A 115343-nucleotide genomic window follows, 5' to 3' on the forward strand; every position below is an offset into this window, starting at 1 on the left:
GCACGGCGTAGAACACATAGGAGCCCACGACCGCGAGCGCAATCACGCACAGGACCACAGCCGACATCGACAAAATGATCTGCCGGCTCAAACTGTTGGGCACTCTCATGCCTGGCTCCCGAACCGGTAGCCGACGCCACGGATGCTGGTTGGTACGCCGTGCAGGCCGAGGTCTTCGATCTTGCGGCGCAACTTGCTGATATGGCTGTCGACGGTACGTTCCAGGCTGTCGCTCTCCGGCGAGCAGAGCACCAGCAGTTCGGCACGGCTGAACACGCGGCGCGGTGCCTTGGCCAGCTGTGCGAGCAGGTTGAATTCGGTCACCGTGAGGTGCAACGGCTGTTTTCGCGTGCCGATGTAGACGTTCACTTCATGGCTGTCGATGTCGATTTCAAAGGCGTCGACGCGCACCACGCTGTGGCCGGCGCCGCGGTCACCGCAACGGCGCAGCACCGCCTGGATCCTGGCGATGACTTCCGCCGGGTTGAAGGGTTTGACGATGTAATCGTCCGCGCCGATGCGCAGGCCCATCAGCTTGTCCATGTCCTGGTCGTGTGCCGTCAGCATGATTACCGGTGTATTGCCGCGATGACGCAATTCCGCCAGCACCATCCAGCCGTCCAGCTTGGGCATCATCACGTCGAGCAGCACCAGGTCGGGCTTGAGCTGTTGATGCAGTTCCAGCGCGCGCCGTCCGTCCTGCGCATGCGCGGTGCGAAAACCGGCGCGCTTGAGGTAGGCCGTGAGGATATCGGCGATTTCCGGCTCGTCTTCGGCGATCAGCACCAGCGCCTGGTTGGCGGGCGATGCGAGGAGTGATTCAGTCATGGTCTGCTCGTTCGATGTGCGGTGTTGCGGGTCAATGCGCTAAACATGCACTGTTTTCCAGCAACGGAGTGAATGATGCACCGCAAGCATGCACGTTCAGCGAAGGGTTTGTGGAGAATTGATGGAGAGGCGAATTATTGTTTTCGCAGCCCGGGGGGGCGGGCGCTCAGGCGAAGCGGATGCGCTCGTTGTAGGCGCTCTGCAGCATTTTGCGCTGGTAATCGCAGGGCGTGGTACTGACCAGCTTCTTGAAGTCGCGCAGGAAGTGCGACTGATCGGAAAAGCCCAGGTCCAGGGCCAGTTCCGAGAACGATACATCGTGCCGGGTATTCAGGCTTTCCAGCGCCGCCTGGCAGCGAATGATCCGGCAGAACGTCTTGGGCGAGAGGCCGGTGTCCTGGCTGAACTGGCGGTGAATGGTACGGCTGGTGTAGCCGCTGAGGTCTTCCAGGTGCTGGATGCGCAGGTCGCCGCGATGGGCCAGCGTCTGCTGGATGACCATCGCGGTGAGCTTCGAGGTACGGCCCATCAGGCGCGGGGCGAGATAGTCGTTGAACAGCTTGATCTGGTCCTGCAGCAACGGGGCGTTGACGATGCTTTCGAAAATGCGCTGGGCGAACGCCGACACTTGCAGCAGGTCCCATTCCTGTTCGGTCAGGTCCTCGGCCATCACATTGATGAAGCCCGGAATCACCCCCGGCGCAAAGCGCACGCCGAAATAATGATGGCCCTGCAGCAGTTCGACCCGCTGGGCCTCCAGCGGGGTGCCGCAGATCCTCACGCTGGGACGCGTTGCGTCGCAGTCGAACACGATGTCCACGCAGCCGTCCGGCACCGCCAGCAGGTCAGCCGAGTGGACGACATCGAAGGCGTAGAAATGCGAAATCGCCGGGTGTTCGGAGGGCATGACCGAATACCGAGATGAGTTGAGTACGAACCAGGGTTGTTCGTAAGCAGTGTGCTGCCGCAGGGTCGGTGAACACAGGTTGAGCATGACCGGACCTTCAGGTGGATATATGCGGGAATATTCACGCATTTTTCACGCCAACTCCGAGGGCCCGCTCGAAACTTGATGTCCGAAATTTACAATACCGTCACCCACCGCACGCCGATACTCGACCTCGATAGCGTGGGAGCAGCGCCTACCGCTGCGATATCCCTTTCAGTCGAGAATAATAATGTCCAGTACTACAAACATAGACTTCATCTACTTGTCCGAGCAGGACATGATTCGGGCTGGCGTCACTGACATGCTCGCCTGTGTTAATACCATGGAGGAAATGTTCGGCCTGCTCTACAGCGGCGACTACCGCATGGCCGGGCCGAACAACGATTCCCACGGCGCAATGGTGGTGTTCCCGAAGGATTCGCCGTTCCCGAACATGCCCAAGCCGACAGCCGACCGCCGCATGATGGCGATGCCGGCCTATCTGGGCGGCAGCTTCTGCACCGCGGGCGTCAAATGGTATGGCTCCAACATCGCCAACCGCGACAAAGGCCTGCCCCGTTCGATCCTGATGTTTACCCTCAATGACCCTGACACCGGCGCCCCGTTGGCGCATATGTCGGCCAACCTGTTGTCGGCGTATCGCACCGGTGCGATACCCGGTGTTGGCGCGCGCCACCTGGCCCGCAAGGACTCGAAAGTGGTCGGTCTGCTCGGCCCGGGCGTGATGGGCAAGACCACGCTCGCCGCGTTTATCGCCGTGTGCCCGCAGATCGACACCTTGAAGATCAAGGGGCGGGGTGAGAAAAGCCTGAATGACTTCCTGGGCTGGGTGAAGGAAACCTACCCGCAGATCACCACGATCAACGTGGTCGACAGCCTCGAAGAAGTGGTCCGTGATTCCGACCTTGTTACTTATTGTAGCTCCGGTGAGACCGGCGACCCCTCGATCTACCCAATTGTGAAGCGCGAGTGGGTCAAGCCAGGGTGCTTCATGGCAATGCCGGCGTCCTGCTCGCTTGATGAAGGCATGGAGCTCGGCGACGTACGCAAAGTGCTCGATAACACCGGTCTGTACGAAGCCTGGTTCGAAGAGCTGCCCAAGCCTGCGCACCACTGCGTGCCGGTAATCGGCGTGCGCTTCATGGACATGATTGCCGAAGGCAAGATGCAGGCCGATGAGCTCGAAGACATTGGCAAGATAGTCGCCGGCGATGCCCAGGGCCGCCGCAACGATGAAGAGATCATCATCATGTCGGTCGGCGGCATGCCGGTTGAAGACGTGGCGTGGGGCACCGTGGTGTACCGCAATGCCATCGAAAAAGGCATCGGCGTGAAATTGAACCTGTGGGAAACCCCGGTACTGCGCTGAGCCATTCCTTACCCAACTGACGAGGCCTTCGACATGACAAAAATCATCAAGCTCAAGACCGGTTCGCCGTTTGAAGACCAGGCCAGCTATTCGCGCCTGGTGGTGGTGGACAACTGGATCTATGTGTCCAATACCGCCGGCCGTAATCCGCAGACCAAACTGATCCCCGAAGATATCCTGGAGCAGACGCACCAGGTGTTCGCCAACATCGAAAGCGCCCTGGCTGCCGTGGATGCCAGCCTGGCCGATGTGGTGTGTTCGCGGGTGTTCATCCAGGACCCCAAGGACGTGCCGACGGTGATGGCCCTGATCGGCGAGAAGTTTCGCGGCGTCGACCCGGCCAGTACCGTGACGTGCCCGCCGTTGGGCTCGACGGTCTACAAGGTTGAACTGGAAGTGACGGCTTACCGCAACGCCTCCAAGGCGCAGGTCGAAGTGATTCGCCTGACGCAGTAATCCGCTACGCAGCCGTGCGCCCGCGCGGCCGACCTTTATTGTTTTGCGAGTCTTGACCATGGCCCCGACTATTGCGCCCGTGAATACCTGCACCGAATGTCCCACCGCCACCTCCGTCGTCATCATTGGCGGCGGAATCATCGGCCTGACGGCTGCGCTGACTCTGGCCGAACGCAACATCCCGGTGGTGGTGCTGGAAAAAGGCCGTATCGCTGGCGAACAGTCCTCACGCAACCTTGGCTGGGTGCGCAAGACCAGCCGCCACGCCTATGATATTCCGCTGGCCCTGGCCGCAGATCGCTTATGGGCGCAGATGCCCGAGCGGGTGGGCGCGGACGTGGGCTACCGGCAAGAGGGCATCATGTTCGTCGCGCGTAACGAAGCGCAAATGGCGATGCATGAAGGCTGGCTCAAATCGGTCGAGCACCTGTCCCTGGATTCGCGCTTGCTGAGCAATAGCGAGATCGCGCAGCGGGTACCGGGCGGGGCGGGCGCGTGGGCCGGCGGGATCTATACGCCGTCCGATGCGCGTGCCGAACCGACCCTTGCCAGCAGCGCGATTGCCAAGGCCGCCATGGCCCTGGGCGTGGTTATCATCGAACAGTGCGCGGTGCGTACGCTGCAGATGTCCGCCGGCAAGGTCAGCGGCGTGGTCACGGAAAAGGGCGAGATCCGCTGCGACCAGGTGTTGCTGGCCGGTGGCATGTGGTCGCGGCGCTTCCTGGGCAACCTCGGTGTGTCCTTGCCGACCCTGGCCTTGACCTGTTCGGTGTTGCGTACCCATCCCATGCAAGGCCCCACTGAAATTGCCGTGGGCGCTCCGGACTTTTCCTTTCGCAAACACAAGGACGGCGGTTTCATCATCACCCAGCGCGGCAAGCTGGACGCCTTCCTGACCTTGGACCACCTGTTGCTGGCCAAGCAATACATGCCTCAATTCCGTGCGCAGCGTAGTGTGTTGAATGTGTCGCTGGGGCGGTATTTTTTCAAGGACCTGGCCTTGTCCCGACGCTGGTCGGCCGACAGTGTCAGCCCGTTCGAACGCGTGCGCGTGCAGGACCCGGCCGCCAACCCGCAGCTCAATAACGACGCTATGAACAACCTCATCGCGGCCTGGCCGGTGTTCGAGCAAGCCAAAATAGCCCAGGCCTGGGCCGGCACGATCGACGTGACCCCGGACTCCAACCCGGTGATCGGCCCGGTCGCGCAGATCCCAGGCCTGACCGTGGCCACCGGTTTCTCCGGGCACGGTTTCGGCACCTCGCCGGCGGCCGGCCAGTTGGCGGCCGATATTGTCAGCGGGCACACCCCGATCATTGATCCGAGCCCGTATCGCTTCGATCGTTTCTGATCCGATCCAGGCCCATGCCCCTGTAGGAGCGAGCTTGCTCGCGAAGAACGTCAACGAAAACGCAGGCAGTCTGTATGACCGCGGCGCACTTGAGTTTTTCGCGAGCAAGCTCGCTCCTACGCAGATTAGCGGAGCGAAGTTATGCACTCAGTCAGTAGTTTCTTCACCAACCGTTCAGGCCTGAACCTGCATGTCCTGCGCTGGGGCAACCCGAGCGGCGTGCCTCTGGTCCTGCTGCACGGCTTGCGTGCCTACGCACAGACCTGGGAGTCGCTGGTTGCGGCGCTCGGCCCGGGCTTCTGCGTGTACGCCCTGGACCAGCGCGGTCGCGGCCTGAGCGATTGGGCGCCGTCCGCCAGCTACCACACGCAGTCCTATGTGGACGACCTGCAGGACTTCGTCGCCCACGCCGGTCTGCAGCGCTTCGTCTTGCTCGGGCACTCGCTGGGCGGCGCCAACGCCCTGGAATACGCACGGCAAAACCCGGGCCGCCTGTTGGGCCTTATCATCGAAGACATCGGCCCCGGCTCCTCGATCCAGGGTGACGGCGCCGCGCGCATTCGCCGCGAGATGAACCAGACCCCACTGCAATTCGACAATTGGGACGCCGCCCGCGCGTTCTGGCAGACCTCACGCCCCGGCTTGTCGGAGCAGGGCCTGGCTTCCCGGCTGGCACACTCGATGAAGGAAAGTGCCGGCGTGATTACCTGGCGTCACGATCAGCAAGGCATCGCCGAGGCGCGCCTGAGTATCGAGCCGACCGACCTGTGGCCGGCGGTGCGCGCCCTGGATTGCCCGACTCTGTTCATTCGCGGCACGCGCTCGGATTTCTTGCCGGCGGCGACGCTGCAAGCCATGCGCGACAGCAATGCTCTGGTGCGCACCGCCGAAGTCGCGGACGCCAGCCACTATGTGCATGACGACCAGGGCGAGACGTTCAACCGGCTGGTCATCGCGTTCCTTGACAGCCTTGCGATTGCTGCTCGATGAAACCGCGGGCCCGCTTGATCGTGCTGCTTTCATCGCTGACGGCCTTCGGGCCGTTTTCGATTGACACTTACCTGCCCAGCTTTCCGCAAATCGCCGAGGACCTGGGGACCAGCACCGCGCAAGTGCAGCACACCATCAGCGCGTTTCTTGCCGGGCTGTGCCTGGGCATGCTGTGCTACGGGCCATTGTCCGACCGCTATGGCCGGCGCCCGTTGCTGCTCGGCAGCCTGGTGTTGTACGTGGCCGCGACCCTGGGCTGCCTGTTTGCCGGCAGCGTCGAGCAACTGATTGCCTGGCGCTTTTTCCAGGCTTTGGGTGGCGCGGGCGCGCTGGTGCTGGCCCGTGCCGTCGCCAGGGATCTGGTCGGCCTGGTGGAGGCGGCCAAAGTGCTGTCGTGGATGCACGTGCTGACGATGATGGCGACCCTGGTCGCGCCGATGATCGGCACCTGGCTGGTGCTGATCCAGGGCTGGCGCACCATCTTCGCGGCGTTGTTCATCCTGTCCAGCCTGTGCCTGTTGCTGGTTGCCTTGACCCTGAAGGAAAGTTTGCCCGTGCAGCAGCGCGGTGCGTCCGTGCCGGCGGCCTTCGCGGCGTACCTTGCCATTGCCCGGCAACCCAGGGCAGTGGCGCTGATCCTGTGCATGGCCTTGGGGTTTGGCGGCATGTTCGCCTTTATCACCGCGTCGCCTTTTGTCTACGTGGTGTACTTCGACGTCTCGCCACGGGTGTTCAGCGCATTGTTCGCCCTGAACATCCTCGGCATCATCCTGGTGACCTTCATCAACGCCCGTTGGGTGGGCCGTTTCGGACCGCAACGCATGCTCGGGGTGGGCACGGTACTGGCGAGCGGGGCAGGGCTGGCGATGATGCTGGTCGGCTATACCGGATGGGGTGGGCTGGCGAGCATCGTGTGTTGCATGGTGCTGTACATGGGTGTGACCGGTTTGATCGGCGCCAACTGCATGGCCAGCCTGATGACGCTGTTTCCACGCCAGGCCGGCGCGAGCGTGGCGCTGGGGATTTCGGTGCAATTCGCTACCGGGGCGCTGGCCAGTCTGTGGGTCAGCCATTTGGCTGATGGCACCGCATGGCCGATGTGCCTGGTGGTGGGGTGTTGCGGGTTGGGCGCGTTGGTTGCTTATGGGGTGACCCTCCGCCTGCCTGCCCGGGCGGTCGCCGTGAGGACCGTCGTCAAGCAAATGTGAACCTCTGTTCAAAAACCAGGATACATACATGAAAACTATAAAAATAAATCCGATCGATAGAACTTCCGTCTATGTGTGTGCAGGGCTGGTCTCCGGCGCGGGGGCCTTGTTATTGAATGTGCTCCCCGTACTGTTTGGTGCGCTTGCCGAACGTTTCGGGCTTGGCGAGCACCAATTGGGCAACCTAGCGATGGCCATGAACCTGGGGTTTGGCGCGTTCGGGCTGGCGTCCCTGCTGTGGATCCACCGGCTCAGCTGGCGGCTCATTTCGGCGCTGTCGTCGGCTGTGGTGGTGGGCGCGGTGCTGACGGTTATGCGCGACCCGTCCTATGAAATGCTGCTGCTGATAATGGCCCTGGCGGGCGCCGGCACAGGAGCGTTGTATGCCCTGGCCATGACGATTTTCGGTGACAGCTCCCAGCCTGAGCGTGCGTTCGGGTTCAAGCTGGGTATCGAGACCGTGCCGGGGGCTCTCCTGCTGATCGTGCTGCCGGTAGCGGTGGCGCCGGTGTGGGGCTTTGAAGGTATGTTGATAACCATCGCCCTGGCCATGGTGGCGATGGGAATCCTGCCGCTGCCCTGGGTACCGCGCCGCAGCGAACGCCAACTGGATGCGTCCGAGGCCGCCGTGCGGATAGCCAGCACTGAAAGCCGCGCCATTGTGTGGTTGAGTCTGTTGGCCAGCCTGGTGTTCCTGACCGGCATTATGTCGGTGTGGGCGTTCCTGGAACTGATGGGCAAAAAGACCGGCTTGACCTCGGATACGATCGGGCTGGTCCTGGCGCTGGGCTTTTTAATCAATGCCGGCGGGGGCTTCATCGCCTCGGCGATCGGCCTGAAAATGGGACGCTTCCTGCCGGTGGCGGCGGTCATCCTCGCGGAGTTGCTGGGCCTGGTGGCCCTGGCGCAATTCTCCTCGCTGACGAGCTACGTGACCGGGGTTATCTGCTTTCTGTTCTCGATCAGCTTCGTGCTGGCCTACACCTTTGGCGTCATGGCCGAATTCGACCTGTCGGGCAAGCTCGTCGCGCTGGGCGCGTTGTGCCTGTCTCTGGGTGCGGCGTTCGGGCCGGCCGCGGGTGGGTTCCTGATCGAGGCGTTTGGCTACTGGGCGGTGTTGGTGTTCTCCGGGGCCTGTTCGGTGGCGGTCCTGGTCATCTATGGGGTGGCGGTGTTGCGGGCTCGGTTGGCGTTCAATCGTGTCCAGGTCTCATGCGCCGCCGTTATGCCGGGTGTGTGACGCAAGCGAGCAGGGAGGTTACCCATGAACGGTCAAGCCTTGTCGGCCTGGAACGAGCGTGTGCACGCGGCCTGCGGTCGTTTCGACACGCGCTATGACCACTGCCAGAGCCTTTTCATCGGTGAAATGCAACAAACACTGATGGGCAGTACGGCGGTGGCGCACATTCGCAGCAATGCCAGTGTGATTGCCAAGGCTGCCCGCTCAGGCGAGCGTGATTCCTCGGGGCGTTGTTTCCTTGTGCTGCAACAGCAAGGCTCAATGGCCATCGAACTCGGGGACCGAGTGGTCGACCTGCGCCATGGTGACCTGGCGTTGCTGGACTTTTCCGGCGCGGTGAAAATGACCCCCAACGGCTTGTTTTCCCACGTGTCGATCCCTCTGCCGCGTGAGTTGTTCAAGGGCCTGGAGCGTAGCCGCTTCGGCAAGCTGTCGACCACCGGTGTCTGTGGTCAACTGCTTTGTACGCTGGTGCGGCAGGTCGCTGGCGGCGAGTTGGCCCAATGGTCTTGCCCGCAGGATGGCGATGGCGTGCAGAGGGCGTTGGTGGCCTTGCTTGAATCGGTGCTGGAGTATCAAGTCGGCGCCGACTCCCCGGGCTGGCAGTTGCATGAAGTGCAATCCGTCATCCGGCAGCGGCTTGACTCACCGAGGCTTTCGCCGGCGTCGCTGGCCGAGGAACTGGGCACTTCCAGCCGCCAGCTTTACAGGCTGTTCGAAGCCAGCGGCGACAGTGTCTGTCGCTATATCCTGCGTGAGCGGCTGTTGAAGGCGGCGCAGGACCTGCGCGATCCGGTTTGCGCGCAACGCTCGATCACCGATATCGGCAGCTATTGGGGGTTTACTGATTCGGCGCACTTTTCCAAGACGTTCAAGAAGCAGACCGGGATGACCCCGAGTCGCTATCGAAGCCTTGGGCACTGAACCACGGATTGCCCTAATGCTGTTCAGTCAGGGTGGGCGTTCGCCATTTTCTCATCTAGCACAAAACCACTGTGGGAGCGGGCTTGCTCGCGAATGCGGTGGTTCAATTGATGCAGTGTTGCCTGGCCGCCCGCTATCGCAGGCAAGCCAGCTCTCACCCATTTCTCATCTAGAATGCTGCGAAGAATTCACAGGCGCCGCGTTCAGCCAGGAAACACGCGTTATCGTTGACGTTTTTCGCGAGCAAGCTCGCTCCTACAGAGAGCGTGTTCAGTAGCGGATGATTACCGATTTCAGCTCGGTGTAATCGTCGATAAACGCACTGCCGAACTCACGCCCGACACCCGATGCCTTCATCCCGCCAAACGGCACGCTGGGGTCGACGAAGGTGTGCATGTTGACCCACACCGTGCCCGCTTCGATTTGCGGGATCAGGCGCAAGGCCTTGGACAGGTCGTTGGTCCAGATACTGGCGGTGAGGCCGAACGGGCTCTCGTTCATCAGCTCGACCAATTCTTCTTCATCATCGAACGCCAATACACACACCACCGGGCCGAAGGTTTCCTCGTGCAGCAGTGGGTCGTCCTTGCCGGTGGCCACGATCAGCGTCGGCTCCACGTAGTAACCGGCGCGGTCCACGGCCCGCGCGCCGCATGCCACCTGGTTGCTCTGCAGGGCACGCTCGAAAAAGCCGAGGATTTTGTCGAAGTGCGGCTTGTTCGACAGTGGGCCGAACTGGGCGTGTTCATCCAGGGGCGAACCGATGACCATCTGCGACAGCATCGCCGCCATCTTTTGCGTCACTTGCTCGACGATTGAGCGGTGCACGAACAAGCGCTCGGGTGATGCGCACACCTGGCCCTGGTGCACATAAGCCGCTTGCACGAAGCGAGCCACAGCGTCATCCACGTTGGCGTCGGCCAGCAGCGCGGCGGCGTTCTTGCCGCCCAGTTCCAGGGTCACGCGGGTCAGGTCGGCGCCCATGGCGGCCTTGCCCACGGCAATGCCGGTGGGCACCGAGCCGGTGAACGACACCTTGCGTACCTGCGGGTGTGCGATCAGTTGCTGACCGACCTGGCCGCGGCCGTTGACCACGTTGATTACGCCAGCCGGAATCCCGGCCTCGATCGCCAGTTCCGCCAGGCGCAGCAGGGACAGCGGCGTGTATTCGCTGGGTTTGAGCACGACGGTGCAGCCGGTGGTCAGCGCGGCGCCGAGTTTCCACACGCCGATCATCAACGAGAAGTTCCAAGGCACGATGGCTGCCACCACGCCCACCGGCTCGCGCAGGGTGTAGGCGCTGTAGTGCTCGCCGTCCATGGAGGGAAACGACGGGGTCATGGTCTGGCCGCCGATTTTGGTGGCCCAGCCGGCGAAGTAACGCAGGAACACCGCGCTCTGGCCCACCTCGATATGCCGCGACAGGTTGATCGATTTGCCGGAACTCACGGTTTCCAGTTGTGCCAGTTCTTCGCCGTTGGCCTCGATCAGATCGGCCAGGCGGTTGAGCAGGACGCCGCGCTGGTAGGGCGTGACCTGTGCCCAGGCGCCCTTGAAGGCTCTGGCCGCGCTGTCGACGGCCAGGTTCACATCTTCGGCCTGGGCGTCACGCAACTGCGCGACGGTCTCGCCGGTACCGGGGTCGACGATGCCGATGCGTTGTGTCGACGCGCTGGTGTGCACGGCGCCATCGATGAAATTGGAATGGTCACGGCCCAGGAAAGCAACGACTGAGGGCAATACGGCAATGTGCATGGCGGCGCTCCAATGAAGGGTTCGTCGCGCCCGATGGGCGCTCGAAAGACCTCTGCATTAAAAGCCGATACACAGCCTGGCTGCTTGTTCGAGCCTGCCAGAAAGTTGGTTATGCGTGACAGGCTGTGTTGCCGCCGGCCTAGGGTTCGCCGAGGTTGTCGAACACCGTTTCGAGCATGCGGTTCAGGCGCTGGATCTGTGCTTCGGTCATGCCGTTGAAACTGCGCTTGAACACATCACCGGTGGCCACTTGGATGCGTTCAATCGCTTCGCGCCCCTGCGCGGTGATGCGCACCTGAGTGACGCGGCCGTCGTCCTCGCAGGGCGCGGTGTCCACCAGGCCGTCTTCCTTCATGCGATACACCGTTTTGGTGATGGTCGAAAGCTTGGCGATGGCGTGGGTGGAGATTTCGGAAATACTCGACTGGCCGTTCTCCTTGAGGATGAACAGCACCCGCCAGCGCGGGATGTCCAGGCCGATTTTCTTCAGGGCCTTTTCCATGTACTGGCTGTAGCGGCCATGCACCATTGCGAGCCAGTAGAACGGGAAATCTTCTTTGTGAAAGTCTTCACTGCCGGGGTCGTAGCGGCCTGCGTGTTTTTTTGGTGGGCTCATGATGTGCTCATGTCGAGGGAGGCGAGCAATCATAGACTTTTCTCGTGAATTGGGCACGGTTATTGAACCGTGCGATCCAGGCCGACATTCAGAAATATAATTGACAATTCACGTAATATTCGGTGAGTGTGAAAAAAGGAAAGGGCGCATCGGGCGCCCCCATTCCGCAATTCGTACTGAAGGTAACGTGACATGACCCTGGTGATTGAACAGCTTTCCCTTGGCGGCGATGGGCCGACCGTAATGGTCAAGGACACCCTCGATATCGCCGGCCTGCCTACCCGGGCATCGAGCCACGCACTGGACGACGCGGCGCCGGCCAGTGCCCACGCCGATGTGGTGCAGGCCCTGCTGGACAAGGGCTGCCGCCTGGTGGCCAAGACCAGCCTGCACGAGCTGGCCTTTGGCACCACAGGGATCAATCACTGGGCCGGCACCGCGCCGAACCCGCGTTTCCCCGGGCGTATTCCAGGCGGATCCTCCAGCGGTTCAGCCGCCGCCGTGGCCGCCGGGCTGGCGGATTTTTCCCTGGGCACGGACACGGGCGGCTCGGTACGTATTCCCGCTTGCTGTTGTGGCGTGTTCGGTTTTAAACCGACGTTCGGCCGGATCAGCCGCCGTGGCGTGATGCCAACGCACAGTAGCCTTGATTGCGTCGGCCCGTTTGCCGCGAGCCTGCCGATGCTGGTCACGGCTATGCAGGCGATCGACCCTACTTTCCAGCCCGTAGCTGCACCGGCCGCGCCGCGCCTGGGCATTGTGAGCGTGCAGGCCAGCGCAGCGGTACAGCGCGTGATCGACGCTGCCATCGCCGACAGCCGGCTGCCCACCGAAACCCTCACATTGCCGAGCCTCAAGGCGGCCTATGAGGCCGGCATGGTGGTGATAAACCGCGAGACCTTCGATGCCTGCGGGCACTTGCTGGAAACCGGCAAGGTCGGCGCCGACATCGCCGCGCGCCTGGCGGCCGCCGGTAACACCACGCCTGCGGCACTGGCGCAGGCCGAGCAGGTGCGCGCGCAGTTCAGCGCCGAAGTCGATGCCGCACTGCAGCAGGTCGACGTGCTGGTGCTGCCAACCATGCCGGACTTTCCCTTGACCCTGGCCGAAGCGACCGACACTCAGGCAGTTCTGGGCATGACCGCTTTCGTGCGCCCGTTCAACCTGTCGGGGCACCCGGCGTTGAGCATTCCGTTGGCCAGCGCCGAAGGCTTGCCGGTAGGCCTGCAACTGGTGGCGGCCAAGGGCGCCGATGAACGACTGCTGGCCATCGCTGGCCGCCTGCTTGAACGCCTGTACGCCGGACATGAGGTGTGAGATGAGTACAACCATTCCCCGCGCAGACCTGGAACAACGCCTGCGCCGCTTTGAGGTCCAGGACAGCGTCCGTGCCTGCATGAACCGCTACATGGTGTTGTGTGACGCCCTGGATGCCCGCACGCCGCTTGACGAACTGGCGGGCCTGTTCACCGAGGATGCGGTGTGGGAGGGCAAGGGCGCCAAGTACGCCCAGAGCTTCGGCGGTTATCGCGGGCGCGCAGCCATTGCCGCGATGTTCGCCGGCTACATGAAAGCCCCGGCGCACTTTGCCCTCAACGTGCACTTTCTCACCAGCGAGCTGATTGAGGTGCGGGACGACGCCGTGCGCGGCAGTTGGGTGATGCTGCAGACTTCCACCTTCGCCAGCGGCGCCTCCCATCTCAACGCTGCGCGCCTGAGCGTGCGCTTTGCCGAGGAAGACGGGCAGTGGCGCATGGCGCATTTCCAGACCGAAAACCTGTTCAGTCGCCCGGTGCTGGCATGGAACAGCGACGCCGAGCTGCCGGTACCCAAGCCTGCCGCTCAGTGAGCGATAACGCGCACTGATTAACCCCACCCTTTTTTATTTCCAGGACTGCCCGGCAAGGGCGGTCGTGCCGTGCGCGTAGCGCTGGAGACTGCCATGAAACACTTCGAACTGTTGACCTTCACTTTACGGGTACGCACCGTGCCGCAAGCCTTGCCGCGTCTGGAGCAGAGCTTGCGCGAGACGGGCGAGGGCGTGCATTTGATGGGCTGCTGGGTCTCGGAAATCGGCTCGCAGAACCGTATCGTGGTGCTGCGCGGGTTCGACGATGGCGAGTGTCGTGAACGTGAACGCCAGCGCTATCTGGTGGCGTCCGATGGCTTTGCGATTGGTGAATTTCTGCTTGAGCAACAGGTGGATGACTACAGCGCCTTCGCCTTTGTCGAACCGCTGCCGCCCGGCGTTCATGGCCCGTTCTATGAGTTGCGCGAATACAACCTCGTGCCCAGTGGGCTGATGCCAACGTTGCGCGGTTGGGGCAAGGCCGTGGATCGGCGCACCGGGCCGGATTATTCCCAGGTGTATGGAGCGTTCTACGCCACCAGCGGGAAGATTCCGCGCTACCTGCACATCTGGCCCTACAGCTCGCTGGAGCAGCGCCTTGAAGTGCGCACCCGTGCCGTGGCCGAAGGCGCCTGGCCGCCGGAAAACTCCGCGCCGCAGCTGTTGCAGATGCACTCCACGGTGTACCTGCCGGCGCCGTTCTCGCCGTTACGCTGAGACTCCCACATTGATTTTTTGGTCTAAAAAATAAATAAAAATTGAAGGTATTCTTGAGAAATTCAAGACTATTAATTTTATTTAAATTAAATAAAAACAAATACATAAGTATGTTTTTCAGTGTATTTTCCATTTTATTTTACGTGATTAGTGGTGTTAGTAATGATGATAAATCAATTGACAGTTCACGTATTAGAGCTCAGATTTATCCCAACGGCACCCACAAAAACAAAGGTAATCACTATGCCGATCCATCGCCCTCTTTCCGTCCCGCGTCCCCCCTCGACGCTGACTTCCCGCCCAGCCCAATACCGTTCCTGACAACGGAGTCAATCCTATGCACTCGCTTAAAAAACCAGCGGTTGAGACGGTGAGCTCGCTTGCCAGTGGTCCCGCCTTCGAAGCCTTGATGGTCGACGTGCGTGAGCGTGCCCGCACCGGTGAGTTCGACCGTCAGCGCCACATTTCCCAGGACGTGATCGAGGCCTTCAAACAGCACGGCGTTTACCGTGCGCTGGTGCCCAAGCGCTTCGGTGGCCTGGAATGTTCGCCCGCCGAGTTCTGCCAGGTGATAGAGCGCATTGCCCAGGCCGACGGTTCGGCCGGCTGGGTCGCCAGTTTCGGCATGAGCCCGGTCTACCTCGCGGCATTGCCACTTGAGAGCATCGCCAAGGTGTATGCCAACGGGCCGGACGTGGTGTTCGCAGGCGGCATCTTCCCGCCTCAACCGGCTGGAGTGGTCGAGGGCGGTTTTGTGGTCAGTGGCCGCTGGAAGTACTCCAGCGGTTCCCTGGGCTCCGACATCGTCGGTGTCGGCATCGCCCCGATAAGCGGCGACACCTTCGGCCTGCCGCGCATTGCAGTCATGCCGCGCAGTGCGATCCGCATCGACGAAACCTGGGACACCGTCGGCCTGCTGGGTACCGGCAGCCACGACCTGGTCGCCGACAATGTGCGGGTCAGCGAGGAGTGGACCTTCGTGCGCGGCGGCCTGCCCAACCTGGACGAACCGTTCTTCCGCTACCCGTCGCTGTCATTCGCCACCCAGGTGCTCTCGGTGGTTGGCCTAGGCGTGGCGCGTGCCGCACTCGATGCCCTGGCTGACATGGCCAGCGGGCGTGTCTCGGTCACCGGTGCCCCGGCGATTGCCGATCGGCCCCTGGCCCAGGTCGACATTGCTCGGGCGGAAGCCGAGCTGCGTGCCGCACGGGCGTTCTTCTACGAATCCATCGAACACGCCTGGGATTACGTGCTGGCCGGCGATGCGGTGCCCGTGGCCGCGACCAACCTGCTGCGGTTGTCGTCGACCCATGCCACCCGTGTCGCCGCCGATGTGGCGCGTACCGCGCAGATGCTCTCGGGCATGAGCGGCGTGTACAACGACAGCCCGCTGGCGCGCTGTGTCAACGACGCCCAAGTGGTGACCCAGCACGCATTCATGGGCGACATCACCTATCAAAACGCCGGAGCCATGTTCTTCGGCAAACAGCCTTTGCCTGGCTACCTCTAACCGTCGAGGAAATAAAATGAGCGATAAAAAGACCTTGCGCGTGCTGTTTTGCATGGGCATCAACCAGAATTTTTTCGATGCCGCGCGCGATGAGCAATTGCAGGTGTGGGCAGCGTTCAGTGCAATGTGGAACGGTATCCACGACCTCGCCGGCGTCAAGGTGCTGGGCAACATGGATGACGACCAGAGCATGGTCGGGCCTTCCGATGGCTTCCCATGGACCACGTACCTGCTGGCCGACGTGCCGGACATCGAGACCGTGCACGCCGCCTGCAACCTGTTTCGCACAACGCCGGTGGGCGATGGCCCGTACAAGCTGTGGCGCTACACCAAGGTTGAAGCCCGGGTTGGGCGCGAGCTGATTATTCAGCGCACTTGATGCCGACGAGGACATTCCCATGAGCAAGCTGATTCCCGCTGTAAACCTTGACGTCGACCCCGCCGACCTGGTGCAGGCTGACCGCGTCCACACCTCGATGTACACCGACGCACAATTGTTCGACGCCGAGCTGGAAAAGATTTTCTACAGCACCTGGATCTGGGTCGCCCACGCCAGCGAGATTCCCGACAACGGCAGCTACAAGACCACCTATATCGGCAAGCAGCCAGTGATCGTGGTGCGTGACCGCAAGAAAGACGTGCACGTGCTGCTCAACCGCTGCCGCCACCGTGGCGCCACTGTGTGTGAACACAAGAAAGGCAAGACCAACAGCTTCGTCTGCCCGTACCACGGCTGGGGCTATGCGCTCGATGGCTCGCTGCGCGGTATTCCGCACCCGGAAAGCTACGGCGACTGCATCGACAAGGCCGAGCTGCCGCTGGTCAGCCTGCGCACCGAAAGTTATGCCGGCATGATCTTCGCCACCTTCAAGGACGACATCGAGCCGCTGGAAGACTACCTCGGCGCCGCGAAAAAATGGATGGACCTGTTCATGAAACAGGGCGCCGGCTACGGCATAAAGGTTCCGGGCGAGCACCGTTTCCGTTTTCCCGGCAACTGGAAGATCCAGCTGGAAAACACCACGGACGCCTACCATTTTCCGCTGGTGCACAAGAGCTTTCTGTCGTCGGTGGATGAACAGACCCTTGAGCTGTTCGACTTCGTCAAGGGCCCCGGCTACGTTGAGGACCTGGGCAACGGCCACAGCGTGATGGTGATGATCCCGGACCTGATCGACCTCGAAGCCGACCTGGACAAACCGATCCCCGAGCGCTTCGAAGGCCTCGCGGCCGAGTTGCGTGAGGAAGGTATCGAAGAGCAACAGGTGCGGCTAATCGTGCGTGCGGTCGGCGGCACCGGCTTCAACCTCAACCTGTTCCCCAACGTCGCCTGCTCGATGGCGTTCTTTCGGGTGCTGCAACCGATCTCGGTGACCGAGACCGAAATTCACCACTCGGTGATCACCATGGACGGCGGTCCGGCCGTGGCCAACCGTTATCGTCTGCGTCTGCATGAGCACTTCCAGGGCCCGATGGGTTTCGGCACGCCGGACGATTCCGAGGCCTGGGAGCGGGTACAGAAGGGCGCCAGCGCCGGTGAAGACCTGTGGATCATGCTCAACCGCGGCTTGCCCGGCGAGCAGGCCAGTGCAGACGGGCTGGTGTCCGATGTGAGTGCCGAAACCGGCATGCGCGCCGCCTATCAGCAGTGGAAAAAGATGATGTCGGTCTGATCCGTGGAGAACCTTATGAACCTGCAATTACTGCAAGAAGTGACCGCTTTCATCTGGCAGGAAGGCGACATGCTGGACCACGGTGAATACGACGGGTGGTTGACGATGTGGACCGACAAGGGCACCTACATCATTCCCATTGACCCCAGGGAAACCGATTTCGAGAACACGCTCAACTACGCCTACGACGACCATCATATGCGTGAGCTGCGGGTGCAGCGCTTGACCGGCGGCGAATCGATTTCCACCAGCCCGCAACCGCGCACGGTGCGCATGCAGTCGCGGTTCCGGGTGTTGGCCGATGACGGGGTGCAGGTGACGGTGCGCTGCGCGCAGAACATCCGTGAGTTCCGCAAGGAAAGCCTGAAGTTCTACAGCGCCGACCTCACCTACCAACTGATCCGCAGCGAGGGTGGTTTCAAGATCCAGCGCAAAGTGGTCAGCCTGATCAACAGTGACGATGCCCTTGCCGGTATCGGCTACATCCTTTAAGGAGCGCCGACATGAACCAGATCGCATTGGTGACGGGCGCGGGGCAGGGCCTGGGGCAGCATTTTTGCGCTAGCCTGCTGCGGGCGGGGTACTCGGTGGTGATCACCGACCTCAACCTTGAAGCCGCGCAAGCCTGCGCCAAACAGCTGGACCCGGCCGGTGAGCGCACGCTCGCGCTGCAACTGGACGCCGGCAGCAAGGCCGATTTCGAAGCGGGGCTGGAGCAAGTGCTGGTGCGTTTCGGCGCGTTGCACGTGGTGGTCAATAACGCTGCCGTGACCAAGACCACGCCGCTGATGCAGATCAGCCCCGAGGAGTTCGACGCTGTGGTCGGCCTGAACCTGCGCAGTGTGTTCCTCGGTTGCCAGGTGCTGGGCGCGTACATGGCCGAGACCGGCTATGGACGCATCATCAACATGGCGTCCCTAGCCGGGCAGAACGGCGGCACTGCGACCGGCGCGCATTATGCCGCGAGCAAGGGCGGCATCGTCACGCTGACCAAGATCTTCGCCAAGGAATTTGCCGCGCGCGGGGTAACGGTCAACGCCATCGCCCCGGGCCCTATCGAATCGGCGGCGGTGCGCGCGGCGATTCCGGCCGAACGCTTGCCGAGCCTGCTGGCCAATATTCCGGTGCAGCGCCTGGGCGATGCGGATTTTCTCGGTGACTTGATTGTGCAGCTGGCACGCCCCGAGGCCTATTTCGCTACCGGAGCTACCTGGGATGTGAATGGCGGCCTGTTCATGCGCTGACTGATAGCGGCCGCTACGGCGGTCTTTGCGAACTCCATGGAATAACGGCCATGACTGAAGAACTGTTGGACGTAATCGTGCGCAAGCGCGAGCTGCAAGGGGGCGGTGTTGTCGTCCTGGACCTGACCCGCCGTGACGGCGCGCCGCTGCCGATGTTCGATGCCGGTGCGCACGTCGATATCCATATCGGGCCGGGGCTGGTGCGCCAGTACTCGTTGTGCAGCAACCCTGCCGACCCGAGCCTGTATCGCCTGGGTGTGCTCAGGGACCCGGCCTCGCGCGGTGGTTCGGTCGGGGTGCATGACATCCTGCTCGAAGGTCACGAGGTGCAGATCAGCCTGCCGCGCAACCTGTTTGCGCTGGCGGCCGAGGCGCGGCGTTCAGTGCTGTTGGGTGGCGGTATCGGTGTCACGCCGATGATTGCCATGGCCTATGCGTTGCACGCGGCCGGCCAGACCTTCGAACTGCACTACTGCGGGCGTGAGCGTGAACGCAGTGCGTTCCTCGCGGAACTGGTCAGCGCACCGTTTGCCGCGCAGGTGTTCACCCACTTCGATGACGAAGGGCCAGAGCAGAAGCTCGATCTGGCCAAGGTGCTGGGCAAGGGCGAGGCCGGCGTGCACATGTATACCTGCGGCCCCGCAGGCTTCATGGACTGGGTGATCCAGGGCGCGCGCAGGCAGGGCTACAGCGAGTCGCACATCCACAAGGAATATTTCCAGGTGGACGTGGATAGCTCGGGTGGCAGTTTTGAAGTGGTGGCCGCGCGCAGTGGCAAGACCGTGAAGGTGGCCGAAGGGCAAAGCATTCTCGCCGCGCTGGCGCAGGTGGGCATCAAAATCGAGATTTCCTGCGAGCAGGGGGTGTGCGGGACCTGCCTGTGCGACGTGCTCGAAGGCGAGCCGGACCATCGCGACGTGTACCTCACGGACGATGAAAAGGCCGGCAATGACCAAGTTCTAGTGTGCTGTTCACGAGCCAAATCCAAAAAACTCGTGCTGGATATCTGAGGGGAACGACCATGGTAGACATAGGCAGCTTTCGCAATGCAATGGCCATGCTCGGCGGCGCCGTGACGGTCATCACCACCGATGGCGAGGCGGGCCGGTTCGGCTTTACCGCCTCGGCGGTGTGCAGCGTCACCGACTCACCGCCCACGCTGTTGGTGTGTATGAATCGATCGTCGCATTCCAACGAGCACTTCAAGCGTAATGGCGCGGTGTGCGTGAACATTCTGCGTGGCGATCACCAGGACATGTCCGGGGCGTTCGCGAACCGGGCGCTGAGCATGGATGAGCGCTTTGCCGTGACGCAGTGGATCACCCTGGAAAGCGGTGCGCCAGTGATGCTCGACGCGCTGGTCAACTTCGATTGTCGTATCGCGCAGGTACACGAAGTGGGGTCCCACAGTATTTTCTACTGCGAGATCCAGACCATCCGCCAGGGTGAGGCAGAAGAGGGCCTGGTATATTTCAACCGCGCCTATCACCGCCTGGGTGAAGCCTCCAAGGCTTGCTGAATGCCATGTTCGCTGGAGGGGCGAACGGCAGCCGAATTCAGACAAGCCCGGCCAGAGGAACTCAGATCAATTCTTCCACCAAGTGCAAGCAATGTGTAAGCCCCGGCGACTGGTCATTCACCCGCCGGCTCAGAATGATCGGCGAGGTCGCGGTGGTTTCCACAACCGGCGTGTAGCCGATGTCCGCGCGGTGCAGCACCTGCACCGAGGCCGGCACCAGCGTTACGCCCATGCCCGCGCCGACCAGGCCGATGGCGGTCTGCAATTCGTTGGTCCATTGCGCCACCTTGAGGCTCAGGCCATGGGCGTCGAACAGCGCGATCACATGGTCGGCATAACTGGGGCGCGGGTTGCCGGGGTACAGCACAAACGGTTCGGCGGACAATTGCGCAAGGGTGGCGGGCGCGTCGAGCAAAGGGTGGCCGGAGGGCAGTACCGCCACCAGACGGTCCTCTACCAGGACGCGCTGGACGATGGCCGTATCGTCAATACGGATCCGCCCGAAGCCCACATCGATGCGCCCGGCCTTGAGGGCTTCGACCTGCTGCAGGGTGGTCATCTCCGACAGCCCCAATTCCAGCTCCAGCGCCTCGTGGCTGCGCAACCGCCGAATCAGTTCCGGCAACACGCCGTACAGGGTCGACGGCGCAAAGCCGATGCCCAGCCAGGTCTTCTCGCCCTGGCCGATGCGCCGGGTGTTGGCGCACACCGTGTTCAGTTGTTCTAGCAGCACATTGGCGTGCTCATAGAAAAACCGCCCGGCCTCGGTCAGCCGCAGCGGCCGGCCGCGTTCGAGCAGAATCACCCCCAGCTCATCCTCCAGTTGCTGGATCTGCCGGCTCAAGGGCGGCTGGGCAATGTGCAGGCGTTCGGCGGCGCGGGTGAAGTTAAGGGTTGCCCCCAGCACCTGGAAATAACGCAGGTGACGTAATTCCATGATCACTCCTTTCATACCCTAAAGGTATTATTTGAGACCCATTCTATATTGGATGCCATGAAAAATAGGGAACAGAATCAGCTTAAATCTAAAAAGAACTCAACAGGTATCACCATGCCCATTTGCGCCATAGAGTCGATCGAGACGATCATCGTCGACCTTCCCACCATTCGCCCGCACAAGCTGGCGATGCACACGATGCAGAACCAGACCCTGGTGATCATCCGCGTGCGCTGCGCCGACGGTATCGAAGGCATTGGCGAGTCCACCACCATTGGTGGCTTGAGCTACGGCAATGAAAGCCCCGACAGCATCAAGGTCAACATCGATCGCCATTTTGCGCCGCTGCTGATCGGCCAGGACGCCAGCAATATCAATGCGGCCATGTTGCGCCTGGAGCGCAGCATTCGCGGCAACACCTTCGCCAAGTCCGGTGTTGAAAGCGCCTTGCTCGATGCGTTGGGCAAACGTCTGAACCTGCCGGTCAGCGAACTGCTCGGCGGCCGCGTGCGTGACGCATTGCCGGTGGCCTGGACCCTGGCCAGCGGCAACACTGAAAAGGACATTGCCGAGGCCGAGAAGATGCTCGACCTGCGCCGTCACCGTATCTTCAAATTGAAGATCGGTGGCGGTGAGGTCGACCACGACCTGGCCCACGTGATCGCAATCAAAAAGGTGCTGGGCGACCGCGCCAGTGTGCGCGTTGACGTTAACCAGGCGTGGGACGAAGCGGTGGCAGTGCGCGCGTGCAAGGAGCTGGGCGACAACGGTATCGACCTGATCGAGCAACCAATTTCACGCTATAACCGCGGCGGTATGGTCCGGCTCAATCTGTCGAGCCCGGCGCCGATCATGGCGGATGAATCCATCGAATGTGTGGAGGACGCCTTCAACCTGGCCCGTGAAGGCGCGGCGTCGGTGTTCGCCCTCAAAATCGCCAAGAACGGCGGCCCCCGCGCGGTGTTGCGTACGGCTGCGATAGCAGAAGCCGCGGGCATCGCCCTGTACGGCGGCACCATGCTCGAGGGCGGTATCGGCACCCTGGCTTCGGCGCATGCCTTCCTCACGCTGAACAAGCTGGCGTGGGACACCGAGCTGTTCGGCCCGCTGCTGCTGACCGAGGACATTCTTGCCGAACCGCTGGTGTATCGGGATTTCCACCTGCATGTCTCAACCGCCCCGGGCCTGGGCCTGGCCATCGATGAAGAGCGTCTGGCGTTCTTCCGTCGTGACAAACACTAAGAGGCACCTGCCATGTTGTTCAACGTAAAAATGACCGTGAACCTGCCCCTCGATATGAACCCCGAGCGCGCCGCTGGCCTCAAGGCCGAGGAAAAAGCCTTGGCGCAGCGCCTGCAACAGGAAGGCAAATGGCGCCACCTGTGGCGCATCGCCGGGCACTACGCCAACTACAGCGTGTTCGATGTCGACAGCGTGCAGGACCTGCACGATTTGCTGATGCAACTGCCGCTCTTTCCCTACATGGCCATCGAAGTGAACGCCTTGTGCCGGCACCCTTCGTCGATCCATGAAGATGACCGCTAAGCCTGCCATTCACTCAATAATTACAAGATGAGGAAAGCACCATGTCCATCCGACTTTCACAGACCGACCACGCTCAACAGTTTCTTGAAGAGGCCAGCGGCAACCTTAACGATGGCGGCAACCCGCGCACCAAGGCGTTGGTGTACCGGATTCTGCGCGACACCGTGAACATCATCGAAGACCTGGAGGTGACCCCCGAAGAATTCTGGAAGGCGGTCAACTACCTCAACGAACTGGGCAAGAATCAGGAAGCCGGGCTGCTCGTCGCGGGGCTGGGGCTGGAGCATTACCTGGACATGTTGATGGACGCCGCCGATGTCGAGGCCGGCAAGACCGGTGGCACCCCGCGTACCATCGAAGGCCCGCTTTACGTGGCCGGTGCGCCGTTGTCCAAGTACGAAGCGCGGCTGGATGATGGGACCGATGCCGCCGCGCCTCTGTTCATGCGTGGTCAGGTGCGCGACACCGACGGCAATCCCCTGGCTGGCGCGATTGTCGATGTGTGGCAGGCCAACACCGGCGGCACGTATTCCTGGTTCGACAGCAGCCAATCGGCGTTCAATCTGCGCAGGCGCATCGAGACTGATGCCCAGGGCAATTACCGTTTTCGCAGCATCGTGCCGTCCGGCTATGGCTGCCCGCCGACCGGACCGACTCAGCAGTTGCTTGATCAACTTGGGCGTCATGGGCAGCGGCCGGCGCATATCCATTTCTTTATCTCGGCCCCGGGTTATCGTCACCTGACCACGCAGATCAATCTGTCGGATGACCCCTACCTGCACGACGACTTTGCGTATGCGACACGCGATGAGCTAATCGCCGAAATCCGCTTTAGCGATGATCCACAGCTGGCGCGGGAGTTGGGTGTGCAAGGTCGCTTTGCGCAGATTGATTTCGACTTTGAGCTCCAGGTAGCCGCTGCACCGGTAGAACAACAGCGCATGCAGCGCGTTCGTGCGCTCGAGGACTGAGCGCGGTAGGGCAGGTGAGTACCGGAGTATCCGGGATCACGGTGTGTCGGTCGGCCCATCTATCGACCGACCCACTGCAACGGGGAGCAAGCAGGCTTTAGTTGCATTTCCTGGTCAGCGGATGCTGACCAGGCTTGGCACAGAGGCTATTTGGAGAAGCTCAGCCGAATTGATTTGCCGATTCAACTATTGCATTAGACTTACTGCTACGTGTTAGCTGATAAGAAAAAATTGCCAGCCATATGAACCAGCCTGGCATCACCATCAAGACGACACTCAGCCATTTCGCGGCTGAGTACCATGCACTGTTCGCCAAATTACCGTCCCTGAGTCACTCACTGCAAGGGCCGTTTGTTATATGCGGAATTGGTCGATCAACTTCATCTGTAGATTGGCCCGTGCGTTGAGCTGACTGCTGATCTGCGCGGAATCCGCGGCCTGCTCAGTCAAGGATTTCGGTCACACCCCGGATGGTCGAGACACTGCGATTGCCGCATTGCGCTTTCTGGACGACCTGGGCTTTGAACGGTTTGGGATAAGAGCTACGTTGGCGCATGGAAATCCTAGCGATAAGGGTGATCGCGTTCGCTAAAAAATACGCGGACACCATCGCCCTTAATGCTGGAGTTCGGTAGGTGTGTTCGCCGCCCGCTTACGGCTATTCAGTCTCCGTCCTAGGTTAAAGTTATATCGTGTCGGAGAGCTTGATAATGGTCTGCGTCCGGCCAAGTCATCTACCAGTGCCGGGAGTTGATCGGTATCCAGCTCCATTTCGCTGGATTGGGCACACTCCTGAATGACCTGGGCTTTGAAGGAGTTGGAGTCGGAATAGCGTGTTGGCTGCATGAAATACCCGCTTAAAAGGCTAGAACTGGTGTCCACTTAAACTTAAGTGCATACCATGTCTGGGCTTTGCGGGGTTGGGTACCCCCTCTGCTCTGAATATCGTCTGGATGTCTGATGAACCTGCGCGCGATCATTATTCTCGGTGCCTTGAGCGCCTTCGGCCCCTTGGCCGTCGACTTTTATCTGCCTGGCTTCCCTGCCATTGCCCTCGCGTTTGGCACTGACGAGAAGCATGTCCAGTTGACCCTGGCGTCATATTTTCTGGGCTTGTCCATCGGTCAACTGGCTTACGGGGCGGTGGCGGATCGCTTCGGCCGACGTGTCCCGCTGCTGTTCGGGGCTTCGCTGTTCACCCTCGCATCGCTGGCGTGTGCCTTCGCGCCGAATCTGGAATGGCTGATCGGCGCGCGCTTCGTTCAGGCGCTCGGCGGCTGTGCGGGGATGGTGATTGCCCGAGCCATTGTCAGCGACAGGTGCGATGCCGTTCAGTCGGCCAAAGTATTCTCGCAATTAATGCTGGTTATGGGCTTGGCGCCGATTCTGGCGCCCATGCTCGGCGGCTTGCTGGTCAACCTCTATGGGTGGCAGTCGATCTTCATCAGCCTGACGGCGTTCAGTGCGCTGGCTTCAATAGCCGTGGCGCTGGGCCTGCCGGAAAGCATGCCCGCCACTCATCCTCGCCAGCCTTTATCAGGCGCACTGACGCAGTACCGCCGCTTGTTGGGCGATCGTATTTTTCTAGGCCACGCGCTCACTGGCGGGATCGCCATGGCTGGGATGTTTTCTTACATCGCCGGTTCGCCGTTCGTGTTCATCAAGCTCTACGGAGTGCCGCCTGAGCACTATGGCTGGCTGTTCGGTACCAATGCGGCGGGTTTCATTCTGGTCTCGCAGCTCAATGCCCGGTTGGTGGGCAAAAAGGGGCCTGCGTTCCTGCTGTCGCGGGTTATCTGGATGTACCTCGCTGCTGCACTGGCATTGTTGGCGATTGCCGGTCTGCGCACCGAACAGCTCTGGCCCCTGCTGGTGCCCTTGTTTGTCTGCATTGCCTGCCTGGGCTCCATCACCCCCAATGCCTCAGCCTGCGCCATGAACGGGCAATGGGCGCGTGCGGGCAGCGCGTCGGCATTGCTCGGTTGCCTGCAGTTCAGTGTGGCGGCAGCAGCGGCCGCGCTGGTGGGTGTGCTTCACGATGGTACGGCGTTGCCAATGGCGCTGGTTATCTGCTCATGCGGTGCGTTGGCCGTGACGCTTGCAATGCTGACCCGCCGTTTGCAGCACAAACGTGATGTAGCGCTCCAGGGCTCATAGGAGATTACTCGATGCTTCACCGCCGAGTAACGAAACAGGTACATACGGCAATGATCAGCAAGGCCAGAAACATGCCGCCGAAGCCTTGGGACAGGCCCAGGTTCCAGCCGGAATACTGCCCCGCCACCACCGCACCGACGCCGAAAATCAGCAGGGTGAAGAAGCCTGCATGACGCTGCAGGCGACGTTGCTCAAAGTAAAGCACCCAGAGGTCAGCGGCTTTGATGGCTCGGTTGATTGCTGCCAGTAGCGAGCCTCCGAACATGCCAAGGAGGAAACCAATCCCGGCGACGATCTTGGGCTCGGTGACACTCAGGTAGGCGCTGACCATGCTCGTCAGGTACAGCGAGCAGGCAGCACCCGTAACCAAGAACACCATCCAGGCGCGCCAGTCGGGCAAGTCGTCCTTGTGCCACCAGCTCGCAACTACGGCCCCAATGAGGCCCGCAATCAAAAATTCGAACCTGTCGATCTTGTCGAGCAGGCGCTGTAGATACTCCATGCGCTCGATTCCGTGGGGCATGTTTTTTGGAATTGAATCGGCTCACACAGCACTCCCAGCTCGGAGCAATGGGTGTGGTGGGTCGGAAACGAAAAAGCAGCGGGAGGTGTCAAGTCTCGGAAAGGCGCCTAACTGGTAGCACAAGTTTTCACGCTATTGATTCGAAAGCACTGGACCCATTAATCGCTGGTTAATCCCGACCTCTGAGAATGGCAAACGGAAGCGTGGCAGCAGTAGCTTCCATGACCATTATCAGAGAGATGCAAAATGAACCTTCGCAAGCTTGCCATTATTTCACTGCTCAGCATCAGTGCCACTAGCGCGCTCGCTGAAGGCGGTGCTGACCGTTTGATACAACGAAATTTGGAACAGCAGCAGGCCCATCTGGCCGCTCAAAAGTCCGCAGAGACAAAGTCAGAAATCGCAAAAAAACAGCCGAGTGTTGATGCCCCTAAAACTCAGTCGAGTTCAAACGATAGCTGACATCTGGCCGCTGGTAGGTCGCCCTTAGGTGGCTTGCCACAAGCATATGAGACAACCGCTACCCAATCGCTGGAGCCCAGCTTCGCTCCCCTAACAGCTAGTGCTCCCAAAGGCTGCCCTGGCTGCAGTGAAACTCAGGCAATAAAATCTATGGTCACCCCCATTTTTGCAATACTGGGTGACGTGGTTGGCTTGCTTAAATCTATCCGGCGTCTGTTTGGGGCAGGCCCCAGCGCCACGATGAGAGTCGCGCCTGACGATCTTTAAAAAACCGTCGGCTTCTGAAGCTGATTTTTATGTCAGGATTTTCGTCAGGCCGGTGCGCCGTTCACATCATCTGTTGTTCAGCTATCGCAAAACCTGAAGGTGAATCGTTCTACTGCAACAACCGCAGGGTCAGGCGTTCAAGGCGTCTGGCCCTGTTTCATATTGCGTATGGTGAGCGGCTATTGCCCGAGCGATACGCGCCAGTTTGTTAGCCAGTGCACAAGCCACGTAAGCGCCTGGGCATCACACCTTGCGTGATGAAACCGGCTGCCACCATGCGGCAGCAACTGATCGATTTCACTCGCCCGCTGCGTCGGCAGGCGCGTAAGCACATCCTTCAGATAAGCATACGGATCATGACCATTCAGCCGCGCAGACTGGATCAAGCTCATGATCGCCGCCGCCCGTTTTCCGCTGCGTAGCGAGCCTGCAAAGAGCCAGTTCTTGCGCCCAAGAGCCCATGGCCTGATTTGGTTCTCAGCCCAATTATTGTCTATGGGCACGGCCCCGTCATCGAGGTAGCGCGACAGCGCTGCCCAGCGTTTTAGGCTGTAATCGAGTGCATCTGCTGATGCCTGAACCTTCGGGTACAAGCTCGCGCTGGGCGCTCATCCAGGCATGTAGCGTGTCCATTACCGGGACGGCTTTTTCTTGCCGTATTCGGCGCCGTAAATCCGGTTCCAGGTCGCGGACTTCGCTCTCGATTTCGTACAGCAACTGGATATAGCGCAAGGCTTGCTCAGCAAGCGTGCTTTTATTCGTAGCATGCAGCTCGAAGAATTTGCGCCGCGCATGGGCCATGCACCCGATCTCGGTCACGCCGAGTTCGAAACTGGCTTTGTAACCGCCAAAATCATCGCAGACCAGTTTGCCCTTCCAGTCTTTCAGGAAGTTGCGAGCGTGCTCACCGGCGCGGCTGGGGCTGAAATCGTAAACCACCGCTGACAGATCCGAGAATTGGCTGGTGGCGTAGGCCCAAACATAGGAGTGATGGGTTTTCTTTGTTCCCGGCATGAGCATCTGCACCGGTGTTTCATCGGCATGAATAACCTGCTGCCCGAGTACCGCTTCGTGTAGCGCATCGACCAGCGGCTGCAACTGAACCCCAGTAACGCCAACCCATTGAGCCAAGGTTGAACGGGGAATCGCCAGGCCCGCTCGACCGAAGATCGATTCCTGACGGTAAAGCGGCAGATGGTCAGCAAACTTGGCAATCATGAAGTGGGCCAGCAGCCCGGCGGTTGGGATACCCTTGTCGATGATCTGAGCCGGAACCGGTGCCTGGATAAGCGTTTCGCAGTCAGCGCAGACCCATTTGCCACGTATATGACGCTCGACGGTGAACACGCCCGGTGTGTAATCCAACTTCTCACTGACATCTTCACCGATGCGTTTGAGCGCGCAGCCGCATGGGCAGTGAGTGTTGTCGGGTTCGTGATGGATCAGTGTGCGTGGAAACTCAGCCGGCAATGCAGTGCGCTTGGGCTTCTGCTTTTTCTCGGTCGATGCGGGTACTGTTTGCAAGGCTTGAAGCTCGGCTTCAATTGCGGCGATATCGGTATCGATCAGGTCATCGAGCAAGCTGGCCTGCTCAGGGTTCATCTGCTCGCTGCGCTTGGCAAATTTCAAGCGTTTGAGCTGCGCGATCTCGAAGGTCAGCTTCTCGATCACCGTCTGATCGCGGTTGATCTTCTTGCCCATGGTTTCGACCGTCTTACCCATTGCTTCGACTTGCAAGAGCAACTGCGCAGCTAAGGCACGCAGTTGGTCGGGGGACATTTGGTTGAGGTTGGGTGAAGAAGTCATGCTGCGGATTTTGCCAGAGCAGGCCGTTCGCAGCGATACACCGATAGGCTAATAGCCGCCGTTAAAGCAGTGTGATCACACCGCCAGCCCCAGCGCGCTGCCAAGGCAAGCCCAGCACTAAAGCCTGAAGTTGCTCGGTATCCAACTCAAGTTCAGAGCCTTGACGAATTCCTGGCCAGTGAAACTTTCCTTGATTCAATCGGCGGGCAGCCAGCCAGATGCCAAACCCATCATGCACCAGGACTTTCATGCGAGTGGCGCGGCGGTTGGCGAATAGATAAGCACAGTGCAGCTTCGCCGCACCGACACCGCGATCACCCTGGCCAACGCCGTGTCGGTGCCAGCACGCATGTCCATGGGTTCGGTGGAGAGCCAGATGGCATCGATGCGGATCATTGGGTGAGCCCTCGAATGAGTCGGGCGCATCCTTCGGGATCGTAAATTGGCCACTTCACCGTAAGCGTTTGCTGGCCAATCGGTAATTCAATGATCGCCGACGCTTGAGCTACTGGTTTCGATTCGACTTTCAAAGGAATGAACGCTGGCAAGGTGGCGACCGGCTGATCGCGGTAAAGCGGTAGCCAACGGCGCACGACATTAGCGTTGATACCATGACTCATCGCGATGGCTGCCACGGAAACGCCAGGTTGCAGGCATTCCTGGACGACTTGGGCCTTGAAGGATTTTGTGTAGGAATTACGTTGGCGCATGGCGATCCTGACATTAAGGGTAGTTGTGTCCGCATAAAATTACGCGGACACAATTGCCCTTATTGGTTGGCCGGGGTCGGAAGGTGGGTTTGCCGGTCCCTTACTGATAATGATCAAGAACCGTAGGGCACGTTCTTAGCCCTTTCCAGTACGTTATGAGCGGAGGGAGAAGCAGCAGGTGCGAACGATTACATCGAGCTGCTCAGGGGTACTCAGAGAGGTCTTAAAGTCAGGACGTCTCGCGGTCACATAAGGAGGAGTGGGTCTCCGAACCTCCCTGAATTTCTTGTTACAATGTTCCGTAACAAACTGCTTGGCCTCATTGGCTTTGAAAAGCATCAGTCCCTTGACAGCATCTGCGTGCTCTGGTGTCAGCGGAATAAGTAATTTTTTTTCGAGGAACGAATTTAAAGCTCCTACCCCCATTCCCGTCATCGAGCAGAGATCGCTCCAAGTAATATACAAGTTTAAGTGCTTTTCGATAATTTTTGCAGAATCGACGTGCATGAAATAGGCATTAAGCTTAATGAACGGAATCGCACCGGTATCCAGATATCTCATGTGAATAGTTCGCGTACTATATCCAGTTATTTTTGATAACTCAGATACGGACAGATGCTGTTTGCGCCATTCGGTTGCGAGCTGTACTCCCTCAGCAGTGCAGCGTTCGCTTCTCGCCCCCCTGTTGCCAATACAGGGAGCCGTCAATAAAATCCCAGCTTCCCGAAGTTCCCTGACATCCTTAGTATCGAGATTGAGATTTTTTTCCACTGTTTTAAATGACAACAAGCCATCCGCAGGTAGCAGCGGCTGCAAAAAAGCGAGGTCTTTTTTATCCAGTCGCAATCTCATTTCTTCTGAAAGGTGCTTGCGCTGGTAAATCAGTAGCCTGCTTCCAAATCGAGTGATGTTGATTGACATGGGGGCAAGTCCCGTAAGTAACTTTTTCAGGCTCCCACCTTCGAGACCACTCCTGCGTACTATTTCAGATCTCAGCGCGTATTTTTGGCCGAACTTCTGCAGAGACTCTAGTGAAGTCCTCCATCCATTGGGATGAGATACTGAATGACCTTTCAGTAGTCCTGAAGTGATGAGCGCGCGAACAATGCTTGTGGTGGTGTCCAAGAAAACTGCAGCCGACTTTAAACCGAGCAGATCAAAGCTTTCACCTGGTTCGCCAGGGAGGTCCTCATTATCCCACTGAAGATCCCTCTGGCTATGAAGAAGTTTGCACAATTCATGGCATTGGTAGCGTTGCTGAGACGCCGGTTCATTTTCGGCAAGGGCCACAGCATTCAGCGACAAATCCCGCCCCTTCGTTTGAACAATGTTGTGGGTGTTTAGGATAAAGCTCAGCTCCTTTCCAGTGTAACTTAACTGCCCACATAGGCACTGAAATGGATGGCTCATAGGCTGAGTTTGGGAACTCCGGAACAAATACTCCATGGCATACTCGCCGAGTATCAAATTGTCACTCAGGATGAGCGGCGCCAGAATGGCTCGTCTGTGCAAGCAGGGAAAATGTTCTTGAATTCTATCCATTTCTCGGAAGAATAGGGTTTTGTTTCCGGTGGCTATTCGTGCGCAGTGATCTATGATCAAAGGACGATTATCAACGGTATGCAAGAATCGCATGGCAGCGATCGCTGCTAATAGCAGAGTAAAGAAATGCTCATTTTTTGCTTCTACGGCGTTGCTGATGAGCCTCGACGTTTGAGTGTTAAATTCGGTTGTCGGTGTTTCTCTCAGATCGAACTTGCATGGGCAGATATAGTCGCTGAGTTCGGGCCAGTTTAATGGTTTTTTGCAATTAGGACATTGAGTTATGTAGCGTTCACCATGAGCTGGACAGGTTTCATTGAAGGTAAATATGTGCATATGGTTCAGGTAGCCATCCCTTGCACAGCCAGGACAGAGCGCAAGATGCTGTCTCAGTAGGGGCGATGGGAAGGCTATACCTGCTACTTCCACATAAGGATACTTATCGTGGCGTACGGATCTGTAGAAGCATGATCTGATTGCTTCCGCCTCCTCACTAGAGAGGCCGTCATAACTTGTTAGGAGCTCACATGGGCCAAAGCCTTGCCACAGTGCGCGCGCCTTTTTAACGGCGCGCCCATCCGTGCTCGCTTCCACAAGCAGGTGCGCCGTTGAAATACCATTACCCGCTGCACAACGGAAAATCAGCGATATAGCGCTTTCTTGAGGTTTGGGCAAAGGATAATAGTTCAGCTGATTCATTGCATCTTACCTTTGGACTTTTGTGCGATAATTTTTTTAAGCTCGCCAATGCCTAGTGTAAAAGAGTTCTTAGTTGTAAGCCGTGATTTGACCTCGACCGCGCCGCATCCAACGATCAAGTCGTCCATGGAGAAAATGCTATTGTCCCGGCGCAAAGCTGTTATGACGGATTCTTTGAGGATGTTGAAGAGTCCGCGAAAGTTTCCGCCAGTGGCTGTATAGAATGCGAGGACCAACTTTTCGTCAGTCATCTCCGGCACCTCTTCAAACCCTAGCTCTCGTCTTAGGAGTCGCTCATAGGCCCTGATAATTTTTGTAAATGTTTTTTGGCTTTCTAGTGTTGCTAGGGTAAAAGGGTAGAGGTGTGCTCTATAGGGGCAGCGATCGGCTAAAGCGCTATGGCAGTTGAAGGCATATTCATACCGTTGTTCGCCAACGAATAAAATAGGTCGACCAAAAGCGTCCATAAGCGTTTTGGCGAACTCGGCCGCATATTTTATGGCTCTGTCCGTTTCAGTCCGATAGAGGTGCTGCCATTCATCCATTATCACCAACTGAGTCTGGCAACTCTTGAGATTATGCAAGAGGCAATGCTCAAGAGCTTCGTGAGACCGATACTCCCTGTGGTCGCTAAATTCCCTGAGCGCGCTAGTCATGAGCGATTTGACCGTAGAGTCGTTAGGCACCCTGCAGTAAAAAACCGGTATGATTCTCTGCTTGTCGCCGTCCAGGTCGACAAAATGCTTCCGGGGATATTCTGATATAAGCTGGTCGCAAATCCGGCTTTTACCAGTTCCTGGATCCCCCAGCAGGATTGACCCGCAGCTATCCCCAATTGCTTCGCCTAGATCAATGGCACGATGGATAGTCTCGAGTGCTGCACTGTACCCGGGATGTAGGATAGTGAGGCTAGCCAACATTTTCAGCTTAGTCCTGGTTTCAGGGGTCATCACCGGTATCCCCTCGTTGGGTGTATACGCTCTCAAAGTCCTCTTCATCCTTCAGTCCAGCGGCGTCACGAGGCTGGCGGATGTCTGTGGTATTTGATCGTTCATCCGAATCAGTAAAGACAGACGATGATGCGGTGGTTTTGTGTTTCTTATTGGTGGCTTTTTTGCAGTCCTCTATGTAGTCGGCCAGTTCATACAAGGCAATTAATGCATCGTCGGTATTAAAAGCTTTCTTCTCCGCCAGCAGTTTTGCCACGACCAACTCGTGATCACCCAAAGTAAGATCATTTTGATACTCGGGCCTGTCGGCGATCGCCTCGCGCCAGTCCTCGGGTGTGTCTGGATGGGCGACCCAGACTTTCCCCAAGTCGCAGGGGTTGTAGCGCACGATCGCTTTCTGATTTTTTTTGAGCCGCTGCCTGATTTCGGGCAAACCTACGCCGTGCCAAGAAAGATGATGGCTGACGACACGGCCACCCGTGAGCCGGTACTCCCATCGGCTCAGGCAGTGTTGCTTGAGCTCTTCTTCGTCATAGCGCTCGGCAGGCAGGGCGCTGGTGCTTAGCTGTTCTTTTTTCAGCGCAGGGCTCGCGCATAGGTCGTCCTGCCAAGTGTTGTGATACGCCTTCAACCACATTTCGAAGGATGTACGAAGCTGTTCAAGGTCCAAGCAGGCGTATTCTTCAGAGGCATAATCCCCGCGTTCGGTCGGCGAGGATTTTGTGGTGCCCGGCAAGTTGTTTGAAAAGCCGACGCTAACGGTACCGTTAAACCGCTCGATCAATTTAGCGTCTGGTTCTCCCACCGGAACGAAGTCCGGATCGATGCCCAGTTTGTCGAAGGTGGTAATCCCCCACACGTTCAAAATTTCCGAACCGTGATCAGACACGATGCCGGCCATTTTGCCGTTAGCAAGAATTGCCCGGATGGTGGCGCGCATCATCTTTTCTGCACTGGGTGTTCCGAGCGAGATATCCCAACCCGAAACTTCCCTGGTGGCCGGAACCAGATGCGCCGACAGGACCGCGCGGCCCACCGTTCCGGTCTTTTTATCCTTGATCATGACATTGAGATCATGGCTGTCAAAAACGGTGCAAGCGTAAGGGTCATCATCAATGAACAGCTTCCCGCTAGCCTTGTTCAACCGCCTGGCAGCCTTCTTGCCCTCTCTTCGTGATGTGACGTAGTAACGATCCATCGCGAGCGCCCTGCGACGAAAAGTGGCGTATGAGGGAGGCTTCTGGGGGTTGCCTCCGGAGCGAAGGCGTTCCTTGTTGTCGTGGAGGATGTGACCCAGAAGCAGCTTGTAGGCGTGTGTCAGCGATGGCCGCTCAGGTTTGAGGTACACCGTGTCGATGTAATGGTCGATTAACTCCTCGGCCCCAGCCGCTAGCCTCTTGCGCCGTCGTCTGGGTTTTTGTCGAGCGAGAGCAATTGGTTCTAGGTCACCGACGAGATAGCGCCTTTTCCACCGCCATACGCTGGACACCCCCGGTGGATGTTGATCGCCGATCCGGGCTGCGACTTGCGCAATCATCTCTTTTGCGGCTTCCTGAGGAAGGCTGCCACCCAGTTCAGTCAGGCAGGCATCCACATAGGCTCGATGGCGCGTAGCTCGTTGCTGCTCATGTTCAGGCAGTGAGGTCCATCGAGCGCAGGGACCGATATCAATGGCGGCCTGTCGATGCAGCACCAGTCTGCCCTTCAGCTCCATATCTGCAAAATGTATCCGTGTGATGAATCGGCGGTACTTATGAATGAGCGAGCACATCGCGATATCGTCATCATTGATGCTGATGATCTCGTAGACTTGTCCATCCAGCCTGTACTGCGCCCCGGGCTTGGGGTTGCTAAAGGGCATGCCGCTCTCCAACGATGCACGAGTCCAGCGTCAGACGCTCACCTAGGTCGTATTCCACCAACCGCTCGAACATCGCTCGATAAATTGCACGTTCACGTACTTCGGCAGGGTGGCTTAGGAGAGCCCGCAGGGACACGGGATAGTCCAATACAGACAGGAGCCGCTGGCAGCCGCCGAATTCGTCCGCGGATACATTGAAGGAGTGGAAGTATAGGAACTTCAGATTTCTCAGCTTCGTCCCCGCTCGGATACTGTCTATATCTGCGAATATCAGCTCACTCCCTAGCGCCTCGATCGAAGATTTAGCAGCCTGCAGTTTCGATCTGACCCGTGTGGAAAGCTCGTTGAAATCGACCTTCACTTCGGTATAGGTAGTCTGATCCACGGTTTCAATGCAAAAGTCTGGCTGATACTTGCGCTCGCGACCGTTCACCGTGACCAGCAGCGGCTCAGGCTTGCAGTAGCTGACAACGTTTGGATCGTATTCAAGAAAGACGCAGTAATCGGCCTCTAAAACGCTGTGGCAGATGACCTGCGAGTGAGTTTTTCGTGAAGGAAAAAATAGCAGGTGTTTGCCATAGCCATTTTTTGCTGCGACTTTCCTGACTTCGATTGGCTTGCCCATGACCATTCTCCTGATCCTAGATCAGTCATCTTTAATACGTTGCCGTCCAACAATCGGCCTGTTCACCGCCACATGTAGTTCTCTCAGAGGGGCGTAACCGCCACACTCCTTGTGTTGCTTACCGCATTTCAAGCCTGAGTAATTCTCTCCCATACCCATGAACTGCCTTGGCGCCTGAATGATCGCTGCCAGGTAGTTTGGCCGCTTCAATCCGGCACGCTGTCCGATCGCTTTGCTTTTGCGGCTTTCAATACGTCCTGCGGGGCAATTTGAATGCGGTCTTTAGGGCGCTGACCACCGAGTGCGCTACAGGGCGTGTCGAACCAGAAGGCCAATCGCCAGTTATCCTCGATAGGGATCAGCGCCGTGATCACCGGAGCAAGTCCCGTGAGAGGTCGATAGGAGTTCTTGGCATCGAGAACGTATCTAGGGAAATAATCAGTGCCCAAATGACGCAGATAGAAAATCAGTCCGGAGGATTTCCACTTCTCCACCTGAAGATGGACAGTTTCCGATGGCAGCTCAGCCAAAGTGCCCAGCTCGCGGTCGGATATCCAGTCACCATTATTCAGCAGATTGATCTGTGCTTGCGCCAACGCTACACGCTCCCATAACGCCAGGGAGGACTCCGGCGTCTTGTAAATTGATCCTTGGGACATCAGGCACCTGGCCTCGTCAATGGCCAGTTCCAAGATGTCGAGAGTCGCCTGGCCGAGCCCGTCCGTGATCCTTACTGAAATTTTCTGCATGACTCTGCCCGGGGCTTTGAAGGTAATGACTGCTGTCACGTCATTGATCACAGATTGCACTGCTTTTAGTGGCGGGGCTTCCAGAGATGAGCTGAAAATCGGTCCAGCAATTTCCAGAATCGATCCGCCTTCCTCTTCAAGCCTGCCCGCCAGGAGAACGACGAAACGGCTCGGGTAATGACGCAGCAGGAATTTTGCGTTTTGCCGGACTCGGTAGGGAAGTGCCTGGTCCTGCGCTAGCTCGGCCAAGAATTCCCCCGTCTGGACTACAGTTCTGGTGCGCTCATGTGGCATCGTCATGTCCACGACCTCCGTCGGTAGGGATGCTTAAGCGCAGCCCCAGTCGTTATCGGTGTTAGTGCGAGCATGCTCACGTCTGACGCTATGCTTTGTTGAGCCCGCTTGACGTGTGCTCCGGTTGTGGCGCCATTTCGTGACGCCGATGAATGGTGGTTACTCCTCAGCATGGCTCTAGCGGCCCGTGCATATTTCACGTCCGACGCATTGGCCACGAGACGTGCCAAGTCGTCCCACGGTCCACGCGACGCTGAAGTTGCCGGCACTAGCCACTTTCATCGGCGTGAATATTGGGGAACTTTTAACCCGTGCTGGACATTATCGTCGCTGATGGTTACGCCGAACTCCAGACCATCGAGAATGCAAAATCTATCAATTCAGATGATATTGTTTTCAACAAAATCAATTAGTTAATAAATATATAAATCTTCGCATGTGTTATCTGCCCCATTGAAAATTTTCTGCTATCGGCCTCGCTTGCAGAGAGGTGTAGACGGACTACATTATTTGTAGTGCTGCTACATGCTGGACGGATCGCAAGCGGATGTAGTCGCCTAACCATCCTGTTTCTAAGAGGAGGCTGCTCATGAGGGATAGCCGTCTGGATACCTCCGAGATCAGACGCGCGCGTGCGATCGCGTTCTCGATTTCGGTCGCCGAGGCGTATGGCTGCGCTAGCGATTCTCGGGAAGTGGCTGGCTGTGAGGCTACATTGGACAGGACCGTTCTCCCTGGTGAGGCAACCCCTCCTGAACTACTCAGGTTGTGGAGACGCCGGTTCATCGGGGCCGTCGCCTCTGAGCCTTCTCGAACTCTGCTGTATGAGCGATTTTCAGGACTGCGAGCAGTTTTCGATTCATCGCTGTGGTCGCTGTTGAAGCCTTCGTGCGGGCAGAGATCCATTGAAGAGATCGTCAGCGGCACGCGCATGGACGGCGAGGGGCTGGAGATATTTCGCTCGAACTCGCTCGCTCTGCTCTGCAGTTGTCCAGACTGGCATAACCTAGCTCCACTCTTGGCGATTCTACGGTCTCAGTCTCCACAATGGCTATTTGAAAGAAGCTGGTTACGCAAGAACTTCGCGGCTTGTTGCGAATTGATGTGCCTACGGCCTTCAGACAGAAAGCTGGCAGTGCCGCTCTGGAGCGCAGTCAAGATCCTGGTGGATCAAGGGCTGTTGGGAGATATCAAATATTGGCTGGACAGTGAACAGTCCTTTGACTACCTGCTGCAGGGGCAAATCCGTTTAGGTGAATGTCTTATCCGCCAAGGATGGGTATCTGGTTGGACCGACGACTGTATCGTGTGGCTGTGGTACTTGGGCGAGCGCTCTTGTTCTTGCACCGTAGATGCCTTGCGTTCGGCGGCGGAGGGCACTTCCGTCGAAAAACCTGCCGATTTGTATATGCGGGTCAGGCGCGCATCGGCGAAATTGGCGAGCACGGTCATCAGTATTCCGGCGTGAAGCTACGCAAGCAATAGCAGGGGTAGATCCAAAAGCTCATGGAGTCTTCCGCTGAGATTTGCCCGGTGTCTTCATTGATTGGCTAGGTTCGTGGAAGGGTGAATTAATGATGTTACTTCGCAGAGGTGCTCCACTTCTGTCGATTAAGCGGGCGGGGAAGGAGGAGAATAACGATAGCGCGAATAACTGCACACGCTTGCGCCGACTGGCGATCAAACATTGCATCAGAATATGCGCGGAAGGGGAGAGCTCGAAGATCCGTGGCACTGAGCCTCTCTGAGATTACTCTGTACGCTACCTGTAATAGCCCCTTGCTGAGCAGCTTCTGATGGCCCTTCTCAAAACCTTCATGGGCCCGGGTGGTCAATCTGGGCCAGGTGCATGAAAGCCTGCAGACGGTTTATTTGCTTGGCCTGAGCACGAATCAGCCGCTGATCTTGACGATGCGCCAACAGGTAATACTTTGCCTTCTCGTGCTGGGCTGCGAGATCACTCGCCATGGTTTCGCCGTCCTGGCGAGACTTGGCCAGAGCGGCATCTTGGCTGACCCGTTGCTGCTGGGTGAGGGCCACTTGACGTTCGAGCTGACGCAACTGTTGTTGGAGGTGTCCGTGCGCACTATTCGTGCGCTCAAGATCCCGATATAACTGGGTCAGTTCTTCTTGGCGCACCGTCAGTTGCTCGCGCAGACCACGCATCTCTATCTGAGCTTGGCCCATCTGTTCAGCATGACGTTGCAGCTCTTCCTGACGCTGGATCTGATGCTGCTCGCGGTAGTGACTCATGGCCTCCCGGGCCTGCTGGTGCTTCATTTCCAGTGATCGGATTTGCCCTAGCCGCTCCTCGAGCAGTTGTACCTGTTGCCGGCAGGCTTCCTCCAGACGCTGCCGTTCACCTTCAATGCGCTGTAATTGGCTATTGAGTTCCACCTCGCGCTGACTCAATACGCGGTATTCGTCGCCTTGGGCGGTATGAGCGATTTGCAATTGCTCAAAGCGCGCACTGTCCACTGCGCGCTGTTGCTGATAGGCCGCCTGTTGGTGCTCGAGGCGGGCGCGATCCGCGGCCACACTATCCTGTGCCTCGCGGGCCAGCCGTGCAGCTACACTCTGAATGAATGCTTGTAGTTCCTCGGATAGGCTTACCCGTGGCGGCTGCGGCTCGGCGTCCGCCAGCTCACGCAGGTAGCGATTTATGGTGGTCTTAGAGCCGGTGTGACCCAGTTCGGTCCGCACCGCCTCAATGCTCGGTACCAAGCCGCGCGCCAGCAAGGCATCGCGCGCGCACTGAACCTGCGCTTTGTTGATTCCAGAACGGGCCATGGCTTGCTCCGATTTTTTCGTACCGTTCAAGCAGTATGGATGTACACGTGTACAACCGTGACGCCCACACCTAGAAATCGGACAGACTGGGGTTCGAGAATCCTGAATTCTCAAACGTGATAAGCGGTTTTCGCCTTTCATGCCCACGCGGCGGTATGCAATGAGAAGTGCGAGATGAGTTCTGCAACTGACCGTTATCTCAAGGCGGCGCGCCGAGCGAGCACCGAGCGTCGCTACCAGCGAGCGCTCGAACATTATGAACAGGAGTGGGGCGGACTGCTGCCGGCGTCCGGTGATAGCGTGGTGCGTTATCTGGCAGGGCACGCCGAGCAGCTGTCGGTCGGCACGCTGCGCACCCACCTGGCCGCCCTGGCCCAGTGGCACCAACAACACGGCTTTGTCGATCCTACTAAGCTGCCGCAGGTGCGCGACGTCCTGCGCGGGATCCAGGCCGAGCACCCGCAGCCGGTCAAGCAGGCCCGCGCGCTGCAACTCAATGCGCTGGAGGCTTGTATCGAGGCTTTACAGGCGCAGCGGAACAGCGAAGACGCAAGTGTTCGCCTGCGCGCCTATCGCGATCAGGCCCTGGTCCTGATGGGCTTCTGGCGCGCTTTTCGCGCGGACGACCTGTGTCGCTTGCAGGTGGAGCATGTTCGGCTGGACGCCGGGCAGGGGCTGGAGCTGTTCCTGGGCAGCGGCAAGACCGATCGCAGTCATCGTGGCCGGACCTTCACCTTGCCGGCGTTGAAACGCTTGTGTCCGGTTCAGGCTTATGAGGATTGGCTGGCGCAGAGCGGTTTCGAACAGGGGCCGGTGTTCCGGGCGATCGATCGCTGGGGCCATATCCGGGCGACGGGGCTGAACCCGAACAGCATCTCACGTCTGTTACGCCTGGCGTTCGCCCGCAACGGTCTCGACGGCGAACGCTACAGCAGCCATTCGCTGCGCCGCGGGTTCGCCACGTGGGCCAGCCGCAATGCCTGGGGGACCAAGGCACTGATGGATTATGTGGGCTGGCGCGACGTTCAGTCAGCCACCCGCTATATCGATGGACACGCGCCGTTTGGTGAGTGGCGGCGTGAGTGAGACCGCCACCGGGGCGGTAGCCGATGCGAATTTTTCTCACCGGTACTGGCGCCGCGCACCCTGATCGCCTTGATCAATCACGGCCTGTCGGCCGCGATGTATTAAGCTCGCGCCATCCGGTAAGTGCAAAGAGATGCCGGCGGTATTACTGACGAGCTCGCTTCAACGCATCGGCAGGTGCCATGGCGAGGACGTCTGGCATTCCTGCGGCCATTAACTTCAATTCCATCTCCGACCCCAGTAATCCCAACCAAGGGGACGATCTTGAATAGTGGTCTCACAATTCAGGTTCGGCCGCCAGCTTGTGCGATCTGCATTCCGCCAGTACAACAGGAATTGCCCCGACATAGCCGTACAGCAGGGCGAGCGCTTTGAACGGTAAGGTTGAGCGCTACATGCTGGCGCACGTTTACGTGCAGGATTGCTAGGATTTGCATGAGGTGGAGGACGTATAGCCAGTGGGAACAATGAGCACCTTCGGTCAAGTAGAAAAACCAGCTCGGCTCTGGTTCATGCTCGGCAAAGTGCTCAAGCGCCAGGGCAAAATCTCCTCGGGTAAGTGTGGCGAATTCGGTCGCGATGGGCGTGGCTGTGCGAAACATCGTCCTGATGGGCGACCAGATGCAATTGTCGCAGCCGGTGCAGGCGTGCATCCGGGCCGCTCGGACGTTTCCAACCTCGATGAATTTAGAGAATTAAAATTTTGCGGAAGGGTACCGTGTTTCGCGGCCTATAGCCTCTCGTGGAGGAAACGCAAAACTGTCGCAACCCGAACCGACGCGGTCTTAACGTATATTCAAGCGTGCCCGCGGTTGGTGAGCGGTTGATCCCAATATCTCGCGCCGCGCTGGGAGCTCTGACTGGTTAGGGCTGTGGTTGCGGAGAAATGACGGGACTTAGAGAGGCAGCGGTCATTTCTGATCGTCATGACGTTTTGACGATCCCTCAGCAGCCCTTCGACTGCCAGCGAGTATCCCAATAGGTTCGTCAACCTCCGCTTGTGCCGCAGCGTTGATAAAACGCCCAACATTGGGTTTAGAAGCCAGGGTGGCCCTGGCAGCTTTGATGAACTGATCTTGCATCAGCCACTTATCTGTTCTGACTTTACGGCGCCCCTTCATTTTCTACCTCGCTGGTCGAATTGATGCTGCGGCATCTCGGCCCTGACGGCTACATGAACTAGTGGTCGAAATCTGGAGTAGCATTTCTGTACCGTCGTGGCCGCTGTTCGAGCACTTCGACGCCGGCAGGGTGAGTCAACAATTTCTGAATATACTGAAAATTACCCAAGGATGAGTGGGTGCATTCGTACCGGGTCAGAAGCCAGCGGCAGGCACAGTGGCTTTGTACGCTCGGCACGCCAGTGATCTCGCGGATAGGCTCTTTCCCACAGTTGGCAATAAGCGGCATAACTCAGGCAAAGGCCCACACAGCTCCATCCGGGAGATGAACATGACGGTACCATTCGCACATATTCGTACCCAGCGCGAGCCTCATGCTCCCTCAGGTACATCAGAAGGCAGTGTAGCTCTGCATGCCACTATCTCGATTGAAGCCAATTCAGATAGCACAATCGAGGCCTATTTAGCCGGCTTACAGATGTTCAACTAGCTCTTTGAGTGGCGCCTCGCAGATTATTCACAAAAGGTGCTCGATATCATCATCGACTGCTTCCTCCCGGCAGAATCAATCCCTCGATCGCTTCTGGACAAGGGTGTAGCTCAAGGCACCAGCCGCTCCGGGATCTTCGAGAGCGGGGACTGGATTTCACGAGGGCAGTGGCTTCAGCTGGCATCCGCCAGCAGTCACGAGGTGGTCGTTGATCCCGATCAGATGCTGGCTGATGGGCGGATTTTTTCACTACGGCCTGGCAAAGTCGATTTCTTCCCTATTTATGGGTTGGATGGCACGAACGGCTACCGGCCAATCGAAAGCCTTCATAAGACGCTCTCAATCCTGAGCGCCAGGATGAACGCATGGTCAATAGCTGCATGGTTTCAGTCCGAAAAATCGACGCTTGGCGGGATAGCACCAAAGGCCCTGCTCGCGCTCGCGCCAGACAGAGTGCTCGCCGCTGCTGAACGCAAACCTCGAAAGCGCACTAAGAGCAAACCAAGGCGTGGCTCCTCCCCACCCGACAGCCGTTGACCGGTCGTGCCTCAGGCGTCAAGTCGAGCACGGCTCACAAATCTCATAAAACGAGAAGATGAGGGCCTGCCCGATGAAAATCACGAGCCGCATGGGGGGCGGCGTAGTCACCGACGTACGTTGCGACCGACGTGTGCGATTGCTCCATGCGCCTAGACAGCGGCAACGTCGAGTACGGGGTTCTATTGGCCTACTGAGGTTACGGCGCGTCATACGAGGGTGCGCAGTACGAAGTGCATCTGTGCGAGGGCTGCTTCTTCGGCGCCCTCGTATACCTTAGACAGGCACGACGCATCCAAAACATGTTCCGCGATACCGCTCAGTCCGCAGAAGCCGTGTAGCATTGACAAAGAGTTAGGGCCATATCAAGTATAAAGCGCCATCACAATCCCCCCGATTGCATCTCTCACTTGGGCTTTCTGTTTTCGGGTAGTCTCGACATTTCGTCCATATCGTCCAGACGGCAGAGTTCAATATAGTGCTGAAACTTAGCCACATTCGCGAAGTCCTTCTGAGCGGCAAGATTGGTCGCGCGATTATTGATTAGCTCCTGCTCAATAACTGCCGCTGCTGCATCTATGTAAATAAGCTGATTCGCCCGACAGAGCTTAACGAGGAATTGTGCCAAACGCAGTGCGCCCGGGTCGAGGTTCATCACGTGCCTTACCTCGCCTAGGTGGCGTCCGGAGCACCCTGCCCACATGACGCTCACGGCATGCCCCTCTCTGCAAAGGGCTTGTCGCAAAACTGACATTTCTTCAGCAATTCAACATTGTGCTTAGCCCACACTTTAACCTCAGGAAGAAAGCGACGCCAATACGTGTATCCCAGATTTTGGCGAACCTCGTCGGCGCAGGCAGGGAAGTAAGCGCTCTGCTCCGACGCTCTGTCGAGCTTCTCGTATATGAATAAGTAATCACGAGCTGAAAATGAATGGTTGAATCTTGACTTAAAAGCAGCTTTCAAGGGATGGTTAGTATGTTGACGAAGTAGTCTGTTGAAAGCCAAAGCATCCGTGCCAGCCGAGATGATCAAAAATTAATTTTACCTGCCTAGAGCTCCAATTACAGCGTGATAAACTTTCTGCAACTTTGTTGTCGAGAACAAGATTTTGGATGAACGGGTTTCGTTTAGCATGCGAACGTAAAGATTCGTCGTTCTGAATTCGCGTTATCAGGCGCTCGCCAAGACAGGCAGGAAGGTCGTGGGAAGTTAGAATCAGAGGCGTGACAGGAGCCGAGGTGGGTGACCCTCGTTGACTCCTGCGACGGCCATAATTTTCTTGAGACAGCTTTAATTTTCTAAAATCATTGAAGAGTCCATTCCCATTGAAACCCCTGGACAGCACCAGTGTGTCATCGTGTCTGCAACGAGAAAGCGGCTTGCGATTTTTGAAGGGTGATTGGCGATCTCCCATTTGCATTCTTACGACGTTCAAATCGACATTACTAACATTATGTTTTGCGGGAAAGCACCATTGTGAGTTCTCTATGAGCGATCGAAGTGAAGGTACGAAATAAAGTCTGTCGGAAATAAATAAAAGCTGTCGCTGGCGCCTTCGAACCCCCCGATTGAGTAACCGGTGACACTTTTTTTCCGGGCCATCGTGCTCGGGACGCACTTCAGGGTTTTGACGAGCAAATGATCTACTGCACATCCGGCCGTATAGACAACTGGGCATAGCAGCTATTGTGGAAGATATCTTAGGCACTATTGCACCCTTTTTGCGGTGTTGCCCCTGGTTTCATCTTCTAAACCGGAGTTCGCAAGGCACGTGGTTTTCATTTTTAAGTGCAAATAATCTCATCACAAGTGAAAACCCATGCAGGGTTCGCCGACTAGGGTAGGGCCCATGGGCCGGCTTGCCAAGGGGCGCTGTGCATTTGGATCAATAACTTGTCAGTTTCAGTCATTGAGCGGTAGTCCGCCGGCTCTTAGTCTGTGGGACATAAACCGATGGCGGGCCGCATGAGCCTGTCACGCCCCCGTGATGATCCGTTGTGGAGCTTGACCATGACCGCTGTTGCCTACCCGCACCTGCTGGCCCCGTTGGACCTGGGTTTTACCACCTTGCGCAACCGTACCCTGATGGGCTCGATGCACACGGGCCTTGAAGAAAAGCCCGGCGGCTTCGAACGCATGGCCGCCTATTTTGCAGAGCGCGCCCGTGGCGGCGTTGGCCTGATGGTCACTGGCGGCATTGGCCCGAATGACGAGGGCGGGGTGTACGCCGGCGCGGCCAAGCTGACCACCGACGAAGAAGCGCAAAAACACAAGATCGTGACCAAAGCCGTGCATGAGGCGGGCGGCAAGATCTGCATGCAGATCCTCCATGCCGGTCGTTATGCCTACAGCCCTAAACAAGTTGCACCGAGCGCGATCCAGGCGCCGATCAACCCGTTCAAGCCCAAGGAGCTGGACGAAGAAGGCATCGAAAAGCAGATCCAGGATTTTGTCACCTGTTCGTTGCTGGCCCAGGTCGCCGAGTACGACGGTGTGGAAATCATGGGGTCCGAAGGCTACTTCATTAACCAGTTCCTCGCCGCCCACACCAACCATCGCACCGACCGCTGGGGCGGTAGCTACGAAAACCGCATGCGCCTGGCGGTGGATATCGTGCGCCGTGTGCGTGAGGCCGTGGGCCCGAATTTCATCATTATCTTCCGCCTGTCGATGCTCGATCTGGTGGAGGGCGGCAGCACCTGGGAAGAAATCGTGCAGTTGGCCAAGGCCATCGAAGGCGCCGGTGCGACCCTTATCAACACCGGGATTGGCTGGCACGAAGCGCGTATCCCGACCATCGCCACCAAGGTGCCGCGCGGCGCGTTCAGCAAAGTCACCGCCAAACTGCGCGGTGCGGTGCAGATTCCGCTGATTACTACCAACCGCATCAACACCCCGGAAATCGCCGAGCAGATCCTCGCCGAGGGCGATGCCGACATGGTGTCCATGGCACGCCCATTCCTGGCCGACCCGGAATTCGTCAACAAGGCTGCCGCTGGCCGTGCCGATGAAATCAACACCTGTATCGGCTGCAATCAGGCCTGCCTGGATCACACCTTCGGCGGCAAGCTGACCACCTGTTTGGTCAACCCGCGCGCGTGCTATGAGACTGAGCTCAACTACCTGCCCGTGAAGCAAATCAAGAAGATCGCCGTGGTGGGTGCCGGTCCTGCCGGTCTGGCGGCGGCAACGGTGGCTGCGGAGCGCGGCCATCAGGTGACGCTGTTTGACTCCGCCAGCGAGATCGGCGGCCAGTTCAATATCGCCAAGCGCGTGCCGGGCAAGGAGGAGTTCTTCGAAACCCTGCGCTACTTCAAGCGCAAATTGCAGACCACCCACGTGGAGCTTTGCCTCAATACCCGTGTGGACGTGGCGCAACTGGCGGCGGGTGGTTATGACGAGATCATCCTGGCCACCGGCATCGCGCCGCGTACCCCGGCGATCCCGGGGGTCGAGAGTGCCAAGGTGCTGAGCTACCTGGATGTGATCCTCGAACGCAAACCGGTAGGCAAGCGCGTAGCGGTGATCGGCGCCGGTGGTATCGGTTTCGATGTCTCGGAATTCCTCGTGCACCAAGGTGTGTCCACCAGCCTGGACCGCGAAGCGTTCTGGAAAGAGTGGGGCATCGACACCCAGCTGCAAGCCCGCGGTGGTGTTGCCGGTATCAAACCGCAACCCCATGCGCCGGCGCGTGAAGTGTTCTTGCTGCAACGCAAGACTTCCAAGGTGGGCGACGGCCTGGGCAAGACTACCGGCTGGATCCACCGTACCGGTTTGAAGAACAAGCAGGTGCAGATGCTCAACAGCGTCGAGTATTTGAAAATCGACGATGAAGGCCTGCATATCCGCATTGGCGCCGAGGGTGAACCCCAAGTGCTGGCGGTGGACAATATCGTCATCTGCGCCGGCCAGGACCCGCTGCGCGAACTGCAGGACGGCCTGGTCGCGGCGGGCCAGACCGTGCACCTGATCGGCGGCGCCGATGTGGCGGCCGAGCTGGATGCCAAGCGCGCTATCAATCAGGGTTCACGCCTCGCTGCCGAACTGTAAGAACCCAAACGGGGCGGTGTTAGACTACCGCCCCGTTTTTCACACAGATGTCCCGATGGGCCCCTTCGATTGGCTTCCCCGCGCACCGCTTGAACCCTTGCAGCTGGATTGGCTGCAAGGTGTCGAGCTGGCCGTGTTGCGCCTGGATTGTATCGACCCGCTGATCAGTGGCAACAAATGGTTCAAGCTCAGCGGGCATTTAGCGCAGGCGCAAAACGCCCGCGGCATCATCAGCCTGGGCGGCGCTTACTCCAACCATTTGCACGCGTTAGCCGCCGCCGGCAAGCGCTTTGACTTCCCCACCGTAGGCCTGCTGCGCGGGCATCCACAAGACACCCCTACTGTCCTCGACTTGAAGGCATTTGGCATGCAATTGCATTGGCTGGGGTATGGCGGTTATCGCGCGCGCCATGAACCGGACTTTTGGCTGCCGTGGCGTGAGCAGTATCCCCATCTGCATCCCGTGCCTGAAGGCGGCGGTGGTATTGCGGGTGCATCGGGTTGCTCCGTGTTGGTCGAGCAGGTGCGGGCGCAATTGCCCGCGTTGGGTTGGGCCGGTTACGACGCTTGGTGGTTAGCTGCAGGCACTGGCACCACGTTGGCCGGTCTGGTGCTGGCGGAGGCGGGTGCACACACGGTGCACGGCGCCATGGCGGTGCCGGATGATCACGGTGTGGCGCAGAACGTGGAGTCTATCGTTCAAGGTGGGTATGAGCTGGTGGACGCCAGCCGAGGTGGCTTTGCCAAGGTCGATCCGCTGCTGCTCGAGTTTATCGAAACCACAGAGCGGGCCTGCGGCTTGCCATTGGAGCCGCTCTACACCGGCAAGGCGTTACTGGCCTTGAAGGCGCAGATCGAAGCAGGGCGCTTTACTTCCGGCACCCGCCTGATCTTCGTGCACACCGGCGGCCTGCAAGGCCGCCGAGGGTTCAATGCCTGACACAGAACCCCTGTGGGAGCGGGCTTGCTCGCGAAGAGGGGTGTCAATTGGCATATCTGTAACTGGCCTACCGCATTCGCAGGCAAGCCAGCTCCCACATTTGAACCGGTTACCCTCGATCCAACCTATTTGACTGCCAGACCGTCACAGGCACGACGCAGCACGCTACCCATGCCGTAATCGCGTTCCATCATTCAGCAGTTTTCTTGGCAAACCGCCCCGGCATCATCCGCAACGCCGTGTTGTCCCGCAGGACGTAATGGTGGGCAATCCCCGCCAGTGCATGCAGCCCGATCAGCCAATAACCGACCTTGCCGAACCAGACATGCCAGCCTTCAATCTGCTTGGCGAGGTCCTTGTTCTCGCCAATCAACGGCGGCAACTCCATGCCATAGAACATCACCGAATGCCCCTCGGCACTCACAATCAGCCAGCCGGCAATCGGCATGCCGATCATTAGCGCGTACAGCGCGACATGCATCAGCGTCGCCAGCAGGCTCTGCCATTGCGGCGGTGCCGGCACGATCTTGGGGGCAACCCCCAGGCTGCGCGCAAACAACCGTAGCCACACCAGCACAAACACGGTAAGGCCAAACATAAAGTGCATTTCGACGATCAACGTTCGCGCACCGCTGCCTTTCGGAAACTGGCCACGCAGTTCAATGCAGGCGTAGACCACCGCCAGCAGCACCACCATCAACCAGTGCAACGCGATCGACATGGTGCTGTAGCGCGTATCGGAGTTTTTCCACGGCATCGCTGGGTTCCTCACTTATCAGGTACAGTTTATTCACGGAACAACATTGCGTTCTTTGGTGACGCAGTGCGTTAACTGTAAGCCGATTTTGAGCGTTTTGCCCCACGCAAATGCCGTTGTTTTGACCTCTATCAGTGGCTCTGCGGCATTTCCCCACGGGCCAGGCGCGCATTGATGTCGGCGATCACCGAAGGCAGGTCGTTGATGGTGTCGATCAGGTAGTGCGGGCGCGAGCCTTCGAACATCGCTTCGACGCGCTTGCGCTCGCTGGCCAGGGTGGCGGTGTCAAGGGCGCGGAACTGCGCGTAGGTCAATCCCAGTGCGTTGCCGGAGCAGGTCAGGGCCACGGTCCACATCCCGGCGCGGCGGCCTTCGAGGATGCCGGGCACGGTGTCGTCGACTTTCACGCACGCTGCCACATCATCGATGCCCAGCGCGATCACATTCGCCAGCGCCTGGGCCGGCCATGGGCGGCCGTTGGGCACTTCATCGGTCGCGACTACATGGTCGGCGATATAACCGTTGGTGGCCGCCAGGGCGACGACTTTATCCATCACTTGTTTGGGGTAGCCGGAGCAGGAACCGATCTTTATGCCTTGCACGCGCAGGCGTGCGATGGTGTCGAGGGCACCGGGAATCAGCGCCGAGTGTTCGGCGATCTTCTCGATCTGCAACGGCATGAAGCGTTGGTAGATGGCGGTTACGTCGTCATCGGTCGGTGTGCGACCGAAGGCCTTGCGGTAGCGTTCGGCGACCTGCGGCTGGTCGCACAGGGTGCGGATGTGGTCCCACTTGCCCATGCCCATCGGGCCGCGGGCTTCTTCGATAGAGACTTGCACATCGAACTCGGCAAAGGCTTCGACAAAAATCTGCGTGGGTGCGAAGGAGCCGAAATCGACCACGGTGCCGGCCCAGTCGAGGATCACAGCTTGCAGGGCATTGGGGTTCTGGTAGTTCATGCGTGTGCTCCGAAGGAAGAAAGGGTGATGCCCATGGCTTGCAGTGCCTCGGCAATGGCGGTGACGGCGGCGTGCATGTCGGTGGCGTCGACATGGCCGATGCAGCCCACGCGAAAGGTTTCCACCTGGGTCAACTTGCCCGGATACAGGATGAAACCCTTCGCCTTGACCCGCTCGTAAAAATCCTTGAATTGATAGTGCGGGTCTTGCGGAGCATGGAAGGTGACGATGATCGGCGCCTGGATCGCCGCCGGCAGGAAGCTGCGCAGGCCCAGTTCGGCCATGCCATCCAGCAGCACCTGGCAGTTGCGTGCATAGCGTCGATGGCGCGCAGGCAGGCCGCCTTCTTCAACGTATTGCAGCAGCGCTTCGTGCAGGGCCGCGACCACGTGGGTCGGCGGGGTGAAACGCCATTGGCCGGTCTTGGCCATGTAGCTGTGCTGGTCAAACAGGTCCATCGCCAGGGAGTGGCAGTTACCTTGGGCTGCGGCCAACGCGGTTTTTTCGGCGAAGACAAACCCCATCCCCGGTACGCCTTCCAGGCATTTGCCGGAGGCGGCAATCAGTGCGTCGAACGGTACCTCGCGGGCGTCGATCGGCAGCGCACCAAAGGAGCTCATGGCGTCGATGATCAAGCGCTTGCCGTGGTTTTTAATGACCTGGGCGATTTCCGGCAGTGGGTTGAGAATGCCGGTGCTGGTTTCGCAGTGGATCAGCGCGACGTGGGTGATGGCCTTGTCGGCCTGCAGCAGGCGGTCGACGTCGGCGGCGGTGGTCGGTTCGTCTTCGGCGGTTTCAAAGGTGCTGAAATCGCGGCCGAGCACGTCGCAGATCCTGGCCAGGCGCTTGCCATAGGCGCCGTTGATCAGCACCAGCACCTTGCCGTTGCGCGGTACGAGGGTGCCGATGGCGGCTTCGACGGCGAACGTGCCGCTGCCTTGCAAGGGCACGCAATGGTGAGTGTCGGCGCCGTTGAGAATCGCCAGCAGGTGTTCGCACGCGCTGGCGGTGAGCTGGTTGAAACGGTCATCCCATGAACCCCAGTCCACCATCATTGCCTGACGGGTCCGGGCGGAGGTGGTCAGGGGGCCAGGGGTCAGCAGGATCGGCGCGGTGGTCATTTCAAATTCTCGCAAGGCATCGGGGGCTGAAGCTACGGCGACTAAATTGCAGTTTGGCTTGTCATCAATCAAATTGTTTGTTGTTATGCGAGCTATCAGTGAGGCCGATAGCTATGAATCTGTTTCAATTGCGCGCATTCGATGCCGTGGCCCGCGAGGGCAGTTTTACCCGTGCGGCGGCGCGGCTGTTCATCAGCCAACCCGCGGTAACCGGGCATATCAAGGCGCTGGAAGAGCACTACCAGATCCCGTTGCTGCGGCGTACCGCACGTCGGGTAGAGGTGACGGAGGAGGGCGCGCGCCTGGCGGCGATCACGCGGGCGATCTTCGGCCTGGTAGATGAAGCGCAGGCGATGCTGGAGGCCAACCAGCAATTGCTCACCGGGCGCCTGGAAGTGGCGGCGGACGGCCCGCATCTGGTGATGCCGATGATCGCCAGCCTGCGCGCGCGTTACCCTGGGATTACCGTCAACCTGCGCTTGGGCAACGCCCAGGAAACCCTGGCCGCGTTGTTGTCAGAGCATGCGGATGTGGCGGTACTTACCGAGGTCGAGCCGCGCAACGGCCTGCATTTGCAACCTTTGAGCGAGTCGCGGATCTGCGCGCTGGTGCCTGTAAGTCACCCCTGGGCGACGCTGCCCAAGGGTATCCGCCTGGGTCAGCTTAACGACGTGATCATGGTGCTGCGCGAGCCCAGCTCCATCACCCGGCGCACCTTTGATGACGCCTGCCTGGCTGCCGGTGTACAGCCCAAGGTGCTGCTGGAACTCGACAGCCGTGAGGCGGTGACCGAGGCCGTTGCTGCCGAGTTGGGCGTAGGCGTGGTGTCGTCGATGGAAGTCAGCCCGGACCCGCGCGTGTGCGCCGTGCCGATCCAGGGCGAAGGGCTGCTGAATCGCCACATGCTTGGTTGCATGGAGCGGCGGCGCTCATTGCGCTTGATCCAGGCATTTTTCGAGTTGGCACCCTGACGGTTTTTTGGTGGAACGATGCGTTCTTGCGCTATAAACTCTGCCCCCAAAGCGCCGGCCAGTAGACGTTTCGGCGCGATGGACGAAAAGAGAGTGAGTCATGGGCGCACAGTGGAAAGTCAAACATAAAGAAGCGGCATCCAATGCCAAGGGCAAGATCTTCGGCAAGCTGGTGAAAGAAATCACCATCGCCGCCCGCAACGGCGCCGACACCGCGACCAACGCCCACCTGCGTCTGGTGGTGGAACAGGCCAAAAAGGCCTCGATGCCCAAGGAAACCCTGGAACGCGCCATCAAGAAAGGTGCCGGTCTGCTCGGCGAGACCGTGCAATACCACCGTGTGACCTACGAAGGGTTCGCCCCGCACCAGGTGCCGCTGATCGTCGAGTGCGTGACCGACAACATCAACCGCACGGTGGCTGAAATCCGTGTGGCGTTCCGCAAGGGCCAACTGGGTGCCTCCGGCTCCGTGGCTTGGGACTTCAACCACGTCGGCCTGATCGAAGCCTCGCCGGACAACCCGGACGCCGATCCGGAAATGGCCGCGATTGAAGCCGGGGCCCAGGATTTCGAAGACGGCGAGGAAGAGGGCACCACCCTGTTCATCACCGAAACCACCGACCTGGATGCTGTACAGAAGGCGCTGCCGGAGCAGGGCTTTACCGTGTTGTCGGCCAAGCTGGGTTACCTCTCGAAAAACCCGGTGAGCGGTTTGAGCGCCGAGCAGATGGCTGAAGTCGAAGCCTTCCTGGAAGGCCTGGACAACCATGATGACGTGCAGGATATGTTCGTCGGCCTGGCTGGCTAAAACGCGGTAAAAATATGGGAGCTGGCTTGCCCGCGATGGCGGTGTATCAGTCACTGGAAAGGTGAATGACACGACCTCATCGCAGGCAAGCCAGCTCCCACAGTTGGATTGGGTTTTAGCCCTGGTTCAGCAGCGCTTCGATTTCCTCGAAGCCAGGCCGTGCCATCACCTCTGGTTGACAGCAATTTCTTTGCAGCTCCATCCACTGCGCGTTCACTCCCGACTCAACCCGCTCCAACAACTCCCCCAGCAACACCCCAAACGCGCGCACTTCAATCCGTTGCAGCGCTCTGGTTTCCACGGTGTCCGCCGTGGCATGGAACGACGCTGCGCCAAAGTCCCCGAGTAAACAATCCCCGGCTTCATTCCACAAAATGTTGTGGCCATACAGATCGCCATGGGTGATGCCGTGCCGATGCAGATGCGCGCCCACCGAAGCGATACCCCGTGCCATACGCAAGGCAACGTCAAAGCTGAAGCGCACGCCCGGTTCGTAGATATCCCGGGTGCACGAGGCCAGGCTCGGCAGTGCCGCGAGGTTGCGGTAGCTCGGGTCGATCAAGTCCATCACCAGTGCGGCCTGGTTATCGGGGTGGCCGACTACCCGGCCTTGCACCTTGATCAGGTTGGGGTGCAACCCGGCGGCGACGCAGGCCTGCATTTCGTGCAGCGGCGAGCCGTCGCTGGTGATGCTGCCCTTATAGAGTTTGACAGCGACGAGTTTGCCTGACGGTTTCCACAGCGCTTTGCGGATAACGCCGGAAGCGCCTTCGCCGAGGACTTCGGCCAGTTCCAGTTCGGACCAGGGAATATGTGGTGTGGCGTCATCACCTGCCACCTCCATCGCCATTTCCACCGGGTTACCGGCATAGGCCAGCCAGGTCAGGCTTGGCAGGGCCAGTAGCCATTCCGGCAGCTGGGTGAAGCGGTTGGAGGCGATGCGCAGCAATTCGAGGTTGTGGCAGTGGGTCAGGCTTTCCGGCAGGTGCGTCAGTCGGTTGCCGGCCAGCATCAGTTTTTGCAGCAATGGCCGTTCGCCCAACTCGTCAGGCAGCTCGCTGATCTGGTTATCGGTCAGGATCAGCCAGCGCAACAACGGCGGTAACGCGGCGGCAGGCACGTGGCGGATCTGGTTGGCCTTGAAGCCGATCATGCTCAGTCTGGTGCACTCGCCCAGGCAGGCTGGCAGTTCAGTAAAGAGGTTATCCGAGCAAAACAGCACGCGCAGGTGAGGCAGGCGGTGCAGGTCGTCGGGCAGGCTGCTCAGGGCGTTACCGCTGAGGTTGAGGATCTCCAGCGAGTCGGCCAGTTCGAAAATTTCCTGGGGGAATTCGGCCAGTCCGCAGGACAGGTCCAGCCGTGTGATACCGGCCAGTTGGCCGGCCTTGAGTTGGGCGAGGGTATTCATGAACGGCGCAGTCACTCGGCAAGGGGGCGTGAATGGCGTTCATGATACCGGGTCGCGCGAGCGTTGCGGGCTGGCCTGTTGCAATTGTCCGAGACGGCTGGCGGTGCGGGCGAGGTCGATGGCTTGGCCACCCAAGGCAATGTTGAGGGGCTGCTCGCCGATCAGAACCAGTTGCTTGTCCCGGTCGTAGAGTACGTCCACCAGGTTGATGAATCGCTGCTGCACGGCAATCGGGCACTCCGCCAGTGGTGGCAAGCCGTCGATGACCCAGTAATCGTAGTCCTGGCACAGCAGCAAGTAGTCCATCACTGCCGTCAACTGTTCGCACAGGTCGTTGAAGGTGAAGGCAATGGAGCGGCCTGTATGGCGGCGACATATCAAGGTTCGAGTGCCGACGGGCAAGGGCTGAGGCGTGCAGTTTACAGGAGGCAAACCGAGTGCTTCGCGCTGGCTCGCGGTCCCCGGCCAGACATAGTGACCGCTGGTAAAGCGTTGCGCGCTCCGAGTCTGGGGCAGGCTGCGAAAATCCTGGGGCGAGCTGACTTCCAGCACCTCCATACGCGCGGCGATCAGGTCGATCACCGGCTTGAAACGCTCGTGATACAGGGGGTTGGGTAGCAAGTCTTGCGGCGCATAGTTGGACGTTACCAGCACCAGCACACCGCGTCCGAACAGCGCCTTGAACAGCCGCGATATCAGCATGGCATCGCCGATGTCGTGGACGTGGAATTCGTCGAAACACAGCACCCGGCAGTCCGTCAGCAGTTCATCCAGGGTCAAGGCCAGGGCATCGTCTTGCCCGCGATGCTTGAACATGCCGCGATGCAGTTGGGCAAAAAAGTCATGGAAGTGCACACGTTGCTTCTCGGTAATCGGCAACGCCTGAAAAAAACCATTCAGCAGCCAGCTTTTGCCGCGCCCCACCGGCCCGTGCAAATACAGGCTGCGGGTGGACTGGCCGGTGAGCAGGGTCTTGGTTTCACGGGCCAGGGCGGCAATGGCGCGGGTTTGACCAGTGCTCAGGGTAAAGCCCTGTTGCTCGGCTTTTTGCTGAAAGAATGCAGGGATGGGCGAGTCGTCGAGGCTGTCGGTTCTTTTACCGAGGAGGCGACGGATAAGGGGAAGCACGGCCAATGCAAGTCACTCTGTATTTCAGTGGTCGCTTACTGTAGGGCGCCCGCGGCGATTTGACCAATAGAGAAGGGTGCCGCTTGCCGGCACCTGTCTCGATAGCGTCGTGCTGGGCGTGGGCTTCTAGAACTTCAGCATCTGCGGGGTGGGCTGGTCCACTGGGCTGACCACCGCATAGTTGTAGCCAGCGCCGGACCAGTATTGGGCCTGCAAGCCATCGGCACTGCGACTGCCACGGGGCAGGAAGCCGTTTTCCGGGCCCGGTGGGCGGATGTAGAAACTGATGCGCCGCCCCTGTGGGTCTTCGTATAGCACCATGGCGGCGGCACCTTGCTCGGTAGTGAGCAGGCGGCCGCTGACCGGCATGAAGCCTGATGCGCTCAAGTCGGGCAGGCGGTGGGCCTGGTTGAAGTAGCGGTCGAGCCAAGCCTGCATCGTGCCGTTGCCCTGGACTTTGTAGTCGGCGGGCATGATGCCGTCCTGCGCAAACAGGCGGAAGGCTTGCATCGCATCGGCCATCGGCAACAGGGGAGGCTGAGTGGCTTCACGGGCGTGCCAGCCACCCAGGCCACCGAGGCTGACGGCGATCAATAGCATGGCTGCCGTAGCGAAATGGCGGCGCGATTGGCGCTTGATGCGCTGGCGAATCAGTGCCGGGTCCAGGTCCGGGTTAGCCGGCTGTTGCAGGGCACCGCCCAACGCGGCGCGCAGCAATTGCGCGTCGTGCTGCCAGGCGTGGACCTGGGCTGCGACGTCCGGATGGGCCGCCAGATAGGTTTCCAGGACACGGCGATCACTTTCCAGCAGTTGGTGATCGACGTAGGCATGCAAATCGCGTTCGCTGGGAGGCAGGCTGATCATTTGAGTATCCGCAGGGAAGGGCTGGCAATTTCGCCATCACTGAGTTGACGCAGGGCTTGGCGTGCCCGGGACAGGCGCGACATCACGGTGCCGATGGGCACATCGAGGATTTCGGCGACCTCCTTGTAGCTCAAGCCTTCGACCGAGACCCACAGCAGCAGGGCGCGCTGCTCGGTGTTGAGTTGATCGAAGGCTTGCAGGGTTGACTGGGCGATCACCGTACGTTCGACCGACGGCTGCGCATCGTCGCGTCCGGTGAAAAATTCGAGCATGCGAGCGTAGCGCCGGGTGCGGCGATGGGCGTCGAGGAACTGCCGATAGAGAATCGAGAACAGCCAGGCGCGCAAGTCGCCTTCGACGCGTTTGTCGGCCCAACTGATGATCGCCCGTTCCAGGGTTGACTGTACCAAGTCGTCGGCGCTGCTGGCGTTACGCGTCAGGGACACGGCAAAACGCCGCAGCCTGGGGATGAGTTCACGTAACGGTTCGTCGAGTTCATGCATGGCGAGCTGGCTGTTCACTACGCTGGGACTAGAGAGACGTGCGGCGATGAAGGTTATTCCCCCTTGCGGGGAAATAAATCCAAGGCCAGGGAATAGAGCCGATCGGCGTTCGTCTTAATGCTCCGACCTTATGTTCTCCCCTACGGCCTTGGGCCCTGGAGTTTCTTCATGGTAGATCACTCATCACCGCCCCGTCCCCCCTTGAGCACGGCGAGCCTGATCGCGCGCCTGGCGGGTATCGGAGCCGTGGTTGCGGTTGTGGCGGGGGCATTTGCCTACGTCAATGGCACCCTCGACCCACAGCGCCTGCGTCCGAAAACCCTGGTCAATGCCCTGGAAACCAACAACGGTGTCCACCCTGGCTTCCGGCGTAACCATGCCAAGGGCGTGTGCGTGGCCGGGTATTTCGAGAGCAGCCCCGAGGCGCGTGCCTATTACAGCGCCCAGGTGTTCAACGAGGCCAAGACCCCACTGATTGGCCGATTTGCGTTGCCCAGCGGCAACCCCTATGCACCGGACAGCAGTGTGCCGATCCGCAGTTTTGCCGTGCAATTCAGCCAGGCCAACGGCCAGCAGTGGCGCACCGGCATGAACAGCATGCCGGTGTTCCCGGTGGGCACGCCTGAGGCGTTCTACCAACTGCTCAAGGCCGGTGCGCCGCAGCCTTCCACCGGCAAACCGGACCCGGCGGGCATGCCGGCGTTCTTTGCCGCCCATCCCGAGACTGCACCGTTCCTGGCGTGGGTCAAGACCGCCAAGCCTTCGGCCAGTTACGCGACCGAAACCTACAACGGCATCAACGCGTTCTACCTGGTGGGGGCCGATGGCAAGCGCCAGGCCGTGCGTTGGGGCGTAGTGCCGCAGAGTCAGGATGCAGCGGGTGATACTGCGCCTGCCGGCAGCGATTTCCTGGAAAAGGACTTGGTACAGCGCCTCGCTGTCGGGCCGCTGCGCTGGCAGTTGAACATGACCCTGGCCAACCCCGGCGATCCTTTGGACGATGCAAGCAAAGCCTGGACCGGCGAGCATAAAGTCATCAACGCCGGCACCCTGGTGCTGCAAAGCAGCCAGGCTCAGGCCGATGGCGATTGCCGCGACATCAACTTCGACCCGCTGATTCTGCCCAGCGGCATCGAAGCCTCCAATGATCCGTTGCTGGCGGCACGTTCGGCGGCGTACGCCAGCTCGTACCTGCGCCGCGCCGGTGAAGTCAGCCCGTTGCACAGTGCCCCTCAGGAGTCGAAGCCATGAATGCTCAACCACGGTTTTTCGCTCCCCTGGCGCGCCTGCTGCACTGGTTGATGGCGCTGATGGTCATCGCCATGCTGTTTATCGGCGCGGGCCTGGCGGCCTCGGTCTCGGAGCGGCATGAATGGTTGATCCACCTGCACAAGCCGCTGGGGATCGCGATTCTGGCGCTGGTGATCGTGCGGCTGGTGGTGCGCTTCTCCACGCGCCAACCACCGTTGCCCGCCGACTTGCCGCTGTGGCAAGTGTTGGCGGCCAAGGCGTCTCACCTGGTGCTGTATGCCTTGATGCTGGTGTTGCCGCTGCTGGGCTGGGCGATGATTTCGGCGGCGGGCGACCCGGTGATGCTCAGCAGTTCAGTGCAGTTGCCGGCGCTGGTGGGGGCAAATGCGCCTTTGTTTGCGGTGCTGCGCAAGGCCCATGGGTTCCTGGCCTATCTGCTATTCCTCACCGTGTTGTTGCACCTGGCGGCGGCGCTGTTCCATGGGCTGATTCGCCGTGACGGCGTGCTGCAAAGCATGACCGGCAGTAAAGACTGAGACCGGTTTCGGGGGCAGTGTGGCCAGCCAGTAGATCAACGCCAGCAGGTTGATCGCCGCGCCCAGGCCGCACACCCCGATCCACCCGGCCCAGGCATACATCGCCGTGGCACTGACCGATCCCACCGCACTGCCCACTGAGTAAAACACCATGTAACCCGCCACCAGCCGACTCTGTGCATCGGGGCGTACCGCATAGATCAGGCTTTGGCTGGTGACGTGCACGGCCTGCAAGCCCAGGTCGAACACAATCACCCCCAGCGACAATGCCCACAGCGACGATTGGGTAAAACCGATGGCAACCCAGGAGAGCAGCATGAGCAGCAGTGCCGTGCCGCTGACCCATTGGGCGAAGCCCTTGTCGGCCAGGCGTCCGGCGTGCGCAGCACCCAGGGCTCCGGCGGCACCGGCGAGCCCGAAGAGGCCGATCTGCGTGTGCGAAAGCGACAGCGGTGGTGCGCTCAAGGGCAGTACCAATGGCGTCCACAGAACGGTGCCGGCGGCGAAAATCAGCATCGCCAGCACGGCGCGGTCACGCAGGACTTTTTCCTCTTTGAACAAGCTGAAAACCGAGCGGATCAACGCGCCATAGGTGCCGGTCGCCTGCGGTTGCTCGGTGCGTGGCAGCACTCGCCACAGTAGGATCGCCATCAATAACGTCAGGCCCGCCGATAGCAGGTACACCGAACGCCAACCCGCGAGGTCAGCCATGGCGCCTGAAACCGAGCGCGCCAGCAGCAACCCGACCACGATACCGCTGGTAACCAGTCCGACCACGTGCCCGCGCTGTTCAGGCGACGCCAGATGGGCCGCCAATGCCACCAGCACCTGAGCGATAACGGCCAGCAGCCCGGTGAGCGCCATGCCGGCCAGCAGCCAGAAACTGTTGGAAGACAACGCCACCACCAGCACGGCGAGCGTGGAAAGCAGCAATTGGGTGACGATCAGTTTGCGTCGGTTGAGTAGATCCCCGAGAGGCACCAGCAGCAACAGTCCTACGCCATAACCTATCTGGGTGAGGGCGATGATGATGCCAACGGTGGCGTGGTCCATGGCAAAGGTCTCGGCCATGGCGTCGAGCAGCGGCTGTGCGTAGTAGACGTTGGCCACCGACAGGCCACAGGCGATGGCGAACAGCGATACCACGGCGCCGCTCAAGGGGGATGACGACATGCGGCTTATCCTTTTCTGGTTTTAAAATGAAACCAGTTGTACGGTAAGGATTCCGGTTTTATATTGCAACTACATTGTTAGTCGAGTTCAGGCAGCCTGATGGTCAAGCTCACCCGTTTTGAAAATGCCGAATGCCCGGTGGCGCGTTCGTTGGATGCCATAGGCGATGGCTGGTCGTTGCTGATCATTCGCGACGCGTTTGATGGCATCCGTCGCTTTGGTGAGTTCCAGCGCAGCTTGGGGATGGCCAAGAATATTTTGTCCGCGCGCTTGCGCAGCCTGGTGGCCCATGGCGTGCTGGAGGTCGTGCCGGCGTCGGATGGTAGTGCGTATCAGGAGTACGCCCTCACGGAAAAGGGTCAAGGCCTGTTCAACGTGATCATCGGGTTACGGCAGTGGGGGGAAGGGTTTTTCTACGGGGCAGGCGAGGCGCATTCGGTGATGGTAGACCGCGCCCAGGGTGAGCCGCTGCGAGCGCTGGAATTGCGCTCCGCGGATGGACGCTTGCTGGGGCCCGAGGATTGTCGGCGGGTGCCCGCCGAGTCGGTTTAACGCAGCTCGTCGACGATATAGGCCACGGTGCTCAATACATCCTTGCCCAACTGCATCGAGCGTTTACCTGACCAACCGGTGTGCGGGTTGGGGGCGTCGTCGTTGTCCTTGAAGGGCATTTCAAGGGTCAGGGACAGGCAGTCGTATTGCTCGCCTACCGCGTTGCAGGCCAGGCTCATGTTGGCTTCTCCCGGCAGGTCGCGGGTGTAGCCGAAGGTGGTCTGGAAGTCGCGGGTCAGGCCACTCAAGTGGCTGCGGAAATGTTCTTCCAGCGTCTCGATGCGCGGGGTATAGCCGGGGTTGCCTTCACAGCCAGCGGTGAAGACGTAGGGGATTTCCTCGTCGCCGTGGATATCGAGGAACAGGTCAACGCCGTACTTTTCCATTTGTTGCTGCACGAACAGTACTTCCGGGCTGTTCTCTTGGCTGGCGCTCTGCCAGGCGCGGTTGAGGTCCTGGCCCATGGCGTTGGTGCGCAGGTGGCCGTGGAAGGCGCCGTCCGGGTTCATGTTGGGCACGAGGTACAGGTCGGCGACTTTCAGCAGCTTTTTCATCTCATCGTCGCCGTCCTGTTGCAGGCGTTCGATGATGCCTTCCATAAACCATTCGGCCATGTGCTCGCCGGGGTGCTGTTGAGCGATGATCCAGATGTTGCGCCGGCCTTCGCCCCCTTTACCCCGCCGTAGCAGTTGGATATCACGGCCTTCAACACTTTTACCGGTGGCCAGCAATTGGGTGCCCGTGCGGTTCAGGGCCTGTTCGATCAGCCAGTCGTGACGCTCGCGGCTATAGGGTTCGAAATAGGCGAACCAGGCATGTTTTTCGCGGGTCTCAAGGCTGATATGCAGGATTTCCCCATCAAATCGCGAAGGTACCCTAAACCAATTGGTGTGGTCGTAGGACGCCACGGCGTTGTAGCCGCTCCATGCGTTGGGGTAGGAGGACTGTCCCGCGTTGCTCAGGCGAAAGGTATGGGTGTGGCCCACATGCATGCCTTCGGCCTTGAAGTGGAACCACTGGTAATGCGCGCTGCAGGTATCGGGTTTGATTGCCAGCAACAACTGATAGGCATCGTGGGCATCCAGTACCTGGATATTGCCACTGTCGAAGTCGGTGCTTATTTTGATGGAGGTCAAGGCCACGGTCATAGTCTGGTTGCCTGAGTATGAGTGTTGTGGCGGCTATATTACACAGGAGTCTGGTAAAGACCGGATGCAAAATTGTTGCGAGAGGGAGGGGGGCGTCGTCCTTGACGCCGCGGCAGCTTAGAATCTATGAGATTGATTCTCAAGCGCTAATTCGCAAAGATGTGGGCTGGAGCTACCCGCTGGCTTTCTTTTGGCGATGGTCTTTTGCTACCATGCGCACCATCAAGTAGCACACAGTCTTCATTAGCCTGAAGCCACGCCAGGGAAACTGGCAAAAAAAAGACCCGGCCAAAGAGCCGGGTCAAAAACCGTGATTAGCCTGATGAGGAGATATTCCAAGAGTCCGACCTAAGGTCCCTTGGTCTATCGACTGATCTCGCGATCAGCTAGGTCCAATAATAATCATTATCATTTGCAAGTCAAATGTTTTTATCCGTGGGATAGAAATATTTTTTCTAGGCGCCAGTTATTTGTTCGCTTGAGCCTCTGGCACCTGCAATGATCGCTCCACCATCGCCTTCGCCATATCGATCAAATACACCACTGAAAACGCCATGTCACGATGACTGCCCTGATGGCTGCTCGCTGATTCATAGGCCGTTGCCGCGGCGCTGCGCAACAGCTCCGAGGCGTGCACCAGGGCTTCCTCCTGGCTGATGCCTGGATTGATGGCGAACAAGGCCTCGTCAGGGGTTGATGCCGACATATCTTCTTTCAAGTAAAAGTCCAACGCACGCTTGGCGGCACCGCTGCTGCGCAGATCGTGCAATTCGTTGTCTTCCGGGATTTCAGGCAGGATAAGCGGGCTTGTCGTCATAAGGGGCGGTACTCTGGGTGGATGTCGAAAACCTTATGTCCGATGATAGTACGTATCGTATTTATGTCGTTTTATGGATTACTACAAACTGTTTATTGCCCTGAAAACTACGTGACGTATTGTCAGCCCCATGGATAACTGGATCGCGTTGGTCAAGGCCAACATGGAAGACCGCAAGGTCACGCAAGGTGAGTTGGCTGAACGCTTGGGCATGTCCCAGGGCGGCGTGGGCCATTGGCTCAACAAGCGCCGTGCACCCAGCCTGGCGGACATGAACCGGGTATTGGCGGCGTTGGGCCTGGGGTATCTGGAGGTCGCGCTGGACATTCGCGAGCGGGCCGATGAAGTGCCACTGGAGAAAAACTACAACCCGTATTTCCGCTATCCGGTCAGCGATTGGAAAGGGCTGTGCGAAATCCGCGAAGAGCGAACGCCTTATGGCACCGCCCGTTTCGAGTTGACGGATTATCATGCCCACGGCGATGCCTTTTGGCTGCCGGTTACAGGCGATGCCATGACGGCACCCAGCGGGCTCAGCGTGAGTGCGGGCATGATGATTCTGGTCGATCCGGCCATTGCCGCCGAGCCCGGCAAGCTGGTGGTCGCCCAATGGGCCGAGAGCCCCCAGGCGACCTTCCGTCAGTTGCTTGAAGAGAGCGGCCAGCTCTATCTGGTACCGCTCAATCCCACTTATCCGAAACGGCAGTTCACCGGCGATTGCCGCATTCTCGGCGTCGTTGTGCAGGCCACGGCAAAGTTCTAGCCCGCTGTTTCCAGCTCCACCAACGCGCAACCTTCGGCAACCATTTCGCCTTCCTGGCAGAACAGCGCCTTGACCACTCCAGCCTCGGGCGCGCGGATGCTGTGTTCCATCTTCATGGCCTCCAGTACCACCAGTTGCGTGCCGGCCTCCACGTTGTCCCCGACCTGCACCAGCACGCGCACTATGCTGCCGTTCATCGGCGCCGTAAGGCCACCTTGATGAGCGCCGCTGGCGTCGACCGCTGCAATCGGGTCAAACAGGCTGACGGCATGCATCTCGCCGTCCCAACGCAGGTACACCGTACGGTCGTGGCGTACAGCCAGATGGCTACGGCGCACGCCCTGGTGCTCGATCAACAACTGTTCGCCGCGCATTTGCGCGGTATCGGCAGCCAGTGGCACCAGCCGATCCTGACCATTGCAGCTCAAATGCAGCGAAACCTCGGCAGGTAAACCGGTACGAAAGCCTCGCTTATCTGCCCAAGGCCCGTCACCGGCCGGCAAGGTCTGTATGAACGCCGCGCCCGCTGCCTGCCAGAACTCATTGCTCAGTTCGCCAGGTATCGGCAGCAACTCATCCTGATAGCGCGGAATAAAGCCGGTATCCAACTCGGCTGCCGCAAATGCCGGATGCCCGATAATGCGCCGCAAAAAGCCCAGGTTGGTCTTCAGGCCACCCACGGCAAACTCATCCAGCATGCCCAGCAAGCGCAGGCGCGCCTGTTCACGGTCCTCGCCCCAGGCAATCAGTTTGCCCAGCATCGGGTCGTAGTAGGGCGACACGCTATCGCCTTGCTCGACACCGCTGTCCACGCGGCGGCCAGCGCCCGGCGCGGATTCGCGGTACAGCGTCAGGTGCCCGGTGGCGGGCAGGAAATCATTGGCCGGGTCCTCGGCATACAGTCGTACTTCGATCGCATGGCCGATCAGCGGCACCTGTTCCTGAGTGATAGGCAGCGCCTCGCCCTGGGCGACACGAATCTGCCAGGCCACCAGGTCGAGGCCGGTAATCGCCTCGGTCACCGGATGCTCCACCTGCAGCCGCGTGTTCATCTCCATGAAGAAAAACTCACCGCGAGCGTCCAGCAAAAACTCCACGGTACCTGCGCCGACATACCCGATGGCCTGGGCCGCACGCACGGCGGCTTCGCCCATAGCCTTGCGTTGTTCAGCAGTCAACCCAGGTGCCGGCGCCTCCTCGACAACCTTTTGGTGGCGCCGCTGGATCGAACAATCGCGTTCATTGAGGTACAGGCAGTGCCCATGCTGATCGGCAAACACCTGGATCTCCACGTGACGCGGCTTGAGCAGGTATTTTTCCACCAGCATCTGCCCGTTGCCGAAGGACGACAGCGCCTCACGCTGTGCAGAGGCGAGGGCTTCGGCCAATTGGCTGACATCCTCGACCACCTTCATGCCTTTGCCACCGCCACCGGCCGTGGCCTTGAGCAGCACCGGATAGCCGATACGCTCGCAGGCCGCGCGGAAGGTTTCCAGGTCCTGGGCCTCGCCGTGATAACCCGGTACCAGCGGCACGCCGGCGGTTTCCATCAGCGCCTTGGCGGCCGATTTGCTGCCCATGGCGTCGATGGCCGAGGCGGGCGGCCCGAGGAAGATCAAGCCGGCGGCTTCGATCGCACGGGCAAACCCGGCGTTCTCCGACAGAAAACCATAGCCCGGATGAATTGCCTGGGCACCACTGGCCTGGGCGGCGGCGATCAGTTTATCGATTTGCAGGTAACTGTCGGTGGCTTTGCTACCGCCCAGGTCGACACGGATATCGGCCTCACGGCTGTGGCGTGCATCGCGGTCGGTGGCGCTGTGTACGGCCACGGTTTTCAGGCCCATGGCCTTGGCGGTGCGCATCACGCGGCAAGCGATCTCGCCACGATTGGCGACCAGCAGGGTCGTGAGTGGGCTCATGAACGCGGCTCCTGTGGCTGCCAGCTCGGTGGACGTTTTTGCAGGAAGGCGCGCAAACCTTCCTGGCCCTCGGCGCTGACGCGAATGCGCGCAATCGCATTTTCGCAATAGCGACGCAGGGCCGGAGTGAGGGCGCCGTTGCCGACTTCGCGCAGCAAGTCTTTGCTGGCACGCATCGCCGCCGGGCTGTTTTGCAGCAGGTTGGCGACCCACTGTTCCACCTGCTGGTCCAGCGTGTCGATTGGGTAGCTCTCCGCCAACAAACCGATCTCCCGTGCACGCTGGCCGCCGAAGCGTTCGGCGGTCAGCGCATAGCGCCGCGCCGCGCGTTCACCAATGGCCTGCACCACAAACGGGCTGATCACCGCCGGTGCCAAGCCAATGCGCACTTCCGACAGGCAGAACTGCGCATCGTCCGCGCCAATCGCCATGTCGCAGCAACTGATCAGGCCCAGTGCGCCGCCGTAGGCCGCGCCTTGTACCACCGCCAGTGTCGGGATTTTCAGCTTGGCCAAGTTGTACATCAGCTCCGCCAGTTCGCGGGCGTCGTCCAGGTTGGTGTGGTAATCCAGTTCGGCCGATTGCTGCATCCAGGCCAGGTCTGCGCCGGCACTGAAGTGCTTGCCGCGTCCGCGCAGGACTAAAAAGCGCAAGGACGGATCGCCTTGCACCTGGTCGAGGGCGATGATCAGTTCGCGGATCATCTCGGCGTTGAACGCGTTGTTCTTGGCTTCACGACTGAGCCACAGCGTGGCAAAGCCACGGCTGTCGGTGATCAGTTCGAGGGTATTGAAATCGCTCATGGGTGCAGCTCCATTTACATGCGAAACACGCCGAAGCGGCTCGGCTCGATGGGGGCGTTCAGCGAGGCGGACAAGGCCAGGGCCAGCACGTCGCGGGTCTGCAACGGGTCGATGACACCGTCGTCCCACAGGCGCGCGCTGGAATAGTAGGGGTGGCCCTGGGTTTCGTACTGGTCGAGGATTGGCTGCTTGATCGCGGCTTCTTCTTCGGCGCTGAAAGCAACGCCCGCGCGTTCAGCCTGCTCACGTTTAACCTGCACCAGCACGCCGGCCGCCTGTTCGGCCCCCATCACGCCAATGCGTGCATTCGGCCACATCCACAAGAAACGCGGGTCATAGGCACGGCCGCACATACCATAGTTACCGGCACCAAAGCTGCCACCGATGATCACTGTGAACTTCGGCACCTTGGCGCAGGCCACTGCGGTGACCAGCTTGGCGCCGTGTTTGGCAATGCCGCCAGCTTCGTATTTCTGCCCGACCATAAAGCCGGTGATGTTCTGCAGGAACAGCAGGGGAATGCCGCGCTGACAGGCCAACTCGATAAAGTGCGCGCCTTTTTGCGCTGCTTCGGCAAACAGAATCCCGTTGTTGGCCAGGATCGCCATCGGGTAGCCGTGCAGGTGCGCAAAGCCGCACACCAGCGTGGTACCAAACAATGCTTTGAACTCATCGAACACTGAGCCGTCGACCAGCCGTGCGATCACTTCGCGCACGTCAAAGGGTTGCTTGGCGTCGGCCGGAATCACACCGTAGAGCTCTTCGCAGCTGTACAGCGGTGCTACGGGCGTGCGCTGCAACAGTTCGCCCTGCTTGCGCCAGTTGAGGTTGGACACGCTGCGTCGGGCCAGCGCCAGGGCGTGTTCATCGCTGTCGGCGTAGTGGTCGGCCACACCAGAGATCTTGCAGTGCACATCGGCACCGCCGAGGTCTTCGGCGCTGACGACTTCACCGGTGGCAGCCTTCACTAAAGGCGGTCCGGCGAGGAATATCGTCGCCTGGTTGCGCACCATGATTGCCTCGTCCGCCATCGCCGGCACATAAGCACCGCCGGCGGTGCATGAGCCCATCACCACGGCAATCTGCGGGATGCCTTGGGCACTCATATTGGCTTGGTTGAAGAAGATCCGCCCGAAGTGCTCGCGGTCCGGAAACACTTCATCCTGACGTGGCAGGTTGGCGCCGCCGGAGTCCACCAGGTAAATGCACGGCAGGCGATTCTGCTCGGCGATAGTCTGTGCACGCAGGTGCTTTTTTACAGTGAGGGGGTAGTAGGAGCCACCTTTCACGGTGGCATCATTGGCGACGATCATGCATTCGACGCCTTCCACGCGGCCGATCCCGGCAATCACGCCAGCGGCGGGCACATCTTCGCCATACACCTGATAAGCGGCCAATTGGCTGAGCTCAAGAAACGGCGAGCCTGGGTCGAGAAGACGGTTGATGCGCTCGCGTGGCAGCAATTTGCCGCGCGACGTGTGCCGCTCCTGAGCCTTGGCGCCGCCGCCTTGCTGCACATCGGCGAGCAGGCTGTGCAGGGCGTCGACCTGTTGGCGCATCGCCGCGCTGTTGGCGGCGAACTCCGCCGAGCGTGGGTTGAGCTGGGTGTGCAAGGTGGCCATGGTGCGCTCCTTCAGCGGGTTTCGTTGAAGAGTTCGCGACCGATCAGCATCCGGCGGATCTCACTGGTACCGGCGCCGATTTCGTACAGCTTGGCATCGCGCAACAGCCGCCCGGCAGGGAATTCGTTGATGTAGCCGTTGCCACCGAGAATCTGGATCGCATCGAGGGCCATTTGTGTGGCGCGTTCGGCGCTGTAGAGGATCACCCCGGCCGCATCCTTGCGCGTGGTTTCGCCACGTTCGCAGGCTTGGGCTACCGCGTAGAGATAGGCGCGGCTGGCGTTGAGTTGGGTGTACATGTCGGCGACCTTGCCCTGGATCAGTTGGAATTCGCCGATGCTCTGGCCAAACTGCTTGCGGTCGTGGATGTAAGGCACGATGAGGTCCATGCAGGCCTGCATGATCCCGGTGGGGCCACCGGAGAGCACCACGCGTTCGTAGTCCAGGCCGCTCATCAGCACTTTCACGCCGCCATTGAGTACACCGAGGATGTTCTCTTCGGGCACTTCCACGTCATCGAAAAACAGTTCGCAGGTGTTGGAGCCGCGCATGCCCAGCTTGTCGAACTTGTTGCTGCGGCTGAAGCCTTTCCAATCGCGCTCGACGATAAACGCGGTGATGCCGTGGGCACCTTTTTCCAGGTCGGTCTTGGCGTAGATCACGTAGGTGCTGGCGTCGGGGCCGTTGGTGATCCAGGTCTTGCTGCCGTTGAGCACGTAATGATCGCCGTGCTTGTCCGCGCGCAGTTTCATCGAGACCACATCGGAGCCGGCGTTCGGCTCACTCATGGCTAACGCGCCGACGTGTTCGCCGCTGATGAGTTTGGGCAGGTACTTGAGTTTTTGTTCATGGCTGCCGTTGCGGTTGATCTGGTTCACGCACAGGTTGGAGTGCGCGCCATAGGACAAGGCCACCGACGCCGAACCGCGGCTGATTTCTTCCATGGCCACCACGTGCGCCAGGTAACCCAGGCCGGCGCCGCCGTACTCTTCCGGCACAGTAATGCCTAGCAGGCCCATGTCGCCGAACTTGCGCCACAGGTCGGCGGGGAACAGGTTGTCGATATCGATCTGTGCCGCACGGGGCGCGATTTCCTTGCCCACGAACGACTGCACCTGGTCGCGCAGCATGTCGATGGTTTCACCGAGGGCGAAGTTCAGGGACGGGTAACTCATGGACAGGCACCTTAATGTGAGCTTTGTTTTTGTGTGGATGGCGCGCCAGGGAAGGGCGCTCACCTTTACGTTAACGTAAGCTTGCGTTAAGGCGCTGTCAATCGTAGTTTACGTTTACGTCAACCTACAAAAAAGACAACAGGGGTCGTTATGGATCAATCGAATCAGAGCTACAGCCGTGGCGTTCAGGACAAGACCTTGCTGGCCATGACGATTGGCCAGGCCTTTGATCGCACCGTTGCACAGTTTCCCGATGGCGAGGCTCTGGTGGTGCGCCATCAACAGCAGCGCTACACCTGGCAGCAACTGGCCCACGCCGTGGATTTACATGCCCGCGCATTCCTCGCACTGGGCATGCAGATCGGTGATCGCCTGGGTATCTGGGCACCCAATTGCGCCGAGTGGTGTATCAGCCAGATCGCCAGTGCCAAGTTGGGTGTGATTCTGGTCAATATCAATCCGGCGTACCGCAGCAGTGAATTGGAGTACGTGCTCAAGCAGTCCGGTTGCCAGTGGCTGGTATGCGCCGGGTCGTTCAAGACGTCCGATTACCACGCGATGCTCCAGGAATTGAAGCCCGAGCTGCGCGGCATCATCAGCCTCGACCCCAGTCCGCCCACGGGATTCCTGCCCTGGTCGCAGTTGGCCGCGCTCGGCGCTGGCATCGCGCCCGAACAATTGCACAACCGCCAGGCCAGCCTGCACTTCGACCAAGCCGTGAATATCCAGTACACCTCCGGCACCACCGGCTTCCCCAAGGGCGCGACCCTCAGTCATCACAATATCCTCAATAACGGCTATATGGTCGGCGAAAGCCTGGGTTTAACCGCGCAGGATCGCCTGGTGATCCCGGTGCCGCTGTATCACTGCTTTGGCATGGTGATGGGCAACCTGGGCTGCATCACCCACGGCACCACCATGATCTACCCCAATGACGGCTTCGACCCGCTGCTGACCCTCACTGCCGTCGCCGAAGAGCGCGCCACCGGCTTGTACGGCGTGCCGACCATGTTTATCAGCATGCTCGATCACCCACGTCTCGGCGACTTCGAGCTGTCTACCTTGCGCACCGGCATCATGGCCGGTGCGACGTGCCCCATCGAAGTGATGCGCCGGGTCATCAACGAGATGCACATGAGTGAGGTGCAGATTGCCTACGGCATGACCGAAACCAGCCCGGTGTCCCTGCAAACCGGCGCGGATGATGACCTGGAGCGTCGCGTCACCACGGTCGGCCGCACCCAGCCGCAGCTGGAAAACAAGATCATCGACGCTGACGGCAATACCGTCGCGCGCGGTGAAATCGGCGAGTTATGCACCCGTGGCTACAGCGTGATGCTTGGCTACTGGAACAACCCCGACGCCACCCGCGAAGCCATTGATGACGCCGGCTGGATGCACACCGGCGACCTGGCGAGCATGGACGCCCACGGCTACGTGTGCATCGCCGGGCGCAACAAGGACATGATCATTCGCGGTGGAGAGAACGTGTACCCGCGTGAGTTGGAGGAGTTTTTCTTCACCCATCCGGCGGTGGCGGATGTGCAAGTGATCGGTATTCCGGATGAGCGTTACGGTGAAGCCATCGTGGCCTGGGTCAAGTTTCATCCAGGCCATGTGGCCAATGAATTGGAACTGCACACCTGGTGCAAGGGGCGCATCGCGCATTTCAAGACGCCCAAGCATTTCAAGATCGTGGAGGAGTTTCCAATGACGGTCACGGGCAAGGTTCAGAAATTCCGCATGCGCGAGATCAGCATCGAGGAGTTGCGCGACGACGCCTGAAGCGGGGTGCATGTCTACTGCTGCGCGCGCCAGCGCGGTGCCTAAAGTGGCGCACGACTTCGCCACTTGACGGCCATACCGATGACAAACCGCACGATTGATCCCCCGACGCGCCCTCTTCAGGACGAGCACAGTCCACATGGACGGCTTATCAAGGACAACACACCTGACTGGTACACCGATGCGCTGGATCAGCGCAAAACCGAACTGGCCTCGTTGGCACTGAACATCCCGGATTGGTACAAAAAGGCCCCGGCGGCTGCGCGCGATCGCATGAGCACGATCCACTCACGCAGCAGGACGTCCTTGAACCAACTCGATCAGATGTTCAGTGAACTGAAGGGACCGGCAGAGTACGCCGAGCCGTTGTTGGTGGCAGCGATCGAGAAAACGTTCGGGCAGAGGTTGGATACCAGAAAAGCGTTTTATGCCCGCAAGCTGACCCAGCTGGAATGCGAGTCCGCCCCCAGAGAAGTCTCGATTTCCCACGCCAGCACATTGGCCCCGCAATTCTATTTTTACAAAGGCATCAGCTTGCTGGAGGCTGCGCTGAACAACTTCACCTCGCAAGAGGCAAGTGATCCGGTTTGCCAGGACTGCCACTTGATCACCTATTACAACTTTTACCAATATCCAAGCGACAAGCTTCATTCGCCAGGTAACGTCCAGTCACTCCCAGTGCGTATCAAGCCTCATGAGTTCGCCAAACTGTGTCGGGAACTCGATCTGGGGAGCTCCTACTACGAGTACGTGCGCACCTTTCTCAACAATCATATTCGAACCACCACCACGCCGGCGGGAATTGGCAAGCTTTACAGCACCCTGATTACCAGCCATCGGAACCAGTTGAAACTGGCCGCTGAGATTGCCTTGATGAAGGGGGACATCGGCGCTGCTCACCACCAGTTGATCAACGATCTGTTAATAGATCAGGCAGACCGCAAATGGGACGGCGAAGTGGTGAAGTTTTCGCCGTTGCGGTTACTCAATTTTGTGATCGAGAACATCCTGGTCATCGGTCCGGTGGTGTGGCGGACAAATGTGAGGAGTGCAGAGCTCGTGCCCCGACCATGCCTGGTATACATTCCCGGCGATCCACTCCATCCACTCAAGGTCTATGACCATGTTGCGGCCTTTACCGACGAGCTGACGACGCGTTTGTGTCATGTCGAATACCGCACATTCTTCAGCCAGTTCGTGCCACTTGCCGATCAGGATGGTTTTTTTACACAGTTGAAGACACTGCTGGATCCGGGGGCGGTATACGCCCACGATCAGGATTTTGCCCCGGCGCAAAAAAGCCGGATCCATCGTCAGGGAACCTATGCGTCGCCGTGGCGAGACGTCTGGATGGACTGCGCGATGCAGCGCATACGGCTGATCATGAGCAATGCCCGCACCAGTGTGGTGTCCACCCAGGATGTCGACGATCGGGTTTACAAAGCCTGGCTCTGGTCGTTCGGCAGCAAAGCGCTGGATATTCTCAATCTTGCCTCTTTCGTGGTGCCTTTCCTGGGAGAGGTGATGCTGGTCGTTGCCGCCGCGCAAGTGCTCTACGAGGTAGGTGAAGGGATTGATGCCTGGTCCCAGGACGATGCCCAAGCGGTTTGGGCACATTTTTCGGCGGTGGGTTTCAATCTGGCGGGGCTGGCGCTGCCCAAAGTGTTGGAGACAGCTAAAAATACGGCGTTCATCAAGCGGCTGGTGCATGTGGAACTCGGAGGGCGACCGCGTTTGTATGATTTCCAGCCGAGGTCATATCTGCATCAAATTGCGTTGCCCGACGGACAACGGCCAAACGCGCTAGGGCTCTATGTGCACGAAGCAGGTCTCTACTTGCCGGCAAAGGGGGGTGGTCATTACAAGGTCAAAGCCAGCGGTACCGATAACGAATTCAGGTTTGTGCACCCTGAGGGTGATACCCGCTATGCGCCACGTGTGCGACATAACGGCGAAGGTGCTTGGGTGCATGAGTTCGAACAACCGTTGACGTGGGATCGCCAAACCCTGTTGCGTCGCATGGGGCATACGGTCGATCACCTTAGCGATAGTCAGCTCGAGCAGGCGAGGGCGATCAGTGGCGTCACAGATGACGAGTTGCGTCGGGTGTTCATCGAGCACCGGCCGCCTGCGCCACTCCTCAAAGATATGCTGCGGCGGTTTGAATGCGCCGCTAAATACCAGTCATTTATTGATCGGTTGAGCCACTCAGACCCTTGGTTTTTTAGCCAGGTCGATTGGTTCACACAAGTCCAGTTGTTGCTCGAGTGTGGGATGTGGCCCGAGTCGCGCGTGTTGGTGGCGCTGGATGCTGAGGGCAATCAGGTGTGGTGTTCAGCTGTTCCGAGTGATTCGTCCTCGGTCGTCACGCTTGGGCATGAGGAACTGAAAAGTGGCCGCCTCTTTTCGTCATTCAGGGAGCAGTTGACGGAGCCCGAAATTCGCCACTTATTGGGCGAAAAAAAGATGACGCAAGAGGCTGTATCAACGCTGTTCCTAAGGACCCGAGACGTTTCATCCGAGACTTCGTCCTCCGCGATCGAAGAACGTGACGATGGAGATACTGATCCGCTGATGCAGTATTTGCGTACACATTATGCGAGGGTGGTGAGGTACCGGGATTGCTTGCTTGAGGCGGCCTATAGCACCAAAGTCAAGCTGTTCAACCGGGAGATATCAGCCGGTGATGTATCCAGTGACGCGAACGTAAAACTGATCCAGCGCGACTTTCCGGGTCTGCCTAAACTGGCCGCCGAAGAAATAGTCAGCCATGCCACTAGTCAGGAACTGACAAGCATGCAGGCCGGGTCACGTTTGCCTTTACGCCTGGCCGAGGAAGCGCGTGTTTACTGGCAGAAGGCGCGAGTCATGCGGGCACACGCTGATCTCCTGTTCGACAACCAATTCACGTTGGACGTCGTACGGCTGGCCTTGCACAAGATGGCCTCGCTGCCCGGACTTCTGGAAGGGGTGTCTGTTGAGCTACGCGAGGGCGCTTACGATGGTCCTCTGCTGGACCGGGTGGGCGATACGAGCGCGCCCAGGCAACTGCGTCTTATCCATACCGACCTGAAGGAGTGGAAACTCTGCAGCGGCCCGGAAAAAGCAGAGTACTGGCGCAGTGATGAAGGCGCGTTCTTTAACGCGCTCTGGATGGCAAGCAGTGGCAAGTTCACAGGGTGGGCCGAATTCAATAGGGCTGCCCAACGCTTGAAGATGCAGATTGCGCAACAGCCGCTGAGCGAGCTGGCGAGCCGGCGCGCACTTGGCTTGAAAACAATCAAACCCGGTTTCAAATCACCCATGCGTCTGGCTGACGGGCGCATAGGGTATCCACTCAGCCCGGTGGGCGGCGCTGGCGAGCGTCCGTCTGTTTGTACGATGAAAGCAATGTCGCTGTACCCGTCGAAGTCCATGGCAGAGGTCGAGGTCATGCTCGACCTTCAAGGCGCTGGCGACGCTGTACTTCTGGCGAAGTTGACCCAACTCGAAGCTGAGCTTGCAGACTTGGACACGGCGCTGGCCCGTTGGCAGCAGGAGGGCGGATCGGGTTATGCAAGCGCCAGGCGCAGAGTGTCGGGCACCATCAAGGCTGCCTGGCGTAGAAGTTCTGCGCAGGCATTGGCTGGGGATCAGACGCCGATCGGCCATGTACTGGACTTGTCGCATGAAGTGATTGGCGAATTGCCTGCGATAACCGCAAATATGGATCACGTGGGCAGCCTGGTTCTACGTCGAATGGCGCTTTCAGACAGCTCACTGCCTTTTCTGAACGCATTCGGCGGCTTGCGCTGGCTGGACATGCGAGAGAACAACCTGACGCAACTGCCAGATTTCGCTAATGGCGGGTCCGGGCTGACTAAACTCTATTTGAGTGGAAACGATATCCAGTTGACCGAATCGAGCCGCCTGCGTCTGGAGAGAATGCAGAGCCTGAAGATTCTGAATCTCAGCGATAATCGTCGACTGGGATGGCAGGCCGACCTGCGCCGCCTGCGCAATTTGAACCAGCTTTATCTTTCGGATACCGGCACGGAGACCTTTCCTATCGGCGCCGAACAACTACCTCAACTGGCCCGCGTCGATCTGCACACCAATCGGATCACGACGTTACCTGAATACGCTTATCAGCATCCGGACCGCATCATCGTGCACGACAATCCATTGTCGGCGGCTACCCTGGCGCGGCTGGGTGAGCCTTTCAACGCGGCGCATTTGGGGGAGCACATCACGGTCGACGAAGCGCGCGGCTTGTGGCTGGGAGCGTTGTCGGCCAGCGAATCAGCCCGGCGCGGCGGGATCTGGGACGAACTCAGGGCCCATCCTGAGTCAGCCGCTTTTTTTACCGTGGTGTCCGATACTACTCGCAGCGCGGAATTCAGCAGTGATGTGACGCGCCCGGTACTGGCGCAGCGCGTGTGGAACATGCTCGAGGCCGCAAGCGAAAGCCAGGCTATCCGAGCGTCGTTATTTGCAGCTGCCGATGATCGAGTCACCTGTGGCGACGGCAGTTCGGTCGAATTCATGAATCTTGAGAGTGAATTGCTGGGGGCGAGGGCACTCGAGTTGGCAGGCGTTGAGAGCGAAGAGGGCGCCTTGGTATCCACGGGCAGAAAGTTGTTTCGTCTAGCGTTGGTAGACGCCATTGCCGAACGGGATGTCGCGGCGAGAGGACCCGGGTTTACCGAGCAGGTTGAAGTCATTCTGGCTTATCGCACCCGGCTTGCGGTATCGCTGGATTTGCCGGTCCAATCCCGGGACATGTTGTTTGCGCAACAGGCCGCTGTGAGTCAAACGGATATCGATAATGCGGGCGCAGAGGTGCAAAGAGAAATGCGCAATGCGGCTAAAGAGGCGGACTTTTTTATCGGGCGCCTGTTCTGGGATAAGCACCTGCGCACCCGATACCCTCAGGAACTTGAGGCGTTAATGAAGCCGGACCTGGTTCTGATAGACGAAAAGAGCACTGCGCTGTTCGATATTTCAGATTTGCAAGGCGAGCAAGACGCCGCTGTAGATCCAGCCACAAAAGCACTGTGGCAGACAAAACATGATGAGGCAGTCGACCGGTTGGCGCGCCTGTTGAGTATGCGCAGGGATCAAATCCTGGTGAACGGCTCGATGCAAAGCGTGTTTTTTGAGCGTGAACTCAAGCAGCTAGGGGCTGAGCGGCAGGCGCTGGAACAACGAACGCTGCACACCTTGACGCGGCGGGTGTTCAACAACTTCGCGGCCTCAGGTGGGACCGCCCTGTAATCGCACGGTGCAGAAAGCACAAAGGGGACCCTAGGGTCCCCTTTAATTTGTCGTTGCGTGCTCTTTTTTTATTATTGAGGGGCGGTCTATTGTTGTTTTTGGCAACCGTTACCCTTTACCGCTGTTTTTGGCGACCCCCATTCGGGGTCAAGAGCAAACGTATTTTTTTGAGCGCTGATCTGCTTCTTCGTTATCGATCCAACCAGTGGGTAGCTACCTGAGGTAGTTTTATTTTTCTCTAACCGGTTGCGGGTTTCGGCACGCCGTACCCTGCAAAGCACATCTTCTCCAAAAAAATCTGTTAGCTGCGTCTCTGCCGTGTTGTTTTTGTTATGTCAGAGTCGTTTCGTCTTATTTTTATTAGGTTTGGCGCTTTTTATTCTTGTTATGCCATAGAGATAGCAGAAGCCGTGCCAACTTTGTAAATTCCTTTAAAATCAATGGTTTGATTTTTTTGTGGGAGGTGGCCTACGGCAAATACGACAAAATATGTTCCCGTGTTACTCGTTGTGTAGGTGTGCGGTAACACATTGTCACGGCTACGCTACTCAACTGGCGTTGCCTGCCTTGGCCACGCGCGACCCTGTCGGTCGGCCCAGCACGTTGCTGATTTGCTGGCCCGCACGAATCAACGCCTCCAGGTCTATACCGGTCTCGATGCCCAATCCGTTGAGCAGGTACACCACATCTTCGGTGGCAACGTTACCGCTGGCGCCTTTGGCATAGGGGCAGCCGCCAAGGCCCGCGATAGAGCTGTCGAACACGGTGATCCCTTCCAATAGGCTGGCGTAGATATTCGCAACGGCCTGGCCATAGGTGTCATGGAAGTGCCCGGCCAACTTTTCTCGTGGCACGTGGGCGCCGACCACCTCGAACAGTCGCCGCGTCGCGCCCGCCGTACCGGTGCCGATGGTGTCGCCCAGGGACACTTCATAGCAGCCCATGGCATACAACTCGCGCGCGACCATCGCCACCTGTTCCGGCGCTATCTCGCCCTCATACGGGCAACCCAGTACGCACGAGACATAACCACGCACGCTGATCCCATGTTGCTTGGCCGCGGCCATGATCGGCGCGAAGCGTTCCAGGCTTTCGTTGATGGAGCAGTTGATATTGCGCTGGGAGAACGCCTCGGACGCCGCCGCAAACACCGCTACTTCCTTGACGCCAGCCGCCAACGCGTCCTCAAAACCGCGCAGGTTCGGCGCCAGGGCACCATAGGTCACGCCAGCTTTACGCTGAATCTGTGCAAACACCTCGGCAGAACCGGCCATCTGCGGCACCCATTTGGGCGATACAAAACTGCCGACCTCGATATAGCTCAAGCCCGCAGCGCTGAGGGCGTCCACCAGTTGAACCTTGTCCGCCACGCTGATGGGTTGGGCTTCGTTCTGCAAACCGTCGCGCGGGCCGACTTCCACCAGGCGTACGTGTAAGGGGAGGGACATGGCAGTTACCTTCTGATCAATGGCCAACCTGGCTCATGGTGTGGGCCAGGGCCTGGGTGCAGCGCTCTTCGGCGGTGTCCAGCTCCAGCTTCATTTGTTCGATATCCAGCAGTTGCTGTTCCAACTGTTCACGGCGCTCGGCGATCTTGGCCAGCATGCTGTTGAGTTGGATGTGGTTGCCGCCGGAGGGGTCGTAGAGCTCGATCAGCTCGCGGCATTCGGCCAGGGAAAACCCGATGCGCTTGCCACGCAGGATCAGCTTGAGGCTGACCTTGTCGCGCGCCGAGTAGATGCGCTCCTGGCCCCGGCGTTCCGGGGCCAGCAGGCCTTGTTCTTCGTAGAAGCGAATGGCGCGTGTGGTGATGTCGAGCTCGCGGGCGAGGTCGGAGATGCTGTAGGTCGTGCTCATGGGTGTGCCCGAGAAGATGTCTTGGGCGCTAAGCTAATGGCTGCTTGACGTTAACGTCAAGGGGCGCGCTCTTGTAGTGAGCGGGCTTGCCCCGCGCTGGGTGGCGAAGCCGCCCCAAACCGGGCGACCTGGGTGTATCTGGGACTCGGTGGTGTCTCGTCTAGGGCGGCTTCGCCACCCAGCGCGGGCGGTGCGACGATTCGACAAGCCCGCTCACTACAGTCAGGCCTGTTTGCCATCCAACTTCTTTTCATGGGCCGTCACCTGCTGGCACAACTCGATCATCTGCTCGCGCATCCAACGGTTCGCCGGGTCTTGATCGGTGCTTTCGTGCCAGTACAGGTGGGTTTCCACCGGCGGCACATCGTTGACCGGCAGGTTGAACCAGTGCAGTTCGTGGCGGCGGGCGAAGCGTTCGGGCACGGTCATGACCATGTCGGTCTGCTGCAACACTTGCGAGGCCATCAGGTAGTGCTGGGAGCGCAGGGCGATCTTGCGCTGGATGCCCATTTTGCCCAGTGCCAGGTCAACGTGGCCCAAGCCGTTGCGGCGGCTGGAGATATGGATGTGGGTCAGCGCCAGGTAGTCATCCAGCGTCAGCTTGTCTTTGCCAGCCATGGGATGACCCTTGCGCATGGCGCACACATAGCGGTCTTCCATCAGCTTGACGTGGCGCACCTGCGGGTCGGTGTTGAGCGGCGCATCCACGGCAAAGTCCAGGCGCCCGGCGGCCAATTCCTTGGTGGTCTCGCGGCGTTTGGACAGGAAACTCTCGATCACCACCGTCGGCGCCAGGCGGCGCAAGCGCTGGAACAGCGGCGGCAGAATCACCGCCTCGGTGAGGTCGGTCATGCTGATGCGGTAGGTCTTGGCCGCCTGCTGCGGGTTGAAAATCCGGCTTTCCTGCACCGACACCCGCAGCAACGACAATGCATTACGCACGGGGCCGATGATGTTCTGCGCCATCGGCGTGGGCACCATGCCTTGGGCAGTACGCACGAACAGCGGGTCGTTGAAGGTCTCGCGCAGGCGTGCCAGAGCGTTGGACACCGCCGGTTGGGTGATGCCGACAATCTGCCCGGCGCGGGTCAGGTTGGCTTCGGTGTAGATCGCGTCAAAGACGATAAACAGGTTGAGGTCGACCTTGCTCAGATTCATTGGGTTGCGCTCTTATTGTTAGGGTGCCGATAGGCCGATCATATATCGGTGATGAATGTTAATACACGCCGAGAATAGGCTAGGTAAATTATCAACGCTGTTCTAGCATCGATTGCATGACCTAAACAACCTCTCAGAGAAGTGAGCTGCTCATGGATTTCGCCTATTCGCCCAAGGTTCAGGAACTGCGTGAACGCGTCACTGCATTCATGGATGCTTACGTTTACCCGGCCGAGCCGGTGTTCGAACGCCAGGTCAGCGAAGGTGATCGCTGGCAGCCCACGGCAATCATGGAAGAGCTGAAAGCCCGCGCCAAAGCCGAAGGCCTGTGGAACCTGTTCCTGCCGGAATCCGAACTGGGCGCTGGCCTCACCAACCTTGAATACGCGCCGCTGGCCGAAATCATGGGTCGCTCACTGTTGGGCCCGGAGCCGTTCAACTGCTCCGCCCCTGATACCGGCAATATGGAAGTGTTGGTGCGCTACGCCAACGAAGCGCAAAAACAACGCTGGTTGGCGCCGCTGCTGCGTGGTGAAATTCGCTCAGCCTTCGCCATGACCGAACCGGACGTAGCGTCTTCGGACGCCACCAACATGGCTGCCCGCGCCGAGCGCCAGGGCGACGAATGGGTGATCAACGGCAAGAAATGGTGGACCTCCGGCGCCTGCGACCCGCGCTGCAAGATCCTGATCTTCATGGGCCTGAGCAACCCGGATGCGCCGCGCCATCAGCAGCACTCGATGATCCTGGTGCCGGTGGACACCCCCGGCGTGAAGATCGTGCGCCCGCTGCCAGTGTTCGGCTACGACGACGCGCCCCATGGGCATGCTGAAGTGCTGTTCGACAATGTGCGCGTGCCCTATGAAAACGTGCTGCTCGGCGAAGGCCGTGGTTTTGAGATTGCCCAAGGCCGCCTTGGCCCAGGCCGTATCCACCACTGCATGCGCTCCGTCGGCATGGCTGAGCGTGCACTGGAGTTGATGTGCAAACGCTCCGTCAGCCGCACCGCGTTCGGCAAGCCGCTGGCCCGTTTGGGCGGCAATATCGACAAGATCGCCGACTCACGCATGGAGATCGACATGGCGCGCCTGCTGACCTTGAAGGCGGCGTACATGATGGACACTGTGGGCAACAAGGTCGCGAAAAGTGAAATCGCCCAGATCAAAGTGGTCGCGCCGAATGTGGCCTTGAAGGTGATTGACCGTGCGATCCAGATCCACGGCGGCGCGGGCGTCTCCAACGACTTCCCGCTGGCCTATATGTACGCCATGCAACGTACGCTGCGATTGGCGGATGGGCCGGATGAAGTGCACCGCGCCGCGATTGGCAAGTTTGAGATTGGCAAGTATGTGCCTAAAGAGTTAATGCGCAGCGGGCAGTAACACCGCGTCGCCTGCATTCGCGAGCAAGCCCGGCTCCCACATTCGACCGAGTTTTTAAGGAGAACACGGTCTAATGTGGGAGCCGGGCTTGCCCGCGATGAGGCCAGTCTGAACAACCCAAAACCCAAGGTTCAGTACACCCAAACCTCCACCCGCCGATTCTTGATCCTGCCTTCATCCGCCGTATTTGCGGCCACCGGCATCTGTGCCCCAAACCCACGAATATCGCGCAATACCACACCGTTCTTCACCAGCTCCCGACGCACCGCCATCGCCCTCAACTTAGATAACAACGCCGCCCGTTGCGGGTCATTCTTGGCATCACCAAACCCCACCAATGTCACCTGCTTATCCAGCTTGTCGTGGCTTTTCAGATACGCCACCACCCGTTGCAAATCCTGGCGCGCCTTGTTGTCCAGGCTGGCACTGCCTTCTTCGAAGCGAAAATTCACGGTCAAACGCTGAGCGTCACGCGCGATGGCCTGATAGTCCTCGGGCATCGACGCGCGCGGCTCGACGGCGATCGCCTGTACCTGCTGCGCGATAAACCCGTTGGCCGCCACAATCGCCTGGCCCTTGCTGCTCTGGGTAAAGTCCACCAGTGCCTTGGCCCACGGGTTATGACCCGATGGCGGCAGGTAGAAAAACAACCGTCGCGACAGCGGGTAATCCTCGGTGGCAATCAGGCTGTTCAGCGGCAACATGGGGTGCGAGTCGCCATCCACAATCGCCACCGCCTTCGCCTGACGCACATAAGGCAGGCCGATAAAACCGATGCCCTGAGGGTCCTGGCTGACCGCGTCGGACAGCTGTTCGCTGGACTCGAAGCGTTTGGCACCTGCGCCGAGCGGCTTGCCACGCAAGCGCAGCACCAGTTCCTTGAAGGTGTCGTAGGTGCCGGACTGATCATCGCGCGCATACAAATGAATCGGCCCGCCGATGCCGCCTAATGCTTCCCACGTGCTGATTTCGCCATTGAAGATCTGCGCCAGTTGCTCGGTATTCAGGGTGTTCAACGGGTTTCGCGGGTTGAGGATGATGGCCAGCCCGTCGATGGCGATCACCTGTTCGGCTTCGGGGCTTTTCAGGTCGCCGAGGGGTTCGAGGTCGACCAGTTCGCTGTCCTTGATCGGACGGGACGAGGCTGCCAGGTCGGCCGTGGCTTTTTTCAGCGCCATGAAACCGGTGCTGGAGCCGTGGGCAGCGACCTCGATCGACACGGTCTTGCCTTGGCGCGTCTTGCCGGTCACGCGCTGTTCATTGGCACCTTGCGCCGGTTCAATGCGCACCGCCTGCAGGCCCTGATGTTCCATCAACCCCTTGGCCAGCGCGGGCCCCAGCGCCGCGCCAATGGTATTGGAACCCTGGATGCGTAATGCAGGGCCTTGATCGGGAGCGGGTAGGGGGGCGGAAGCAGCGTAGAGAGGAAAGAGTGCCAGCAGAAACAGAACGCGCAGCATCATGCCGGCACCTTCTTAAGCCAAAGGGAGTGCCGCGAGAATAAGTCAGGCCGGTTGCAGAAATATGACTGATAAGCCAGGGGTCCAGTTGTGGGAGCAGGCAAGCCAGCTCCCACATTGAAGGGGGGTGTCAGCTCAATTCAAGCCAGATCGGCGCATGGTCGGACGGCTTCTCCAGCCCGCGCAGATCGTAATCCACGCCCGCATCCTTGACCCTTGGCAGCAAGCCATTGGACGCCAGGATCACGTCGATGCGCAGCCCGCGCTTGGGCTCATCTTCAAACCCACGGCTGCGGTAGTCGAACCAGCTGAAGCGGTCGGCCACATCCGGGTTGAGGTGGCGGAAGCTGTCGACCAGGCCCCAGTTCTTCAGGCGGGCCATCCATTCGCGTTCTTCGGGCAGGAAACTGCACTTGCCGGTCTTGAGCCAGCGCTTGGCGTTGTCGGCGCCGATGCCGATGTCGCAGTCTTCCGGGGAAATATTCACGTCGCCCATCACTACCAGCGCCTGGTCATTGCGGAACTGGCTTTCCAGCAACTGTTGCAAGTCTTCATAGAAGCGTTGCTTGGCCGGGAACTTGGTCGGGTGGTCGCGGCTTTCGCCTTGAGGGAAGTAGCCATTCATGATGGTGACCGGTTGGCCGTTTTCGTCGGCGAAGGTGCCCCAGATAAACCGGCGCTGGGCGTCTTCTTCGTCGGTGGCAAAACCCTTGTGCAGGCTCAACGCCGGCAGGCGCGAGAGCAGCGCCACACCGTAATGGCCTTTTTGCCCGTGGTAGTACACGTGATAGCCAAGAGCTTGCACTTCGGCCAACGGGAACTGGTCGTCGTGGACTTTGGTTTCCTGCAGGCCGATCACATCCGGCTGGTGCTTCTCGATCAGCGCCGCCAGCTGATGAGGGCGGGCGCGCAGCCCGTTGATATTGAAGGAGACGATTTTCATGGTCGGCAGTCCAGTCCTGGCAAAAGGGCGATGCTAGCCGACAAGTCGGACGGGGGCCAGCGTGGCGGTAGGGCAGTTGCGCTGCTAATGTCTGGGAACGACTCGTGCTGCGTGGGTTCGTACCCATAAGAACGCCGCCTTCTGAGCGGTGCCCAGGGAGATTCACTGTATGCCAGACACTTCGACCGCCATTGGCGAAATCCGCTTGCTCAACAGCGGCTATTCCCGCGAGGCCCGTTCCCTGCTGTACCAGGCCTATCGGCATGAGCCAACATTTGCCTATATCTTTGAAGCGGAACGTTCAGGTTATGAGCAGCGAGTGCGCGCCACCGTGCGCGAACTGGTCAAGCAGCATTTCTTCCAGAAGCTTCCGGCCATCGGCCTGTTCGTCAATGACCGGCTCATCGGCATCGCCCTGATCGCTCCCCCGCAGCGGCGCCTGGGGATTACCGAGAGCTGGGCCTGGCAAATCCGTATGTGGCTGAGCACCGGCGTGCGCGGCACGCGGCGTTACCTCGACTACCACCATGCGGTGCTGGCGTGCCTGCCAAGTGAGTCGGTGCATGTGCTGCCGCTGCTGGGTATTCACCCGCAATTCCAGGGCAAACACTACGGCGAGCAGTTGCTTGAGGCGGTGCACAACTGGTGTGCCGACGACCCGCACTCATCCGGTGTGGTGCTGGACACCGGCAATTCGCGCTACTTGGATTTCTATAAGCGCCAGGGGTATGAAGAGATCGGTGAAGTCGCTGTAGGACCTGTCGTGGAGCACGTGTTTTTTCATCCCAACCCGCAGTCGTCACATGCTGCAACGGCTTGATGCAGAATTTTTCAGAATTTTCCGAGTTCTAAAGTGCTCTCCAGCTCGTGTAGCATCCGCGCCTATGAAGTTTCCAGGAAGATTTACCAGCGGCTTGATTCTGCTGTTCACAAGCTGCGGCGCGTTGGCGCAAAGCGAACTGGACGTGCGGATCAAGCCCTCAAACGATGCGTTGAAAGCCAACATCGAAGGCTACATCGGCGGGGTGGGCGATCGTGATGAAGAGGCCTTGCTGCGGTTCAGCCGTGGCGCCGAGGAGCAGGCGCGAAAAGCAGCCCAGGCCCTGGGCTTCTATCAGCCACAGATCGAAAGTGATGTGAAGGGCGGCAAGAACCCGCGCCTGATCCTCACCATCGACCCCGGCGAGCCGTTGCATTTGCGAGACGTGACCATACGGGTCGACGGCCAAGCCGCAGACCTCAAGGCCTTTCGCGTGCCCGTCAGCGACGACCTCAAATCCGGCGCCGTGCTCAACCACGGCCATTACGAAGACGCCAAGCGGCTGATCCAGAACCAGGCCTCGCGCTACGGTTTCTTCAGCGGGCGTTTTACCAAACAGAAGCTGTCGGTGGACCCGCAGGCGGGCGTCGCCGATATCGAACTCATCTATGACAGCGGCCCGCGCTACACCTTGGGCAAGGTGAGCTTTGCCGGCGACACGCCGTTTGACGAAGAGCTGCTGCAACGCATGGTGCCGTTCAAAAGCGGCACGCCCTACGATTCCGAATTGATCGCCGAACTCAACCAGAACCTGCAAGCCAGCGGCTTTTTCGAAGGCGTGCGCGTGGACGCTGCGCCGGCCGCCTCGACGGATGACATCATCCCGGTGGCTGTGCGCCTGGAGACCCGCAAGCCCCGCACCATGGGGCTGGGCCTTGGTTTTTCCACCGACGTTGGCCCGCGCGGCAAAGCCAACTGGACCCGTCACTGGGTCAACCCCCAGGGCCATAGCTATGGCTGGGAAGCCGAGCTGTCGGCGCCGCGACAGAACGTCGGCCTGTGGTACGACATTCCGCTCGACCCCCCGCTCACCGACAAACTGCGCTTCGCCGGTGGCTATCAGAACGAAGAAATCGCCAACACCGACACCGTGAGTAAATTGCTCACCCTTGGCCCCGAGTGGCATAGCAAGTTGCCCAGCGGCTGGACCCGGGTGATCTCGCTCAAGTATCAGCGTGAAGAATATCGCCTGGGCAACGACTCCGGCTTGAGTAACCTGGTGATGCCGGGGATCAGCTACTCCTACCTGCGCAGCGACAACCGCATTGACCCGCACCACGGCTACCGCCTGCAATTCGACACCAAGGTCGCCAAAGAGGGCTTGGGCTCCGACACCAACCTGCTTTACGGCACGGCCATGGTCAAGGGCCTGACTACCTTGTGGGACAACCACCGCTTTCTGGCCCGCGCCCAGGTCGGCGGCAGTGCCACCAACGGTTACAAATCGGTGCCGCCGTCGTTGCGCTTTTTTGCCGGTGGTGACCAGAGCGTGCGCGGTTATGAGTACCAGACGCTGTCGCCCGAGAACGACCGCGGCGACCGCATCGGTGGCCGCTACATGGTTGCCCTCAGCGCCGAGTATCAATATTCCATCGCCGAGAAATGGCGGATCGCGACGTTTATCGACCAGGGCAACTCGTTCAATTCCCTGGACCTGCCCAGCCTGAAAACCGGCGTCGGCGTCGGTATCCGCTGGGTCTCGCCGGTCGGCCCGATCCGCCTTGACCTGGCCCACGCCCTCGAAGATCCGGGCGGCGTTCGATTGCACTTTTCCATGGGGCCTGAGCTGTGATGCGTGGTGTGAAAAGAGCGGGGCTGGCCGTGGTTGCCATCCTCGCCGTGCTGTTATTGGCGTTGTGGGCGTTACTCGGCACCCAGGCCGGCAGCCGCTGGGCGTTGGCCCGCGTACCGGGTTTGAGCGTAGAGAATTTCCAGGGGCATTTGGGCGACCAGTGGAGCGCCGACCATCTGCTGTGGCAGCAAGACAGCAGCCGCGTCGAACTCCAGGCACCGACCGTGGATTGGTCGCCCGCCTGCCTGTTGCGCATGACGGTGTGCATCAATCGGTTGGACGTGGACCAGGTCAGCCTGCAATTTCCGCCGGGCACTGAGGAAAGCAGCGGTCCGATCCAGTTACCCGACCTGAAACTGCCGGTAGCGATCCAGTTGGGCGACGTTCGCGTCGGTCGCCTGCTGTTCAACGGCAGCGAAGAACTCAAGGGCCTGCAATTGGCGGCGCATTGGACGGCTGCCGGCCTGCAGATCGACTCTGTGCACCTGCAACGCGATGATCTGGTACTGGACCTGGCCGGTTTGCTGCAACCCACCGGCGATTGGCCGCTGACCGCGACTGGGAATGTAAGCCTGCCGTATGCGCCAGGTGGTGCACCTTGGGCGGTGGCGTTGAAGATTGATGGGGATTTGTTAAAGACGCTCAAGCTTGATGCAGACAGCAGCGGCTATCTGCCAGCCAAGCTCACGGGCGAACTGCAACCCTTGGCAGAAAACCTCCCGGCCCAATTGCACATCACCGCCGACGGTTTCAAGCCCAGCGCCGATCTACCGGACACCTTGCAACTCAACAAACTCGATCTCACCGCTAAAGGTGACTTGAAGCGCGGCTACCAATTGTTGGGCAAGGCCGTGCTCCCTGCGGAAAAAGGCCCGGTGGATGTGCTGCTGCAAGGCCGGGTTGACGCCAAGGGCGCGCAGATCGCCGGCCTGGACCTGAATGCCGGAGACAAGCAAAGCCTCAAGCTGACGGCCCAACTGGATTGGCAACAAGGCTTCAGCGCCGACGCCAGGATCGACTGGCTGGACTTCCCTTGGCATCGTCTCTATCCGGTTATCGACGAGCCGCAAGTCGCACTGCGTACCTTTAACGGTGAGGTCTCCTACAAAGACGGTAACTACCTGGGCAACCTCAAGGCCGACCTCGACGGCCCGGCGGGCAAGTTCAATGTGGTCACGCCGTTCAGTGGCGACCTCAAGCAAGTCTTCCTGCCCGAGCTGAAACTCACCGCCGGCCAAGGCAAGGCCGAAGGCCACTTGAACCTGCAATTCGCTGACGGCATCGCCTGGGACACCGCGCTCGACCTGTCGGCCCTGAACCCGGCGTACTGGGTTGCTGAACTGCCCGGCACCCTGGCCGGCCCCCTGCGCAGCAAGGGCGAGTTCAAGAACGAGCAGCTCAAGCTGAATGCCGACCTCGACCTCAAGGGTCGCCTGCGCGGGCAAACTGCCGTGCTGGCGGCCAAGGCCGAAGGCGCGGGCGAGCAGTGGACCCTGGCCAACCTGGATATCCGCCTGGGCGACAACCGCATCAACGGCAGCGGCAGCCTGCAACAACGCCTGGCTGGGCAGATCGATATCAAGCTGGCGCGCCTGGCCCAGCTGTGGCCGCAGTTGCGCGGGCAGGTTAATGGCCGACTCGACGTGGCCGGCAGCCTCAAGGCCCCCCAAGGCAAGCTCGGCCTCAAAGGCCAGCAATTGGCGTTCGCCGACAATCGCCTGCAAAGTCTTACCCTCGACGCCAGCCTCGATAACGCCCAGCGCGCCAGGATCGACCTCAAGGGCAGCGGCATTCAAAGCGGTGACACTCAGGTCGGCACCCTGACTGCCAGCGCCCAGGGCGATATCAAGAACCAGAAGGTCCAACTGGACCTGGCCGGCCCCTTGGTCAAGCTGGCCCTGGCGTTGGATGGCAACCTCGACAAAAGCAATTGGCGCGGGCGCCTCGCCAGTGGTGATGTGCAAGCGGGCGGCCAGGACTGGAAGCTGCAAGCACCAGCGAAGATCGAACGCATGGCCGATGGCAAGCTGACGTTTGCCGCACACTGCTGGGTCTCCGGCCCTGCCAGCCTGTGCGGCGAAGACCAGCGGCTGATGCCCGAGCCAAAGTTGCGCTACCACCTCAAGCAATTTCCCATCGACAGCCTGGCGGCGTTTTTGCCCAAGGATTTCGCCTGGAAGGGCAAGCTCAACGCCGACCTGCAGCTCGATCTGCCGGACAGCGGCCCCAAAGGCGTGGTTTCGGTTGACGCCAGCGGTGGCACCTTGCGCGTCAAGGACAAGGACCAGTGGCTGGATTTCCCCTATGACACGCTGAAGCTGGAAACCACGCTCAACCCCAAGCGTATCGACACCCAGCTGGACTTCCGTGGCGGCAAGCTCGGCGAGCTGATGGTGCAAGCGCAGATCAACCCGTTGCCGAAGAACAAACCGATCACGGGCACGTTCACCCTTGCCGGCCTGGACCTCGCGGTGGCGCGGCCGTTTGTGCCGATGGTGGAAACCCTCAGCGGCAAGCTCAATGGCAACGGGCGCATCTCCGGTGGCTTGTTGGCACCTCTGGTCAACGGCAGCGTGAACCTGGTGGGCGGTGAGATTTCCGGTCCGGAACTGCCCATTAGTCTGGAAGGCCTGAACGTGCAGGCGCTGATCGCCGGTGAAAGCGTGCAGCTCAACGGCGGCTGGCGCAGCGGCAAAGCCGGGCAGGGCAGCCTCAAAGGGCAGATCGACTGGGGCCAGGCCCTGGTGGTGGACCTCAGCCTGCAAGGCTCGCAGTTACCGGTCACGGTTGAACCTTATGCCGTGCTGGAAGTGGCGCCCGACCTGAAAATCACCCTCAAGAATGACAAGCTCGCCGTCGCCGGCAACGTGCACATCCCGCGAGGCGATATCATCGTGCGCGAGTTGCCACCGTCCACCGTGAAGGTCTCGGATGACACCGTGATCGTGGGCAGCCAGACCGAAGAGGGCAAGCCGCCGATGGCGATGGCCATGGACATCAACGTGGTGGTGGGTGAAGACAAGCTCAACTTCTCGGGCTTTGGCCTCACCGCCAAGGTGCAGGGCCAGGTGCACATCGGCGACAACCTCGACACCCGTGGCGAGCTGTGGCTCAACGATGGCCGCTACCGCGCCTACGGGCAGCGGCTCGATGTGCGGCGTGCACGGCTGCTGTTCGCCGGTCCGTTGGACCAGCCGTACCTCGATGTCGAAGCGATCCGCAAGACCGACGATGTCATCGCCGGTATCCGCCTGAGCGGCAGCGCCGAGCAGCCCACCACGCAAATCTTCTCCGAACCGGCCATGAGCCAGGAACAGGCGCTGTCCTACCTGGTGCTGGGCCGTCCGCTGAGCTCCACCGGTGAAGACAACAACATGCTTGCCCAGGCGGCGTTGGGCCTGGGGTTGATGGGCAGCGCCGGGGTGACCTCGGACCTTGCCACCAAGTTGGGCATCCAGGATTTCGACCTGGATACCCAGGGCAGCGGCAACAACACCGCCGTGGTCGCCAGCGGCAAAATCACCGAAAAGCTCAGCCTGCGTTACGGGGTAGGGGTGTTCGAACCGGCCAGTACCATCGCCTTGCGCTATTTGTTGAGCAAGAAGGTGTACCTGGAGGTGGCGAGTGGTGTGGCCAGTTCGTTGGATATCTTCTACAAACGCGATTTCTAAAACCCGGCACTGTTCAAAACGGTGGGAGCTGGCTTATGTGTGCGCTGGCTCCCACATTGTGTCTGCCTTCCAAACCACTCGTCGCGAAATTACAAAGCAAGCTAACTATTCCATTTGACATTCGCTGCCTAAGCAGTAATATCTCGTCACACATTCACTGCCTAGGCAGTAATAAGGTGACTTCCGATGAAACACTTCACCCCGGATAACTTCCACAACTGCCACCTCGGGCTTTTGCTTGGGCGTGCCGCAATCCTCAAAGACCGCATCATCGACACCCACATGGAACCCCACGGCATCACCGCCGCGCAGTTCAAGGTGTTGATCATCATGGCTCAGTTCGGCGTCGACACCCCGGCTGAGCTGTGCCGCCACCTGTCTCTGGACAGCGGTTCAATGACGCGCATGCTCGACCGCCTGGAGCATAAAGGGCTCCTGGGCCGCAAGCGTTCAGAGCTGGATCGACGCCAAGTGCAGCTGGTGCTCACCCCGGACGGCCAGCGCCTGGCAGACATGCTGCCGTTCATCGGCGCCGATGCGTTGAACCAGTTGGCCGGCGCACTGGAGCCGGGTGAGTTGGAAACCCTGGAAAAGATCCTCAAGAAAATTCTGATAGCTGCAGGTGATCCGATCACTATCCAGCGGGTAGGTAACCAATGAACACACGCGCCCTTTGCCTGGTGCTGGTGGCCATGAGCATGGCCGGTTGCGCCAATTACAGCGGCCTCGACACCCAGGGCAAGCGCCTTGACGCCAATACCCTGCAAACCGGCAAGTCCTTGAGTGGCGTGGCCTTGTCGAGTGCCGCCTGGCCCAGCGCCGACTGGTGGAAAAGCCTCGGCGACCCGCAGCTCGACGGCCTGATCCAGGAAGCCCTGCAAAACAGCCCCGACATGCAAGTCGCCAGCGCCCGTGCCCATCAGGCCGAAGCCGCCGCCTACGCCGCCAATGCCGAGCGCATGCCGACCCTGGATGCCAGCGCCGGTGTGAGCCGCTCGCGCCTGGCCAAAGACCAGGACCCGCGCGGCGAAGGCGATGCCTATTCGACCGTGCGCAACATCGGCGCCAGCTTCAACTACAACTTCGACCTCTGGGGCGGCCAGCGCGCTGCCTGGGAAGCCGCGCTGGGCGAGGCACGCGCCGCCCAGGTTGATCAACAGGCCGCGCGCCTGACCCTGGCCGCCAACGTCGCCAAGGCCTACAGCGACTTGGGCCAGGCGCATATCGTGCGTGACCTGGCCAATGACGACCTCAAACGCACCCGGCAGATGCTTGACCTGAGCAAACGCCGCCTGGACTCGGGCATTGACAGCCAGTACCAGTACCAACAAACCGAAAGCCTGGAAGCCAGCTCCCAGTCGCAACTGATCGATGCGGAAAAACAACTGCAGAGCGCAAAAATCGCCCTGGCGGTGTTGCTCGGCAAAGGCCCGGACCGTGGCAACGAGCTGGCCCGTCCCAACGTGCTGAAGCCCAGCGCAGTCGCCGTGCCTTCAGTGCTGCCGGCTGAACTGCTGGGCCGTCGCCCGGACCTGATCGCCGCGCGCTGGCGTGTCGAGGCGGCGGGCAAGAATATCGACGCGAGCAAAACCCGCTTCTACCCCAACCTCAACCTGAGCGCGAGCGCCGGGGCCGAGTCGTTGCTGGGGGACGCGATGTTTGGTTCGGCCAGCCGCTTCTTCAATATCGCGCCGACGATCTCGCTGCCGATCTTCGACGGCGGCCGCCTGCGCGCCGACCTCGATGCCCGCGACGCCGACTACGACCTGGCCGTGGCCCAGTACAACAAAACCCTGGTGCAAGCCCTCGGTGATATCGGCAACACCCTTTCGCAACTGCGCGACACCGGCCGGCAGATCCAGGCCCAGCAACACGCCGCGGACATTGCCCAGCAGTCCTACGACACCGGCGTTCAACGCTACAGCTCCGGCATCGGTAACTACCTGGATGTGCTCAGCATCGAGCAGCAGTTGCTGCAGGCCCAGCGTCAGTTGGCGAGCCTGAATGCTGCGCAGATCGATCTGTCGATTCAATTGATGCAGGCCCTGGGTGGCGGATACGAGGCCAACAATGTGGCCGCGACCACCCCAGCCACCCGCTCGGAATAATTTGAGGTATTTGTCATGGCCACTGCCGACAGCAACACCGCAACTGAACAAACCAAGGACAACAACCCACGCAAACGCAAAGTGATGCTGATCGGCCTGGCACTGATCGTCATCCTCGGTATCGTCGGCGTGTGGGGCTGGTATGAGCTCTACGGCCGCTTCAACGAAAGCACCGACGACGCCTATGTGAACGGCAACGTGGTGGAAATCACCCCGCTGGTGACCGGTACCGTGGTGAGCATCGGCGCCGACGATGGCGATTTGGTCCATGAAGGCCAGGTGCTGATCAACTTCGACCCGAACGACGCGGCCGTCGGCCTGCAAAGCGCCCAGGCCAACCTGGCCCGCACGGTGCGTCAGGTGCGTGGTTTGTACAGCAACGTCGATGGCATGAAGGCCCAGGTCAATGCGCAGAAAGCCGATGTGCAAACGGCCCAGGACAACTTCAACCGCCGTAAAACCCTGGCCCAGGGCGGGGCGATTTCCCAGGAAGAACTGTCCCACGCCCGTGACAGCCTGACGGCGGCGAAAAACGCCCTGACCAACCTTGAGCAGCAACTCAAGACCAGCAACGCGCTGGTGGATGACACCGTGATCTCGTCCCACCCGGACGTGCAGGCCGCCGCCGCGCAATTGCGCCAGGCGTACCTGACCAATGCACGCAGCACCCTGATTGCCCCGGTCACCGGCTACGTGGCCAAGCGCACCGTGCAACTGGGCCAGCGCGTACAACCCGGCACGGCGTTGATGGCGGTGATCCCACTCAACCAGCTGTGGATCGACGCCAACTTCAAGGAAACCCAACTGCGCGATATGCGCATTGGCCAGCCGGTGGACATCGAGTCGGACATTTACGGCAGTGACGTAAAGTACAGCGGTACCGTGGACAGCCTTGGCGCCGGTACCGGCAGCGCATTTGCCCTGCTGCCGGCGCAGAACGCCACCGGTAACTGGATCAAGATCGTGCAACGGGTGCCGGTGCGCATCCACATCAACGCCGACGAGTTGGCCAAACACCCGCTGCGCGTGGGCTTGAGCACCGTGGTCAATGTGGACCTGCACGACCAGAGCGGCCCGGTCCTGGCGCAACAGGCGCCGCAAAAGGCGTCGTTCACCACCAATGTGTATGACCGCCAATTGGCCGAGGCGGACGCCATGATCAACCAGTTGATCCATGACAACAGCACCGCCGCGCCCAAGGCTGCGCAACGCTGATGAGCAATAACGCCTCCTTCACGCCACCCAGCCTGTTGATGGCCACTATTGGCCTGTCGCTGGCGACCTTTATGCAGGTGCTCGACACCACCATCGCCAACGTGGCGCTGCCGACTATTTCCGGCAACCTCGGCGTGAGTTCGGAGCAGGGCACCTGGGTCATCACCTCGTTTGCGGTGAGCAACGCCATCGCGTTGCCACTCACCGGTTGGCTGAGCCGCCGGTTTGGCGAGGTGAAGCTGTTTTTGTGGGCGACGATGCTGTTTGTGCTGGCGTCGTTCCTCTGTGGTATTTCCACCTCGATGCCCGAGCTGATCGCCTTTCGGGTCGTGCAAGGCCTGGTGGCCGGGCCGCTGTACCCGATGACGCAGACGCTACTGATCGCGGTCTACCCACCGGCGAGGCGCGGCATGGCCCTGGCGTTATTGGCGATGGTCACGGTGGTGGCGCCGATTGCCGGTCCCATCCTCGGCGGCTGGATCACCGACAGCTACAGCTGGCCGTGGATCTTCTTTATCAACGTGCCCATCGGCATCTTTGCGGTGATGGTGGTGCGTTCGCAACTGAAGAAACGCCCGGTGGAGACCAGCTACCAACCCATGGACTACGTGGGGCTGCTGAGCCTGATCGTGGGGGTTGGCGCCTTGCAGATCATCCTCGACAAGGGCAATGACCTGGATTGGTTTGAATCCAACTTCATCATCATTGGTGCCGCGATTTCGGTGATTGCCCTGGCGGTGTTCATCATCTGGGAGATGACCGACAAGCACCCGGTGGTGAATCTGCGGCTGTTCGCCTACCGCAACTTCCGCATCGGCACCATCGTGTTGATCCTGGGTTACGCAGGCTTCTTCGGCATCAACCTGATCCTGCCGCAATGGTTGCAGACCCAGATGGGCTACACGGCCACGTGGGCGGGCCTGGCGGTGGCGCCGATCGGCATCCTGCCGGTGCTGATGTCGCCGTTTGTCGGCAAATACGCGCACAAGTTCGACCTGCGCCTGCTGGCAGGCCTGGCGTTCCTGGCGATTGGCTTGAGCTGCTTTATGCGTGCGGGTTTCACCAATGAGGTGGACTTCACGCACATCGCGATGGTGCAGCTGTTCATGGGCATCGGCGTGGCGCTGTTCTTCATGCCGACCTTGAGCATCCTGATGTCCGACCTGCCGCCCAACCAGATTGCCGACGGTGCGGGCCTGGCGACGTTCCTGCGGACCCTGGGCGGCAGCTTTGCGGCCTCGCTGACCACCTGGATCTGGATTCGCCGGGCGGACCAGCACCATGCGTACATGAGCGAAAACATGACCACCTACGACTCGGCGACCCGCGATGCGTTGCAGGCGCTGGGTGGGGCAGGTCACAAGGCGTATGCGCAACTGGACCAGATCCTCACCAGCCAGGCGTACATGATGTCCACCGTGGATTACTTCACGTTGCTGGGGTGGATGTTCATGGGGTTGATGTTGCTGGTGTGGTTGGCCAAGCCGCCGTTTGGCGCCAAGGCTGGGCCGGAAGCCTCAGGCCACTAGTTCGGAGGCTGCCCATGCTTTTGTAGTGAGCGGGCTTGCCCCGCGCGAGGCAAGCTCGCTCACTACAAAAAGCCAGCCAGGTGCAGTCGGTTCAGGCGCCGGGCAACGCCAATTGCGGGTTCACAAAATCAAACGCCGTCAATTGAAACCCGTGCTCATCCACCTGCAACGCCCACCCTTGCTTATCCCAATCCCCCAGCACAATACGCTTGGCCGCCTGTTCACCAATCTGCAACTTGTGAATGGCGGGGCGGTGAGTATGGCCGTGGACCAGGGTGCGCACGCCAAATTGCTGCATCACCCGCGGCACTTCTTCGGGCGTCACATCCACAATATCGTTGGCCTTCATGCGCGTCTGCGCACGGCTTTCACTGCGCAGCTTGCGCGCCAGCTTGTGCCGGGTGCGCAACGGCAGGTGGCGCAGGATAAACAGCACAATCGGGTTACGCAGGATGCGCCGCAGCTTCATATAGCCGACGTCGCGGGTGCACAGGCTGTCGCCGTGCATCAACAGCACAGGTTCGCCATGGAGCTGCACGACACTCGGGTCCTTGAGCAAGGTGGCACCGGCTGCTGTGCAGAACGCCTTGCCGATCAGGAAGTCGCGATTGCCATGCATGATAAAAATCGGGGTGCCGCTGTCGCTTAGCTCGCGCAGGGCTGCGCAAATCGAGCGCTGGAACGGTGTCATCCCATCGTCGCCAATCCAGGCTTCAAAGAAGTCCCCCAGAATGTACAACGCCTGGGCGCCACGGGCGCGGCCATGGAGCAGATCCAGAAACGCCCGGGTGATGTCCGGGCGCTCCTCTTCCAGATGCAAGTCTGAAATCAGCAATATCACCCAACGATCTCGGCTTTCTCGACGATAACGTCTTCTACCGGCACGTCCTGGTGACCTGCTTTGCTGGTGGTCTGCACGCCTTTGATCTTGTCAACGACGTCCTGGCCTTCGGTCACTTTGCCGAATACCGCGTAGCCCCAGCCCTGCACGTTCTTGCCGCTGTGGTTCAGGAACGCGTTGTCGGCCACGTTGATGAAGAACTGCGCGGAGGCCGAATGCGGCTCCATGGTACGGGCCATGGCGACGGTGTACTTGTCGTTGGAAAGGCCGTTGTCCGCTTCGTTCTGGATGCTTGGGCGCTTGTCTTTCTTTTCTTTCATGCCAGGTTCGAAACCGCCGCCCTGGACCATGAAGTTGCCGATGACACGGTGGAAAACGGTGTTTTCGTAGTGGCCGGCTTTAACGTACTCGATGAAGTTGGCGACCGTGATCGGGGCTTTCTCGGCGTTCAGCTCGATGACGATGTCACCGTGGTTGGTGGTCAGTTTGACTTGAGTCATGTTCACTACTCTTTTCAGGGAATTCGTGGGTTTGGGTGCCTGGGCACCACGACCGGTATGGCGAAATTGCGGCCAAGACGCGCAGTTTAGCGTGCCTTGCAGGAATTTCGAGGTGGTTTTTTACCGCCTATGCAATAAATGCAGCCGTTTTCAGTGCTTCTCTGTCAGGTGCTTGACAGCATCGGCTATGATATCGCCTTTGTTTTGTCGGCCTAGCCCGGCCACGTACTTGTCTGTTCAAGGATCCTATGAGCAAGCCCACTGTCGACCCTACCTCGAATGCCAAGGCCGGACCTGCCGTCCCGGTCAATTTCCTGCGCCCGATCATCCAGGCGGACCTGGATTCGGGCAAGCACACGCAGATCGTCACCCGCTTCCCGCCAGAGCCCAACGGCTACCTGCACATCGGTCACGCCAAGTCGATCTGTGTGAACTTCGGCCTGGCCCAGGAGTTTGGTGGCGTCACGCACCTGCGTTTCGACGACACCAACCCGGCCAAGGAAGACCAGGAATACATCGACGCCATCGAAAGCGACATCAAGTGGCTGGGTTTCGAGTGGTCCGGTGAAGTGCGCTATGCGTCCAAGTATTTCGACCAGTTGTTTGACTGGGCGGTCGAGCTGATCAAGGCCGGCAAGGCCTACGTCGACGATCTGACCCCCGAACAAGCCAAGGAATACCGTGGCACCCTGACCGAACCGGGCAAGAACAGCCCGTTCCGCGACCGTTCGGTGGAAGAGAACCTCGACTGGTTCGCCCGCATGCGCGCCGGTGAGTTCCCGGACGGCGCTCGCGTACTGCGTGCCAAGATCGACATGGCCTCGCCGAACATGAACCTGCGCGACCCGATCATGTACCGCATCCGCCATGCCCATCACCACCAGACCGGTGACAAGTGGTGCATCTACCCCAACTACGACTTCACCCACGGTCAGTCCGACGCCATCGAAGGCATCACCCACTCCATCTGCACCCTGGAGTTCGAAAGCCATCGCCCATTGTATGAGTGGTTCCTCGACAGCCTGCCGGTACCGGCGCACCCGCGTCAGTACGAATTCAGCCGCCTGAACCTGAACTACACCATCACCAGCAAGCGCAAGCTCAAGCAACTGGTCGATGAAAAGCACGTGCATGGCTGGGATGACCCGCGCATGTCGACGCTGTCGGGCTTCCGCCGTCGTGGCTACACGCCTGCGTCGATCCGCAACTTCTGCGACATGGTCGGCACCAACCGTTCCGACGGCGTGGTTGACTTCGGCATGCTCGAATTCAGCATCCGCCAGGACCTCGACGCGAACGCCCCGCGCGCCATGTGCGTGCTGCGTCCGTTGAAAGTCGTGATCACCAACTACCCGGAAGACAAAGTCGAGCACCTCGAACTGCCGCGTCATCCGCAAAAAGAAGAACTCGGCGTGCGCAAGCTGCCGTTCGCCCGTGAAATCTACATCGACCGCGATGACTTCATGGAAGAACCGCCAAAAGGCTACAAGCGCCTGGAGCCAAACGGCGAAGTGCGCCTGCGTGGCAGCTACGTGATCCGTGCCGATGAAGCGATCAAGGACGCCGATGGCAACATCGTCGAACTGCGTTGCTCGTACGACCCGGAAACCCTCGGCAAGAACCCTGAAGGCCGCAAGGTCAAGGGCGTGGTCCACTGGGTGCCTGCGGCTGCCAGCATCGAGTGCGAAGTGCGCTTGTACGATCGTCTGTTCCGCTCGCCGAACCCTGAAAAGGCCGAAGACAGCGCGAGTTTCCTCGACAACATCAACCCTGACTCCCTGCAAGTCCTTACGGGTTGTCGTGCGGAGCCCTCGTTGGCCGACGCACAGCCGGAAGACCGTTTCCAGTTCGAGCGCGAAGGTTACTTCTGCGCGGATATCAAGGACTCGAAACCCGGTCAGCCGGTATTCAACCGTACCGTGACCTTGCGTGATTCGTGGGGCCAGTGAAGCCTTTGGCGGCTTTGCGTAGAAAGAAGGAAATGTCGTGCTAACGATCTACAACACACTCAGCAAGACCAAAGAAGTCTTCAAACCGCTGGATGGCAACAAGGTGCGCATGTACGTGTGCGGCATGACCGTGTACGACTACTGCCACATCGGCCACGGCCGCAGCATGGTTGCCTTCGACCTGGTGACCCGCTGGTTGCGTTTCAGCGGCTACGACTTGACGTACGTGCGCAACATCACCGACATCGACGACAAGATCATCAACCGCGCCAATGAAAACGGCGAGTCGTTCGACGCGCTGACCGAGCGCATGATCGCCGCGATGCACGAGGATGAGGCGCGCCTCAACATCCTCAAGCCGGACATGGAGCCACGCGCCACGGACCACATTCCGGGCATGCACGCGATGATCCAGACCCTGATCGACAAGGGTTACGCCTACGCCCCAGGCAATGGCGACGTGTACTACCGCGTCGCCAAATTCATGGGCTACGGCAAGCTGTCGCGCAAAAAAATCGAAGACCTGCGCATCGGCGCCCGCATCGAAGTCGACGAAGCCAAGCAAGACCCGCTCGACTTCGTGCTGTGGAAAGGCACCAAGCCCGGCGAGCCGAGCTGGGAGTCGCCGTGGGGCGCTGGGCGTCCGGGCTGGCACATCGAATGCTCGGTGATGTCCACCTGCTGCCTGGGCGAAACTTTCGACATTCATGGCGGCGGCAGCGACCTCGAGTTCCCGCACCACGAAAACGAAATCGCCCAGAGCGAAGCCGCCACCGGCAAGACCTACGCCAACGCCTGGATGCACTGCGGCATGATCCGCATCAATGGCGAGAAGATGTCCAAGTCCTTGAACAACTTCTTCACCATTCGCGACGTGCTGGAAAAGTACCACCCGGAAGTCGTGCGTTACCTGCTGGTGTCGAGCCATTACCGCAGCGCCATCAACTACTCGGAAGACAACCTCAAGGACGCCAAAGGTGCCCTGGAACGTTTCTACCACGCGTTGAAAGGCCTGCCCGCCGTGGCGCCGGCTGGCGGCGAAGCCTTCGTGGCACGGTTTACCGAAGTCATGAACGACGATTTCGGCACCCCGGAAGCCTGCGCCGTGTTGTTCGAGATGGTGCGTGAGATCAACCGCCTGCGCGAGAGCGATCTCGACGCGGCGGCGGGTCTAGCGGCACGCTTGAAAGAGCTGGCCAGCGTGCTGGGCGTGTTGCAGATGGAAGCCGATGACTTCCTGCAAGCCGGCGCCGAAGGGCGTGTGGATGCGGCTGAAGTGGATGCGCTGATCCAGGCGCGTCTGGCTGCTCGTACCAATAAAGACTGGGCGGAGTCCGACCGTATCCGTGACCAACTGACCGCGATGGGTGTGGTGTTGGAAGACGGCAAGGGTGGGACGACGTGGCGGTTGGCTGATCAGGCCTGATCGGTAAACGCTGAACAAAAACGCCCCGACTGGTTCGGGGCGTTTTTTTGCACACTGTTTAACGTTTCACTCGATCCACTGTGGGAGCTGGCTTGCCTGCGATGAGCATAGGTATCTACACATCTTGAGGGAGCCCCTCTGCGTAGCAGCTGTCGAGCCCCGGCGAGGCTGCGTTTGCGGGCTGTCTGACGCACCGCTGACGCAGCCTCGCCAGGGCTCGACAGCTGCTACGCAATTTCACGTTGAAGATGTGTAGATACTTATGCTGCGATGAGGGAGTGTCAGTCATCGAAGATGTTGACTGACCCACCGTAATCGCAGGCAAGCCAGCTCCCACATTTTTTACCGTGCCCACTTTGCGAACTCTTCAATTTCAGATTTATGTGTGAGTTGGATGGTCTTTGAGGCTTAGTGTTTTATCCACCATTAGCTGGATCCCCTCCAGCATCCGACACATTCCCAAGGCCACGCTGCGAGGATTGCCGTCGATCTCAAAAGCCAAATGGCTTGCCAGCGCTTGAACCGAGGCAAGATCCTCCGACGCGTTGACCAGCAGCGTCTCGACGTCTAATCCTTCGCGTACGGTAAATAAACTATGGTCCTCAGTAGAAGGCTCTGGTTTCTCAGGTGGGTTCAGATAGTGGTTGATTGCTCGATGAGCCGCAGTATGAAACGCGGCTGAGTCTGACGGCGGATTCGGACTGTCTTTGATCATGACGAAGCTCCTAGAGTATTGGAGCCACCACCCATCGCTGCGAAACGATACCGGGGTGGCAGCTGTACGCAGGTTCGCAGACCGGGACTCTAGGCACCCGGCATACCCGAAGGTATCCCGCGCACAGCCGCCATAACATCAGGCATAAAAAAGCGCCCGCTATCTTGAGGTGGACGCTGTGCGTCTAGAGTTTAACCGGGCTGCGAAACCCGGTCGCTGAGTTTTCAGCGACCACCGAAGATTAGGGCGTCATCTTCCGAGGGGCAACCTTAGAACGCTGTCGGAAATTTCCGGGAGCTGATGCCTGAGCATCAGCGCTTGTCAGTGACTTCGTACCGACTCTGAACAAATCCATTCTCCGACACATACGTGCCGATATGGCGAAGATCATGCTCGTTGCCGACCTGGCTGAAAAATGGAATCCCTTGCCCCAGCAGCACCGGAATACGCGTAATGATCAGCTCGTTGATCAGCCCTGAGTCTAGAAACGCCTGGATCGTTTGGCCACCATCGATATAGAGATGCTTCATGCCGCGTTCGGCTAACTGTGCCACCAGCGCGATTGGGTCCAGGGACATCACCTCGACCTTGCCCTGCAAATACGTCGGGATTTCTACGGCCTGGTGAGAAAGGGCGATGACCGGCATACCCTCATAGGGCCACTCCGCAAACGACAGGACTTTTTCCAGGGTTTTGCGGCCCATCACCAGCGCATCAACCGTCGCGATGAAGCTTTCATACGTCAGGCCGTTCAACGCTGCCAGCTCATATTCCGGCCGGTGCAGCCACTCGATATCGCCATCTGGCCGGGCGATAAAGCCGTCAATGCTTGCGGCGATAAACACGGAACACTTGATATCCATGATGGGAATTCCTTTTCCTGATGTCCGAAAGACGTCCCCGGCACACATCCGATCTCGCGCCTGGCACCCATTCAAATGTGGGAGCTGGCTTGCCTGCGATGAGGGCGTGTCAGTCACCGAAAATGTTGACTGACCCACCGCAATCGCAGGCCAGCCAGCTCCCACATTTTTACGCTGCCCACTTGAGGGATCAGCGGCGGCTGCTGACCTCGGCGGGGACGTCGTCACCGGCCATGCGCTTGCGGAACAGTCCGGTGCGGGCCAATAGCAATGTGGTCACTGGCACCGTGATCGACAACAAAATCGGAATCAACCACCCGTGCAACACCGGCCCGGATTTGAGCACCGAAAAGTAGATAATCGACGCCAATGCTACACACCACGCGCCTAATGTCGAAGCCAGTGCCGGTGGGTGCATGCGTTGAAAAAAGTCCTTCATCCGCAGTAATCCAATCGCGCCAATCAATGCAAACACACTGCTCAACACCAGCAGCACCGCCACGATCACTTCCACCCATAACGGCATCATTCAATCACCTCGCCACGCAGCAGGAATTTCGCCAGGGCAAACGAGCCGACGAAGCCGAACAGCGCGATCAACAGCGCCGCTTCAAAGTAGGTGTCACTCGCATACCGAATGCCCAGCACCAGCATCATCAGCATCGCCAGGATGTACAGGTAGTCCAGCGCCAGTACGCGGTCCTGTGCCGACGGGCCTTTGAACAGGCGCACCAGGGTCAGCACCATGGCCAGGGAGAACAGGAACAGGCTGAACAGGATCGCGTTGGAGAGCAGGGCGCTCATTCGAAGATCTCCATCAGGGGCCGCTCGTAGGTGGTCTTGAAGTGCTCGATAAACGACGCTTCGTCCTCGAGGTCAAACACGTGCAGCAGGAGGATGCTGCGGTCCAGCGCCAGTTCCGACCAGATGGTGCCGGGCACCACCGTGGTGATCATCGACAGCGCGGCCAGGCCGTTGGCGTCGCGCAGGTCCAGGGGGATCTTGATAAAGCGCGAACGCGGCGGGCGTGAACCACAGATCAATACGCCCCAGGCCACTTGCAGGTTGGAGATGATCACATCGCGACCCACCCGGAAAAACAGGCGAATGATCACACCCGGGCGGCGGATGCGAATCGGCAGCGGGCGCAGCGGTGCCATCAACAGCGGTGCAAGAAAGCCCAGTGCGGCACCCAGCAGCAGGTTGCCAGCGCTGAGTGACACGTTCAGCACCAGCCACAACAGCCACAGGGCCAGGGACAGCCACGGGGCAGGGAACAGTCGCTTCATGGCTGCACCTCCAACGCGGCGGTCTTGGCTTCAGGGCTGGGGACGGGACGTGTTGCCATGACGGCCATCACGTAGCGTTCCGGGTTGTTCAGGCTGGCGGCGGTGGCCTGGGTGTAGCGCATCAGCGGTTCTGCCTTGAAGGTCAGCAGGATGCTAAGGCCGAGCAGAAAGAAGATCGGCACGCACTCGTAGCGACGCAGCAGCGGTGAGGGGCGCTCTTCGGGGGTCCAGAAGCGCTGGATGCCCAGGCGCGCAAAGGCGATCAGCGAAGCCAGGCCGGAGAGGATCAACAGCGCCACAAGGCCCCAGGCAGCGGGACGGATTGGCTCGTCGACACTGACGCCCAGGCCCAGCGGATTGACCAGCGCACTCAACAAGCTGAGCTTGCCGATAAACCCGGACAACGGCGGCATGCCGATAATCAGCAGCGCGCAGGCGACAAAACTCAAGCCGAGGAACGCCATGGTCCACGGAATCACCTGGCCGACGACGGCTTTCTGCTCATCATCCAGGTTGACGCCGGGGCGCGGATGCAGGGATTCCATGGCCTTGGGCAGCGCATCGATTTCTTCGTCCAGCGGCAAATCGTTGGCCGAACGCGAACGCTCGATCAGCTCAGCCAGCAGGAACAGCGCGCTTAACGCCAAGGTGGAGCTGACCAGATAGAACAGCGCGCCAGCAGTCAGGCTCGGCTGGGCGAAGCCTACCGCCGACAGCAGAATGCCGGCTGACACCAGAATGCTCAGGCTGGCCATGCGCTCTAGACGCTGCGCCGCCACCATCGCCAGCGCCGCGCAGATGATGGTCGCCATGCCGCCATACACCAGCCAGTCGCCGCCAAACAGCGCTGACGCACCGGCCTGGCCGGAGAACAGCAGGGTCCACAGGCGTAGCACGGTGTACACGCCAACCTTGGTCATGATCGCAAACATCGCCGCCACCGGCGCACTGGCCGAGGAGTAGGCCGGGGCCAGCCAGAAGTTCAGCGGCCACATGCCGGCCTTGGCCAGGAACGCGGTGGCGAGGATCGCCGCACCGGCATGCAGCAGGCCGCGATCGGCTTCCGGCACCAGCGGGATTTTCAGCGCCAGGTCGGCGAAGTTCAGTGTGCCGGTGACGCCATAGATCATCGCCGCGCCAATCAGAAACAGCGACGACGCCAGCAGGTTGATTGCGATGTAATGCAGCCCCGACGACACCCGCGCGCGGCCGGAACCGTGCAGCATCAAACCGTAAGACGCCGCCAGCAACACTTCGAAGAACACGAACAGATTGAACAGGTCCGCGGTGAGAAACGCACCATACAACCCCATCATCTGGATCTGGAACAGTGCATGGAAACTGGTGCCCGCACGGTCCCAGCGGGCCATGGCGAACAGCAGCGCGCTCACGCCGATGATCCCGGTGAGCACCAGCATCAGCGCCGACAGTTGGTCCACCACCAGCACGATGCCAAACGGCACTTGCCAGTTGCCCGGCAGGTACACGCCGATCGAGCCGGGGCCGCCTTTTTGCGTCCAGTACAGCAGCAGAATGGCAACGCCCAGGCCAAGCATGCTCGAGACCAGGTTGATCTGCGCCTTCAGCGGGCGACGTTTTTCACCCAGCATCAGCATCAGCGCGGCGGTGAGCAATGGCAGCAGGATCGGTGCGACGATCAGTTGGTTGACCCAATTCATTCCTTGGGCTCCCGGCCATCAACATGGTCAGTACCGGTCAGGCCACGCGAGGCCAGCAGCACCACCAGAAACAGCGCGGTCATGGCGAAGCTGATCACGATCGCCGTGAGCACCAGCGCCTGGGGCAGCGGGTCGGTGTAGTTGAGCAGGTCCTGCGGCACGCCGTCCTTGATGATCGGCTCTTTACCGATAAACAGGCTGCCCATGCTGAAAATGAACAGGTTGACCCCATATGACAGCAGGCACAGGCCCATCACCACCTGGAACGTCCGTGGCCGCAGGATCAGCCAGACGCCGGAAGCGGCCAGGACTCCAATGGCAATTGCGATGACTTCTTCCATCAGGCGGCTCCTTCTGTTGCAGCAACGACCTTGGCCTGGTTGCTCGGTTTATGCGCTCGCACCGACTGGTGACCGAGGGCAGTGAGCATCAGCAGCGTCGAACCGACGACCATGGCGTACACGCCGACGTCGAAGAACAGCGCGCTGGCGACATGAATATCGCCCAGCACCGGCAGGCTGAAATGCCAGGTGTGCGTGGTGAGGAACGGGTACCCGGCAAACAATGCGCCCAGGCCCGTCAAGGTCGCGGCGAGCAGGCCGAAGCCCATCCAGCGCATCGGCCGCAGGCTCATCTGCGCCTCCACCCACTGCGTTCCGGCGACCATGTATTGCAGGATAAACGCCACCGACATCACCAACCCGGCGACAAACCCGCCGCCCGGCTGGTTATGGCCGCGCATGAACAGGTAGAACGACACCACCAGCGCAATCGGCAATAGCAGGCGCACCAGCACCGCCGGCACCATCATGAAGCCCAGGGCGGTATCGCTGGCCTGGCGCGGGTTGACCAGGTCGGTGGCCACGTCCGGCGCGAGTTGGCGCTGTTGCGCGGGCAGCTGCATGCTTTCCCTGGACGGGCGGAAGCGCCGCAGCAGGGCGTACACGGTCAGCGCCACGGCGCCGAGCACAGTGATTTCGCCGAGGGTATCGAAGCCACGGAAGTCCACCAGCATCACATTGACCACATTGCTGCCGCCGCCTTCGGGCAGGGCGCGGCTCAGGTAGAACGAGGAGATATCGTTGGGCGTCTGGCGCGTCAGCATCGCATAGGACAGCAATGCCATGCCGCCGCCGACAACGGTGGACAGCAGGAAGTCGCGCAGACGACGGATGCGTGCCTTGCGCAGCGAACTGGGCAGTGGCGACACTTCTTCGATCCGCCTTGGCAACCAGCGCAGCCCCAGCAGGATCAGCACCGTGGTGACCACTTCGACCACCAGTTGGGTCAACGCCAGGTCCGGCGCCGAGAACCACACAAAGGTGACGCAGGTCATCAGGCCGCACACGCTGACCATGGTCAGGGCCGCCAGCCGGTGATACTTGGCTTGCCAGGCGGCACCGAGGGCGCAGGCGATCGCCAGCAGCCACAGGGTCACAAACACGATGGAGCCCGGGATTTTCGGCCGGTCGCCCCAACTGAGGCCACTGTTGATCATCGGGATCATGCCGCCGATGACCGCCACCAGCACCAGCAGAAACAGCTGGGTCTGCAGGCGCTTGGTGCTGATGCGTTTTTCGATCTTGCGCACGCCGCGCATCATCACCACCAGGCAGCGCTCAAAGCCGCGCTTGCCATTGAAGTAGCTGATGACGGGCGGGTATTTGAAGCGGCCCAACTTGAGTTGCTTGCGCAGAAGCAGGTAAAGCACCACCCCGCCGGACATGGCCACCAGGCTCATGATCATCGGCGCGTTCCAGCCGTGCCAGATCGCGAGGCTGTACTCCGGCAGCACACCGCCCACCACGGGCAAGGCGGCGGCAGCGAGGATAGAGCCGACGACCTGAGCCGGGAAAATCCCCACCAGCAGGCAAGTAAACACCAGCAGCTCAACCGGGGCGCGCATCCAGCGCGGCGGCTCGTGAGGGGTGTGCGGCAGGTCTGTCGCGGTCGGGCCGAAGAACACATCCACGGTAAAGCGCAGGGCATAGGCCACGCTGAACGTACCGGCGATGGTCGCGATCAACGGCAGGGCGAATTCCACCCATTGAGTCGAGGAGATAAAGACGGTTTCGGCGAAGAACATCTCTTTGGACAGGAAGCCATTGAGTAACGGCACGCCGGCCATGGACGCACTGGCCACCATCGCCAGGGTCGCGGTAAACGGGATCAACCGCACCAACCCGCTGAGCTTGCGGATATCCCGCGTGCCGCTTTCGTGGTCGATGATGCCCGCCGCCATGAACAGCGACGCCTTGAAGGTCGCATGATTGAGAATATGGAACACCGCCGCGACGGCGGCCAGCGGGCTGTTAAGGCCCAGCAATAAGGTGATCAGCCCGAGGTGGCTGATGGTGGAGTAGGCCAGCAGGCCCTTGAGATCATTCTGGAACATGGCGCAGTAAGCGCCGAGGAGGAGGGTGAGGGCGCCGGCGCCGCCGACGATATAGAACCATTCTTCGCTGCCGGACAGCGACGGCCACAGGCGGGCCAGCAGGAACACGCCGGCTTTCACCATCGTCGCCGAATGCAGGTACGCCGACACCGGCGTGGGAGCCGCCATCGCATGGGGCAGCCAGAAGTGGAACGGGAACTGCGCGCTTTTGCTCAGGGCACCGATCAACACCAGGGCCAGCATGGCCGGGTACAGCGAATGCGCGCGAATCTGATCGCCTGCCGCCAATACCAGGTCCAGGTCATAGCTGCCGACGATATGCCCCAGCAACATCACGCCCGCCAGCAGGCACAAGCCGCCGGCGCCGGTGACCATCAGCGCCATATACGCGCCGCGCCTGGCATCGGCACGGTGGTGCCAATAGCCGATCAGCAGGAACGAGAACAGGCTGGTCAGTTCCCAGAAAAACACGATCTGGATCAGGTTGCCGGAAATCACCAGCCCGAGCATGGCGCCCATGAAGGCCAGGAAAAACGCGAAAAAGCGCGGCACCGGATCATCCGGCGACATGTAGTAACGCGCATACAGCGACACCAGCGAGCCGATGCCGAGCACCAGCATCGAGAACAGCCAGGCAAACCCATCCATGCGCAGCACGAAGTTCAGCCCAAGGCTGGGCAACCACATGAATTCTTCGCGTATCACGCCACCGTGGGCGATCTGGGGGTAGAGCAGGGCGACTTGAATGGTGCCAGCCAGCGCCACCAGGCCTGCCAGCAGGGATTCGGTGTTACGTGCATTGTGCGGCAGCAAGGCCGCCAGACAGCTGCCAATAAAAGGCAGAAGCAGTAGAACTATCAGGGACATAGGCTTCTAATCTGCGGGAGTTTGGGATGCATCATACGTGCCGCTTTCGCGATCACCAAACGGCAAGATGTGTAAGGATCCTACAAAGTAGGCCGAAAACTCCCATAACGCATTGTTTCGAGGGAGTGGGCTTTGAAGTGCTTACCCCTGTGGGAGCCGGGCTTGCCCGCGATAGCGATTTCCCAGTCACCACAGGGTTCGGCTTTACCCCTGCTGTTCCTGTTCCCGAGCATCTCGCAATTCAAGGGCCTTCTGCCCCTTGGTCTTCATCTCACTCACAATCACCGCCGCCACAATCAACACGGCCCCCAGCATCGCAATCGGCGGGAAGCGTTCTCCGGCAATCCGCCCCACCACGCCCGCCCACACCGGCTCACCGGCATAGATCAACGTCGCCCGCGTTGGCGAAACACTCTGCTGCGCCCAATTCATCGCGACCTGAATCACCGCACTGGTCAAGCCCAGGCCCACCGCGCTGAACAGCAGTAGCCACGAAAACCCCGGCAGCGCTTCGCCCATCGGCACCACCATCAGGAACGACAGCAGCGAAGCGGTGGCCAGTTGCACAACCGTCACCCGGCGCACATCCACTTGCCCCGCGAATGCACTGATCAGGATGATTTCCGCCGCAATGGCGATGGCGCCGATGAGCGTAGCGATTTCACCGGGACTGAAATTCAGCGAGGCCCCCGCCGGCCCCGTCAGCAGCATCAAGCCGGCAAACGCCAGCATGATGCCAATGCTCGGCATCAACCCCGGGCGACGGCCCAGCACCAGCCATTGCAGCAGTGGCACGAATGGCACATAGAGCGCGGTGATAAACGCCGACTGGCTGCTCAGGATGGTCTGCAAACCGATGGTCTGCAGGCCGTAGCCAAACATAATCGCCACCCCAATAAACACACCGGCCTTCAATTCGAACAAGGTCAAGTCACGCAGGGTACGCAAGGAAAAGCAGCCCACCACAATGGCCGCAGCGGCAAAGCGCAGGCCTACGAAAAACATCGGCCCGCTGACGGTCATCGCGTGCTGCACCAGCAAAAACGTGCCGCCCCAGATCATGGTGATCACCACCAGGATGCATTCGGCTTTGCTGAAGCGGTTGAAACGCGGGGACGCGGTCGAGGTAGTCATGGCGGCTCTGATCTTGCACAGTGAGAACGCGGCACGCACAATGCGCCGCACGCTGGGCAGTATACTGCGCACACCCACCCATTGAGCAATATAGTGCACAAAGAAAATCCACAACGGGCCTCGGTCCTGCAGCACGTCAGCCAGAACGTTCGTCGCCTGCGCCACGCCGCCGACCTCAGCCAGACCGCGCTTTCGGAAAAATCCGGAGTCAGCCGACGCATGCTGGTGGCGATCGAGGCGGGGGAGAAGAATGTCAGCCTGTCCACCCTCGACCGCGTGGCCGAAGCGTTAAACGTGGCCTTCAGCGACCTCATCCAGGCGCCGGACGCGCCCGACCACAGCCGCATCAATGAGCTGGCGTGGGCCGGTGAGATTCCGGGCAGCAAGGCGGTGCTACTGGCCAAAGCCAATGCCCGGCGCGAAGTGGAATTGTGGGAGATGCGCCTGGAACCCGGTGATCGCTACAGTCCCGAGCCCGATCCGGATGGCTGGAGCGTGCAGCTGTTCGTGTATGAGGGCGCACTGACCCTGATCCTCGACGACGAAGAAAAACACGTCGTGGCGGGTGAGTTCTATATGTTCGCCAGCCGCCAATCCCACGGCTATCGCAACGAGGGTGACGTGGCGGTGTGCTTTGTGCGGACCGTGGTGATCTAACTGTTCGCCCGGCAACAGTAGATGCACACTTTGCTGGTTTGAAACGCGCTCTACTGCGCTGATTTAACAGCAAGTCGCTGATTTTATTGGCGATTAAATTCAGGCACGACTCCTGCAATCACTCCAGCATCCCATCGGAGCCTGGAGTCGGCCCATGTCTGCCCACCCTCAACACCCTGCCCATATCATCCGCTCGGACGCGGAAGCCATCGAGGTTGCCACGCGCCTGGCCGCACGGTTTGCCGTCGACGCCAGCGAGCGCGACCGCGAGCGTCGCCTGCCCATCGCTGAGCTCGACGCGTTTTCAGCCAGTGGCCTGTGGGGCATCACCATTCCCAAGGCCTACGGCGGCGCCGAGGTGTCCTATGTGACCGTGGCCGAGGTGATCAAACTGATTTCCGCCGCGGACCCTTCACTGGGCCAGATCCCACAGAACCACCTGGGCGTGGTCGACATCCTGCTGCAAACCGCGACCGAGGAACAAAAGCGTCATTACTTCGGCAAAGTCCTGGCCGGCTACCGTTTCGGCAACGCCTTCTCCGAAGCGAAGAGCAAAAATGCCGGCACCTTTGACACGCAGATTCGCTTCCATGGCGACACCGCGCAAATCAATGGCGAGAAGTTCTACTGCACCGGTGCATTGTTCGCCCACATCGTGCCCACCGTTGGCAACAACGAAAACGATCAAGCCTTCATCGCCTTCGTCGAACGTGATGCGCCGGGTCTTAGCGTGATCGACAGTTGGGACGGTTTCGGCCAGCGCACCACGGCCAGCGGCGGTGTGACCCTCGACGGCGTCACCGTGCCGCGCAGTGCGGTGATCCCCGCCCACCAGGCCTTCGACACGCCCACCGCCAACGGCCCGATCTCGCAGATTATCCAGGCCGCCGTCGACACCGGTATCGCCCTGGGCGCTCTCGAACACGCCAAGATCTACGCACGCCAGGCGCGCCCGTGGATCGACAGCCAGCAGGATCACGGCTGGCAAGACCCGTTCACCATCGCCGCCATCGCCGACCTCGAATGGCGTGTGCACGGCACCGAAGCGATTCTCGCCAAGGCCGGCAAGGCGGTCGACCAAGCACTCGCCGAACCCAGCGAAGACAGCGTGGCCCACGCCTCGCTGGTGGTCGCCCAGGCCAAAGTGCTGTCGGCCGAAACCGCCTTGCTCGCCAGCAGCAAGCTTTTCGAACTGGCCGGAACCCGTTCGGTCACCGGCAAGCACAACCTTGACCGCTTCTGGCGCAACGCGCGCACCCACACCCTGCATGACCCGGTCCGCTGGAAATACCACCTGATCGGTAACTTCGTGCTCAACGGCGTGAAACCTGCGCGTCACGCCTGGAACTGAGGAGCCTGACCTATGACCGTACTGAATCTTGCGCGCCAACTGCTTGAAACTACCCGCCACCACGTCGAGACAAGCGATGACCCGTACGTGATCAGCCGCTTCGGCGATTTGCAGATCCGCGTCGATGTCGCCGCCGCGTTGCTGGAGCGTGCCGACACTCACCCGAGCCCGGTTGCCGCCACCGAAGCGCAGATCGCCGCTGCCGAAGCCCTGATTGCCGCCAGCAACGCCGAGTTTGAACTCACCGGCCATCGCACCGCACTGCCGTCGACACTCGATGATCCGTTGCGCCTCAAATACCAAATCGTTGGCAACTACCACCTCAACGGAGTGCTTTGATGGCCCGTGAAATCCGCTTGAATGCCTTCGACATGAACTGCGTCGGCCACCAATCCCCCGGCCTGTGGGCGCATCCGCGTGATCGCTCGTGGCAGTACAAGGACCTGGAATACTGGACCGACCTCGCCAAAATCCTTGAGCGCGGCAAGTTCGACGGCCTGTTTATCGCCGACGTGTTGGGCATTTATGACGTGTACAACGGCAATGGCGACGCAGCGATTCGCCAGGCTACCCAGGTGCCGGTCAACGACCCGTTGTCGCTGATCGCGCCGATGGCGCTGGTCACTGAACACTTGGGTTTTGGCCTGACCGCCTCGTTGTCGTTCGAGCATCCTTATCCGTTCGCCCGGCGTCTCTCCACACTTGATCACCTGACCAAGGGCCGGATCGGCTGGAACATCGTCACCTCTTACCTGGAAAGCGGCGCCAAGAACCTCGGCCAGAAAGCCCAGACCGAACACGACGCGCGCTACGACTATGCCGAGGAATACCTCGAGGTTTGCTACAAGCTTTGGGAAGGCAGTTGGGAGGAGGGCGCGGTGCTGCGCGACCGCGAGCGGCGGATATTCAGCGACCCGAGCAAGATCCACGAGATCCGCCACGTGGGCAAACACTTCCAGGTGCCCGGCATTCACCTGTGTGAACCCTCGCCGCAGCGCACGCCGGTGCTGTACCAGGCGGGTGCGTCGAGCCGTGGCAAGCAGTTCGCCGCCGAACAGGCGGAATGTGTATTTGTGGCTGCGCCGTCCAAAGTGCTGCTGAAAAAGACCGTCGCCGATATCCGTCGCCGTGCCGCCGAAGCCGGGCGTGATCCGAAGAAAATCCTGATCTTCAACCTGCAGACGGTGATCGTCGGCGAGACGGACGCACAGGCAAAAGCCAAGTTCGACGACTACAAATCCTATGTCAGCTACGAGGGCGCGATGGCGCTGATCTCCGGCTGGACCGGTATCGACTTCAGCCAGTTCAAGCCGGATGAGCCGCTCAAGCATGTGCACACCAACGCGATTCAGTCGGCGGTGGAAGCATTTTCCACGGCGGACCCAGACAAGGTCTGGACGCCGAACGAACTGGCTGATTGGGTTGGCATCGGCGGCTTTGGCCCGTTGTTTGTCGGCAGCCCGGAAACCGTGGCGGACTTGCTGCAGGAATGGGTCGAAGAAACCGATGTGGACGGCTTCAACCTGGCGTATGCACTGACCCACGAAACCTTCATCGACGCCGTCGACCTGCTGGTGCCGGAGTTGCAGAGGCGCGGTGTGTATAAGACCGAATATGCCCAAGGGACGTTGCGCGAGAAGCTGTTCGGCGACGGCCCACGACTCGGAGCGAACCACCCTGGCGCCGGCTACCGCAATCTATCGGGTGTACACAAAACGAATGTGGGAGCGGCGGTGCGACGACTCGACTTGCTCGCGAAAGCGGACTGACATTCAGCATTGATGTTGACTGACCTACCGCATTCGCGAGCAAGCCCGCTCCCACATTTTGATCTTCATTGTTTGATCTATTTCAGCCAGCGGACCACCGCACGCTTAACCACCCAATAGGAGCATCTGCCTATGAGCGTGCACGAACTCAAACGCCCGCTGACCCTGGAATGGCCCGCCGAACTGCTCGGCAACCTGCCCAAGGCGCTCGAACAACTGCATCACTGGGCGCAGATCACACCGTTGCACACCGCCCTGCGCCACAAACGCCAGGGCCAGTGGTATGCCTGGCGCTGGATCGATGCATTACGTGACGTGGAGCGCCTGGCCGACGGCCTGCGCCAGCGGGGTTTCAGCGAGCAGTCGCGGCTGGCGCTCAGCGGGTCTTTCGAGCCGAACCTGCTGCTGCTGGCGCTCGCGGCGCAGGCCATCGGCGGGCAGGTCTTGACCCTGGACGATGACCTGGAGCCCGAGGCGCTGCAGCAAGACCTGTGGCGCATCCACCCCACCCATTCTTATGCGCCGGGCCGCCAACACCTGCGGCATTGGCAGTCCGCCAACCCAGTGGATTTCACCCAACTGCTCGGTCCGGTCGAACCGGCCCAGCACCTTACGCGGTGGTGGCAAGCCACCGACGAGGCCGCGCTGTGGAGCGAAGAGGGCACCCATTGGCAGGGGGGCCTGGTCGTGGTGCTGGAGCAATGGCTCAACACCGGTCACGGCCTGGCCTTCCCGGAAAGCCAGGCCTCGGCGCGGCGTGATCGCAGTGAAATTGCGCCCACCGGCTTGCTGTTGTCGCCCATACGTTTGCAGTACCTGGCCGACGAGATTGAAAGCCGCCTCGCGCCCCACGGGACCTGGCGTCGGCGCTTGTGCGACTGGGCCATCGCCCACCCGCAAAGTGGCCTGCGTCGCCTGCTGAAAAACCGTGTGCGCAAACTGCTCGGCTTCCAGCGCCTGGCCTATATCTGGCAACCCCTCAAATCCACAGCCGAGCCGACGTGGCTGGATGAATTCAAACGGGACATCGCATGAGCCAAGCCATCCTCCAGGTGCGGGATATCTCGCTGTCGTTCAAGGGCGTCAAGGCGATCAATGCGTTGTCGTTCGACGTAGTGCGCGGCGAGATCTGCGCGCTGATCGGGCCCAACGGTGCCGGTAAAAGCTCGTTGCTCAACGTGCTCAATGGCGTTTATCGCTTCGATGCCGGCGAGATTGTTTTTGAAGACCAGCACTTCCACCGCATCGATCCGTTGGGTGCCGCGCGGCGGGGCATTGGCCGCACCTTCCAGAACAACGCGCTGTTCAAGAAGATGAGCGTGCTCGACAACATCCTCACCGGCCTGTCGCGGCATATGCGCAGCAGCGTTATCGAGCAGGCTTTAGGGCTGCCCCGCGTGCGGCGAGAAGCCGAAGCGTTCCGGCTGCGTGCCCAAGGCATCCTCGAATTTCTCGAACTGCAAGCCCATCGCGATGTATTGGTCGGCAACCTGTCTTACGGCCTGCAAAAACGCGTGGAGCTGGGTCGGGCGCTGATCGCCGGCCCCAGCCTGTTGCTGCTCGACGAACCCATGGCCGGGATGAACGCCGAGGAAAAACACGAAATGGCGCGCTTCGTCGCCGACGTCAACCGGGACCTCGGCACCACCGTGGTGTTGATCGAACACGACATGGGCGTGGTCATGGGCCTGTCCGACCATGTGGTGGTGCTCGACTACGGGCGCAAGGTCGGCGACGGCACGCCCGCCGAAGTGCAGGCCAATCCCGAAGTGATCGCGGCTTACCTGGGAGCGGTGCACTGATGACGTTCTTCCTTGAAACCCTGCTCGGCGGCCTGCTCGCCGGCACCCTGTATTCGCTGGTCGCTATCGGCTTCGTGCTGATCTACAAAGCCAGCGGCGTGTTCAATTTCGCCCAGGGCTCAATGCTGCTGTTTGCGGCGCTGACCTTTGTCAGCCTGCATGAGCAGGGCGTGCCGTTTGCCCTGGCATTGCTGCTCACGGTGATCGTGATGATCGTCGGCGCCTTGCTGATTGAGCGCCTGGTGCTGCGGCCGCTGGTGAACCGCTCGCAGATCACGCTGTTCATGGCGACGCTGGGCTTGTCGTTCATCGTCGAAGGCCTGGCCCAAGGCTTGATGGGCTCGCAAGTGCGCGCGCTGGACCTGGGCATCGACGACGTGCCGCTGTTCGTTGGCCCGCTGATGCTCAGCCAGTTCGACCTGATCGCCGCCGCTGCCGCTGTGGTGCTGGTGACGGTATTGGCGCTGCTGTTCAACAAAACCCGCATCGGCGTGTCGCTGCGTGCGGTGGCGGATGACACCACGGCGGCGCTGTCCATCGGCATCAACCTTAACCGCATCTGGCAGATCGTTTGGGCCGTGGCCGGGATTGTCGGGTTGATCGCCGGGCTGCTGTGGGGCGCGCGCCAGGGTGTGCAGTTTTCGCTGTCGCTGGTGGTGCTCAAGGCCCTGCCAGTGTTGATCATTGGCGGTTTTACCTCGATTGGCGGGGCGATTGTCGGCGGGCTGATTGTCGGCGCGGCGGAGAACCTCGCCGAGGTCTACATCGGCCCGCTGATCGGCGGCGGCATCACGCCGTGGTTCGCCTACGTATTGGCCCTGGCCTTCCTGTATATCCGTCCCGCCGGCCTGTTTGGCGAGCGCGCCATCGAGCGAGTCTGAAACCATGTCGATCCCCGTTGCTCAAGAAACCGCGCCGCTGTTGCTGATCCAGCGGCGTATCCCCTGGGGCCTGATTGGCCTGTTGGCGCTGGCGTTTATCGTGGTGCCGCTGTGGGGCAATGATTATTGGCTCAATGCGATTCTGATCCCGTTTCTGGTGCTGTCGTTGGCCGGGTTGGGCCTGAACCTGCTCACCGGCTACACCGGGCAAACCTCGGTGGGCGCTGCCGGTTTCATGGCTGTCGGCGCGTTCGCCACCTACGGGTTCCTGCTGCGCTTGCCGGAGCTTGGTTTGCCGGTGGCCTTGCTCGGCGGTGGGGTTATCAGCGCTTTGGTTGGCCTGCTGTTCGGTTTGCCCAGCTCGCGGATCAAAGGCTTCTACCTGATGGTGACCACGCTGGCCGCGCAATTTTTCCTGGAGTGGCTGTTCGTCAAATTCCCCTGGTTCTACAACTACGGCTCATCCGGGACTATCTCTGCGCCGAAGCTGGCGCTGTTCGGCCATGACCTCAACACCCCGCTGGGTCGCTACCTGCTGACCCTGGTCACGGTGCTGTTGTTGACGTGGACCGCGACCAATCTGGTGCGCAGCCAGGTCGGGCGCAACTGGATGGCGATCCGCGACATGGACACCGCCGCCGCCGTGGTCGGCATTCCCGTGGTGCGCTACAAGCGCCTGGCGTTTGCGGTCAGCTCGTTCTACTTAGGGATAGCCGGCGCGCTGTGGGCCTTTGCCTACCTGGGCACGGCCAGCGCCAGCAGTTTCGATATCAACCGCTCATTCCAGATCCTGTTCATCATCATTATCGGCGGCATGGGCAGCATCGCCGGCAACTTCGTCGGCGCGGCCTTCATCAGTTTGCTGCCGATCTTTCTCAGCCATGCCGGGCAGGCGCTGTTCGGCGGTTCGGTGGATGCAGGGCAGTTGCAGAACCTGCAGAAAATCATCTTTGGCGTGTTGATCATCGTGTTCCTGATCAAGGAACCCGACGGCTTGATTCGCCTGTTGCACAACCTGCGTGACCGTGTGCGGCAGTGGCCGCTGCGTTTCTGACATTCCTCGAAGAGAACTCCTATGCGTGCATCCTTGAAACGTTCCCTGATCGGCGCCGCTTTCGCGCTGGCCTCACTGGCCGGCGCTGTACCCCAGGCAATGGCCTCGCCGGACCAGCAATTCATTCCCCTGGCGACCTACCGTGTCGGCGCCTATGCCTCCAGCGGCGTGCAGGTGTGGGCCGGGATGATTGACTACCTGCGTTACATCAACGAGGTCGAAGGCGGTATCAACGGCGTGAAACTGGTGTGGCAGGAATGCGAGACCGAATGGACGGCGGAGAAGGGCATCGAGTGCTACGAGCGCTTCAAGAATGGCCTGGATGGCGCGCCGGTCGCGGTGTACCAGCCTAACGGTGCACCGGCAGCCTATGCGCTGAGCGAGCGTGCCGAGGTGGACAAGATCCCGCTGATCACCCTGGGCTACGGTCGCACCGAAGCCACCGACGGCACGGTGTTCCCGTACAACTTCCCGGTGATGCTGACCTTCTACAGCGAGGCATCGACGCTGGTGAACTACATCGCCGAGCGCGAGGGTGGTTTCGACAAGCTCAAGGGCAAGAAGATTGCCACGGTCTACCACGATTCGGCCTACGGTCGCGAAACCCTCGGCCCGCTGAAGTTGCTGGCGGACAAATACGGCTTTGAAAATATCCAGATTCCGGTGGCCGATCCTGGCAACGAGCAATCGGCGCAATGGCGCCAGGTGCGCCAGGCCAACCCGGACTGGGTGTTCCTGCGCACCTGGGGCGTGTCCACCCCGGTGGCGGTGAAGACCGCTGCGCGCTTCGGCTTTCCGGTGGACCATATCATCGGCGATATCTGGGCCAGCTCCAGCGAAGACGTCTTGCCCGCAGGCGCTGCCGCCAAAGGCTACCTGGCCCTCACACCGTACCCGGCGGGTGCGGACTTCGAGATCCACAAACGGCTCAAGCAATACATCCTCGACAAGGGCCACAGTGATCTCAAAGACCTGAAAAACTTCGGCAGCGTCTACTACAACTCCGGCCTGGTGAACGCCGCCGTCGCGGTGGAAGCGATCCGCACCGGCCAGGCCAAGTTTGGCAAGCGCCCGCTCAATGGCGAAGAAGGCCGTTGGGGCCTGGAACACCTGAATATCGACGATGCGCGTTTGAAGGACATGGGCTACCTGGGCCTGATGCAGAACCTCAAGCTGTCCTGCCGCGACCATGAAGGCGGCGGCTCGGCGCGGATGCAACAGTGGGACGGCGCCAATTGGACACTGATCAGTGACTGGATCGCCGCCGACCGCGCATTGCTGCGCCCGTTGATCGATGAAAAATCCGCTGCGTTCGCCAAAGAAAAAGGCCTGACGCCGCGTACCTGCACCGGGGATGAATAAACCATGAGCCAGCCTGCCACCGACTCTGCGCGCCCGTCGCTGCTGACGGTCAACGATATCGAAGTGATCTACGACGGTGCGATCCTGGCGGTGGCCGGCGTGTCGCTAGACGTGCCCAAAGGCGCCATCGTCGCGTTGCTCGGTGCCAACGGCGCGGGCAAGAGCACCACGCTCAAGGCTATTTCCGGGCTGGTGCGCGCCGAGCGAGCTGAAGTCAGCCGCGGCGTTATCGCGTACGC

At 60.0% G+C, this 115343-nt stretch carries 100 protein-coding genes and 2 pseudogenes (2 of these 102 cut by a window edge); 55 read left to right on the forward strand and 47 right to left on the reverse strand.

Annotated features, from left to right (window positions below; translation table 11 throughout):
- The 3 genes from BFP95_RS27015 to BFP95_RS27025 form a co-directional block, all read right to left on the reverse strand.
- On the reverse strand, positions 1–109 hold the start of the coding sequence (locus BFP95_RS27015) for an ATP-binding protein (RefSeq protein ID WP_056858427.1). It extends 983 nt beyond the left edge of the window; the window shows 109 of its 1092 coding nt (coding positions 1–109); its start codon is at positions 107–109; the stop codon falls past the left edge of the window.
- Positions 106–828 carry a response regulator gene (locus BFP95_RS27020; RefSeq protein ID WP_065873509.1) on the reverse strand — a complete coding sequence of 241 codons (723 nt, stop codon included), beginning with the start codon at positions 826–828 and terminating at the stop codon, positions 106–108. Before BFP95_RS27020 ends, BFP95_RS27015 begins: the two co-directional genes overlap by 4 nt.
- A 166-nt stretch (positions 829–994) precedes the next feature.
- A complete protein-coding gene (locus tag BFP95_RS27025) occupies positions 995–1822 on the reverse strand; it encodes an AraC family transcriptional regulator (protein WP_056858429.1) in 828 nt (275 codons plus the stop codon).
- A gap of 184 nt (positions 1823–2006) precedes the next feature.
- Here BFP95_RS27025 and BFP95_RS27030 point away from each other — a divergent pair, with 184 nt between their 5' ends.
- From BFP95_RS27030 to feaR, 7 genes are all read left to right on the forward strand, one after another.
- On the forward strand, positions 2007–3146 hold the full coding sequence (locus tag BFP95_RS27030) for a tyramine oxidase subunit B (protein ID WP_056858430.1): 1140 nt from the start codon (positions 2007–2009) through the stop codon (positions 3144–3146).
- A 33-nt stretch (positions 3147–3179) separates the two neighbouring features.
- Positions 3180–3602 (forward strand): RidA family protein, encoded by a 423-nt coding sequence (locus BFP95_RS27035; protein WP_056858431.1) that lies wholly within the window; start codon positions 3180–3182, stop codon positions 3600–3602.
- 58 nt (positions 3603–3660) lie between these two features.
- A complete protein-coding gene (locus tag BFP95_RS27040; protein ID WP_056858432.1) occupies positions 3661–4953 on the forward strand; it encodes an NAD(P)/FAD-dependent oxidoreductase in 1293 nt (430 codons plus the stop codon).
- Positions 4954–5094: 141 nt separating this feature from the next.
- Entirely contained in the window at positions 5095–5943 is an 849-nt protein-coding gene (locus BFP95_RS27045; protein ID WP_056858433.1) for an alpha/beta fold hydrolase, read from the forward strand.
- Positions 5940–7151, forward strand: coding sequence for a multidrug effflux MFS transporter (locus BFP95_RS27050; protein WP_065873508.1), 1212 nt, complete (start codon positions 5940–5942; stop codon positions 7149–7151). Before BFP95_RS27045 ends, BFP95_RS27050 begins: the two co-directional genes overlap by 4 nt.
- 28 nt (positions 7152–7179) lie before the next feature.
- Positions 7180–8391 (forward strand): MFS transporter, encoded by a 1212-nt coding sequence (locus BFP95_RS27055; RefSeq protein WP_236447832.1) that lies wholly within the window; start codon positions 7180–7182, stop codon positions 8389–8391.
- A gap of 24 nt (positions 8392–8415) precedes the next feature.
- Positions 8416–9315 (forward strand): transcriptional regulator FeaR, encoded by a 900-nt coding sequence (feaR, locus tag BFP95_RS27060; RefSeq protein ID WP_056858435.1) that lies wholly within the window; start codon positions 8416–8418, stop codon positions 9313–9315.
- 270 nt (positions 9316–9585) lie between these two features.
- On the opposite strand, the gene BFP95_RS27065 is transcribed toward feaR, so the two are convergent.
- Both BFP95_RS27065 and BFP95_RS27070 read right to left on the reverse strand, forming a co-directional pair.
- On the reverse strand, positions 9586–11070 hold the full coding sequence (locus tag BFP95_RS27065) for an aldehyde dehydrogenase family protein (RefSeq protein WP_065873507.1): 1485 nt from the start codon (positions 11068–11070) through the stop codon (positions 9586–9588).
- 139 nt (positions 11071–11209) lie between these two features.
- Positions 11210–11686, reverse strand: a complete 477-nt coding sequence (locus tag BFP95_RS27070; protein WP_065873506.1) for a MarR family winged helix-turn-helix transcriptional regulator — start codon at positions 11684–11686, stop codon at positions 11210–11212.
- Between the two features lie 192 nt (positions 11687–11878).
- Between BFP95_RS27070 and BFP95_RS27075 the strand changes: the two genes are divergently transcribed.
- The 10 genes from BFP95_RS27075 to BFP95_RS27120 all read left to right on the forward strand — a co-directional run bounded on the left by BFP95_RS27075 (position 11879) and on the right by BFP95_RS27120 (position 20198).
- Positions 11879–13003, forward strand: a complete 1125-nt coding sequence (locus BFP95_RS27075; protein WP_065873505.1) for an amidase — start codon at positions 11879–11881, stop codon at positions 13001–13003.
- 1 nt (position 13004) lies between these two features.
- On the forward strand, positions 13005–13535 hold the full coding sequence (locus tag BFP95_RS27080) for a nuclear transport factor 2 family protein (RefSeq protein ID WP_065873504.1): 531 nt from the start codon (positions 13005–13007) through the stop codon (positions 13533–13535).
- A 93-nt stretch (positions 13536–13628) separates the two neighbouring features.
- Positions 13629–14252: an NIPSNAP family protein gene (locus BFP95_RS27085; protein ID WP_065910956.1), complete on the forward strand. Its 624-nt coding sequence runs from the start codon at positions 13629–13631 to the stop codon at positions 14250–14252.
- Between the two features lie 337 nt (positions 14253–14589).
- Positions 14590–15762, forward strand: a complete 1173-nt coding sequence (gene iacA, locus BFP95_RS27090; protein ID WP_065910957.1) for an indole-3-acetate monooxygenase — start codon at positions 14590–14592, stop codon at positions 15760–15762.
- A gap of 16 nt (positions 15763–15778) precedes the next feature.
- Complete coding sequence (locus BFP95_RS27095; RefSeq protein ID WP_003232696.1) at positions 15779–16141, forward strand: hypothetical protein; 363 nt, start codon at positions 15779–15781, stop codon at positions 16139–16141.
- 19 nt (positions 16142–16160) lie between these two features.
- On the forward strand, positions 16161–17435 hold the full coding sequence (locus BFP95_RS27100) for an aromatic ring-hydroxylating oxygenase subunit alpha (protein WP_056858442.1): 1275 nt from the start codon (positions 16161–16163) through the stop codon (positions 17433–17435).
- A gap of 15 nt (positions 17436–17450) precedes the next feature.
- Positions 17451–17927, forward strand: a complete 477-nt coding sequence (locus tag BFP95_RS27105; RefSeq protein ID WP_056858443.1) for an aromatic-ring-hydroxylating dioxygenase subunit beta — start codon at positions 17451–17453, stop codon at positions 17925–17927.
- A gap of 11 nt (positions 17928–17938) precedes the next feature.
- Entirely contained in the window at positions 17939–18679 is a 741-nt protein-coding gene (locus tag BFP95_RS27110; protein ID WP_065910958.1) for an SDR family NAD(P)-dependent oxidoreductase, read from the forward strand.
- A gap of 50 nt (positions 18680–18729) precedes the next feature.
- Positions 18730–19689, forward strand: coding sequence for a PDR/VanB family oxidoreductase (locus tag BFP95_RS27115; RefSeq protein ID WP_065910959.1), 960 nt, complete (start codon positions 18730–18732; stop codon positions 19687–19689).
- An 11-nt stretch (positions 19690–19700) separates the two neighbouring features.
- Entirely contained in the window at positions 19701–20198 is a 498-nt protein-coding gene (locus BFP95_RS27120) for a flavin reductase (RefSeq protein WP_056858446.1), read from the forward strand.
- A 61-nt stretch (positions 20199–20259) separates the two neighbouring features.
- Here the strand turns inward: BFP95_RS27120 and BFP95_RS27125 are convergent, their stop codons facing one another.
- Positions 20260–21135: a LysR family transcriptional regulator gene (locus tag BFP95_RS27125; protein ID WP_056858447.1), complete on the reverse strand. Its 876-nt coding sequence runs from the start codon at positions 21133–21135 to the stop codon at positions 20260–20262.
- Between the two features lie 114 nt (positions 21136–21249).
- Between BFP95_RS27125 and BFP95_RS27130 the strand changes: the two genes are divergently transcribed.
- The 4 genes from BFP95_RS27130 to BFP95_RS27145 all read left to right on the forward strand — a co-directional run bounded on the left by BFP95_RS27130 (position 21250) and on the right by BFP95_RS27145 (position 25808).
- The gene (locus BFP95_RS27130; protein WP_056858448.1) at positions 21250–22377 is read left to right on the forward strand and encodes a muconate cycloisomerase family protein; all 1128 of its coding nucleotides are present in this window, start codon (positions 21250–21252) and stop codon (positions 22375–22377) included.
- A gap of 12 nt (positions 22378–22389) precedes the next feature.
- A complete protein-coding gene (catC, locus tag BFP95_RS27135; protein ID WP_056858449.1) occupies positions 22390–22680 on the forward strand; it encodes a muconolactone Delta-isomerase in 291 nt (96 codons plus the stop codon).
- 41 nt (positions 22681–22721) lie between these two features.
- On the forward strand, positions 22722–23651 hold the full coding sequence (gene catA, locus BFP95_RS27140; protein ID WP_056858450.1) for a catechol 1,2-dioxygenase: 930 nt from the start codon (positions 22722–22724) through the stop codon (positions 23649–23651).
- A gap of 960 nt (positions 23652–24611) precedes the next feature.
- Positions 24612–25808, forward strand: a complete 1197-nt coding sequence (locus BFP95_RS27145) for a multidrug effflux MFS transporter (protein WP_056858451.1) — start codon at positions 24612–24614, stop codon at positions 25806–25808.
- Between the two features lie 199 nt (positions 25809–26007).
- On the opposite strand, the pseudogene BFP95_RS27150 reads toward BFP95_RS27145, so the two are convergent.
- Positions 26008–26310: pseudogene (locus BFP95_RS27150) on the reverse strand (MFS transporter); the annotation flags it as partial.
- A 267-nt stretch (positions 26311–26577) separates the two neighbouring features.
- Between BFP95_RS27150 and BFP95_RS29690 the strand changes: the two are divergent.
- Positions 26578–26793, forward strand: coding sequence for a hypothetical protein (locus BFP95_RS29690; RefSeq protein ID WP_133257329.1), 216 nt, complete (start codon positions 26578–26580; stop codon positions 26791–26793).
- A 510-nt stretch (positions 26794–27303) separates the two neighbouring features.
- Here the strand turns inward: BFP95_RS29690 and BFP95_RS27155 are convergent.
- The 8 genes and pseudogenes from BFP95_RS27155 to BFP95_RS30505 all read right to left on the reverse strand — a co-directional run bounded on the left by BFP95_RS27155 (position 27304) and on the right by BFP95_RS30505 (position 36302).
- Positions 27304–28866, reverse strand: a pseudogene (locus BFP95_RS27155) (IS66 family transposase).
- A gap of 61 nt (positions 28867–28927) precedes the next feature.
- A complete protein-coding gene (tnpB, locus tag BFP95_RS29695) occupies positions 28928–29158 on the reverse strand; it encodes an IS66 family insertion sequence element accessory protein TnpB (protein ID WP_256534346.1) in 231 nt (76 codons plus the stop codon).
- A 100-nt stretch (positions 29159–29258) separates the two neighbouring features.
- Entirely contained in the window at positions 29259–29576 is a 318-nt protein-coding gene (locus BFP95_RS27165) for an IS66-like element accessory protein TnpA (protein WP_065873493.1), read from the reverse strand.
- A gap of 153 nt (positions 29577–29729) precedes the next feature.
- Positions 29730–31817, reverse strand: a complete 2088-nt coding sequence (locus tag BFP95_RS27170) for a TniQ family protein (protein WP_083224251.1) — start codon at positions 31815–31817, stop codon at positions 29730–29732.
- Complete coding sequence (locus tag BFP95_RS27175; RefSeq protein ID WP_065910961.1) at positions 31814–32767, reverse strand: TniB family NTP-binding protein; 954 nt, start codon at positions 32765–32767, stop codon at positions 31814–31816. The genes BFP95_RS27170 and BFP95_RS27175 overlap by 4 nt, the downstream gene beginning before the upstream one ends.
- Positions 32757–34628: a hypothetical protein gene (locus tag BFP95_RS27180; protein WP_065910962.1), complete on the reverse strand. Its 1872-nt coding sequence runs from the start codon at positions 34626–34628 to the stop codon at positions 32757–32759. The genes BFP95_RS27175 and BFP95_RS27180 overlap by 11 nt, the downstream gene beginning before the upstream one ends.
- Positions 34618–35253: a hypothetical protein gene (locus tag BFP95_RS27185; RefSeq protein ID WP_065873489.1), complete on the reverse strand. Its 636-nt coding sequence runs from the start codon at positions 35251–35253 to the stop codon at positions 34618–34620. Before BFP95_RS27185 ends, BFP95_RS27180 begins: the two co-directional genes overlap by 11 nt.
- 206 nt (positions 35254–35459) lie before the next feature.
- Entirely contained in the window at positions 35460–36302 is an 843-nt protein-coding gene (locus BFP95_RS30505; protein WP_371914466.1) for a BPSL0761 family protein, read from the reverse strand.
- A gap of 583 nt (positions 36303–36885) precedes the next feature.
- Here BFP95_RS30505 and BFP95_RS27195 point away from each other — a divergent pair.
- Positions 36886–37764 (forward strand): hypothetical protein, encoded by an 879-nt coding sequence (locus BFP95_RS27195; protein WP_065910963.1) that lies wholly within the window; start codon positions 36886–36888, stop codon positions 37762–37764.
- Positions 37765–38111: 347 nt separating this feature from the next.
- Here BFP95_RS27195 and BFP95_RS27200 read toward each other — a convergent pair whose 3' ends face one another.
- Positions 38112–39086 (reverse strand): DNA-binding protein, encoded by a 975-nt coding sequence (locus BFP95_RS27200; RefSeq protein WP_065910964.1) that lies wholly within the window; start codon positions 39084–39086, stop codon positions 38112–38114.
- Positions 39087–39260: 174 nt separating this feature from the next.
- Here BFP95_RS27200 and BFP95_RS27205 point away from each other — a divergent pair, with 174 nt between their 5' ends.
- Entirely contained in the window at positions 39261–40172 is a 912-nt protein-coding gene (locus BFP95_RS27205; RefSeq protein WP_065873485.1) for a site-specific integrase, read from the forward strand.
- Between the two features lie 1647 nt (positions 40173–41819).
- Positions 41820–42320, forward strand: a complete 501-nt coding sequence (locus BFP95_RS27210; RefSeq protein ID WP_175405997.1) for a hypothetical protein — start codon at positions 41820–41822, stop codon at positions 42318–42320.
- A 406-nt stretch (positions 42321–42726) separates the two neighbouring features.
- Here the strand turns inward: BFP95_RS27210 and BFP95_RS27215 are convergent, their stop codons facing one another.
- Positions 42727–42978: a hypothetical protein gene (locus BFP95_RS27215; RefSeq protein ID WP_139114557.1), complete on the reverse strand. Its 252-nt coding sequence runs from the start codon at positions 42976–42978 to the stop codon at positions 42727–42729.
- Between the two features lie 1355 nt (positions 42979–44333).
- On the opposite strand from BFP95_RS27215, the gene BFP95_RS27220 reads away from it, so the two are divergent.
- Positions 44334–46373: an NADPH-dependent 2,4-dienoyl-CoA reductase gene (locus BFP95_RS27220; protein WP_065873537.1), complete on the forward strand. Its 2040-nt coding sequence runs from the start codon at positions 44334–44336 to the stop codon at positions 46371–46373.
- 55 nt (positions 46374–46428) lie between these two features.
- Positions 46429–47313, forward strand: a complete 885-nt coding sequence (locus tag BFP95_RS27225; RefSeq protein WP_065873483.1) for a 1-aminocyclopropane-1-carboxylate deaminase/D-cysteine desulfhydrase — start codon at positions 46429–46431, stop codon at positions 47311–47313.
- Between the two features lie 190 nt (positions 47314–47503).
- On the opposite strand, the gene BFP95_RS27230 is transcribed toward BFP95_RS27225, so the two are convergent.
- The 3 genes from BFP95_RS27230 to BFP95_RS27240 all read right to left on the reverse strand — a co-directional run bounded on the left by BFP95_RS27230 (position 47504) and on the right by BFP95_RS27240 (position 50150).
- Positions 47504–48070 carry a cytochrome b gene (locus BFP95_RS27230; protein ID WP_065873482.1) on the reverse strand — a complete coding sequence of 189 codons (567 nt, stop codon included), beginning with the start codon at positions 48068–48070 and terminating at the stop codon, positions 47504–47506.
- Positions 48071–48201: 131 nt separating this feature from the next.
- Entirely contained in the window at positions 48202–49029 is an 828-nt protein-coding gene (gene phnX, locus BFP95_RS27235) for a phosphonoacetaldehyde hydrolase (protein ID WP_065873481.1), read from the reverse strand.
- Positions 49026–50150: a 2-aminoethylphosphonate--pyruvate transaminase gene (locus BFP95_RS27240; protein WP_065873480.1), complete on the reverse strand. Its 1125-nt coding sequence runs from the start codon at positions 50148–50150 to the stop codon at positions 49026–49028. The genes phnX and BFP95_RS27240 overlap by 4 nt, the downstream gene beginning before the upstream one ends.
- Positions 50151–50263: 113 nt before the next feature.
- Between BFP95_RS27240 and BFP95_RS27245 the strand changes: the two genes are divergently transcribed.
- A complete protein-coding gene (locus tag BFP95_RS27245) occupies positions 50264–51121 on the forward strand; it encodes a LysR substrate-binding domain-containing protein (protein WP_065910965.1) in 858 nt (285 codons plus the stop codon).
- 100 nt (positions 51122–51221) lie between these two features.
- On the forward strand, positions 51222–51929 hold the full coding sequence (locus tag BFP95_RS27250; protein ID WP_065873478.1) for a YebC/PmpR family DNA-binding transcriptional regulator: 708 nt from the start codon (positions 51222–51224) through the stop codon (positions 51927–51929).
- A 115-nt stretch (positions 51930–52044) separates the two neighbouring features.
- On the opposite strand, the gene BFP95_RS27255 is transcribed toward BFP95_RS27250, so the two are convergent.
- The 4 genes from BFP95_RS27255 to BFP95_RS27270 form a co-directional block, all read right to left on the reverse strand.
- Positions 52045–53337, reverse strand: a complete 1293-nt coding sequence (locus tag BFP95_RS27255) for a protein kinase (protein ID WP_065910966.1) — start codon at positions 53335–53337, stop codon at positions 52045–52047.
- Between the two features lie 39 nt (positions 53338–53376).
- Positions 53377–54471 carry a cell division protein ZapE gene (zapE, locus tag BFP95_RS27260; protein ID WP_065910967.1) on the reverse strand — a complete coding sequence of 365 codons (1095 nt, stop codon included), beginning with the start codon at positions 54469–54471 and terminating at the stop codon, positions 53377–53379.
- Positions 54472–54591: 120 nt separating this feature from the next.
- Positions 54592–55329, reverse strand: coding sequence for an anti-sigma factor family protein (locus tag BFP95_RS27265; protein WP_065881804.1), 738 nt, complete (start codon positions 55327–55329; stop codon positions 54592–54594).
- Positions 55326–55832, reverse strand: coding sequence for a sigma-70 family RNA polymerase sigma factor (locus tag BFP95_RS27270; RefSeq protein WP_049712599.1), 507 nt, complete (start codon positions 55830–55832; stop codon positions 55326–55328). The genes BFP95_RS27265 and BFP95_RS27270 overlap by 4 nt, the downstream gene beginning before the upstream one ends.
- 168 nt (positions 55833–56000) lie before the next feature.
- On the opposite strand from BFP95_RS27270, the gene BFP95_RS27275 reads away from it, so the two are divergent.
- Together BFP95_RS27275 and BFP95_RS27280 are read left to right on the forward strand one after the other, a co-directional pair.
- Positions 56001–57083, forward strand: coding sequence for a catalase family peroxidase (locus tag BFP95_RS27275; RefSeq protein ID WP_065910968.1), 1083 nt, complete (start codon positions 56001–56003; stop codon positions 57081–57083).
- Entirely contained in the window at positions 57080–57619 is a 540-nt protein-coding gene (locus tag BFP95_RS27280) for a cytochrome b (RefSeq protein ID WP_049712601.1), read from the forward strand. The genes BFP95_RS27275 and BFP95_RS27280 overlap by 4 nt, the downstream gene beginning before the upstream one ends.
- Here the strand turns inward: BFP95_RS27280 and BFP95_RS27285 are convergent.
- Positions 57521–58792 carry an MFS transporter gene (locus BFP95_RS27285; RefSeq protein WP_065881805.1) on the reverse strand — a complete coding sequence of 424 codons (1272 nt, stop codon included), beginning with the start codon at positions 58790–58792 and terminating at the stop codon, positions 57521–57523. The genes BFP95_RS27280 and BFP95_RS27285 overlap by 99 nt on opposite strands.
- 99 nt (positions 58793–58891) lie before the next feature.
- Between BFP95_RS27285 and BFP95_RS27290 the strand changes: the two genes are divergently transcribed.
- Positions 58892–59344, forward strand: coding sequence for a winged helix-turn-helix transcriptional regulator (locus BFP95_RS27290; protein ID WP_065910969.1), 453 nt, complete (start codon positions 58892–58894; stop codon positions 59342–59344).
- Here the strand turns inward: BFP95_RS27290 and BFP95_RS27295 are convergent.
- Both BFP95_RS27295 and BFP95_RS27300 read right to left on the reverse strand, forming a co-directional pair.
- Positions 59341–60492, reverse strand: coding sequence for a M14 family metallopeptidase (locus BFP95_RS27295; RefSeq protein WP_065910970.1), 1152 nt, complete (start codon positions 60490–60492; stop codon positions 59341–59343). The two genes, BFP95_RS27290 and BFP95_RS27295, sit on opposite strands and share 4 nt — an antisense overlap.
- 466 nt (positions 60493–60958) lie before the next feature.
- Entirely contained in the window at positions 60959–61309 is a 351-nt protein-coding gene (locus BFP95_RS27300; RefSeq protein ID WP_065910971.1) for a DUF6124 family protein, read from the reverse strand.
- A gap of 130 nt (positions 61310–61439) precedes the next feature.
- Between BFP95_RS27300 and BFP95_RS27305 the strand changes: the two genes are divergently transcribed.
- A complete protein-coding gene (locus tag BFP95_RS27305) occupies positions 61440–62072 on the forward strand; it encodes a LexA family protein (protein ID WP_065881809.1) in 633 nt (210 codons plus the stop codon).
- Here BFP95_RS27305 and BFP95_RS27310 read toward each other — a convergent pair.
- The 4 genes from BFP95_RS27310 to BFP95_RS27325 are packed head-to-tail and all read right to left on the reverse strand — an operon-like array spanning position 62069 to position 67594.
- On the reverse strand, positions 62069–63994 hold the full coding sequence (locus tag BFP95_RS27310) for an acetyl/propionyl/methylcrotonyl-CoA carboxylase subunit alpha (protein ID WP_065910972.1): 1926 nt from the start codon (positions 63992–63994) through the stop codon (positions 62069–62071). The genes BFP95_RS27305 and BFP95_RS27310 overlap by 4 nt on opposite strands.
- Positions 63991–64797 carry a gamma-carboxygeranoyl-CoA hydratase gene (locus BFP95_RS27315; protein ID WP_065873467.1) on the reverse strand — a complete coding sequence of 269 codons (807 nt, stop codon included), beginning with the start codon at positions 64795–64797 and terminating at the stop codon, positions 63991–63993. The genes BFP95_RS27310 and BFP95_RS27315 overlap by 4 nt, the downstream gene beginning before the upstream one ends.
- A gap of 14 nt (positions 64798–64811) precedes the next feature.
- Positions 64812–66419, reverse strand: coding sequence for a carboxyl transferase domain-containing protein (locus BFP95_RS27320; RefSeq protein WP_065910973.1), 1608 nt, complete (start codon positions 66417–66419; stop codon positions 64812–64814).
- A gap of 11 nt (positions 66420–66430) precedes the next feature.
- On the reverse strand, positions 66431–67594 hold the full coding sequence (locus BFP95_RS27325; protein ID WP_065910974.1) for an isovaleryl-CoA dehydrogenase: 1164 nt from the start codon (positions 67592–67594) through the stop codon (positions 66431–66433).
- A gap of 150 nt (positions 67595–67744) precedes the next feature.
- Here BFP95_RS27325 and BFP95_RS27330 point away from each other — a divergent pair, with 150 nt between their 5' ends.
- Positions 67745–69379 carry an AMP-binding protein gene (locus tag BFP95_RS27330; protein WP_065873464.1) on the forward strand — a complete coding sequence of 545 codons (1635 nt, stop codon included), beginning with the start codon at positions 67745–67747 and terminating at the stop codon, positions 69377–69379.
- Positions 69380–69460: 81 nt separating this feature from the next.
- On the forward strand, positions 69461–74635 hold the full coding sequence (locus tag BFP95_RS27335) for an NEL-type E3 ubiquitin ligase domain-containing protein (protein WP_065910975.1): 5175 nt from the start codon (positions 69461–69463) through the stop codon (positions 74633–74635).
- A gap of 548 nt (positions 74636–75183) precedes the next feature.
- On the opposite strand, the gene BFP95_RS27340 is transcribed toward BFP95_RS27335, so the two are convergent.
- From BFP95_RS27340 to BFP95_RS27350, 3 genes are all read right to left on the reverse strand, one after another.
- Positions 75184–76083 (reverse strand): hydroxymethylglutaryl-CoA lyase, encoded by a 900-nt coding sequence (locus BFP95_RS27340; RefSeq protein WP_065911059.1) that lies wholly within the window; start codon positions 76081–76083, stop codon positions 75184–75186.
- Between the two features lie 16 nt (positions 76084–76099).
- Positions 76100–76492: a MerR family transcriptional regulator gene (locus tag BFP95_RS27345; protein ID WP_065881821.1), complete on the reverse strand. Its 393-nt coding sequence runs from the start codon at positions 76490–76492 to the stop codon at positions 76100–76102.
- A gap of 222 nt (positions 76493–76714) precedes the next feature.
- Positions 76715–77650: a LysR family transcriptional regulator gene (locus tag BFP95_RS27350; protein WP_049712614.1), complete on the reverse strand. Its 936-nt coding sequence runs from the start codon at positions 77648–77650 to the stop codon at positions 76715–76717.
- Positions 77651–77802: 152 nt separating this feature from the next.
- Here BFP95_RS27350 and BFP95_RS27355 point away from each other — a divergent pair, with 152 nt between their 5' ends.
- Positions 77803–79032 carry an acyl-CoA dehydrogenase gene (locus BFP95_RS27355; protein WP_065873461.1) on the forward strand — a complete coding sequence of 410 codons (1230 nt, stop codon included), beginning with the start codon at positions 77803–77805 and terminating at the stop codon, positions 79030–79032.
- 131 nt (positions 79033–79163) lie between these two features.
- On the opposite strand, the gene BFP95_RS27360 is transcribed toward BFP95_RS27355, so the two are convergent.
- On the reverse strand, positions 79164–80495 hold the full coding sequence (locus BFP95_RS27360) for a substrate-binding domain-containing protein (protein WP_065881823.1): 1332 nt from the start codon (positions 80493–80495) through the stop codon (positions 79164–79166).
- Between the two features lie 127 nt (positions 80496–80622).
- Positions 80623–81435, reverse strand: coding sequence for an exodeoxyribonuclease III (gene xthA / locus BFP95_RS27365; RefSeq protein WP_065873459.1), 813 nt, complete (start codon positions 81433–81435; stop codon positions 80623–80625).
- A gap of 169 nt (positions 81436–81604) precedes the next feature.
- On the opposite strand from xthA, the gene BFP95_RS27370 reads away from it, so the two are divergent.
- The 7 genes from BFP95_RS27370 to BFP95_RS27400 all read left to right on the forward strand — a co-directional run bounded on the left by BFP95_RS27370 (position 81605) and on the right by BFP95_RS27400 (position 92570).
- On the forward strand, positions 81605–82255 hold the full coding sequence (locus BFP95_RS27370; RefSeq protein ID WP_065873458.1) for a GNAT family N-acetyltransferase: 651 nt from the start codon (positions 81605–81607) through the stop codon (positions 82253–82255).
- A 64-nt stretch (positions 82256–82319) separates the two neighbouring features.
- Entirely contained in the window at positions 82320–84047 is a 1728-nt protein-coding gene (locus BFP95_RS27375) for an autotransporter assembly complex protein TamA (protein ID WP_065910976.1), read from the forward strand.
- Positions 84047–87718: a translocation/assembly module TamB domain-containing protein gene (locus BFP95_RS27380; protein WP_065910977.1), complete on the forward strand. Its 3672-nt coding sequence runs from the start codon at positions 84047–84049 to the stop codon at positions 87716–87718. Before BFP95_RS27375 ends, BFP95_RS27380 begins: the two co-directional genes overlap by 1 nt.
- Positions 87719–87904: 186 nt before the next feature.
- Positions 87905–88378, forward strand: a complete 474-nt coding sequence (locus BFP95_RS27385; RefSeq protein WP_065881829.1) for a MarR family winged helix-turn-helix transcriptional regulator — start codon at positions 87905–87907, stop codon at positions 88376–88378.
- Entirely contained in the window at positions 88375–89826 is a 1452-nt protein-coding gene (locus BFP95_RS27390) for an efflux transporter outer membrane subunit (RefSeq protein ID WP_065910978.1), read from the forward strand. Before BFP95_RS27385 ends, BFP95_RS27390 begins: the two co-directional genes overlap by 4 nt.
- A 15-nt stretch (positions 89827–89841) precedes the next feature.
- A complete protein-coding gene (locus tag BFP95_RS27395; protein ID WP_065873453.1) occupies positions 89842–91041 on the forward strand; it encodes an HlyD family secretion protein in 1200 nt (399 codons plus the stop codon).
- The gene (locus BFP95_RS27400) at positions 91041–92570 is read left to right on the forward strand and encodes a DHA2 family efflux MFS transporter permease subunit (RefSeq protein WP_065910979.1); all 1530 of its coding nucleotides are present in this window, start codon (positions 91041–91043) and stop codon (positions 92568–92570) included. Before BFP95_RS27395 ends, BFP95_RS27400 begins: the two co-directional genes overlap by 1 nt.
- A 91-nt stretch (positions 92571–92661) precedes the next feature.
- On the opposite strand, the gene lpxH is transcribed toward BFP95_RS27400, so the two are convergent.
- Positions 92662–93411 (reverse strand): UDP-2,3-diacylglucosamine diphosphatase, encoded by a 750-nt coding sequence (lpxH, locus tag BFP95_RS27405; protein WP_065873451.1) that lies wholly within the window; start codon positions 93409–93411, stop codon positions 92662–92664.
- A complete protein-coding gene (locus BFP95_RS27410) occupies positions 93408–93911 on the reverse strand; it encodes a peptidylprolyl isomerase (RefSeq protein WP_065873450.1) in 504 nt (167 codons plus the stop codon). The genes lpxH and BFP95_RS27410 overlap by 4 nt, the downstream gene beginning before the upstream one ends.
- Before the next feature lie 248 nt (positions 93912–94159).
- Between BFP95_RS27410 and BFP95_RS27415 the strand changes: the two genes are divergently transcribed.
- Both BFP95_RS27415 and cysS read left to right on the forward strand, forming a co-directional pair.
- Complete coding sequence (locus BFP95_RS27415; protein ID WP_065881835.1) at positions 94160–95860, forward strand: glutamine--tRNA ligase/YqeY domain fusion protein; 1701 nt, start codon at positions 94160–94162, stop codon at positions 95858–95860.
- Between the two features lie 37 nt (positions 95861–95897).
- Positions 95898–97286, forward strand: a complete 1389-nt coding sequence (gene cysS, locus BFP95_RS27420) for a cysteine--tRNA ligase (protein WP_065873448.1) — start codon at positions 95898–95900, stop codon at positions 97284–97286.
- A gap of 379 nt (positions 97287–97665) precedes the next feature.
- Here cysS and BFP95_RS27425 read toward each other — a convergent pair whose 3' ends face one another.
- From BFP95_RS27425 to BFP95_RS27465, 9 genes are all read right to left on the reverse strand, one after another.
- Positions 97666–98001 (reverse strand): DUF6124 family protein, encoded by a 336-nt coding sequence (locus BFP95_RS27425; protein ID WP_065873447.1) that lies wholly within the window; start codon positions 97999–98001, stop codon positions 97666–97668.
- A 311-nt stretch (positions 98002–98312) separates the two neighbouring features.
- Entirely contained in the window at positions 98313–98864 is a 552-nt protein-coding gene (locus BFP95_RS27430; RefSeq protein WP_065910980.1) for a dihydrofolate reductase family protein, read from the reverse strand.
- Between the two features lie 190 nt (positions 98865–99054).
- Positions 99055–99393: a Na+/H+ antiporter subunit G gene (locus BFP95_RS27435; RefSeq protein WP_010209506.1), complete on the reverse strand. Its 339-nt coding sequence runs from the start codon at positions 99391–99393 to the stop codon at positions 99055–99057.
- Positions 99390–99668 carry a K+/H+ antiporter subunit F gene (locus tag BFP95_RS27440; protein ID WP_003211751.1) on the reverse strand — a complete coding sequence of 93 codons (279 nt, stop codon included), beginning with the start codon at positions 99666–99668 and terminating at the stop codon, positions 99390–99392. The genes BFP95_RS27435 and BFP95_RS27440 overlap by 4 nt, the downstream gene beginning before the upstream one ends.
- Positions 99665–100153 carry a Na+/H+ antiporter subunit E gene (locus BFP95_RS27445; RefSeq protein WP_065881838.1) on the reverse strand — a complete coding sequence of 163 codons (489 nt, stop codon included), beginning with the start codon at positions 100151–100153 and terminating at the stop codon, positions 99665–99667. Before BFP95_RS27445 ends, BFP95_RS27440 begins: the two co-directional genes overlap by 4 nt.
- On the reverse strand, positions 100150–101832 hold the full coding sequence (locus BFP95_RS27450) for a monovalent cation/H+ antiporter subunit D (protein WP_065890748.1): 1683 nt from the start codon (positions 101830–101832) through the stop codon (positions 100150–100152). The genes BFP95_RS27445 and BFP95_RS27450 overlap by 4 nt, the downstream gene beginning before the upstream one ends.
- Positions 101829–102173 (reverse strand): Na+/H+ antiporter subunit C, encoded by a 345-nt coding sequence (locus tag BFP95_RS27455; RefSeq protein ID WP_003192163.1) that lies wholly within the window; start codon positions 102171–102173, stop codon positions 101829–101831. The genes BFP95_RS27450 and BFP95_RS27455 overlap by 4 nt, the downstream gene beginning before the upstream one ends.
- A complete protein-coding gene (locus BFP95_RS27460; RefSeq protein WP_065910981.1) occupies positions 102173–105094 on the reverse strand; it encodes a monovalent cation/H+ antiporter subunit A in 2922 nt (973 codons plus the stop codon). Before BFP95_RS27460 ends, BFP95_RS27455 begins: the two co-directional genes overlap by 1 nt.
- A gap of 204 nt (positions 105095–105298) precedes the next feature.
- Positions 105299–106267 carry a DMT family transporter gene (locus BFP95_RS27465; protein ID WP_371905586.1) on the reverse strand — a complete coding sequence of 323 codons (969 nt, stop codon included), beginning with the start codon at positions 106265–106267 and terminating at the stop codon, positions 105299–105301.
- A 54-nt stretch (positions 106268–106321) separates the two neighbouring features.
- Between BFP95_RS27465 and BFP95_RS27470 the strand changes: the two genes are divergently transcribed.
- The 10 genes from BFP95_RS27470 to BFP95_RS27515 all read left to right on the forward strand — a co-directional run.
- Complete coding sequence (locus BFP95_RS27470; RefSeq protein ID WP_065873442.1) at positions 106322–106885, forward strand: helix-turn-helix domain-containing protein; 564 nt, start codon at positions 106322–106324, stop codon at positions 106883–106885.
- Positions 106886–107039: 154 nt separating this feature from the next.
- A complete protein-coding gene (locus BFP95_RS27475; protein WP_065910982.1) occupies positions 107040–108236 on the forward strand; it encodes an SfnB family sulfur acquisition oxidoreductase in 1197 nt (398 codons plus the stop codon).
- A 12-nt stretch (positions 108237–108248) separates the two neighbouring features.
- Positions 108249–108575 carry an acyl-CoA dehydrogenase gene (locus BFP95_RS27480; protein ID WP_065873440.1) on the forward strand — a complete coding sequence of 109 codons (327 nt, stop codon included), beginning with the start codon at positions 108249–108251 and terminating at the stop codon, positions 108573–108575.
- A complete protein-coding gene (locus tag BFP95_RS27485) occupies positions 108575–110005 on the forward strand; it encodes an LLM class flavin-dependent oxidoreductase (RefSeq protein ID WP_065873439.1) in 1431 nt (476 codons plus the stop codon). Before BFP95_RS27480 ends, BFP95_RS27485 begins: the two co-directional genes overlap by 1 nt.
- A 132-nt stretch (positions 110006–110137) precedes the next feature.
- On the forward strand, positions 110138–111040 hold the full coding sequence (locus BFP95_RS27490) for an AMP-binding protein (protein WP_065910983.1): 903 nt from the start codon (positions 110138–110140) through the stop codon (positions 111038–111040).
- A complete protein-coding gene (locus tag BFP95_RS27495) occupies positions 111037–111807 on the forward strand; it encodes an ABC transporter ATP-binding protein (protein ID WP_065910984.1) in 771 nt (256 codons plus the stop codon). Before BFP95_RS27490 ends, BFP95_RS27495 begins: the two co-directional genes overlap by 4 nt.
- On the forward strand, positions 111807–112688 hold the full coding sequence (locus BFP95_RS27500) for a branched-chain amino acid ABC transporter permease (RefSeq protein WP_065910985.1): 882 nt from the start codon (positions 111807–111809) through the stop codon (positions 112686–112688). Before BFP95_RS27495 ends, BFP95_RS27500 begins: the two co-directional genes overlap by 1 nt.
- A 4-nt stretch (positions 112689–112692) precedes the next feature.
- Positions 112693–113742, forward strand: a complete 1050-nt coding sequence (locus BFP95_RS27505; protein WP_065881845.1) for a branched-chain amino acid ABC transporter permease — start codon at positions 112693–112695, stop codon at positions 113740–113742.
- Positions 113743–113763: 21 nt separating this feature from the next.
- Complete coding sequence (locus BFP95_RS27510; protein WP_065910986.1) at positions 113764–115104, forward strand: ABC transporter substrate-binding protein; 1341 nt, start codon at positions 113764–113766, stop codon at positions 115102–115104.
- 3 nt (positions 115105–115107) lie between these two features.
- On the forward strand, positions 115108–115343 hold the 5' portion of the coding sequence (locus tag BFP95_RS27515; RefSeq protein ID WP_065910987.1) for an ABC transporter ATP-binding protein. It continues 532 nt past the right edge of the window; only the first 236 of its 768 coding nucleotides appear in the window; its start codon is at positions 115108–115110; the stop codon falls past the right edge of the window.

It is taken from the genome of Pseudomonas sp. 58 R 12, from assembly GCF_900005865.1.
In the GTDB taxonomy this organism is placed as follows: Bacteria; Pseudomonadota; Gammaproteobacteria; order Pseudomonadales; family Pseudomonadaceae; genus Aquipseudomonas; species Aquipseudomonas tritici.

Excerpts from the sequence above, each read along its gene's own strand:
- BFP95_RS27145 (WP_056858451.1), top strand. The coding sequence starts at position 24,612 with ATGAACCTGCGCGCGATCATTATTCTCGGTGCCTTGAGCGCCTTCGGC.
- BFP95_RS27285 (WP_065881805.1), bottom strand. The coding sequence starts at position 58,792 with ATGTCGTCATCCCCCTTGAGCGGCGCCGTGGTATCGCTGTTCGCCATC.
- BFP95_RS27025 (WP_056858429.1), bottom strand. The coding sequence starts at position 1,822 with ATGCTCAACCTGTGTTCACCGACCCTGCGGCAGCACACTGCTTACGAA.
- BFP95_RS27100 (WP_056858442.1), top strand. The coding sequence starts at position 16,161 with ATGAGCAAGCTGATTCCCGCTGTAAACCTTGACGTCGACCCCGCCGAC.
- BFP95_RS27220 (WP_065873537.1), top strand. The coding sequence starts at position 44,334 with ATGACCGCTGTTGCCTACCCGCACCTGCTGGCCCCGTTGGACCTGGGT.
- BFP95_RS27035 (WP_056858431.1), top strand. The coding sequence starts at position 3,180 with ATGACAAAAATCATCAAGCTCAAGACCGGTTCGCCGTTTGAAGACCAG.
- BFP95_RS27345 (WP_065881821.1), bottom strand. The coding sequence starts at position 76,492 with ATGAGCACGACCTACAGCATCTCCGACCTCGCCCGCGAGCTCGACATC.
- BFP95_RS27245 (WP_065910965.1), top strand. The coding sequence starts at position 50,264 with ATGAATCTGTTTCAATTGCGCGCATTCGATGCCGTGGCCCGCGAGGGC.
- BFP95_RS27415 (WP_065881835.1), top strand. The coding sequence starts at position 94,160 with ATGAGCAAGCCCACTGTCGACCCTACCTCGAATGCCAAGGCCGGACCT.
- BFP95_RS27225 (WP_065873483.1), top strand. The coding sequence starts at position 46,429 with ATGGGCCCCTTCGATTGGCTTCCCCGCGCACCGCTTGAACCCTTGCAG.
- BFP95_RS27075 (WP_065873505.1), top strand. The coding sequence starts at position 11,879 with ATGACCCTGGTGATTGAACAGCTTTCCCTTGGCGGCGATGGGCCGACC.
- BFP95_RS27250 (WP_065873478.1), top strand. The coding sequence starts at position 51,222 with ATGGGCGCACAGTGGAAAGTCAAACATAAAGAAGCGGCATCCAATGCC.
- BFP95_RS27350 (WP_049712614.1), bottom strand. The coding sequence starts at position 77,650 with ATGAATCTGAGCAAGGTCGACCTCAACCTGTTTATCGTCTTTGACGCG.
- BFP95_RS30505 (WP_371914466.1), bottom strand. The coding sequence starts at position 36,302 with ATGACGATGCCACATGAGCGCACCAGAACTGTAGTCCAGACGGGGGAA.
- feaR (WP_056858435.1), top strand. The coding sequence starts at position 8,416 with ATGAACGGTCAAGCCTTGTCGGCCTGGAACGAGCGTGTGCACGCGGCC.
- BFP95_RS27410 (WP_065873450.1), bottom strand. The coding sequence starts at position 93,911 with ATGACTCAAGTCAAACTGACCACCAACCACGGTGACATCGTCATCGAG.
- BFP95_RS27340 (WP_065911059.1), bottom strand. The coding sequence starts at position 76,083 with ATGTCCCTCCCCTTACACGTACGCCTGGTGGAAGTCGGCCCGCGCGAC.
- BFP95_RS27495 (WP_065910984.1), top strand. The coding sequence starts at position 111,037 with ATGAGCCAAGCCATCCTCCAGGTGCGGGATATCTCGCTGTCGTTCAAG.
- BFP95_RS27270 (WP_049712599.1), bottom strand. The coding sequence starts at position 55,832 with ATGCATGAACTCGACGAACCGTTACGTGAACTCATCCCCAGGCTGCGG.
- BFP95_RS27330 (WP_065873464.1), top strand. The coding sequence starts at position 67,745 with ATGGATCAATCGAATCAGAGCTACAGCCGTGGCGTTCAGGACAAGACC.
- BFP95_RS27425 (WP_065873447.1), bottom strand. The coding sequence starts at position 98,001 with ATGATCAAAGACAGTCCGAATCCGCCGTCAGACTCAGCCGCGTTTCAT.
- BFP95_RS27105 (WP_056858443.1), top strand. The coding sequence starts at position 17,451 with ATGAACCTGCAATTACTGCAAGAAGTGACCGCTTTCATCTGGCAGGAA.
- BFP95_RS27490 (WP_065910983.1), top strand. The coding sequence starts at position 110,138 with ATGAGCGTGCACGAACTCAAACGCCCGCTGACCCTGGAATGGCCCGCC.
- BFP95_RS27375 (WP_065910976.1), top strand. The coding sequence starts at position 82,320 with ATGAAGTTTCCAGGAAGATTTACCAGCGGCTTGATTCTGCTGTTCACA.
- BFP95_RS27125 (WP_056858447.1), bottom strand. The coding sequence starts at position 21,135 with ATGGAATTACGTCACCTGCGTTATTTCCAGGTGCTGGGGGCAACCCTT.
- BFP95_RS27370 (WP_065873458.1), top strand. The coding sequence starts at position 81,605 with ATGCCAGACACTTCGACCGCCATTGGCGAAATCCGCTTGCTCAACAGC.
- BFP95_RS27175 (WP_065910961.1), bottom strand. The coding sequence starts at position 32,767 with ATGACCCCTGAAACCAGGACTAAGCTGAAAATGTTGGCTAGCCTCACT.
- BFP95_RS27265 (WP_065881804.1), bottom strand. The coding sequence starts at position 55,329 with ATGATCAGCCTGCCTCCCAGCGAACGCGATTTGCATGCCTACGTCGAT.
- BFP95_RS27240 (WP_065873480.1), bottom strand. The coding sequence starts at position 50,150 with ATGACCACCGCGCCGATCCTGCTGACCCCTGGCCCCCTGACCACCTCC.
- BFP95_RS27395 (WP_065873453.1), top strand. The coding sequence starts at position 89,842 with ATGGCCACTGCCGACAGCAACACCGCAACTGAACAAACCAAGGACAAC.
- BFP95_RS27485 (WP_065873439.1), top strand. The coding sequence starts at position 108,575 with ATGGCCCGTGAAATCCGCTTGAATGCCTTCGACATGAACTGCGTCGGC.
- BFP95_RS27295 (WP_065910970.1), bottom strand. The coding sequence starts at position 60,492 with ATGACCGTGGCCTTGACCTCCATCAAAATAAGCACCGACTTCGACAGT.
- BFP95_RS27185 (WP_065873489.1), bottom strand. The coding sequence starts at position 35,253 with ATGGGCAAGCCAATCGAAGTCAGGAAAGTCGCAGCAAAAAATGGCTAT.
- BFP95_RS27085 (WP_065910956.1), top strand. The coding sequence starts at position 13,629 with ATGAAACACTTCGAACTGTTGACCTTCACTTTACGGGTACGCACCGTG.
- BFP95_RS27430 (WP_065910980.1), bottom strand. The coding sequence starts at position 98,864 with ATGGATATCAAGTGTTCCGTGTTTATCGCCGCAAGCATTGACGGCTTT.
- BFP95_RS27280 (WP_049712601.1), top strand. The coding sequence starts at position 57,080 with ATGAATGCTCAACCACGGTTTTTCGCTCCCCTGGCGCGCCTGCTGCAC.
- BFP95_RS27380 (WP_065910977.1), top strand. The coding sequence starts at position 84,047 with ATGCGTGGTGTGAAAAGAGCGGGGCTGGCCGTGGTTGCCATCCTCGCC.
- BFP95_RS27065 (WP_065873507.1), bottom strand. The coding sequence starts at position 11,070 with ATGCACATTGCCGTATTGCCCTCAGTCGTTGCTTTCCTGGGCCGTGAC.
- BFP95_RS27450 (WP_065890748.1), bottom strand. The coding sequence starts at position 101,832 with ATGAATTGGGTCAACCAACTGATCGTCGCACCGATCCTGCTGCCATTG.
- BFP95_RS27170 (WP_083224251.1), bottom strand. The coding sequence starts at position 31,817 with ATGAATCAGCTGAACTATTATCCTTTGCCCAAACCTCAAGAAAGCGCT.
- BFP95_RS27165 (WP_065873493.1), bottom strand. The coding sequence starts at position 29,576 with ATGCGCCAACGTAATTCCTACACAAAATCCTTCAAGGCCCAAGTCGTC.
- BFP95_RS27180 (WP_065910962.1), bottom strand. The coding sequence starts at position 34,628 with ATGCCCTTTAGCAACCCCAAGCCCGGGGCGCAGTACAGGCTGGATGGA.
- BFP95_RS27440 (WP_003211751.1), bottom strand. The coding sequence starts at position 99,668 with ATGAGCGCCCTGCTCTCCAACGCGATCCTGTTCAGCCTGTTCCTGTTC.
- BFP95_RS27195 (WP_065910963.1), top strand. The coding sequence starts at position 36,886 with ATGAGGGATAGCCGTCTGGATACCTCCGAGATCAGACGCGCGCGTGCG.
- BFP95_RS27480 (WP_065873440.1), top strand. The coding sequence starts at position 108,249 with ATGACCGTACTGAATCTTGCGCGCCAACTGCTTGAAACTACCCGCCAC.
- BFP95_RS27355 (WP_065873461.1), top strand. The coding sequence starts at position 77,803 with ATGGATTTCGCCTATTCGCCCAAGGTTCAGGAACTGCGTGAACGCGTC.
- BFP95_RS27120 (WP_056858446.1), top strand. The coding sequence starts at position 19,701 with ATGGTAGACATAGGCAGCTTTCGCAATGCAATGGCCATGCTCGGCGGC.
- BFP95_RS27500 (WP_065910985.1), top strand. The coding sequence starts at position 111,807 with ATGACGTTCTTCCTTGAAACCCTGCTCGGCGGCCTGCTCGCCGGCACC.
- BFP95_RS27255 (WP_065910966.1), bottom strand. The coding sequence starts at position 53,337 with ATGAATACCCTCGCCCAACTCAAGGCCGGCCAACTGGCCGGTATCACA.
- BFP95_RS27020 (WP_065873509.1), bottom strand. The coding sequence starts at position 828 with ATGACTGAATCACTCCTCGCATCGCCCGCCAACCAGGCGCTGGTGCTG.
- BFP95_RS27040 (WP_056858432.1), top strand. The coding sequence starts at position 3,661 with ATGGCCCCGACTATTGCGCCCGTGAATACCTGCACCGAATGTCCCACC.
- BFP95_RS27510 (WP_065910986.1), top strand. The coding sequence starts at position 113,764 with ATGCGTGCATCCTTGAAACGTTCCCTGATCGGCGCCGCTTTCGCGCTG.
- BFP95_RS27335 (WP_065910975.1), top strand. The coding sequence starts at position 69,461 with ATGACAAACCGCACGATTGATCCCCCGACGCGCCCTCTTCAGGACGAG.
- BFP95_RS27315 (WP_065873467.1), bottom strand. The coding sequence starts at position 64,797 with ATGAGCGATTTCAATACCCTCGAACTGATCACCGACAGCCGTGGCTTT.
- BFP95_RS27110 (WP_065910958.1), top strand. The coding sequence starts at position 17,939 with ATGAACCAGATCGCATTGGTGACGGGCGCGGGGCAGGGCCTGGGGCAG.
- BFP95_RS27385 (WP_065881829.1), top strand. The coding sequence starts at position 87,905 with ATGAAACACTTCACCCCGGATAACTTCCACAACTGCCACCTCGGGCTT.
- BFP95_RS27445 (WP_065881838.1), bottom strand. The coding sequence starts at position 100,153 with ATGAAGCGACTGTTCCCTGCCCCGTGGCTGTCCCTGGCCCTGTGGCTG.
- BFP95_RS27275 (WP_065910968.1), top strand. The coding sequence starts at position 56,001 with ATGGTAGATCACTCATCACCGCCCCGTCCCCCCTTGAGCACGGCGAGC.
- BFP95_RS27305 (WP_065881809.1), top strand. The coding sequence starts at position 61,440 with ATGGATAACTGGATCGCGTTGGTCAAGGCCAACATGGAAGACCGCAAG.
- BFP95_RS27030 (WP_056858430.1), top strand. The coding sequence starts at position 2,007 with ATGTCCAGTACTACAAACATAGACTTCATCTACTTGTCCGAGCAGGAC.
- BFP95_RS27360 (WP_065881823.1), bottom strand. The coding sequence starts at position 80,495 with ATGATGCTGCGCGTTCTGTTTCTGCTGGCACTCTTTCCTCTCTACGCT.
- BFP95_RS27400 (WP_065910979.1), top strand. The coding sequence starts at position 91,041 with ATGAGCAATAACGCCTCCTTCACGCCACCCAGCCTGTTGATGGCCACT.
- BFP95_RS27290 (WP_065910969.1), top strand. The coding sequence starts at position 58,892 with ATGGTCAAGCTCACCCGTTTTGAAAATGCCGAATGCCCGGTGGCGCGT.
- BFP95_RS27505 (WP_065881845.1), top strand. The coding sequence starts at position 112,693 with ATGTCGATCCCCGTTGCTCAAGAAACCGCGCCGCTGTTGCTGATCCAG.
- BFP95_RS27310 (WP_065910972.1), bottom strand. The coding sequence starts at position 63,994 with ATGAGCCCACTCACGACCCTGCTGGTCGCCAATCGTGGCGAGATCGCT.
- BFP95_RS27070 (WP_065873506.1), bottom strand. The coding sequence starts at position 11,686 with ATGAGCCCACCAAAAAAACACGCAGGCCGCTACGACCCCGGCAGTGAA.
- BFP95_RS27390 (WP_065910978.1), top strand. The coding sequence starts at position 88,375 with ATGAACACACGCGCCCTTTGCCTGGTGCTGGTGGCCATGAGCATGGCC.
- xthA (WP_065873459.1), bottom strand. The coding sequence starts at position 81,435 with ATGAAAATCGTCTCCTTCAATATCAACGGGCTGCGCGCCCGCCCTCAT.
- BFP95_RS27200 (WP_065910964.1), bottom strand. The coding sequence starts at position 39,086 with ATGGCCCGTTCTGGAATCAACAAAGCGCAGGTTCAGTGCGCGCGCGAT.
- BFP95_RS27475 (WP_065910982.1), top strand. The coding sequence starts at position 107,040 with ATGTCTGCCCACCCTCAACACCCTGCCCATATCATCCGCTCGGACGCG.
- BFP95_RS27300 (WP_065910971.1), bottom strand. The coding sequence starts at position 61,309 with ATGACGACAAGCCCGCTTATCCTGCCTGAAATCCCGGAAGACAACGAA.
- phnX (WP_065873481.1), bottom strand. The coding sequence starts at position 49,029 with ATGAACTACCAGAACCCCAATGCCCTGCAAGCTGTGATCCTCGACTGG.
- catA (WP_056858450.1), top strand. The coding sequence starts at position 22,722 with ATGTCCATCCGACTTTCACAGACCGACCACGCTCAACAGTTTCTTGAA.
- BFP95_RS27455 (WP_003192163.1), bottom strand. The coding sequence starts at position 102,173 with ATGGAAGAAGTCATCGCAATTGCCATTGGAGTCCTGGCCGCTTCCGGC.
- iacA (WP_065910957.1), top strand. The coding sequence starts at position 14,590 with ATGCACTCGCTTAAAAAACCAGCGGTTGAGACGGTGAGCTCGCTTGCC.
- BFP95_RS27435 (WP_010209506.1), bottom strand. The coding sequence starts at position 99,393 with ATGATGCCGTTATGGGTGGAAGTGATCGTGGCGGTGCTGCTGGTGTTG.
- BFP95_RS27080 (WP_065873504.1), top strand. The coding sequence starts at position 13,005 with ATGAGTACAACCATTCCCCGCGCAGACCTGGAACAACGCCTGCGCCGC.
- BFP95_RS27205 (WP_065873485.1), top strand. The coding sequence starts at position 39,261 with ATGAGTTCTGCAACTGACCGTTATCTCAAGGCGGCGCGCCGAGCGAGC.
- BFP95_RS27320 (WP_065910973.1), bottom strand. The coding sequence starts at position 66,419 with ATGGCCACCTTGCACACCCAGCTCAACCCACGCTCGGCGGAGTTCGCC.
- BFP95_RS27115 (WP_065910959.1), top strand. The coding sequence starts at position 18,730 with ATGACTGAAGAACTGTTGGACGTAATCGTGCGCAAGCGCGAGCTGCAA.
- BFP95_RS27325 (WP_065910974.1), bottom strand. The coding sequence starts at position 67,594 with ATGAGTTACCCGTCCCTGAACTTCGCCCTCGGTGAAACCATCGACATG.
- BFP95_RS29690 (WP_133257329.1), top strand. The coding sequence starts at position 26,578 with ATGAACCTTCGCAAGCTTGCCATTATTTCACTGCTCAGCATCAGTGCC.
- BFP95_RS27460 (WP_065910981.1), bottom strand. The coding sequence starts at position 105,094 with ATGTCCCTGATAGTTCTACTGCTTCTGCCTTTTATTGGCAGCTGTCTG.
- BFP95_RS27055 (WP_236447832.1), top strand. The coding sequence starts at position 7,180 with ATGAAAACTATAAAAATAAATCCGATCGATAGAACTTCCGTCTATGTG.
- BFP95_RS27230 (WP_065873482.1), bottom strand. The coding sequence starts at position 48,070 with ATGCCGTGGAAAAACTCCGATACGCGCTACAGCACCATGTCGATCGCG.
- BFP95_RS27130 (WP_056858448.1), top strand. The coding sequence starts at position 21,250 with ATGCCCATTTGCGCCATAGAGTCGATCGAGACGATCATCGTCGACCTT.
- BFP95_RS27095 (WP_003232696.1), top strand. The coding sequence starts at position 15,779 with ATGAGCGATAAAAAGACCTTGCGCGTGCTGTTTTGCATGGGCATCAAC.
- catC (WP_056858449.1), top strand. The coding sequence starts at position 22,390 with ATGTTGTTCAACGTAAAAATGACCGTGAACCTGCCCCTCGATATGAAC.
- BFP95_RS27045 (WP_056858433.1), top strand. The coding sequence starts at position 5,095 with ATGCACTCAGTCAGTAGTTTCTTCACCAACCGTTCAGGCCTGAACCTG.
- BFP95_RS27050 (WP_065873508.1), top strand. The coding sequence starts at position 5,940 with ATGAAACCGCGGGCCCGCTTGATCGTGCTGCTTTCATCGCTGACGGCC.